The sequence below is a fragment of the Streptomyces sp. NPDC044704 genome (assembly GCF_056433525.1).
Genome location: NZ_JBWKGY010000016.1, coordinates 1 through 115,343, shown reverse-complemented (window position 1 = coordinate 115,343; position 115,343 = coordinate 1). Strand labels below are relative to the sequence as shown.

Below are 115,343 nucleotides of genomic sequence, written 5' to 3'. Positions count from 1 at the left end.
GACCGACAGTCGTGGCCTTGACCGAGCCGGCCGCAGCAGCGGCCCCCGTGCCGACCCAGGGAAGCAGGGGCCCCGTCGTCGCGGAAGGCATCCTCCGCAGACAAGCCCTCAGGGAATCCGCCGCCCGTACGTACGCGCGCTCCCTGCCCATCGTCCCGGTGCGCGCCCGCGGACTCACCATCGAGGGCGCCGACGGGCGGCGCTACCTCGACTGCCTCTCCGGCGCGGGCACCCTCGCCCTCGGGCACAACCACCCCGTGGTCCTCGAAGCCATCCGCGGCGTCCTCGACTCCGGGGCACCGCTGCACGTCCTCGACCTGGCGACCCCGGTCAAGGACGCCTTCACCACCGAGCTCTTCGCGAACCTGCCGGCCGGGCTGGCCGCCGACGCCCGCATCCAGTTCTGCGGCCCCGCCGGGACCGACGCCGTGGAAGCGGCGCTGAAACTCGTCCGCGCCGCCACCGGCCGCACCGGGCTGCTCGCCTTCACCGGGGCCTACCACGGCATGACCGCCGGATCCCTGGACGCCTCCGGGCACGCCACCGACGTACGGGTGACCCGGCTGCCGTTCCCGCAGGACCACCGCTGCCCCTTCGGCGTCGGCGGCCCCGAGGGCGAACGGATCGCCGCCCACTGGACCGAGTACCTCCTCGACGACCCCAAGGGCGGGGTTCCCGCCCCCGCCGGCATGATCGTCGAGCCCGTCCAGGGGGAGGGCGGGGTCCACCCGGCCCCGGACGCCTGGCTGCGCCGGATGCGGGAGATCACCGCGGCCCGGGGCATCCCGCTGATCGCCGACGAGGTCCAGACCGGGGTGGGCCGCACCGGCGCCTACTGGGGCGTCGACCACGCCGGAGTGGTCCCCGACGTGATGGTCCTGTCCAAGGCCATCGGCGGGAGCCTGCCGCTCGCCGTCATCGTCTACCGGGCCGAACTGGACGTCTGGGCGCCCGGCGCCCACGCCGGCACCTTCCGGGGCAACCAGCTGGCCATGGCCGCGGGCACCGCCACCCTGGCCCACGTCCGCCGCAACGGCCTCGCCGAACGCGCGGCCGTCCTGGGCGCACGGATGCTGACCGCGCTGCGCGGCCTCGCCGACGACCAGCCGTGCGTCGGGGACGTCCGGGGACGCGGGCTGATGATCGGCGTCGAACTCGTCGACCCCGAAACGGGAGCCGCCGCCCCCGACCTCGCCGCCGCCGTCCGCCAGGCGTGCCTGGACCGCGGCCTGATCGTCGAACTCGGCGGCCGCCACTCCAGCGTCGTCCGCCTGCTGCCCCCGCTGACCCTGACCGACGAACAGGCGACGGCCGTCCTGGACCGCCTGGCCGACGCCGTCCCCGCCGCGGCCCGCCGGCCCCACTGACCCGCACGCGAAGGACCCCGATGCCCGACCCGTCCCCCTCCCTCCCCACCCCCCACCCCCCTCACCCCGAATCCCCGCCCCAGCCGACAACCCCGCCCCCGACGAGGCCCCGGCTCCCCGCGGAGCCCCCGACCCCGGTGCGGACCCCGCTCCACTCGGAGCCCCTGGGCCCGACGTCGACCCGGCTCCATTCGGAGTCCCCGGCCCCGATGCGCACCCCGCTCCACTCGGAGGCCCTGGGCCCGACGTCGACCCCGCTCCGCGCCGAGGCCCCGACCCCGATGTCGACCCCGCTTTCCGCAGAGTCCCCGACCCCGGCGCGGACCCCGCTCCCTTCGGAGGCCCTGGGCCCGACGTCGACCCCGCTCCGCGCCGAGTCCCCGGCCCCGATGTCGACCCCGCTCTCCGCAGAGTCCCGGGTCCCGACGTCGACCCCGGCTCAGGCAGAGTCCCCGGCGCCTATGCGCGCCTCGTTGTACTCGGACGTCCGGGTCCCGGGGTCCGGGCCGCTCCACCCGGAGTCCCCGGGCTCGACGCGAATCCCGCTCCACCCAGAGGCCCCCGTCCCGGTGTCCACCCTGCTCCCCGCGGAGCCCCGGGTCCCGACGCGCACCCCGGCTCAGGCAGAGGACCCCGTGCCGACGCGCTCCCCGTCGTACTCGGACGTACCGGTCCGGGGGCCCGCGCCGCTGCACGCGGAGGCTTCGGTCCCGGTGTCCGGCCCGCTCCAGCCGGAGGACCTGGTCTGGGCGTCCGTCCCGCTGCACTTGGAGGTTCCGGACCCCGGGTCCGCCCCGCTGCGATCGGACGCTCCGGACCCGATGCCCGCCCCGCCCCACGAGGTGGTCCGGGCTTCGGAGCCGGCTCCGCTCCGTTCCAGGGAACCTGGTCCGTCGCATGCCCCGGCCACGGCACGAACCCACACGGAGGGAGCCGGACCGACGGACACCGCCCGGGCTTCGCGCGAGGAGGCTCTGCCAGGCCCTGGGGCCCCGCACGAGCGCCCCCCGCTCACCCCCGCGGCCGCCCCGTCCCTCAACGCCTGGCCCCAGCCGACCGCATCCACCCCACAGGCTGCCTCCCAGCGGCCCGAGCCCCCGATCGGGGGGACCCCACAGGTCGCGCCCCCCACGGCAGGGGCGCCATCGGCCGGGAGCCTGTCCGCCGAACCCCAGCAGGCCGGGATCCGGGCCGAATCATCGTCTGAGGGGGCCCCATTGGCAGGCCCCCAGCCGGTCGAGCCGCCCCTGGCGGGGACCCCACAGATCACAACCCCGGACGCAGGGACGCGGTCCGCCGGGGTCCTGTCCACCGGGTCCCCGCAGGCCGCATCCCATCCGGCCGGACCTCCTCGGGCTGAGTTCCCGACTGCCGGGGCCCCGTCGGCCGGACCTTCACATGCGGGGGCCTTGCCTACCGGGGCCTCATCCGCCGGGACCCAGGGAGCTGTTACCGCACCAGTCGGGGATCCGTCCGGACTGGAACCATCCGCAGGAACCTCGCAGGCCGGGGCGCCGTCGGCGGGAGCCCCGCAGGCCCGGAGCTCGTCGGCCGGGACTCCGGAGGCGGAGGTCTCGTCCGCCGGCACCCTATTGGCAGGCACCCCAGGTGACGGCATCCCGTCGACCGGGACTCCGTCGACCGGCACCCCGTCGGCCAGCCCCCCGTCGGTCGGGATTCCGGCGGCCGGGGTGACGGCAGCGGGGACTCTGCCGTCCGGGGGTACTCCGCAGGCGGAGAACCCCCAGGTGGAGAACCCACCGGCCGGGACCCCCACGGCGGGCGCCCCGTGGGCCGGGCCGCCCGGGCCGTCGCCCGTGGGGACCCCATGGGCGGGCGCGACGCCGCCGCTTCCGGCGCACCCCGCCGGGGACGCCTCGCCGGACGGGGACCCGTGGGCCCGCCCGACGTCGCCGCCGCCGTTGTCACCGTCCCCGGCGCCCGCACCCCCCGCAGGGAGCGGCCCGTCGGCAGGGGCCGGCCCCCGCTCGGCGGAGCCCACGGGTGCCGCCCCCCACACCGAACCCCGCGCAGCACGCGGCGAGGCGATCACCCCCGCCACGCCCACGCCCACCCCGGCCCCCACCCCCACTCCGGCCCCGGAACCGGCCCGCACGGTCGGCGTGCCGAGGCAGATGGACGGCGTCCTCCGGCACCGGGTCGGCCGGCACGGCCCGCTCGGGCCCGAACCGGCGGCGCTGCCCGACCTGTTGGACCACGCCGACCCCACCATCGCCGCCGAGGCCGCGACGGTGGAGAACCTCCTGCGGTGCTGGGTCCGCGAGAGCGGCATCGGCCGCCCCGACGGCCCAGCCGGCACCCTGCTCCGGATCCCCCTTCCCGCATCCGGCGCCACCCTGCTCGTCCCCGTCCGGTACTGGTCCCCGGCAGGCTGGCACCGCTTCGCCCCCGCCCGGATCGAGGGCGCTCCCGCGACCGCCCCCGCCCTGGACGCCGTCACCCTCGCCGCCCTGATCGCCCGGGAGGGCACCGGCCGCGCCGGCGTCGATCTGGTCGGCCGGGTCGCCGACTCGGTACGCCGCACCACCGAGTTCATCGCCGACCGGCGCCAACGCCCCACCGCCCCCACCCCCATCGGAGGAGACCGCTTCCTCACAGCCGAGCAGTCCCTCCTCCTCGGTCACCCCCTCCAGCCGGACCCGAAGAGCCGCGAAGGACTCTCAGAGGCCGACGTACGCCGCTACTCACCCGAACTCCACGGCTCCTTCCCCCTGCACTGGTTCGCCCTCGCACCCACCGTCCTCGCCACCGACTCCGCCTGGACCGAACGCGGCCGCCCGGTCTCCGCCGCCCGGCTCCTCGGCCGCCTCGCCCCCGACCTCCCGCTGCCCTCCGGAACCACCCCCCTGCCCCTGCACCCCTGGCAGGCCCACGACCTGCTCCAGCGCCCGACCGTCGCCGCCCTCCGCGACGCCGGACTCCTCACCGACCTCGGCCCGCACGGCGCACCCTGGTACCCCACCTCCTCCGTCCGGACCGTCCACCGCCCCGGCGCCCCCGCGATGCTCAAGCTCTCCCTGGGCCTGCGCATCACCAACTCCCGCCGCGAGAACCTCCGCAAGGAACTCCACCGCGGTGTCGAAGTCCACCGGCTGCTGCGCACCGGCCTCGCCGAGCACTGGCAAGCCGCCCACCCGCGCTTCGACATCGTCCGCGACCCGGCCTGGGTCGCCGTCGACGCCCCGGACGGCACCCCCGTCCCAGGACTCGACGTCCTCCTGCGACACAACCCCTTCCGTCCCGACGACGACGCCGTCTGCATCGCCGCGCTCACCGCTCCCCGCCCGTGGCCCGGCCGGACCACCATGCGTTCCCGGCTCTCCGAAATCGTCACCGGGCTCGCCGCCGCCACCGGACGCTCCACCTCCGCCGTATCCGCCGAGTGGTTCCTGCGCTACCTCGACCACGTCGTCCTGCCGGTCCTCACCTTCGACGCGCTCGCCGGCATCGCCCTCGAAGCGCATCAGCAGAACACCCTGGTGCTCCTCGACCCGGCCGGCTGGCCCGTGGGCGGCCGCTTCCGCGACAACCAGGGCTACTACTTCCGCGACTCCCGCCGCGCGGAGCTGGAACAACGGCTCCCCGGAATCGGCGGTACCAGCGACACCTTCGTGGCCGACGCCGTCACCGACGAACGCTTCGCCTACTACCTCGGCATCAACAACGTGCTCGGCCTCATCGGGGCCTTCGGAGCCCAGCGGCTCGCCGACGAACGCGTCCTCCTCGCCGCGTTCCGCCGCTTCCTCGGCAAGGCGGCGCACCTCGGCCCGCTCCCTTCCCAGCTGCTCGACTCACCCACCCTCCGCTGCAAGGCCAACCTGCTCACCCGCCTGGGCGGCCTCGACGAGCTCGTCGGCCCCGTGGACACCCAGTCCGTCTACGTCACCATCACCAACCCCCTCCACGACTGACGTGCTCCCCACCGACCCGGAGAAGAGCCCGATGCCCTCCACCGACACCCCCGCCGGTTCCCTCGTCGTACAGACCCCGCCCGCCGGCCGCCGGCTCGCCGTCGAACTGCTGCCCCTGCTCGCCGAGGCCGAACTCCTCGACTCCCCGGCCGGCTGGGGCGCCGTCGCCACCCGGGCCGGCACCTTCCGCCTCGAAACCGTGCGCCCGGGGCGGGACCTGGAACTCCTCACCGGCTGGATGAACGACCCCGAGGTGGCGGACTACTGGGAGCTCGCCGGACCCTCCACCGTGACCGCCGCGCACCTGCGGGCACAACTCGACGGCGACGGCCGCAGCACCCCCTGCATCGGCCTCCTCGACGGCACGCCGATGAGCTACTGGGAGATCTACCGGGCCGATCTCGACCCGGTGGCCCGCCACTACGCGGCGCGCCCCCACGACACGGGTATCCACCTGCTCATCGGAGACGGCGCGAACCGCGGCCGGGGTCTGGGCACCACCTTGCTGCGCACGGTTGCCGACCTCGTCCTCGACAACCGTCCCCGGTGCACACGCGTCATCGCCGAACCCGCCATCACCAACACCCCCTCGGTCTCGGCCTTCCTGACCGCCGGCTTCCGCTACGCCGCGGAAATCGACCTCCCCGACAAGCGCGCCGCCCTGATGATCCGGGACCGAGCGCTGCGCAATCTCCTCTGATAGCCGCCCCGCGGTCCCCGACCACTTCCGTCCAGCAACGCCTCTCCCTTCGAAAACTCTGCGCGACGCAGCAAAGTTCCCGATCATCGAGGAGTCCCGTGCCGATTTTTCCCGCCGCCCCCGACTCCGCGGAGCCCGCCCTGCCGCCCTCGCCCGAGCACCCCCGCACCCCACCCGAACTCAACCGTCCGACCTGGGACTTCGCGTCCAGGCGGCTGCTGGCGAAGATGCTCGGCGAGTTCGCGTACGAGGAGATCGTCAGCCCCCTCCCGGCCTCCGCGTCCGCCGGTGACGCCTGGTCGCTGACCCTCGACGACGGCAGCAGCCTCGGCTTCCGCGCCCGCCGCCGGGCCTACGGCAGCTGGCAGGTCAGCCCGGACACCATCACCCTCACCCCGCCGCCCCCCTCCCGGCAGCCGCCCGTCGCCTTCGGGGACCCGTACGCGTTCCTGGTCCGCGCCCGCACCCACCTGCGCCTCGACGGCTCCACCCTCGGGCACCTGATCCGCGAGCTCAGCGCCACCCTCGCCGCCGACGCCCGCCTCGACCACCACGCGCTCACCGCCGACGTCCTCGCCGACCTCGACTACGCCGCGCTCGAAGGCCACCAGACCGGCCACCCCTGGCTCGTCCTCAACAAGGGCCGTGTCGGATGGTCCGCGTCCGACGCCGCCGCCTGGGCCCCCGAGGCCCGCACCCCACAGCGCCTGCCGTGGCTCGCCGCCCGCACCTCCCTCGCCGAGTACCGCGGGACCGCCGGCCTCGAAGACCCCGCGCGCCTCTACTCGGCCGAACTCGACCCCGTCACCCGGGCCGCCTTCGACCAGGTCCTGCGCGACCGGGGACTCGACCCGCTCCACTACCTCTACCTTCCGGTCCACCCCTGGCAGTGGGACGAGGTCGTGCTCCCGCTCTTCGCCCCGGCCCTCGCCTCGGACCTCCTCGTCCCGCTGCCCGCGGACCCCGACGTACGGCTCCCGCAGCAGTCGATCCGCACCTTCCTCAACATCACCCACCCCGACCGCCACAGCGTGAAACTCCCGCTGTCCGTCTTCAACACCATGGTCTGGCGCGGCCTCCCCAACGACCTCACCCTCGCGGCCCCCGCCGTCACCGCCTGGATCCACTCGCTCCGCGACGCCGACCCCTTCCTCCGTGACGAATGCCGCGTGATCCTGCTCGGCGAGGTCGCCTCCGTCACCGTCCGCCACCCCGTCTACGACCAGCTCCCCGAGGTTCCCTACCAGTACAAGGAACTCCTCGGGGCGATCTGGCGCGAGCCCCTGACCGGCCGCCTCGCCCCCGGCGAGCGCGCCCGCACCCTGGCCTCGCTCCTCCACACCGACCCGCGCGGCCGCTCCTTCACCGCCGAGCTCGTCGCCCGCTCCGGCCTCACCCCCAAGGCCTGGCTGCAACGGCTCTTCGCCACCCTCCTGCCCCCGCTCCTCCACTTCCTGTACCGCTACGGAACCGTCTTCTCCCCGCACGGCGAGAACACGATCGTGATCTTCGACGAGCACGACGTGCCCGTCCGGCTCGCGGTCAAGGACTTCGTGGACGACATCAACATCAGCAGCGCACCCCTCCCCGAGCACGACTCCATGCCCGACGAGGTCCGCGGCGCCCTGCTCACCGAGCCGCCCGCCTTCCTCACCCAGTTCATCCACTCCGGACTGTTCATCGGCGTCTTCCGCTACCTGGCGGCGATCTGCGAGGACAGGCTCACCGTCCCCGAGGGTGACTTCTGGTCCCTCGTACGGGCGGAAATCCTCCGCCACCAGGCACGCTTCCCCGAGGACAAGGACCGCCACGAACAGTTCGACCTGCTCACCGAGCGGATCGACCGACTCTGCCTCAACCGGAACCGGCTGCACGAGGACGGCTACCGAGACCGCCCGGACCGGCCGCACGCGGTCAGCCACGGCACGGTGCCCAACCCCTTGTACCGCCCGTGATCCCCGATCGATGCGGCCGCTGTCGGTGGCGCCCCGTAGGGTTGGCAGTGCTATGACGAAGCCCTCCCTCCCCGACCTGCTGCACGCCGCCGTCACCGCCGTCGGCGGCACGGAGCGCCCCGGCCAGGTGGCCATGGCCGAAGCCGTCGCCGAAGCGATCGACGACAATTCCCACCGGCTGATCCAGGCCGGCACCGGCACCGGCAAGTCCCTCGGCTACCTGGTGCCGGCCCTCGCGCACGGCGAGCGCGTGGTCGTGGCGACGGCGACGCTGGCACTCCAGCGCCAGCTCGTCGAGCGTGACCTGCCGCGCACCGTGGAGGCGCTGCACCCGCAGCTGCGCCGCCGCCCGCAGTTCGCCATGCTCAAGGGCCGGTCCAACTACCTCTGTCTGCACCGCCTGCACGAAGGCGCCCCGCAGGACGAGGAAGAGGGCCTCTTCGACCAGTTCGAGGCGGCCGCCCCCACGAGCAAGCTCGGCAAGGACCTGATCCGCCTGCGCGACTGGGCGGACGAGACCGAGACCGGTGACCGCGACGACCTCACCCCGGGCGTCTCCGACAAGGCCTGGAGTCAGATCTCGGTCTCCTCCCGGGAGTGCCTGGGCGCGACCAAATGCGCCTACGGGGCCGAATGCTTCGCGGAGGCGGCCCGCGAGCGGGCCAAACTCGCCGACGTGGTCGTCACCAACCACGCGCTGCTCGCCATCGACGCCATCGAGGGCGCGCCGGTGCTCCCGCAGCACGAGGTGCTGATCGTCGACGAGGCCCACGAACTGGTCTCCCGCGTCACCGGCGTCGCCACCGGCGAGCTCACCCCCGGCCAGGTGAACCGGGCCGTGAAGCGCGCGGCCAAGCTGGTCGACGAGAAGAGCGCCGATTCGCTCCAGACCGCGTCCGAGTCCTTCGAGCGGGTCATGGAGCTGGCGCTCCCCGGCCGCCTGGAGGAGGTCCCCGAGGACCTCGGGTACGCGCTGATGGCCCTGCGGGACGCCGCGCGCAACGTGATCTCCGCGATCGGCGCCACCCGGGACAAGTCGGTCCACGACGAGGACGCCGTCCGCAAGCAGGCCCTGGCCGCCGTGGAGAGCGTGCACACGGTGGCGGAGCGGATCATGACCGGGTCCGAGTACGACGTCGTCTGGTACGAGCGCCACGACCGCTTCGGCGCCACCCTGCGCGTCGCCCCGCTGTCCGTGTCGGGGCTGCTGCGCGAGAAGCTCTTCGAGGACCGCTCGGTGGTCCTCACCTCGGCGACCCTCAAGCTGGGCGGCGACTTCAACGGCGTCGCGGCCTCACTCGGCCTCGCCGCGGAAGGAGTCGAAGGGGAGGGCGTACCGGTCTGGCAGGGCCTGGACGTCGGCTCCCCGTTCGACTACCCCAAGCAGGGCATCCTCTACGTCGCCAAGCACCTGGCCACGCCGGGCCGGGAAGGCACCCGCGGCGACATGATGGACGAGCTCGCCGAACTGATCGAGGCGGCCGGCGGCCGCACCCTCGGCCTCTTCTCCTCCATGCGGGGCGCGAAGGCGGCCGCCGAGGAACTGCGGGGCCGGCTCGACAACCCGATCCTGCTCCAGGGCGAGGAGACCCTCGGCGAGCTGATCAAGACCTTCGCGGCCGACCCGAAGACCTGCCTGTTCGGGACGCTGTCCCTCTGGCAGGGCGTGGACGTGCCCGGACCCAGCTGCCAGCTCGTGATCATGGACCGGATCCCCTTCCCGCGCCCCGACGACCCGCTGATGAGCGCGCGACAGAAGTCGGTCGAGGAGCACGGAGGCAACGGATTCATGGCCGTCGCCGCCACGCACGCGGCGCTGCTGATGGCCCAGGGCGCCGGCCGGCTCGTCCGCGCCTCAGGCGACCGGGGTGTCGTCGCCGTACTGGACCCCCGGCTGGCCACGGCCCGCTACGGGACCTTCCTGCGGGCCACGCTGCCCGACTTCTGGTACACCACGGACCGCAACCAGGTCCGCCGCTCCCTGGCGGCGATCGACGCCACGGCTCAGGCCAACGGCAAGTAGACCCGGGACACACAACAGCTCCGGGACCGGCGCAGTGGGTCCCGGAGCTGGCTGAGGGGCGGCGGGGTCAGACCCGGCGCAGGACGGCGACGACCTTGCCGAGGATGGTGGCCTCGTCACCGGGAATGGGCTGGTAGGCGGCGTTGTGGGGGAGCAGCCACACGTGGCCGTCCTCCCGCTTGAAGCGCTTGACGGTGGCTTCGCCGTCCAGCATCGCGGCGACGATGTCGCCGTTCTCCGCGACGGGCTGACGACGGACGGTGACCCAGTCGCCGTCGCAGATGGCCGCCTCGATCATGGAGTCGCCCACGACCTTGAGGACGAAGAGCTCGCCGTCTCCCACCAGCTGGCGGGGGAGCGGGAAGACGTCCTCGACCGACTCCTCGGCGAGGATCGGGCCGCCGGCCGCGATCCGGCCAACCAGGGGAACGTAGGACGCGGCGGGCTTGCCAGTGGTGTCGGTGGGCTGCGAGCTGGGCTGGTCCGAGCCCCGTACCTCGTAGGCCCGGGGCCGGTGCGGGTCGCGGCGCAGGAAGCCCTTGCGCTCCAGGGCCATCAGCTGGTGCGCCACCGACGAGGTGCTGGAGAGGCCGACCGCCTGGCCGATCTCGCGCATCGACGGCGGGTAACCGCGGCGCTGCACCGAGTCCCGGATGACCTCGATGACCCTCCGCTGCCGGTCCGTGAGCCCGGAGCTGTCGGCGCGGATGCCTGGAGGCCGCCCTGGCAGCGAGCGTGCGGGGCGCGCGGGCTCCGCCTCCGGGTTCAGGCTTGCGTCGTTCATGGCATGCACCGGCTCGAGTCGGCTCTGGGAGCGGTTCTGGGCAGTGATGGTGGCACTGTCTGCGGTGGTGGTCACGTCGGCCCCTCTCGAAATGTTCTCCCTAGCTGGACAACGGTAGTTGCTTTCGAAAGGTTGCGCCAAACACACGTTCGAGTGAAAAATCGAGGATCGTCCACCTGGGTTAGATCGACGGGTGTATAGCCGGACCGGAGCGGGGCCTCCTCGGCCGTGCGGACCGAACGCGGGTTCGGCTCCGCCTCCCCTCCTTACGGTACCGTTTCCGGTGCGGCCGCGGCCGGGTGGGTCGAGGCCCAGTGTGGCACCGGAAAGGCCTGTATCCGCCTGCCGGACACCGCGACACGCGGAGCGGTGTAAATCCATCACAACCCAAGATCTAGTGGTTGGATGAGCGCTGCCACCCAGAAGTTGTGGTCCCCGGGTCGGTCAGGGTCTCCGGCATCGCATATGCTTGTGGCTGCTTCACGAGCCCCCGGCAGAGACCCGTCCCTGTCGTTCAGGGGCTCCGTGGGGTGATTCAGTCGTGCCAGATGAAGGGTGAGGGAACCATGCACTGCCCCTTCTGCAGGCACCCCGACAGCCGGGTCGTGGACAGTCGCACCACGGACGACGGAACGTCGATCCGCAGGCGCCGTCAGTGCCCCGACTGCTCCCGTCGCTTCACGACGGTGGAGACGGCCTCGCTGATGGTGATCAAGCGCAGCGGGGTCACCGAACCCTTCAGCCGTACCAAGGTCATCTCTGGCGTCCGCAAGGCGTGCCAGGGGCGACCGGTCACCGAGGACGCCCTCGCCAAGCTCGGCCAGCGGGTCGAGGAGGCGGTGCGCGCCACCGGCAGCGCCGAGCTGACCACCCACGACGTGGGTCTGGCCATACTCGGCCCCTTGCAGGAGCTCGACCTCGTCGCGTACCTGCGGTTCGCATCCGTTTACCGAGCGTTCGACACCCTTGAAGACTTCGAGGCCGCCATCGCGGAACTCCGCGAGCCCCGGCCTCCCCACGAGTGCGAGCCCGGAGGGACCCCCCCGGTCGTCCCCGTGCCCGCCTCCGCCGCCGACTGACCGGACAGGCCGCACCTCGGCGCGGCCCGGCCGGCCGGCTGGGCGAGATTCGTAGATACAAGACACACAGCACCGTGCCCGCGGAATAACGCTGGCACTTTAGGGCGTTTTTGCCCGCATATGGGAGGAAGCGGCATGACTGAGACGGCGAGCGGCTCGGCGCGAGGTTCCCGCACCAAGGGGACCAAGGCTGCCAAGAGCGGCCTGCGTATCGAGCGCATCCACACCACCCCGGGCGTGCACCCGTACGACGAGGTGAGCTGGGAGCTCCGTGACGTCGTCATGACCAACTGGCGCGACGGCTCGGTGAACTTCGAGCAGCGTGGCGTCGAGTTCCCCGACTTCTGGTCGGTGAACGCGGTCAACATCGTCACCAGCAAGTACTTCCGCGGCGCGGTCGGCACCCCGCAGCGCGAGACCGGTCTGAAGCAGCTCATCGACCGGATCGTGAAGACCTACACGAAGGCCGGCGAGGACCACGACTACTTCGCCTCTCCCGCCGACGCGGAGATCTTCGAGCACGAGCTGACGTACGCGCTCCTGCACCAGATCTTCAGCTTCAACTCGCCGGTCTGGTTCAACGTCGGCACGCCCCAGCCGCAGCAGGTCTCCGCCTGCTTCATCCTCGCCGTCGACGACTCCATGGAGTCGATCCTCGACTGGTACAAGGAAGAGGGCATGATCTTCAAGGGCGGCTCCGGCGCCGGCCTGAACCTCTCCCGCATCCGCTCCTCCAAGGAGCTCCTCTCCTCCGGCGGCAACGCCTCAGGCCCCGTCTCCTTCATGCGCGGTGCCGACGCGTCCGCAGGAACGATCAAGTCGGGCGGCGCCACCCGCCGCGCGGCCAAGATGGTCGTCCTGGACGTGGACCACCCGGACGTCGAGGACTTCATCGCCACCAAGGTGAAGGAAGAGGAGAAGATCCGCGCCCTGCGCGACGCGGGCTTCGACATGGACCTGGGCGGCGACGACATCACGTCCGTCCAGTACCAGAACGCCAACAACTCCGTCCGCGTGAACGACGAGTTCATGACGGCCGTCGAGAACGGCACCGAGTTCGGCCTGCGCGCCCGCATGACCGGCGAGGTCATCGAGAAGGTCGACGCCAAGGCGCTCTTCCGCAAGCTCGCCGAGGCCGCGTGGGCCTGCGCCGACCCGGGCATCCAGTACGACGGTGTGATCAACAACTGGCACACCTGCCCCGAATCCGGCCGCATCACCGCGTCCAACCCGTGCAGCGAGTACATGCACCTGGACAACACGTCCTGCAACCTCGCCTCGCTGAACCTGATGAAGTTCCTGAACGACGACGGCAAGGGCAACCAGTCCTTCGACGCCGAGCGCTTCGCCAAGGTCGTCGAGCTCGTCATCACCGCGATGGACATCTCCATCTGCTTCGCGGACTTCCCGACGCAGAAGATCGGCGAGAACACCCGCGCCTTCCGCCAGCTCGGCATCGGCTACGCCAACCTCGGCGCCCTGCTGATGGCGACCGGCCACGCGTACGACTCGGACGGCGGCCGCACCCTCGCCGCCTCGATCACCTCGCTGATGACCGGTACCGCGTACAAGCGCTCCGCCGAGCTGGCCGCCATCGTCGGCCCGTACGACGGCTACGCCCGCAACGCCGACTCGCACAAGCGCGTCATGAAGCAGCACGCCGACGCCAACGCCGTCGCGCCCCGCACCGAGGACCTCGACAACGTCATCTGGGCCGCGGCGACCGAGGCCTGGCAGGACGTCCTGCGCCTCGGCGAGAAGAACGGCTTCCGCAACTCCCAGGCCTCCGTCCTCGCGCCGACCGGCACCATCGGTCTCGCGATGTCCTGCGACACCACCGGTGTCGAGCCGGACCTGGCCCTGGTCAAGTTCAAGAAGCTCGTCGGCGGCGGCTCGATGCAGATCGTCAACGGCACCGTCCCGCAGGCCCTGCGCCGCATGGGATACCAGGAAGAGCAGATCGAGGCGATCGTCTCCCACATCGCCGAGCACGGTGTGGTCGTCGACGCCCCGGGCCTGAAGCCCGAGCACTACTCGGTGTTCGACTGCGCCATGGGCGAGCGTTCCATCTCGGCGATGGGTCACGTGCGCATGATGGCCGCGATCCAGCCCTGGATCTCCGGCGCGATCTCGAAGACGGTCAACATGCCGGAGACGGCGACCGTCGAGGAGATCGAGGAGATCTACTTCGAGGCGTGGAAGCTGGGCGTCAAGGCGCTCGCGATCTACCGCGACAACTGCAAGGTCGGCCAGCCCCTCTCCGCGAAGAAGAAGGAAGAGGAGAAGGCCGAGGTCACCGAGAAGGCCGAGGAGACCATCCGCGCGGCGGTCGAGAAGGTCATCGAGTACCGCCCCGTCCGCAAGCGCCTGCCGAAGGGCCGCCCGGGCATCACCACCTCCTTCACCGTCGGTGGCGCCGAGGGCTACATGACGGCGAACTCCTACCCGGACGACGGTCTGGGCGAGGTCTTCCTGAAGATGTCCAAGCAGGGTTCCACCCTCGCGGGCATGATGGACGCCTTCTCCATCGCCGTCTCGGTGGGTCTGCAGTACGGCGTCCCGCTGGAGACGTACGTCGCGAAGTTCACGAACATGCGCTTCGAGCCGGCCGGCATGACGGACGACCCGGACGTGCGGATGGCGCAGTCGATCGTCGACTACATCTTCCGCCGCGTGGCGCTCGACTTCCTGCCGTTCGAGACCCGCTCCGCCCTCGGCATCCACTCCGCCGAGGAGCGTCAGCGCCACCTCGACACCGGCTCGTACGAGCCGCTCGACGACGAGCAGCTGGACACCGAGACGCTCGCCCAGTCGGCGCCGGTCGCGGCCGTTCCGGCAGCCCCGAAGCCGGTGGCGGTCGCCCCGGTCCCGGCTCCGAAGACGGCGCACAGCAACGCCGAACTGGTCGAGATGCAGCTCGGCGTCTCCGCCGACGCCCCGCTCTGCTTCTCCTGCGGTACGAAGATGCAGCGCGCCGGCTCCTGCTACATCTGCGAGGGCTGCGGCTCGACCAGCGGTTGCAGCTGACGTACGACGCCGGCCGGGGCACGCCCCGGCCGGCCCGCGAGGGCGGTGGAGCCGGTGACCCGGCTCCACCGCCCTCGGCGTTTTCCGGGCCGGACGGCCGGCTGACACCCTCCGGGCTCAGTGGGGGATGGGGCGGGAGGGGCGGGTGACCAGCTCCTCCCGGAATTCCGCGATCCGGGAGTGGACCTGCCGCAAGAGGTGGGTGTCCTCGATCCGGTCCAGGTAGAGGCAACGGGCCGCCAGCCCCGGCAGGTCGAAGGCGAAGCACAGGGACATCAGCGGGTTGACGAAGAGCTCGCTGCCCTGGGTGCGGCTGGTGAAACGGACGTCGCCGAAGGAACCGCGCACCGCTGCCGCGACCGAGCCGGCCACGATGCTCGGACGGTCCGGAGTGTGGTCCTGGGCGTGGGCCACCGCATCGAGGAACAGCGCGCCCTCGCGCGTGGCGCGGGGTATCGAGAACGCCCCGAGGTACGCCCCGTCCCGTTCCAGCGCCGCGATGTTCTCCAGTACGAGGGCGTGGCTCACCCCGTGGTACGCGTCCACCCCGAAGCCGACCGACACGACCAGCCGGTGCGGTACGTCGTCCAGCGCGGCCAGCGCGGCGACGCTGGTCAGGTCCTCCTCCGGGGTGCCCAGGCCGGCTTCGTCACCCCGCATCAGGATGTCCGTGCCCCCGTCCACCAGCACCACCGCGTCGATGTCGTGGCGGTCGATCAGCGCCCGGTAGGCGGCGCGCAGCGGCTGCACCCCGACCTGCGGGAAGGCGTGGACGGTGGAGGGGTAGCGGTGCAGGGCGAGCCACTGGGCCAGGGTGCGCTCCGGGAAGTAGGACTGGTGGGGTGCGGAGTCCGGGGTGACGACGGCGACGTCCGGAGCGAGCCAGTCCGTGGTGGGGAGGCCCGCCAGGGCGCTGAAGGAGAGGTTCGCCAGGTGGACCTCCTTGCCCTGGTGCAGGAGGGAGAGGGCGATCGGCAGACCCGAGTAGATGTCGAAGCCCCCGCCCGCCCCGGCGACGAGGATCCGCTCGGCCGTGGCGAGCCGGGCGAAGAGCGGGTTGGTGTGCAAGGCGGTCATGGCGATCATTGTGCGGGGCGCGCCCGACCGCGGGCCCGGGATTTTCACGACGGGGGAGTGAGGAACCATGTGGAACGGTGACGAGCTGGACCTGGACGCGTACCTGACGCGGATCGGGCTGCGGGCCGGGGGCCCGGAAGAAGACGGGACCGGTGACGGGGCAGGGGCCGGAAGCAGGACCGGAGTCCGGGAACTCCGGCCGGACCTGGAGACGTTGTACGCAGTGCACCGGGCCCACACCGCCTCCATCGTCTTCGAGAGCCTGGACGTCCTGCTCGGCCGCCCCGTCGCGCTGGACGTCAAAGCCCTGGAGGACAAGCTCGTGCACGACCGCCGCGGCGGTTACTGCTACGAGCAGAACTCGCTGCTGGCCGCTGCCCTGGAGCGGATCGGCTTCGAGGTCTCCGGGCGCGGAGCCCGCAACCGCACCCGGGGCGACAGCCTGCTCGCGGTCACCCACGCGGTCCTCGTCGTCACCGTCGACGGTGAACCGTGGCTCTGCGACGCGGGCTTCGGCTACCAGGGCCCGCGCGAGCCCGTCCCGCTCGCACGGCCCGGCCGCGAGATCCGCCAGGGGGCGTGGACGTTCCGCGTCCGCGAGGAGGAGGACGGCATCCTCGTCCTGAGCGCCCTGCGCGCAGGGGCCTGGAGGGACCTGTACGCCTTCTCCCCGCAGCGCTACCACCCCGTCGACTACGTGGTGCTGAACCACTACAGCTCCACTCACCCCCTCTCCTCGTTCGTCGGGCGGATCCTCGTCCAGCTCCCGGGCGACGCCGTGCGGCAGACCCTCGTGGGCAGCGAGCTCACCCGCCTGTACCCCGACGGTCGGACCGAGCGGGAGAACGTCGCGCCGGAGGAGCTGATCGACCTCCTCGACCGGGAGTTCGGGCTCCGGCTGTCCGATCGGGACGCGGCGGAACTGGTGCGGATCCACCGCTCCGGGGACTGACCCGGGCCCCGCCCGGCCCGTACGATGGCGCGGTGCTGGTCAAGTGGATTCGCTGCACGGTGACGGACCGACGCGGGTTCGAGCGCGGGCAGCGAAAATGGGCGGGGCTGCCCGGCGAACCCGGATTCCGGGGGCAGGGCGGCGGCTGGAGCCGGGGCCGGCAGGGGGTCGCGCACGTCTTCGCGTTCTGGGAGAGCCGTGCCTTCTACGACTCCTTCATGGCCCGTTCGCACGACCGGCTGGCAGCCTCCCAGAACGGCACCTTCACCGACGCGAGGGTCACGCTCTTCGACCACCGCTTCGACGTGAAGACCGGCTTCCAGCCCCGCTTCAGCGACGCCGACGTGGTCCGGGTCGCACACACCCGGGTCCGGGAGGGGCGCGAGGAGCACTTCACCCTCATGCAGGAGAAGGTGTGGAACCCGGCCATGGCCGGCTCGCCCGGAATGGTCCGGGGCCTGTTCGGCGAGGCCCCCGGCCGGGAGTTCCTGGTGCTGTCGATGTGGCGGGCGGCGGCCGAGCACGGCAAGTACCGGCAGGAGCGGGTGGAACGCCTCTCGCTGCGCGCCCAGACGGAGGCCGACGTCGAGGCGCTCACCGGCGACGTCGTGGACCTCGAACCCGCCTGGACGGTATGACCGTCCGACGATCACCGGCCCGGGGCGGGCGGGACGGCGCGCCCGGTCGGCGGGGCCGTCGGTGGCCGAATAAGGTCGTGGGATGGTACGACCACGGCGCATCGTCCTTGTCCGGCACGGGGAATCGGAGGGGAACGCCGATGACACGGTGTACGAGCGGGAACCCGACCACGCCCTGCGCCTGACCCGAAGGGGCCGCGAACAGGCCGCCGAGGCCGGCGCCGGACTGCGCGCGCTCTTCGGCGACGAACACATCAGCGCGTACGTCTCCCCCTACCGCCGGACCCTGCAGACCTTCCGGGAGCTGCGGCTGGACCCGACGCGGGTGCGGATGCGCGAGGAGCCGCGCCTGCGCGAACAGGACTGGGGCAACTGGCAGGACCGGGACGACGTACGCCTGCAGAAGGCCTACCGGGACGCCTACGGGCACTTCTTCTACCGGTTCGCCCAGGGGGAGTCCGGCGCGGACGTGTACGACCGCGTCGGGTCCTTCCTGGAGAGCCTCTACCGCAGCTTCGAGGCCCCGGACCACCCCGAGAACGTGCTCCTGGTGACGCACGGGCTGACGATGCGGCTGTTCTGCATGCGCTGGTTCCACTGGTCGGTATCCGAGTTCGAGGCCCTGTCCAACCCCGGCAACGGCGAATACCGGGTGCTGCTCCTCGGCCCGGACGGCCGGTACCGGATGGACCGCCCGTTTGAGCGGTGGACCACACCCGAGCCTTATGACCTGGACGGCTAGAGTGACGCGCGATGACCGCTGATTCCGCTCCCGAAACGCGCTACGCACGCGCCGTGTCCAGCCTCAGAGGGCTGGCCCTGGGGGACGCCCTGGGCTCCCAGTACTTCGTCCCCGTGAACTATCCGCTGCTCAAGCGGCGCGAGCTGCCGGCCGGCAGCGAGCCGTGGCAGTGGACCGACGACACCGAGATGGCCTGCTCGGTGGTGGCCGTGCTCGCCCGGCACGGCCGCATCGACCAGGACGCGCTGGCGAGTTCCTTCGCCGCCCACCACGATTTCGACCGCGGCTACGGCCCCGCCGTGAACCGCATGCTGAGGCTGGTCCGGGAAGGCGAGGACTGGCGCACGCTGGCCGCCGAGCTCTTCAACGGGCAGGGCTCGTGGGGCAACGGCGCGGCGATGCGGATCGCTCCGCTCGGCGCCTGGTACGCGGACGACCCCGAGCAGGCCACCCACCAGGCGGAGATCTCCGCCTACACCACCCACCAGCACCGCGAGGCGGTGTGCGGGGCGATGGCCGTCGCCGCCGCGGCCGCGCTGGCGGCCTCCCCGGCGGGCCGGCCGACGCCCGCCGAGCTGCTGGACGGGGTCATCGCGCTGGTCCCGCGCAGTGCGGTCGGCGCCGGGGTGCGCCGGGCACGGGACATGCTGGACTACGGCGACGCGACCACGGTCGCGGCGGTACTGGGCTGCGGGCGCCGCACGAGCGCCCACGACACGGTGCCGTTCGCCCTGTGGTCGGCCGCCCGGTCGCTGGACGACTACGAGAAGGCCTTCTGGACCACCGCGCAGGTCGGCGGGGACGTCGACACCACCTGCGCGATCGTCGGGGGCGTGCTCGGCGCGCGCGGCGGGGAAGTGCTGCCGCAGGCCTGGCTGGCACGCACCGAGGAACTCCCGGCCTGGCTTCCGCGGGAAGCCGCCTAGCAGCCCCGTCCGGCGGCCCGGGCCGGGTGGGCGGGTAGTACGAAGGCCCCGGGCGCGGGGTAGTTCCCGCGCCCGGGGCTTCGTACGGGCACCCTTGCCCGGGGCCGTACGACGTGCCCTGCTCAGGCCACCGGACCGGCCTTGGCGGCGGTCCCGCCGAGGGCCTCCAGGTCGCTCTTGCGGACCCGGATGACCAGCAGTGCGCTGGCCAGGGCCAGCCCCGCCATCGCGACGGCGGCGGTGAAGGCGATGGAGATCCCCTGGGTCAGGACGAGGTCGCCCCAGGGGTCGGCCAGCGCGCCGGTCTCGCGGAACGCGGCCAGCTGGGCGGGGTCGGCCCGGGCCAGGAAGTCGGGCACCTGCTGCTCCGCCTCGCCGCGGGCCGCCGTGCCGAAGACCGTGACCAGGATGGACAGCCCGAGCGAGCCGCCGACCTGCTGGCTGGCGTTGAGCAGTCCGGACGCCGCGCCCGCTTCGTGCGGGGCCACTCCCGAGACGGCGGTGAGGGTGAGGGTCACGAAGTTGAGGCCCATGCCGAAGCCGAACAGGAGCATCGGGCCGAGCACGCCGGAGAGGTAGGAGCTGTCGGTCCGGATGAGGGTCAGCCAGGCCAGGCCGGAGCCGGTGAGGGCGGATCCGACGACCATGAACGGCTTCGGTCCGAAGCGCGGCAGGAAGCGCTGCGAGAGTCCGGCGGCGGTGACGATGGCGACGGTCACGGGCAGGAAGCCGAGCCCGGCCTCGATCGGGGAGAAGCCCAGCACGTTCTGCACGAACTGGACGATGAAGAAGAACATCCCGAACATGGCGGCGGCCAGCCCCAGCATGATCAGGTAGGTGCCTGCGCGGTTGCGGTCGGCGAACATCCGCAGCGGGATGATCGGTTCCGCGGCCCGGGACTCGATCAGGACGAACAGGCCGAGCAGGACGACCGCGGCGGCGAACGACCCGATGGTGAGGGGGTCGCGCCAGCCGTCCTCGGAGGCGCGGATGAACCCGTAGACGAGCGCCGCCATGCCGCCGGTGGACGTGAGCGCCCCGGCGACGTCGAAACGGCCGGGATGACGTTCGGACTCGGTGATGTACAGCGGCGTGAGGACGGCGATCAGGACGCCGATCGGCACGTTGACGAACAGGACCCAGCGCCAGTCCAGCCATTCGGTGAGCATGCCGCCGGTCAGCAGGCCGATCGCGCCGCCGCCCGCCGAGACCGCGGCGAACACCCCGAAGGCGCGGTTGCGCTCGGGGCCCTCGGCGAAGGTCGTGGTGATGAGGGCGAGCGAGGTCGGCGAGGCGATCGCGCCGCCGACCCCCTGGAGCGCACGGGCGGCGAGCAACTGCCAGGGTTCCTGGGCGAATCCGCCGAGGAGCGAGGCCGCGGTGAACAGCAGGATCCCGGTCAGGAAGACACGGCGCCGGCCGAGGATGTCACCGGCCCGGCCGCCGAGCAGCAGCAGGCCACCGAAGGTGAGGGTGTAGGCGCTGAGCACCCACGACAGGTCGGTGGTGGAGAAGGAGAGGGCGGTCTGGATGTGGGGGAGGGCGATGTTCACGATCGTCGCGTCGAGGACGACCATGAGCTGGCAGGCGGCGATGACGGCGAGGGCGACACCCGGGCGCCCGGGCCGGCGGGCCGCTCCGGGTATTCGGGACGTGGCGAGTTGAGTGCTTGTCACTGTGGATCCCCCCATAGTGAAATAGTGAACGCATACGTTCACTGCGGGACCAAGGTAGGAGCCCGCTCGTAGGGAACGCAAGCGTTCCCTACGGCTGAAAATGTGTGCGTCTGACGCACGTGCGGGTCGGAGGTAGCGGGGTATGACGGGTTCGCGCTGGTCGGCGGGGGCGGCGCCGGGGCGCAGGCGCGGGCCGGAACTCGAACGGGCGATCCTGGACGCGGCCCTGGAGCAGCTGAGCACCGTCGGGTGGAACGCGCTCACGATGGAGGGCGTCGCGGCCGGCGCGCGCACCGGCAAGGCCGCGCTCTACCGGCGGTGGCCCTCCAAGGCGGATCTCGTGGCCGAGGTGCTGCGCGCCGGGCTGCCGCCGCTCGGGGAGGTCCCGGACCAGGGCGCGGTCCGCGACGACCTCTTCCGGCTGTGCGTACGGATGCGGGACGTCATGCATTCGCAGGCCGGGGAAGCGCTGCGTGCGGTGCTTCACGAATGCGACCATGCCCATGCGGACCGGTTCCGTGCGGTGATCTGGAACGGCGTCCACGAACCCGCCCACCACCTGATCCGAGCGCTTCTGCGCCGGGGGATCGAGCGCGGTGACGTCCGGCCGGACGCGGTGGACCCGCTGGTGGTCGACGTGATTCCGGCGATGCTGATGTACCGCAGCAAGGTGTGCGGAAGCGAATGGAAGGACCAGGAGATCGGGGACATGATCGACCGGGTGATGGTGCCGATGGTCCGGGCGGACGCCGCCTGAGGCCAGCATCGGCCCCGCCCGGGCGGCCCGGCGAAGGGCAGCGGACGGGGAGCGTCCGCAGGCTGCGGCCGCCGGCCCGCGGCGAGCCGGAGACGGCTTGCCGCAGGCCGGGGTGTGCAGGCGGCCCCGAGCGGCGTAACCTTGCTGGCGCCATGCCGTACGAAGCACCCACCCACACCGTCGAGCGCTCCCTCCGTGCAACCACCGGCGCCAAGATCATCGCCGGGGTCGACGAGGTCGGACGAGGGGCCTGGGCCGGTCCCGTCACCGTCTGCGCGGCGATCACCGGTCTGCGCCGGCCGCCCGCGGGGCTCACCGACTCCAAACTGCTCACCCCCAGACGACGCGACGCGCTGCTCGACGTCCTGGAGGACTGGGTCACCGCCCACGCCCTCGGGCACGCCTCCCCCGAGGAGATCGACGAGCTCGGGATGACCGCCGCGCTGCGGCTCGCGGCCGTGCGCGCCCTGGAGGCCCTCCCGGTGCGGCCCGACGCGGTCATCCTCGACGGCAAGCACGACTACCTCGGCGCACCCTGGCAGGTCCGTACGGTGATCAAGGGCGACCAGTCCTGCGTCGCCGTCGCCGCGGCCTCGGTGATCGCCAAGGTCCGGCGCGACCGGATGATGGCCGAACTCGGCGAACAGGGTGATGGAACAGCGGACTTCGCCTTCGCCGCCAACGCAGGCTATCCGTCGCCCATGCACCGGGCCGCGCTCGAGGAGCGGGGTCCCACCGCGTACCACCGGCTCTCGTGGTCGTACCTCGACGCGCTGCCCCGGTGGCGGCACCTCAAGAAGGTGCGCCGCAGCGAGGAGGCGGCGGCTTTGGAAGACGGAGGCCAACTCGGCTTCGATTTCTGATCGCACCCACGTGCCACCCACCGGTACGTTTCGTACCGGTGTTTGATAGATATCAACTCATGCCTCTCACCCCCGCCATCGAGGAGCCTCAGATTCACGAGAGTGCCCAGGGTCCCCGCGTCACGCCGGCCGCCGGCCGCACCGCGCAGACCCCCCGCCCCGTACCTGGTCCGCGTCCCGCCGCCGTACCCCGGCCCGGACGCCCCGGTCCCGTCCGGCCCGCCCCGCCCGCGCAGCGCGCGGCGCAGGCCGCCCCCGGACCCGCTTCCGCAGCCCCCGCCGCCCCGTCCGTCTCCGCGGCGGTGCCGCAGGTCCAGCTGATCCCGGCCTCCGCCGAGGGTGCGCTGGACGCGGCCGACGAGGCCGTGGACCTGCTGCTCGACACCGGGCGCGCGCCCGGCGACATCCTGGTCCTCACGACCGGCGACCCGCACCCGTGGGCCGCTCACGAGCTGTCCTTCGGCGAGGCCTCCTACTGGGCCCAGCACGAGGCCGGGGACGACGTCTTCTACGCGGACGCGGCGCAGGTGCAGCGTGCCGCGGGCCGTCCCGTCGTGGTCTTCGCGGCCAACGGCGGACCGGCCGGAACGGTCGCCACCGCACTGCCGGTCGCGCTCGCGCGTGCCGGTGCGCTGCTGATCGTGTGCGGCGACGTACAGCAGATCAACTCCGTGCTGGGTGCGGGCGTCTGACGCCCCGTATCCCGCACGGGCGAGGGGCGGGGCGGGCCGGGTGCCGGCCCCGCTGAAGCCCGGAGCCCGGACTGCTGTACACCCGTCCGCGGGAGTGCGGCCGTGAGGGCCGTTCCGTGATGCCGTGTAGCTCGTGTGACACGGCACCGTTGAGTGGCGCCGGGGTGGTGCCGTGCCCGTCCGCGCGAGCACGCGCACCCCACGGGGCCCGGTCGTACGGGGCTCCGCGCGCGGTGCGCGTCGTACGCGGTCGCGGGGCTCAGCGGGCTGCGGTGCGCCGCAGGGCCTCGGTCGCGCCGCCGCCCGTGCGGAGCGGCAGCGGCGTGAGCTCACCCATCGTGGAGCCGAGCCGCTCCGGCCGGGAGTCCGAGCTGGGCCGCCGCCCGCCGCGGCCCTCCCCGAGCACCTGCCAGCCGCCGTGCGTCAGCGTGATGTACGCCCCGCAGCGCAGCCCGTGCAGGGTGCAGGCGTCCCGCAGCCCCCACATCCAGGCCCCGTCCTCCTCGGTCCACCGCTCGTCGCCGTCCCGGCAGTACAACAGCACCGCCGTCCGTACCGGGGTCCGCCGCCGCAGGTCGTGCGGGAGGACCCGGCGCAGCCGCGACAACAGGGCGTTGCGGTACTCCCAGCCGTCGGCTGAGGCCGACCGCTGGACGAAGGAGGCGCTCGCGACGAGCCGGTCCTCGGGACCGAGGACGGCGATCACCGCGGTGTCGGGCACGGGGCTGTGCCGGGAGTGGAGCCCGTCGACCAGCTCGCGCGGATTGCGCAGCAGGGGGACCCCCGCCGCCGTCCACTCGGAGGGTTCGAGCAGTCTGCCGTGCCGGCTGGCGCCGCCGGTGGCCGTTGTCAGGGACGTGGTCGAGGGCGAGGCGAATCCGAAGGTCACGGTCCTCCCTTCGGGTACACGCCCGTGAACGGGCACGGCTGGGATGCGGGCGCGCCACAGCACGGCCCTGGAGAGTGCCGACGAGCCGAGCGGGAGCACTCCGATTCTCGCGTGGCCCGCGAGGGTGGGGCAATGAGCATTTGCGGCCGCCGACCGGAATTCGCCGGTATGCCGTTCATATCCTTGCCCCGTCGCGCCGTAGATGACGCATTCGGTGCGGCCGGAGCGCGAGCACCAGCGCGAACGCGTCCTCGGTACCCGTCCGCCGGAACGGCCGGGCTCTCGCGCGGTGGCGGGGTCATCCGGTCGCGCGGTCGTCGTGGAGGGTGCCACCCCCGAGGCCTCCGTCATGTTCGCTGCCTCCGCCGGGGGCGCGGCAGAGGCCCGCTGGAGGCCCCGGCGCAGGTCGGCCCGCCGGTGCGTGGGCGGTACGTGACGCTGGGTGAGTTGGCCCATTGTCCGTGCCATCGGGTTGCATGGGGGGATGGACAACCTGGAGCTCCGCACTGAAGCCGATGCCATCCTCGCTGAGCTCGTCGGTGCCCCGGGGGGTTCGGCGCGGCTTCGCGAGGACCAGTGGCAGGCGGTGTCCGCCCTGGTGGAGGAGCGCAGGCGGGCCCTGGTCGTACAGCGCACCGGCTGGGGCAAGTCGGCGGTGTACTTCGTCGCGACCGCTCTGCTGCGCCGCCGCGGCTCCGGCCCCACCGTGATCATCTCGCCGCTGCTGGCCCTCATGCGCAACCAGGTCGAGGCGGCCGCGCGGGCCGGCATCCAGGCGCGCACCATCAACTCCGCCAACCCGGAGGAGTGGGACACCATCTACGACGAGGTGGAGCGCGGCGAGACCGACGTCCTCCTCGTCAGTCCGGAACGCCTCAACTCCGTGGACTTCCGCGAGCAGGTGCTCCCCAAGCTCGCGGCCACGACCGGCCTCCTCGTCGTCGACGAGGCGCACTGCATCTCCGACTGGGGACACGACTTCCGCCCCGACTACCGGCGGCTGCGGGCGATGCTCGCCGAGCTCGCCCCCGGCGTACCGGTGCTGGCCACCACCGCGACCGCCAACGCGCGGGTCACCGCCGACGTCGCGGAGCAACTGGGCACCGGCGCGGGCGAGGCTCTGGTACTGCGCGGCCCGCTGGAGCGGGAGAGCCTGCGCCTGGGCGTGGTCCGGCTGCCGGACGCCGCGCACCGGCTGGGCTGGCTCGCCCAGCACCTCGAAGAACTGCAGGGATCCGGGATCATCTACACCCTCACCGTCGCCGCCGCCGAGGAGGCCACCGCCTTCCTGCGCCAGCGCGGCTTCAACGTGGCCTCCTACACGGGGCGCACGGAGAACGCCGACCGGCTCCAGGCCGAGATCGACCTCCAGGAGAACCGGGTCAAGGCGCTGGTCGCGACCTCGGCCCTGGGCATGGGCTTCGACAAGCCCGACCTGGGCTTCGTGATCCACCTCGGTTCGCCGTCCTCGCCGATCGCCTACTACCAGCAGGTGGGCCGCGCGGGCCGCGGGGTCGAGCACGCCGACGTGCTGCTGCTGCCGGGCAAGGAGGACGAGGCGATCTGGCGCTACTTCGCCGACACCGCCTTCCCGCCCGAGGCCCAGGTCCGCCAGACCCTGGCGGCCCTCGCCGACGCCGGACGGCCGGTGTCCGTGCCCGCCCTGGAGGCCGCGGTCGACCTGCGCCGCACCCGGCTGGAAACCATGCTCAAGGTCCTCGACGTGGACGGGGCGGTCAAGCGGGTGAAGGGCGGCTGGTCCTCCACCGGCGAGCCGTGGGCCTACGACTCCGAGCGGTACGCCTGGGTCGCCCGCCAGCGGGCCGCCGAGCAGCAGGCCATGCGCGACTACGTGACGACGACCGGGTGCCGGATGGAGTTCCTGCGCCGGCAGCTCGACGACGAGGGCGCCGCCCCGTGCGGCCGCTGCGACAACTGCGCGGGCACCTGGGCCGATTCCACCGTTTCGGCCGAGATCCTGACGGGCGCGGCGAAGGAACTGGACCGCCCCGGGGTGGAGGTCGAGCCGCGCCGGATGTGGCCGACGGGGATGCCCGCACTGGGCATCAACCTCAAGGGCCGCATCCCGGTCAAGGAGCAGTGCTCCGCCGGGCGCGCCCTGGGGCGGCTCTCCGACATCGGCTGGGGCAACCGGCTGCGCCCGCTCCTCGCCGACAACGCACCCGACGGACCCGTCCCCGACGACGTCCTGCAGGCCGCGGTCGCCGTCCTCGCCGACTGGGCGCGTTCCCCGGGCGGCTGGGCGCCGAACGTGTCCGATGCCACCGCCCGGCCGGTGGGAGTCGTCGCCGTACCCTCCCTGACCCGTCCTCAGCTGGTGGGCTCCCTCGCCCAGGGCATCGCGGCCATCGGCCGGCTCCCCTTCCTGGGCAGCCTGACGTACACCGGACCGGACGGCGCGCACGCGGCGCGCCGCAGCAACTCCGCCCAGCGCCTCAGGGCGCTCTCCGGCGCCTTTGCCGTCCCCGAGGACCTGGCGGCCGCCCTGGCGGCCGCTCCCGGCCCCGTCCTGCTAGTGGACGACTCCACCGAATCCGGGTGGACCCTCGCGGTCGCCGCCCGGCTGCTCCGGCAGGCGGGCGCCGAACAGGTCCTTCCGCTGGTCCTGGCCTCGGCCGCCTGATCCCTGCGCGGCTTCCTTGCGGGCTGCGGGCTGCGGGCTGCGGGCGGGGTGAGGGGCGGGGCTGCGCGGCCGGGGCCGCCGGGGCATGGTGCCGGGCGTGTGGCCGGGCCGGGTCGTGGTGCCGGGTGCGGTGCGGGCTCAGGCCGCCGGTCCGGCCGTCTCGGCGACCGCCAGGGCGAAGGCCTGCGCCTGCGCGGAAGGCCTCAGGCGGGGGCGGACGAGGCCCAGCTCGGAGTCGGGCAGGCCCCGTACCGGGACGAAGGCCAGGGAGTCGCGGCTCGCGTGGTAGCCGGCCGTGGACCGGCACAGCAGCATCGCGCCCCGGTCTCCGGCGGCCAGGCTCAGTCCTTCCTGGAGCGTGTTGACGCCGGGCCCGGCCGGCACGGGGAGGCCGCCCGGGGTCCTGCGGGGGGCCTGGGCGTGCCGCCAGTAGTCGGGGGCGTCGCCGTCGATCCGGATGAGACGGCAGTCGGCGAGCTCCTCGGCGGACAGCGACTCCCGGGCGGCGAACGGATGCCGGACGGACACCGCGAGGGTCTGCGGATGCCGGGAGAAGACCGGCCCGAGGGCGAGGTCGTCCTCGGCGACCGGCAGCAGCACCGCCGCGCAGTCCACCTCCTGGCGGCGCAGCGGACCGAACGGGTCGGAGAGCGGGATCTCGACGATGCCGATCGCGCAGTCGGGATACCGGTCCCCGAACCGGGCGATCGCCCGGCTCAGGTGGTCGTCGACGGCGCCCTGGAATCCGATGCGCAGCACCCCGCCCGTTCCCCGCGCGGCGGCGCGGGCGTCTTCCACGGTGGCGCGCAGGGCGTCGTACGCGGGGCGCAGACCCGCGAGGAAGCTCTCCCCCAGCGGGGTCAGGCCCACCCGGCGGCTGGTGCGTTCGAGGAGGGGAGCGCCGATGCGGGTCTCCAACGACCGCAGGAGCTGACTGACCCGGCTCTGGGAGACGTACAGCCGCTCGCCCGCCCTGCCGAAGTGCAACTCCTCGGAGAGGACGAGGAACGCCTCCAGCTCGCGTATCTCCACACCGCTCATGCCGGTCCCTTCATGGCGTTCTCTTGCGCACCGCCGCCGACAGCGCACCAGTGCGGCGGATCGAGTAGTCCCGCTCATCGAAGGATGAGAGATCCGCCGTTGTTCCCCCGGAGCGGGGCGGGTTGGCTGGCCGCATGGCACAGACAGAGGAAACCGCTGACATCGGCGGGATGCGCGAGCGACCGGCGGCCCGCGGCTGGCCGGGCGTCGTGGCGGTCGCGGGTGCGACCTTCACGGTGGTGACGTCTGAGATGCTGCCCGTGGGGCTGCTGACTCCCATCGGGGACGCGCTGGAGGTGACCGACGGCGCCGCCGGACTGACCCTGACCGTCACCGGCCTGGTGGGCGCGGTGTCGGCGCCGATCCTGACACCGCTGTTGGGGCGGTTCGATCGGCGAACGGTGCTGTGTGCGCTCATGGGCCTCCTGACGGCCGGCAACCTGCTCGCCGCGTGGACGCCGGACTTCGCGGTGATGGTGGCGGCCCGGGTGCTGGTCGGTATCGGTATGGGCGGTGTCTGGGCGATCGCGGCGGGGCTGGCGGTGCGGCTGGCCCCGTCGAGGTCGGTCGGCTCCGCGACCTCCCTGATCTTCAGCGGGATCGCGGTGGCGTCGGTGCTCGGGGTCCCGGCCGGTGCGTACGTAGGTGAACTGGTTGGCTGGCGGGCCGCGTTCGCGGCGGCGGGCGTGCTGGGGCTGGTGGTGCTGGTCGGCCTGGCGGTCCTGCTGCCGCGACTGCCCGCCGAGGAAGAGGTACGGCTCGGTGGTGTGGTGAGGCTGTGCGGCGACGCGCGGGTGCGGACGGGGCTGGCCGTGGTGGCCCTGCTGGTCACCGGTCACTTCGCCGCCTACACGTACGTGCGCCCCGTGCTGGAGGAGGTCTCCGGGGTGCGCGCCGGCACGATCGGGACACTGCTGCTGGTGTACGGAGTCGCTGGCGTGGCGGGCAACTTCGCGGCCGGTGCGGGCGCCGCCCGCTCCCCGCGTTCCACCTTGCTGGTGATCAGTGCGGTGCTGGCGTCCACGATCGCGTTGGTACCGGTGCTCGGCGGCTCCGTCCTGACCGCTGGTGTGCTCCTCGCGGTGTGGGGGCTGTCCTACGGAGGGGTGTCCGTCAGCACCCAGGCATGGCTGCTGGCTTCGGCGCCCGGGGCGCGCGAGGCCGCGTCCTCCTTGTTCGTCGGCGTCTTCAACGGGGCGATCGCCCTGGGTGCGTTGGCCGGCGCGCTGGCGGCGGACGGCGCCGGGGTCATGGCGGTGATGTGGTGGGGCGGCGGGCTCGCGGCGGCCGCCCTCGCGGTGACCGTGCTGGGCAAGTCCCCTTCGTCCGGGCGCCCCTGAGGTAGGGTCCGGCACGGAGTCCGTCGTTCGTCTTCCGGTGGTCATGGGGTGGGCAGGCTTCGAGTGCGTGGCGGGCCGGGGGCCTGGGATCTGTGTTCATGGCTCCATGGAACCCGATCCCCCTGACATCGCGCCATCACCGCACCCGACCTGTGGATATTGAAAGCTGGACGAGTTATCCACAGGGGTTTCCGGATCGGACCAGGCACGGGACCGTCGACGCATGACGACGAACCACGAATCAACCAGCCCGGCCGGCCGGCCCTCCCTCAGCCCGTCCGGGTCCCCGACCGAACCCCAGATCACCCTGCGCAGCCCGGCCGAACTGGCCGACGCGCTGCCCTACATGCTCGGCTTCCACCCGACCGACTCCCTCGTCATGGTCGCCGTACACGGCGAGGGAGGACGCTTCGGCGGCCGGCTCCGCGTCGGGATCCCGGCGGCGCCCGGCGAATGGGAGGAAACCGCCCGGCAGGTCGCCGAATGCCTGGTCCGCGGCAGCGAACGGCGCGGTGCCAAGCCCGACGGCATCGTGGTCTTCCTCTGCCGGGACCCGCAGGGCGGGGAGAGCGGCCAGCGGGTGATGACCAGGCTCCGGCCCCTCGCTCAGCGGCTGCGGACCGCCTGCGGGGAACTCGACGTCCCCGTACTGGAGGCCCTGTGCCTCTCCGGCGGCCGCTACTGGTCCTACACCTGTCACGACGCCGACTGCTGCCCGGCCGAAGGCAATCCGCTGGCCCCGCCCGGCACTTCCGTGATGGCAGCGGCCGCGACCTTCGCCGGGCTCCAGGTGCGGGGCTCCCTGCGGGAGATCGAGAACCGGCTCGCCCCCCTGCGCGGGCCGCTGGCCGCCGACCAGGAGGACGCCCTGGAGCGGGCGGCCATCGCCCTGGTGCCGAAGATCCTCGACGGCGCCACTCGTGAGGAGGTCGGTGCCGAGACCATCAGTCTGGCAAGGACCCTGCTGCGGCGCCTGGCCCTCGCCCCGCCCGCCGAAGGGGGAGCCGGGGCCGACGGCCGCGACGACGCCCTGCTCGGCCACGACGAGGCCGCCGCCGTGATCATCGGCCTCCAGGACCGCGAGATCCGCGACATCGCCGCCGAGTGGATGGAGGACGACGAGGCCGCTCCGGCCCTGCGGCTGTGGCGGGCTCTGGCACGGCGTTGCGTCGGGGCCTACGGAGAGCACGCGGCGGCCCCGCTCACCCTCGCGGGCTGGGTTTCCTGGTCCAGCGGGGACGAGCCGACGGCTCGGATCGCCCTCGGGATGGCGCTGCGGGCAGACTCCGAGTACCGCTTCGCCCAGCTGCTCCACCACGCCTGCAACGAGGGCATCGACCCGGAAGGGCTGCGGGAGTGCCTGAGGGAGGAACGCAGGCGCCGCGAACCCCGCCGGAAGCGGGCCGCCGCCACCACACGCCCGCCAGGGCGTCGGAGCGGCCGACGGCGCCCGGAATCCCGCGGCCCGGGGTCCGGCGGACCAGACGCTCGCCAGCCTGGGTCCGCTGGTCCTGCATCTCAGGGAACCGCTGGTCCCGCGTTCTCGCCCGACGACGCCCACGACGGCCACAGCATCGAATCCCGCACCTCCGAAGCCCGTCGCACCGAAGCCCACGGCACCGAGTCCTACCGCCCCGAGTCCCGCCGCCCCGAGGGGAGCGGGCAGTGAGCGCCCGCCGGGACCCGTGCCGAGGCAGCACCGTCCAGCGGCTCCGGGACGTGGTGGGTGCGGCGTTCCGCCCATGCCGTCCCGCCCTGCGGGGGCAGTCACCACCGGGGCCCGTGACCCGGGCGGGGGCCAGGGCGTTCCCCTGGAGGGCGGTGGGGGCCCGGCCGAGCTGCCGCCCAGCCGAACCGGCCGGAGCGCAGACAAGGCGGCACATGGCTCCCCCCGTACCCGAAACCGATCCCTCCGGACCCCCGCCCGCACCACCGGCCCACCCCCCGGGAACCCCCGCGGGCCGGCCCGGCGGCCGACTCCCCGACCCCGCCCCGGGCCGCGCCGGGAGCCCGCCCGCCGGCCCAGCCCCGGTGCCGGGTCCTGCGGAACGTGGGACGGTCGCGGCAGGGCCCTCCGTTCCGTGGCCCGTCGGGGACACAGCGGTCTCCGCCCCGGGCCGCGCCGGGGACCCGCCCGCCGGTGCCGCCTCGCCGTCCGGCCCTGCGGAACGTCAGGCAGGAGCCGCCGCCGGGGGAGGAGGCGAAGTCCCGGGCACCGCCGGGACCCGGGGTACAGCGGGGAGTAGCGGCGGGCACTCCGGCACCGTGGAGGCGCCGGGAGCCGGTCCGGCGCGGCCCGGCACGGCGGGACCCGGGGTGCCGCCCGCGCGCAGGGCCGACCTGCCACCCGTGCACGGAGCCGTCATCTGCGTCTCCGCACCCTGCCTGGCCATTTCCCCCGAGCACGGCCAGCTCACCGGGCGGGGGATCGACGGGATCTACCGAGCCGGGCGCCGCCTGCTGTCCCGGTGCGTGCTCCGCGTCGCGGGCCGGGACCCGGTCGCCGTCCAGGGGCGCAGCCTCGGCGCCGACCGGGCTGCCTTCACCGCCACCGTCCGCACCGGCGTCGAGCCGGGCCCCGATCCCGACGTCGGCGTCGAACGCGTCCGGCACGCCGACGGGACCGAGCGGATCACCCTGCGCAGCTTCGCCGCCCGCCCGATGCGCCTCGCCGTCGAGGTCTCCCTCGGCACCGACCTGGCAGAACTGGCCGCGGTAGCCGCGGGCAGACCGGGGCCCGAACTGCCCGCCGCCGTCCACGCCGCCGGGCTCCGCTGGAGCAGCGGCGAGGCCCGGGCCGTCACCACCGCCGACCCGGCTCCCGACGACGCCCTCGCCTCGGCCGGACTGCTGCGCTGGCAACTCGAACTGGCGCCCGGCGAGTCCCGCGCCATCGAACTGCGGACCACGCGCGACCGCACCGGCCGGGCCCCCGCCGGACAGGTCGCGAACCCCCTCTCCGCAGCCCGCGCCGAGGGCGACGACCCGAGGGCCGACATCTGGTTCCGGACCAGCCTCGACGACCTGGGCGCACTGCTCCTGCGGGACCCCGCGACACCCTGCGACGCCTTCGCCGCGGCAGGAGTGCCGTGGCGGCTCGGACTGGCCCCGGCGGAGTCGCTGTGGGCCGCGCGGATGGCGCTGCCGCTCGGCACCGGGCTGGCCGCCGCCACCCTGCGCACGCTGGCCCGGAGCCAGACCGCCGGGCGCGGCCCCGATGCGGGGAAGATCCCCGGTCCGCTGCGCGCGGCCGGACCGCAGCTGCCGCCGGGATGCACCGGCACGGAAGCCACCCTCGGCTTCCCGGTCCTGCTCGCCGAGGCACGGCGGTGGGGGCTCCCAGAGGAGGAGGCGGCCCGGCTGCTCCCGCATGCGGAACGATGCCTGGACTGGCTGCGCGGGGCCCTCGGTGAGAACGGCTTCCTGGCCGATCCCGACCCGGGGCCACGGCGCCTCGAAACCCAGGCCCACGCCCACCGGGCCGCGCTGCTCGGCGCCGACCTGCTGGACGGGTGCGGGCGGCCCGGAGCGGGGGAGTGGCGGGAATGGGCGGCCGAGCTGAGGAAGAGGTTCCGGGCCGGCTTCTGGATCGACGGACCGGACGGGGGCCGCCCCGCCGCGGCCCTGCACCCCGACGGGCGGCCACTGCCCCGGCTGACGGGGGCCGCCGCGCACCTGCTGGACACCGGGTTGCTGGGCGGCGGCCGGCTCGCGCCCGGCCTGCTGGACCCGGTCCGTACCGAACAGCTGGCCCGGCTCCTCGGTGCCCCCGCGATGGACTCCGGGTGGGGGCTGCGGAGCATGGCCGCCCGCGAGCCGGGCCACAACCCGTTCGGCCACCGGTCGGGTGCCGTCAGGGCTCACGAGAGCGCGGTCGCGGTCGCCGGCCTCGTCCACGCGGGCTTCGAGAAGGAGGCCGCCGGTCTGCTCCGCGGCCTGCTGGACGCGGCGGAGACGTTCGGGTACCGGCTGCCGGAGATGTACGCCGCCGAGCAGCGCACCGCCGGCAGCGCCCCGCTCCCGCATCCGGCCGCCTGCCGGCCCGCGGCCGTGGCGGCGGCCGCCGGGATCCACGCGCTGACGGCTCTGGCCGGGATCCGGCCGGACGCCCCGGAGGCGACGGTCGCGGTGGCACCCTCGGCCGGCGCCCCGCTCGGCGCCCTGCGCCTCTCGGGCCTGCGCGTGGCCGGGGAGCCGTTCACCGTCCGGATCAGCCGGCTCGGCGTCGGCATGGTGGAGGAGGCCGCCGATGCGCTCCAACTCGGAGGCTGAGCCGTTCCGCCGAAGTCCTGCCCGGTCAGCGGGTTCCGGTGCTCCTGCGGCGAAGTTCCGGACGTCGCCTCGTCAGACCCCTTCACCGCGTCGACCCAGCGGGTTGGATCGGGACCGGCGGGGGTGGGGCGCCGACCGGGAAGTCCGGGTGGCGGGCGCCGTGGCGAGGCCGGTCCCGAGCGCCGGCCGGCGCCGTGTGATCGGGAAGATCCGCGCTGGGTTCCAGATCACGGTCTCCGGGATCACCAAAGCTCTGTTTATCGTCAGGCAGACGACTATGATCGCGGCATGTCGCCCTACGACCCGTCGGCCTTTCCGCCCTTCGCCGTCACCGTCGACCTGGTCGTGCTCACCGTACGGCGCCACGCGCTCTGCGCGCTCGTGGTGCGACGGGGTGAGCAGCCGTTCCAGGGGCGCTGGGCCCTGCCCGGCGGCTTCGTCCGCGAGGACGAGGACCTGGCGGGCGCCGCGGCCCGCGAGCTCTCCGAGGAGACGGGCCTGTGTGCCCACGACCCGGCGGCCCCGGAGGTGGGCAACGGGGCGCACCTCGAACAGCTCGCCACCTACGGAGACCCCCAGCGCGACCCGCGCATGCGGGTGGTCAGCGTGGCGCACCTGGTGCTGGCCCCCGACCTGCCCGCCCCGCGTGCGGGCGGTGATGCCAACAGCGCCCGCTGGGCACCGGTCGGGGAACTCCTCGAGGCGCCCGACCAGGCTTCCGCCGGACTCGCCTTCGACCACGCGACGATCCTCGCCGACGGGGTGGAACGGGCCCGGTCGAAGATCGAATACTCCTCCCTGGCGACGGCCTTCTGCCCGCCCGAGTTCACCGTCGGCGAGCTGCGCCGGGTGTACGAGGCGGTGTGGGGCGTGGCTCTCGACCCGCGGAACTTCCACCGCAAGGTCACCGGGACCCCCGGGTTCCTGGTGCCCGCCGGGGGAACCACGACCCGTCAGGGCGGCAGGCCCGCCCAGCTGTTCCGGGCCGGCGGAGCGACCCTGCTCAACCCGCCCATGCTGCGTCCCGAAGTCTGAGCAACCGGCTGCGACATCGGCGCCGCGACGGACCGGTTGCGTAGAAAATCGGACATATCGCGTTATCTTGCTTGCGGTACTCACACTGCCGCAGAGCGGTCTCACACCCCGCGAGAGAAGCGATGCTCCAGGCCATCGGACTCACCAGCACACCCCGTCGACAACTCCCGCCCATCGTGGACGGCCTCACCTTCGAGGCCCGCCCGGGGTGCGTGACCGCGCTCCTCGGCGATCCGGGCTCGGGCAAGACCACCGCGCTGCGGCTCATGCTCGAACTCGAACCGGGTCGCGGAGTCACGTACTTCCGGGGCCGCCCGCTCCACCGGATCCCGCATCCCGGCCGTGAGGTCGGCGTGCTCCTCGGCGACGTCCCCGGCCACCCCGCGCGGACCGTCCGCAACCAGCTGCGCATGCTGTGCGCCGCCGCCGGTGTGGCGGCCTCCCGGGCCGACACGATGATGGAGGTCGTCGGCATCGCCGGCTTGCGCGACGAGCGGCTCGGCTCGCTCTCCCTCGGCATGGAACGCCGGGTGGGGCTGGCCGCCGCCCTGCTCGCCGACCCCTGCACCCTCCTCCTCGACGAGCCCGGCAACGGACTCTCCGCGAAGGAACGCGGCTGGCTGCACGGGATGCTGCGCGGCCACGCCTCCCTCGGCGGCGCGGTGCTGTTCACCACCGACGACGCCAAGGAAGCCGCCGTCAACGCCGACCGGGTCGTCTCGATCGCGTCGGGCCGGCTCGTCGCCGACCAGGACGCCACCGACTTCGCCCGCACCCGCCTGCGGCCGCGCGTCGCCGTGCGCACCCCGCACGCGGCAAGACTGGCCGACGTGCTGACCCGCGAAGCCAGAGCTGCCCAGCGTGCGGTGGAGATCGTCGCGGAGAGCGGCAGCCGCCTCTCGGTGTACGGCAGCAACTGCGCGGAGATCGGCGAGGCCGCCTTCCGTCACGGCGTACTGGTCCACCAGCTCGCCGACGAGACCGGGCAGACCGGCGACGCCCGCGACGGCGGAGACCACGGTGATGCCGGAACGCCGGTTCCGCCCGTCCCGCAGGCCCGCACCCGGCCCGCCATCCAGGCCCGCTCCGAACTCCACTCCGAACTACGCTCCGAGGCCCGCTCCGAGGTCCGGCTCGAAGTCGGCGTCCAGGCCGCCCGCACCGGCACCGGCTTCCAGAGCGCCGCCGGCGTCCGCCCCGACACCGCCCCTGATGTCGGCACCGGCCCCCACCCCCACCCCGGCCCGCGCTCCGAGGCCCGTACGGAGGGGACGGGCGACACCCCGTCCGACCCCGGCGCGGTACCCGAGGCGTGGGGGGCGCCGGCTCCGGGCCCGCAGGACCGGGACTCGGAAGCCGTGAACCCCGAGTGCTGGGGCCTGGAAGGCCGGAGCCGGGAGGCCGGGGACGCAGGAAGCGCGGCACCGCGTCGCCAGGCGAGTGCGGGGCGGCCCGTCTCCACGGTGCGCCGCGTCGGCGGACCGCTGCGGCCGCTGCGCTACGAGCTGCGCCGGGTCTTCGGCACCGCGACCCCCGTCCTGACGGCCGCCGCCGTCCTCGCCGCCTCCGTACTCATCTCCCTCGTACTGGCGCGGGCGGGCCACACCCCGCAGGGCCGACTGCTCGCGGCCTGGCCCGAGCTGCTCCCGCTGCCCCCCGCCGCGGTCGGCGCGGGACTGCTCGGCGCCCTGGCGTTCGGCGAGGAGTACCGCTTCCCGGCACTCGCCGCGGACCGCGGCACCGTGCCGCGCCGGATGGGCCTGCTCACCGCCAAACTCGGGGTGTGCGGCGCCCTCGCGCTGCTGTTCGGAGCCCTCGCCGTCGCCGCCGACGCGGCGGCCCTGCGCCTCGTCTTCGGGGCCGCCCCCCTGCACTCACCCGCGGAATGGGTCGCCCCGGCCGCGAGTTGGGCGGGCCTGCTCGTCGGCTGCGCCTGGGCCGGGGTGCTCGCCTCCGGAGTGTTCCGGTCCGCCACGGCGGGCCTCGCCGCCGTGTTCGCCGTACCCGTGATGGTCGTACCGCTCCTGCGCAAGGCCCTGGACGGGCCGTCCGCGTACCCGATGAACGGAATCGGCTCGCGGCTGCGGAGCCTGTCCTGGGCGCAGTGGCCCCCGGAGACCGACCGGCTCGTGCTGGGAGCCCTTCGGGTGATGGCCCAACCCGTCGGCACCGCGCTGCTGTTGTCACTGATGGTCCTGTTGTGCGCCTATGGGTTCACAGGACTGCGCTCCCGCGTCCGTTGGTGATCGTTCCGGTGCGGGAGAAGACTCCCGGGGGACCGCGGGAGACCGGATCACGCGAAATCACGTGAAGCGGACCGCAACTCCCCGCAAAAAGCCCGGTTCTTTCCGATAAGTCGTCAATTGCGTAGGTGGCACCGATCACCCTTTCGTGTGCTTTTCACCAAAGACCTCAAGGGTGATGGAGGCACGGCCGACAAAGGATTCGTGAGTACCCTTGCGCACACCATGATGACCGCCGCCCGCCATGCCGACACCGGCCTCGCCGGCCCGGGCGAACTCGACCGCTACCCCTACCCGGAGGCCTCCGGGTCAGACCGGGTCGGACCTCCCCACTGGGACGGCGCCGACGTCGAGTTGAGCCGTGTCGGCCGCCGGGCCGCGGGCAGCCGCGGCCGCGGACTGCACGGCCAACTCGTCCAGCAGCTCGGCCAGATGATCGTTTCCGGTGATCTCGGCGCGGACCGCCCGCTGGTACCCGAGGAGATCGGCCAGCGTTTCGAGGTCTCCCGCACCGTCGTCCGCGAATCCCTGCGGGTCCTGGAGGCCAAGGGCCTCGTCAGCGCCCGTCCGAACGTGGGCACCCGGGTCCGTCCCGTCGCCGACTGGAACCTGCTCGACCCGGACATCATCGAATGGCGCGCCTTCGGCCCCCAGCGCGACGACCAGCGCCGCGAGCTCGGCGAGCTCCGCCTGACCATCGAACCGCTCGCCGCCCGCCTCGCCGCGGGTCACGGGCGTCCCGACGTCCAGCAGCGCCTCGCCGACATGGTCGAGATCATGGGCCACGCCCTCGGGCAGGGGGACGTGATCACCTTCGGGCGCGCCGACAACGAGTTCCACGCCCTGCTGATCCAGGTCGCCGGCAACCGCATGCTGGAACACCTCTCCGGCATCGTCTCCGCCGCCCTCCAGGTCTCCGGCAGCCCCGTCACCGCCTGCGACCGTCCGAGCGAGACCTGCGTGGCGCACCACGCACGGATGGTCGAGGCCCTCGCGGCCGGTGACGCCATGGGAGCGGAGAACTCCATGCGTCAGCTCCTGACGGTGCATCCGGAGGTCGAGCGCGTGGTCCCCGCCCCGCGCGAGCACTGACGCGCCGACGCGCGGGGGCGCGGGGGTGCAGCACCTGTCGCCGGGCCCGGTTCGGGTCCGGCGACACCGGCGTCCGGGGTCGTTCGAAGCCCCCGGACGGGCCTGTGTGACCGTACGAACGGCGCCGGCGGGAACCCGGTGTGACCCTGGCCACGAAGATTGGGCGTAACGCTCCGCGACGTCACGCGATGACGTAAGAGGTGATGGCCGACGGAGGGAAGACAGCAGCCCTTGGGGTGCTGTGCAGCTCCCGGCCCCTGCCCGCGCCCCCGGCCCATCCCCAGTCGGTGGTCGTCGGCTCCGGTCCAGCACCAGACCGGGGTCGGAAGCCGTTCCCATCGTTCCGAGAGGTTGTTCGTGTCGGCCAGCACATCCCGTACGCTCCCGCCGGAGATCGCCGATTCCGAGTCTGTGATGGCGCTCATCGAGCGGGGCAAGGCCGAGGGGCAGATCGCCGGCGATGACGTGCGTCGGGCCTTCGAGGCTGACCAGATTCCCGCGACCCAGTGGAAGAATGTTCTGCGCAGCCTCAACCAGATCCTCGAGGAAGAGGGTGTGACGCTGATGGTCAGTGCCGCGGAGTCGCCCAAGCGCACCACCCGCAAGAGCGTGCCGGCGAAGAGCCCCGCGAAGCGGACGGCGACCAAGACCGTCGCGGCGAAGACGACGGCCGCCGCCGGGACCGCGGCCGACGACGCCGCTCCGGCCGGGGCCGGGGCGACGGACAACGCCGCCGACGCCCTCGCGGCGGAGCCCGGAACCGAGCCCGCCGTGAAGAAGGCGGCGGCGAAGAAGACGGCGGCCAAGAAGGCCGCACCCGCGAAGAAGACCGCCGCCAAGAAGACGGCGGCGAAGAAGACCGCGGCCAAGAAGGACTCCGACGAGGGCGAAGGGGACACCTCGGAGGAGGGGCCCGACGCCGTGAAGGCCGAGGCCGACGAAGAGGAGGAGGGCGGCGAGAACAAGGGCTTCGTCATCTCCGACGACGAGGACGACGCCCCCGCCCAGCAGGTCGTCGTCGCCGGCGCCACCGCCGACCCCGTCAAGGACTACCTCAAGCAGATCGGCAAGGTCCCCCTCCTCAACGCCGAGCAGGAGGTCGAGCTCGCCAAGCGCATCGAGGCGGGCCTGTTCGCCGAGGACAAGCTCGCGAACTCCGACAAGCTGGCGCCCAAGCTCAAGCGCGAGCTGGAGATCATCGCCGAGGACGGCCGCCGCGCCAAGAACCACCTGCTGGAGGCCAACCTCCGCCTCGTGGTCTCCCTCGCCAAGCGCTACACCGGCCGCGGCATGCTCTTCCTGGACCTGATCCAGGAGGGCAACCTGGGTCTGATCCGCGCGGTCGAGAAGTTCGACTACACCAAGGGCTACAAGTTCTCCACCTACGCCACGTGGTGGATCCGCCAGGCGATCACCCGCGCCATGGCCGACCAGGCCCGCACCATCCGCATCCCGGTGCACATGGTCGAAGTGATCAACAAGCTCGCCCGCGTGCAGCGCCAGATGCTCCAGGACCTGGGCCGCGAGCCCACCCCGGAGGAGCTGGCCAAGGAACTCGACATGACCCCGGAGAAGGTCATCGAGGTCCAGAAGTACGGCCGCGAGCCGATCTCCCTGCACACGCCGCTCGGCGAGGACGGCGACAGCGAGTTCGGTGACCTCATCGAGGACTCCGAGGCGGTCGTACCGGCCGACGCCGTGAGCTTCACGCTCCTGCAGGAGCAGCTCCACTCGGTCCTGGACACGCTCAGCGAGCGCGAGGCCGGCGTGGTCTCGATGCGCTTCGGCCTCACCGACGGCCAGCCGAAGACCCTCGACGAGATCGGCAAGGTCTACGGGGTGACCCGCGAGCGCATCCGGCAGATCGAGTCCAAGACCATGTCGAAGCTGCGCCACCCCTCCCGCTCCCAGGTGCTGCGCGACTACCTGGACTGACCGGACCGGACCGCAGGGGCGTACGCCGGTGGCCGCGCGGGTGCGCACGGCCACCGGGCAACCCACTCTGGGTGGAGTCATACACACTCAGAGTCAGGAGGCCTCATGCGTCGTCCCTTTGCCCGCGCCCTGGCGGGCGCGCTGACGCTGGTGGCGGGAGCGGCCGCCGCACCGCTCACCCAGGCGCCCCGGGCGGTCGCGGACAGCGTGGTCATAGGTGGGAAGCCCGTGACCTCGGGCGACAACCCCTGGGTGGTGGCCCTCGCCAGCCGTGACCGGTTCGGGGGTACCCGCGACGGACAGTTCTGCGGGGGCGTCGTCGTCGCACCGACCACGGTGGTGACGGCTGCCCACTGCCTCGGGAGCCAGGTGCTGGGCGGTCCCGTCGAATCGGTCGCCGACTTCCGTGTCATCACGGGGCGTACGGAGCTGCGCACCGCCGACGGCCGGGAGGTCGCGGTGAGCGCGGCCCGGGTGAACCCGGACTACGACGCGGCGAGCAACGCCGGGGACCTCGCCGTACTGGAGCTGGCCGAGGCCCTTCCCGCCGATCACGTGCTCCCCATGGCCGGGGCGGGTGACCCCGCCTACGCCGCCGGTACCGAGGCGACCGTGTACGGCTGGGGGGACACGAGCGGCTTCGGTGACTACGCGTACGGGCTCCGGGCGGCCACGGTCACGGTGCTGGACGACGAGACCTGCCGGCGGGCGTACCCCGGGGACCGGGACGGACAGTACCGGGCCGACTCCATGGTGTGCGCGGGCGCTTCCGGCGGGGGCAAGGACGCCTGTCAGGGAGACAGCGGCGGGCCGCTGGTGGCCCAGGGGCGGCTCATCGGGCTGGTGTCCTGGGGGCGCGGCTGCGGTCGCGCGGACAGCCCGGGCGTCTACACCCGGATCGCCCCTCTGGCCGCGTTCGTGAGCGGCCCCGAGAGCGGCGCGCGGCGGCGCGGGGTGTAAGGACACCCCGGGAGGGGCGGGAGGGCCCTCAGGCACCCCTCACGGCCTTACGCGGGGTGACGTGGGCCGAGCGGCGCGCCCGGAGGGCGGGAGGAAGTGTCCGGGCATGAGGAAGTGTCCGGGCATGAGGACGGGCGGCATCTCTGGGTCTCAGAGATGCCGCCCGTCGACCGGCCTGGCCGGTCCTTGCTCGTCGGATGCGAGGTGCAGGCCTGTGTCAGCGGTCCTCGGTATCGGCGGCAGCGGCCGCCGGAGCGGACGTGAGCCGCTCGGTCTCATCCTGTATTTCCGCGGCGATCTTCTTGAGTTCCGGCTCGAACTTACGCCCGTGGTGGGCGCAGAAGAGCAGTTCACCACCGCTCAGGAGGACGACGCGCAGATATGCCTGGGCGCCGCAGCGGTCGCATCGGTCAGCGGCCGTCAGCGGGGTCGCGGGTGTCAGAACAGTAGTCACGTCGCCTCTTCTCTAGCTCGACGAGCTGTCGTACCAGGGTCAACATCCAACCAGGCCGAAAACGTTCCCGCTCGCGGCTTTTCCTCGAAACTTCCTTCCGAAGCTGGCCGGCTGTTGCCGGTTGGCGGCGAAGGAGCCGTATTGCGTTGCTTTACGGTTTCGCGTTGTCAGTCGTTCGCTTGTAGCAGTTCCGTCCTCGCCGGCGTGAGTGCCGGTTGTGCATGAGGACGTGCCCGAACCCTAAATGGTTCATGCGCGGAAGGGAACGTGATGTTTGCTTCACCCTCCCGGGGGATCGAACAGCAGTGCGGATCTGGACTAGGCTGAGGAACCCACGAGGGTGGCGTTGCATCGGCTCTACCAGGCCTCGGTACCCTCTGACCGGCACCCGAGCCACCCCTGCGCCCGACCGGGCCAGAAAAGAAATTCAGCGAGGAGCGAACTGCGTGACCGCCGACACGTCCGTGCCTTCCAGCGCGCTGCTGTCCGGAGCAGACCGGGACGGTTCCAACTACACCGCGCGGCACCTGCTCGTCCTCGAAGGCCTCGAGGCCGTTCGCAAGCGCCCCGGCATGTATATCGGCTCCACCGACAGTCGAGGCCTGATGCACTGCCTCTGGGAGATCATCGACAATTCCGTCGATGAGGCCCTGGGCGGGTACTGCGACCACATCGAGGTGATCCTCCACGAGGACGGCTCGGTCGAGGTCCGGGACAACGGCCGCGGCATCCCCGTCGACGTGGAGCCCAAGACCGGCCTCTCCGGGGTCGAGGTCGTCATGACCAAGCTGCACGCCGGCGGCAAGTTCGGCGGGGGCTCGTACGCGGCCTCCGGCGGCCTGCACGGCGTCGGCGCCTCCGTCGTCAACGCCCTGTCGGCCCGCCTCGACGTCGAGGTCGACCGGGGCAGCTCGACGCACGCGATCAGCTTCCGCCGCGGCGTCCCGGGCATGTTCACCGAGCAGGGCCCCGACAGCCCCTTCGACCCCGCCAACGGCCTGCGCAAGGCCAAGCGGATCGCCAAGGGCAAGACCGGGACCCGGGTCCGCTACTGGGCCGACCGCCAGATCTTCCTCAAGGACGCCCGGCTCAACCTGGAGACGCTCTACCAGCGCGCCCGCCAGACCGCCTTCCTCGTGCCCGGCCTGACCCTCGTCGTCCGCGACGAGCGCGCCATCGACGGCGCCGGCAAGACCGAGGAGACCTTCCGCTTCGACGGGGGGATCAGCGAGTTCTGCGAGTACCTGTCCCAGGACAAGGGCGTGTGCGACGTCCTGCGCCTGACCGGCACGGGCACCTTCAAGGAAACCGTCCCGGTCCTGGACGACCGCGGCCACATGACCCCCACCGAGGTCACCCGTGAGCTGGGCGTGGACATCGCGCTGCGCTGGGGCACGGGGTACGAGACCAACGTCAAGTCCTTCGTCAACATCATCGCCACCCCCAAGGGCGGCACCCACGTGTCCGGCTTCGAGCGCTCGGTCGCCAAGACCGTGAACGAGGTCCTGCGCTCGGCGAAGCTGCTGCGCGTAGCCGAGGACGACGTGGTCAAGGACGACGCGATGGAGGGCATGACGGCCGTCGTCACCGTCCGCCTCGCCGAGCCGCAGTTCGAGGGCCAGACCAAGGAGGTGCTCGGCACCTCGGCGGCCACCCGGATCGTCGCCGCCGTCGTCGCCAAGGAGCTCAAGGCCTTCCTGACCTCGACCAAGCGCGACGACAAGCAGCAGGCCCGCGCCGTGATGGAGAAGATCGTCGCGGCCGCCCGGACCCGGATCGCGGCCCGCCAGCACAAGGAGGCGCAGCGCCGCAAGACCGCGCTGGAGTCCTCCTCGCTGCCGGCCAAGCTGGCCGACTGCCGCAGCGACGACGTGGACCGCAGCGAGCTCTTCATCGTCGAGGGGGACTCGGCCCTCGGCACGGCCAAGCTCGCCCGGAACTCCGAGTTCCAGGCGCTGCTGCCGATCCGCGGCAAGATCCTCAACGTCCAGAAGTCGTCGGTCTCGGACATGCTCAAGAACACCGAGTGCGGCGCGATCATCCAGGTCATAGGAGCCGGGTCGGGCCGCACCTTCGACCTGGACGCGGCCCGCTACGGCAAGATCGTCCTGCTCGTCGACGCCGATGTGGACGGCGCGCACATCCGCTGCCTGCTGCTCACGCTCTTCCAGCGGTACATGCGGCCGATGGTCGAGGCGGGCCGGGTCTTCGCCGCCGTGCCGCCCCTGCACCGGATCGAGCTCGTCCAGCCGAAGAAGGGCCAGGACAAGTACGTCTACACGTATTCGGACAACGAGCTGCGCCAGACCCTCCTGGAGTACCAGCGCAAGAACATCCGGTACAAGGACGCCATCCAGCGCTACAAGGGCCTCGGCGAGATGGACGCCGACCAGCTCGCGGAGACCACCATGGATCCCCGGTTCCGCACGCTGCGCCGGATCAACATCGGCGACCTCGACTCGGCCGAGCAGGTCTTCGACCTGCTCATGGGCAACGAGGTCGCCCCGCGCAAGGAGTTCATCACCAGCTCGGCGGCGACCCTGGACCGCTCGCGCATCGACGCCTGACACGCGGACACCCTCCGGCTCCACGGCACACCGGTGCTCTTCACTCCATCACCTGAAGGAGTGAAGAGCACCGGGACACCAGTCCGGAAACCGTTCATTCCGCACATCCTTGTGGGCACGCGGCCAATGCGGCAGCGGACAAGGAGAGTTCGGTGGACAAGCACGATGGTCGCGATGCCGGAACGATCCGGCTGGACGACCCCTGGTACGACGCGCTGGCCGTGGGCTGGGGCGAGGTTGAGGAAACGGTCCCGCCGCGCCAGGCCCCGACGGGCGGTCCCGCGCCCGGTGCATCCGACATCTACCTGGAAGTGCAGCGCAGCGCCGCCTTCCAGGAGGTCCGCAGCCGCTACCGAAGGTTCGTCGTCCCCGCGACCGCCGCCTTCTTCCTCTGGTACGTCGCCTACGTGATCGCGGCCACGGCGGCGCCCGGGCTGATGGCCCGGCCCGTGGCGGGCGCCGTCAACGTGGCCCTGCTGGCGGGCCTCGGCCAGTTCCTCAGCACCTTCCTGCTGACCTGGGCCTACGCCCGGCACGCGCGGCTGCGGCGGGACCGGGCCGCGCTCGACCTGCGCTGGACGGTGTTCGAGCAGGAGCGCGACCAGGAGCGGATCCGGGCCCGGGGGGAGGGCCGGTGACCACCGAACACCAGACGCTGGCGCTGATCCTGTTCAGCGCGTTCATCGCCGTCACCCTCGGCATCACCACCTGGGTCAGCCGCAACCGGCACGGCTCGGCCGAGGAGTTCTACGCCGGAGGGCGGCTGTTCTCCCCACTGGAGAACGGTTTCGCCATCGCCGGCGACTACATGTCCGCCGCGTCCTTCCTGGGGATCTCCGGGCTGATCGCCCTCTTCGGCTACGACGGCCTGCTGTACTCGGTCGGCTTCCTCGTCGCCTGGCTGGTGGTCCTCTTCCTGGTCGCCGAACTGGTCCGCAACTGCGGGCGCTTCACGCTCGCCGACGTGGTCGCGGCCAGGATGGCCGAGCGGCCCGTGCGGATCGCCGCCGGGACCTCCTCGGTCGTGGTCTCGGTGCTCTACCTGGTCGCCCAGATGGTCGGCGCGGGCAGCCTCGTGGGCCTGCTGCTCGCGGACTCCGGCCCCGGGGCCAGGACCCTGACCGTGGTCGGGGTCGGCGCGCTGATGGTGGTCTACGTGACCTTCGGCGGCATGAGGGCCACCACCTGGATCCAGATCGTGAAGGCCGTGCTGCTGATGGGCGGGGCGGTGACCCTGACCGTCCTCGTGCTGCTGCGCTTCCACGGGAACTTCGACCAGCTGCTCACGACCGCCGCCGACCGCAGCGGGCACGGCAGCCGCTTCCTGGCCCCCGGGCTCAAGTACGGGGGCGACTGGACCTCCCGCTTCGACTTCATGAGCCTGGGCCTCGCCCTGGTCCTCGGGACGGCGGGGCTGCCGCACATCCTGTCGCGCTTCTACACCGTCCCCACCGCGCGGGCGGCCCGCCGGTCGGTGGTGTGGGCGATCGGCCTGATCGGCGGCTTCTACCTGATGACCATCGTGCTCGGCTTCGGTGCGGCCGCGCTGGTGGGGCCGGACGAGGTGCGGGCCTCGAACGCCTCGGGGAACACGGCCGTCCCGCTGCTGGCCGCCTTCCTCGGCGGGGGCGCCGGGTCCACCGGGGGCGCGGTGCTGTTCGCCTTCGTGGCGGCCATCGCCTTCGCCACCATCCTCGCCGTGGTCGCCGGGATCACCCTGGCCTCGTCGGCTTCCGTCGCGCACGACCTCTACGCCTCCCTCAAGCGCCGGCACGCCCGGCAGCGCAGCGAGGTGACGGTGGCGCGGCTGGCGGCCGTGGGGATCGGTGCGGTGGCGATCGGCCTCGGGCTGCTCGCCCAGGACCTGAACGTGGCGTTCCTGGTGGGGCTGGCCTTCGCGGTGGCCGCCTCGGCGAACCTGCCGGTGCTGCTGTACTCGCTCTTCTGGCGCGGGTTCACCACGCGGGGGGCCGTCTGGTCGGTGTACGGGGGGCTGGTCCCGGCGGTCCTGCTGGTGGCGCTGTCGCCGGTGGTCTCCGGGAGTCCCGAATCCCTCTTCCCCGGCGTCGACTTCCAGTACTTCCCGCTGCAGAATCCGGGGCTCGTCTCGATTCCGCTGGGCTTCCTGGCGGGCTGGCTGGGCACGGTCACCTCCGGTGAGGAGCCGGACGAGCGCAAGCACGCCCAGACCGAGGTCCGCTCGCTGACGGGTGCCGGGGCGGTATGAGCCCGCTCAGGCCCCGCCGGGCGGCAGCCAGGCGTAGCGGTGCTCCGGGCGGCCGGTCTCGCCGTAGCGCAGGGCGAGGGTGACGCGGCCGGCGCGGTCCAGCAGCTTCAGGTAGCGCTGGGCGGTCTGCCGGCTGATGCCCGCGCGGTCGGCGACCTGCTGCGTCGAGAGGGGGCCCTCGGCGGCGCGCAGGACCTGGCGGACCAGTTCCGCGGTGGTGGGGGAGTGGCCCTTGGGCAGTTCGTTCGGGGTGCCGGCCGCGGCGAGCGCGCCGAAGATCCGGTCGACCTCGGCCTGTTCGGCCTCGCCGCCGGCGGCGAGGGAGCGGTGGAGGGTGGCGTAGGCCTCGAGCTTGCCGCGCAGGCCGGCGAAGGTGAAGGGCTTGACCAGGTACTGGAGGGCGCCGAGGCGCATGGCCGCCTGCACGGTGGCCAGGTCGCGGGCGGCCGTGACCATGATCACGTCGGTGTGGTGGCCGAGCTGGCGCAGACGGCGGACCAGGTCGAGGCCGTTCCCGTCGGGGAGGTAGTGGTCGAGGAGGACCAGGTCCACCCGGTGGGCGGCGAGGAACTCCAGTGCCTCGGACGCCGAATGGACCTGGCCGGCGACCCGGAACCCGGGAACCTTCGCCACGTACGCCGCGTTGATCAGGGCAACACGCACGTCGTCGTCGACGACCAATACGTGCATCGGGGTCTCGTTCACCGCAGGGCCTCCGGGAGTACGACGGAGAACTCCGCCCCTCCGTCCGCTGCTTCACCGGCCCGGGCGCTGCCGCCCTGCCGTTCCGCGAGGCGGCGTACGAGGGCGAGGCCCAGACCGCGCTCGCGGTGGGCCCTGGGCTGCTTGGTCGACCAGCCCTCCGTGAAGATCTCCTCGCGGCGTCCGGCGGGGATGCCAGGGCCGCTGTCGCGCACCCGCAGGACGGCGGTGCGGCCTTCCGCGCGGATGTCGACCTCGATCAGGGGCGCGGGCGAGCCCGCCGCCGCGTCCAGGGCGTTGTCGACCAGGTTGCCGAGGATGGTCACGAGGCCGCCCGGGTCCACCAGCCGGTCGGGGAGCAGGGCCGTCGGGGCGAGCCGGAGAGGGACGCCGCGCTCGGCCGCCACGGTGGCCTTGCCCACCAGCAGGGCCGCCAGCAGGGGGTCGTGGACCCGTTCGGTGACCTGCTCGGCCGTGGTGCGGTGCACCCCCACGACCTCGGTGACGAACTCGACGGCTTCCTCGTACAGGCCCAGTTCGAGCAGGCCGAGGAGGGTGTGCAGGCGGTTGGCGTGCTCGTGGTCCTGCGCGCGCAGGGCGTCGATCAGTCCCTTGGTGGAGTCCAGCTCGCGGCCGAGGTGCTCCAGTTCGGTGCGGTCGCGCAGGGTGGCGACGGCGCCGCCGTCCGCGGTGGGCATCCGGTTGGCCACCAGGACCCGGGGACCCTGGACGGCGAGGAGGTCGCGCCCGGTGACGCGGCCGGAGAGGACGTCGGTGGTGCGGCCGGAGCCGAGGACCTCGTCCAGGGGGAGGCCGGCGAGGGTGTGCGCGGTGTCCGGGGTGAGTCCGAGCAGCCGGGCGGCCTCGTCGTTGACCAGCCGGATCCGGCCGTTCCCGTCGAGGGCGATGACGCCTTCCCGGATGGAGTGCAGCATCGCCTCGCGTTCCGCGAGGAGCCCGGCGATGTCGGAGAAAGCCAGGTCCCGGGTCTGCCGCTGGATCCTGCGGGACAGCAGGTAGGCGGCGAGCGCCCCGGCGGCCAGGGCGCCGCCGGCGTAGGCGAGCAGGCCGGGGATGGCTCCGAGCAGCCGGTCCCGGACGTTGTCGTAGGCGATGCCCACCGACACGGCTCCGACGATCTCCCCGTCGGCGGCGACGAGCGGGACCTTGCCCCGGGCGGAGCGCCCCAGAGTGCCCTCGTCGATCTCCATGACCTCGCGGCCGGCCAGGGCGTCGCTGGGGTCGGTGGAGACGGGAAGCCCGATCAGGTCGGTGCTCGGATGGGAGCGCCGGATGCCGTCCAGGTCGAGGACGACCACGTACTCGGCTCCGGTCGCCCGTCGGATCCGCTCGGCCGCGGACTGCACGGCGGAGTCCGCCGTGGGGCCGGACCTCAGGAGGTCGGCGGCCAGGGACGGGTCGGCCGCCGCGCTCTGGGCGATGGCCAGGGCGCGGCGCATCGCCTGGTCGTCCAGCTGGGCGCTGAGCGGTGCCAGGAACAGCCCGGTGGCCAGCGCCAGGACCCCGGCGGCGATGGCCAGCTGGGTCAGCAGGATCTGGGAGACGGCCCGTCTGGGCAGCCCGAGGCGCCGAGCGCTGGTGGGGAGGAACCGCATGACTAGCACCGTAGGTCGGCTTCGGCCTGAGCGGAATTCCCTCGTCTACGCACATCGCTCGCGTCCGACCTGGCGCTGGGCACCCGCCGGGCCCGCGCCGCCGCCCTGCGGCTGCGCCGGGACGTGTCCGGCTTCGGCGGCGCCGGGCTCCGGTGCTGCCCGTACCGGCGCAGGACACGGCGGTCTGGCTGCGGATCTGACGCCGCCGCCGGACCGCCCCCGGCCGGAGGGCTCGCCCGTCACGGCACCGGCTGTGGTGGGCGGGGGCCCTGGTACTGCCCGCTCGGCCGCATCCGCAGCGGCCGCTCCTGGTACTCCTCCAGGGCGTGCGCGATCCAGCCCGCCGTCCGGGCCACCGCGAACACCGTCTCCCCGGCCTCCGCCCGCATCCCGCAGGACACGGTGAACACCGCCAGCGCGAGGTCCACGTTGGGGTGCAGCCCGTGCCGGGCCATCACCGCCGCCACGTCCCGCGCCGCGTCCAGCGCCGGACCCGCCTGGGCCAGGCCGTCCAGCCGCCCGAACAGCGCCCTTGCCCGCGGGTCCTCGCCCGGGTACAGCCGGTGGCCGAGCCCGGGCACCCGCCGCCCCGCGCGCAGGTACTCCGCCACCACCGGCGCCGCCCCGCCCCGCTCCAGCACCTCCACCAGCATCCGGTGGGCGAGCCGCCCGGCGGCGCCGTGCAGCGGCCCCTCCAGCGCGCCGAGCCCCGCCGAGACCGCCGCGTAGGGATGGGCCCGCGCCGACGCCGCCACCCGTACGGCCAGGGTGGAGGCCGCCAGGTCGTGGTCGGCCAGCAGGGCCAGGGCCAGGTCCAGCACCTCCAGGGCCCGCGGCTCCGGATCCGCCTCGGTCAGCCGGGACCACAGTTCCCGGGCGACCGTGGCGCCGTCCCCGGGGGCCGGGCCCAGCGCGGGCAGGGCGCCGGCCAGCGTCGGGACCAGGCAGCGCGCGGAGCCCAGTACGGCCTCCTCCGACAGGTCGAAGCGCAGCGGGTCCGTCACCGCGGCGGCCGCCACGGCCACCCGCAGCCGGTCTACTGGCCCGCTGTGCTCGGGGAGCGCGGCCACCGACCGGCGGGCCGCCGCGAGCGCCTCGGGGGGAGCGGTGAAGCGGGCCCCGCGCGGCAGGCCGCCGGTCCAGAGCCACTCGGCGACCTCCTCGTACGGGTGCCGGGACGCCAGCTCGACGGCGTCCACGCCCCGGAAGTAGTACCGGTCGGCCTCGATGAGCGTGAGCGAGGTGCGTACGGAGAGTTCCCCGGCGGGAGCCGCCGCCTCGCGCCGGCTGCGCCGGGCCAGCGCGTCCACCTCGCCCGCGTCGAAGGTGCTGCCGCGGCCGACGGGGTCGCGGCGGCTGCTGAGCTGGCCCCGGCTGACGTACGCGTACACGGTCGCCGGTTTCACCCCGAGGGCGAGCGCGGCCTCCTGGGTGGTGAGCCGGCGCGTGCCGTCGGCGGCTGGCTGTTCGGTCATGACGCACAGCCTACATATGTTGATTCAATCAATATTGACAAGGATTGATTCAAGCATGGATGGTCGATCCATGAACACCACCGTCGCAGTACCCCGTGGCCTCGCCGGAGTCGTGGTCACCGAAACCCGGCTCGGTGACGTCCGCGGCCTGGAGGGCTTCTACCACTACCGCCAGTACTCGGCCGTCGAGCTCGCCGCGAGCCGCACCTTCGAGGACGTGTGGCACCTGATGTTCCACGGCGCACTGCCCGCGGACGCCGCCGAACGGGCCGCCTTCACCGCACGGATCGCCCCGCTGCGGCACCTGCCCGCCGAGGTCCGCGAGGCCCTCCCCGCGCTCGCCCGCGCCACCGCCGCCTCCGGACCGCTCGCCGGACTGCGCACCGCGCTCTCGCTCCTCGGAGCCTCCGCCGGTTTCCGTCCCGTCTTCGACCTCGACGGGGAACGCCGCACCACCGACGCCCTCGCCGCCTGCGCCGCGGTGCCCACCCTGCTCACCGCGCTCCACCGGCTCGGCCAGGGCCTGCAACCCGTGGACCCGCGCGACGACCTCCCCTACGCCGCCAACTACCTCTGGATGCTGACCGGGCGTGAACCCGACCCCGTGCGGACCCGCGCTGTCGAGCGGTACCTGATCTCCACCGTCGACCACGGCTTCAACGCCTCCACCTTCACCGCCCGCGTGATCGCCTCCACCGGAGCCGACGTCGCCGCCTGCCTCACCGGCGCGATCGGAGCCCTTTCCGGCCCGCTGCACGGCGGCGCCCCCAGCCGGGCCCTGGACACCCTCGACGCCATCGGCACCGTCGACCGCATCGGGCCGTGGATCCGCGAACGGGTCCTCGCCGGGGACCGCATCATGGGCTTCGGACACCCCGTCTACCGCACCGAAGACCCGCGCTCACGGATGCTCCGCGAGATCGCCGGGCAGTTCGGCGGACCGCTCGTGGAGTTCGCCGTCGAGGTCGAACGGCAGGTGGAGGAGATCCTCGCCGAGCTCAAGCCGGGCCGCGAGCTGCACACCAACGTGGAGTTCTACGCGGGAGTGGTCATGGAGCTGTGCGGGCTGCCGCGCGAGATGTTCACCCCGACCTTCTGCGCCGCGCGCGTGGTCGGCTGGAGCGCGAACGTCCTCGAACAGGCCGCCGACTCGAAGATCATCCGCCCGGCCGCCCGCTACACCGGCCCGACCCCTCCGCAGCCCGTGCCGCTCCTGGACTGACGCGGCCTCGTTACCATCGGCCGGGTGAACAGCAGGCAGCCCGAGCGGAGCGTCCCCGTCGTCGTCCTCGCCGGATTCCTCGGATCCGGCAAGACCACCGTGCTCAACCACCTCCTCGGCAACCGGGGAGGAACCCGGATCGGGGTCGTCGTCAACGACTTCGGGTCGATCGAGATCGACGCGATGTCGGTGGCCGGCCAGGTCGGCGACTCGATGGTCTCCCTCGGCGGCGGCTGCCTGTGCTGCGCCGTCGACGGCAGCGAACTGGACGCGTACCTGGAGAAGCTCACCGCCCCCGCCCACCGGATCGACGTGATCGTCATCGAGGCCAGCGGACTCGCCGAGCCGCAGGAGATGATCCGGATGCTGATGGCCAACGAGAACCCGGCCGTCCGCTACGGCGGGATGGTGCACGTCGTGGACGCGGCGGAGTTCGACGCGACCCGCGCCCGGCACCCCGAGACGGACCGCCACCTCGCCGTCGCCGACCTGGTCGTCCTCAACAAGACCGACCGGGTCGACGCCGCCGAACGGGCCCGGATCGAGACGGCGCTCGGCGCGCTCTGCGCGCCGGGTACCCCCGTCATCGGCGCCGACCACGGACGCATCGACCCGGAACTCCTCTTCGACCGCCGCCCCTGGACCGAGACCCGCGGCCAGCTCTCCTTCGAGGACCTGCTGGCCGAGGCCGACGACGGCGGTCACGACCACCGCGCGCACGCGCACGCGGCCTACGAGAGCGTCGAGTTCACCTCCGACCAGGGCCTCTCCCCGCGCCGCCTCATCGACTTCCTCGACCGCCGCCCGGCCGGCCTCTACCGGATCAAGGGCTTCGTCCGGTTCGGCGTCCCCGGCCACGAGGAGCGCTACGAGGTCCACGCGGTCGGCCGCTTCCTGAGGTTCGTCCCCGGCCCCTGGGCGCGGGGCGAACCGCGCCGGACCCGGCTCGTCCTGATCGGCTCCGGCATCGACGGACCGGGCCTGCTGCGCGAGCTGGAGGCGTGCCGCGAGGAAGCCCCGCAGGACGCCCGCCCGGAGAGCATGTGGGGGGTGCTGCGGTACGTACCGCGCGGCGGACCGGAGGAGCCGGAGGGCGGGCCCGGGGAGCCGGAGGGCGGGCCGGCGGACGGCTGAGCGGCGCCGGCCGTGAGGTCCGACCGGAGCTCGCGGCCGGGGGTTGCTCAGGCCACCTCGACCCCGTATTCGCGCAGCAGGTCCTCCAGGCCGCCCCGGTAGCCCTTGCCGCCGATGACGAACTTCCAGTCGCCGTTCGGGCGGCGCCGGAAGGAACCCAGGACCAGGGCGGTTTCGCCCGCCCGGCCGTCGGAGACCTCCAGCCGGTCGATCTCCTCGCCGGCCGCGCCGAGCAGCCGGATCCGCGCGTCGGTGAACCCCGCCAGATCGGCGTCCGGATTGACCTCCGGATCGATCGCGGCGACCAGCACCAGCCGGTCGGCCCGCTGGGGGAGGTCGTCGAAGCCGACCTCGACGGCGGCCTTGTCGGGGGCGAAGTGCGGGCGGGAGCGGACCGAACCGTCCGGGGTCCGCGGGTTGTTGAAGAACACGAAGTGGTCCTCGCTGAGCACCCGGCCGCCTTCGCAGACCAGCGCGCACACGTCCAGCGCGACGGAGCCCGACCAGGACATGCCCAGTACGTTGCGGTCCGGCGCGACCGCCTCGGGCTCGGGAGCGCGCGGGGCCGGAACGCCCGGGGAGGCCACGGCTACGGACGGGGAGGAGCCGTCGCCCAGCCGTCCCCGCAGCCCGTACCGGTGCAGGAGGCCGACCAGCTCCACCCCGGGAACCAACTCCAGCGGCTTGCCGTTGGCAAAGGTGTACGAACCCGGCCCGAAGGACGAGGTGGTGACCAGCACCCCCTTGTTCGCCCCCGCGTCCTGCACCGTGCCGTACAGGTCCCGCACCGCCGTCGGCGGGACCGTGTTGCGGTACCGCTTGACCTGGACGACGATCCGCCCGCCCCGGATCGGCGCCGGGTCCAGCGCCTCGACGTCCACGCCGCCGTCTCCCGACCGCTGCGTGGTCACCGCCTCCATGCCCATGGCCCGGAACAGTTCCGCGACCAGGTTCTCGAAGGCGATCGGGTCCATCGCGAAGAGGTCGGGCTCCCCTTCGCCCCCCTCCCCGTGCCCGCCGTGCCGGACCACGCCCCCGCCGACCTCGCCCGGCCCGCGGCCCGCCCGTACGGCCGTCAGCTGGTCGGGCCGCGCCGACAACTGCCCGCGCAGACCGTCGACCAGGCAGTCCACCGCGCTCACCTGCTCCAGGCGCAGCCCGGAGAAGGCCGTACGCGGGGCCATCACCGTGGCCAGTACGATCTGTGCCTCCCGGCCCGTCACCGGATCGTGGTCGTCCACGAACCCGTTCACCACCACCGAGTCCAGCGCGCCGAACTCGTCCGCCGCGTACAGCTCGCGGAGCACCAGCAGGACGCACTGCGCCAGCAGGTCCCGGTAGATCGCCCGGCGCTGCGTGGCCGGCCGGGCCGTCTCCTTGTCCTGGTCGGTACTCGGCACGTACCGGACGGACTTCGCCTCCGGCACCACCTCGAAGCGCGGCAGTTCCCAGTCCAGCACCAGCTGCCGCGCCGCGGGATCGTAGGCCGCCGATACCTGGCGGGGCAGGTCCTCGGGCCAGGCGGTGGAGGCGTAGAGGGCCGCGGAGAAGTACTCGACGGCGGCCTCGGCGTCGCCCGCGCGCAGCGCCCCGGCCAGTTCGGTGAGCCCGCTGTTGTGGCGGCGCACCTCGGCGAGCTGCCCGGCCGCCCACCGGTCGTACTGCTCCCGGTACGCCGCCAGCTGCCGCAGGCGCTGCTGGTCCGCGGCGTGCGCGGCCTGCCAGGCCTGCGTGTACCGGTCGTGCGCCTCGCGCTCGGCCTGCGCGCGGCGGCCCGGGCCGAGGTTCCAGCCGCCGCTCTGCTGCTGGAACTGCTGGAGGTGCGGCATGGGCACGGGCTGGGCCAGCGTGCCGGGGTTGAACGGCTCCAGCCTCTCGGAGCGGACCAGGGCGGACATCCTGAAGGCCGGCGCCCGGCAGCCCGCCGCGAGCATGCCCTGCAGGGCCGCGACCTCGGCGTCGATCCGCTCGGTGCGGCGCCGGGCCTCGGCCTCGCGGTGCTGTTTGTAGGCGGCCTGCTGCTCCCGCTGGCCCCGGGCCACGTCCCGTTCGTAGGCCCGCTGACGGCGTTCCGCCTCGCGCTGCTGGATCAGCTGCGTCCGTTGCTGCTGCCGCTGGGCCTCGGCCCAGACCCCGATCAACCCGCTGGACCGACGACTCATCAGCTGTGTTCTCCCCCCACCCGCGTGTACGGGGAAAACACTAGTCGGGGCGCGGGGTGCGGGGTGCGCCAACCGCATCGCCCGCGAACCCCGCGCCCCTCGCGTGCTACAACACGCCCCCCGCCAGGGCCTCGACGACGGCGGGCAGCGCCGCCCCCGAGCCGTCGCGGCGCGGGTCCACGGGCGGCAGCGCGGCCGGAGTGCCGTTGGCCGCGGCGGCCCGGACCGGGACGCCGCCCGCCCAGGCCAGTACGAGGACGTCCTCGCCCTTCAGGAACCGCTGGCAGCGCACGCCGCCGGTGGCCCGGCCCTTGCGCGGGTACTGGTCGAAGGGGGTGAGCTTGCCGGAGCGCACCGAGTCGTCCAGCGTGCCGTGCGATCCGGCCACGGTGAAGACCATGGCGTCCCGGCCCGGGTCCACCGCCGAGAAGTGGATCACCTTGGCGTTCTCGGAGAGCTTGATGCCCGCCATGCCGCCCGCGGGCCGGCCCTGGGGGCGCACCTGGCCCGCCGGGTAGCGCAGCAGCTGGGCGTCGTCGGTGATGAAGACGAGGTCCTCCTCGCCGGTGCGCAGCTCGACCGCCCCGACGATCCGGTCGCCCTCCTTGAGGGTGATGACCTCCAGCTCGTCCTTGTTCGCCGGGTAGTCCGGCACCACCCGCTTGACCACGCCCTGTTCGGTGCCCAGGGCCAGGCCCTGGGAGGACTCGTCGAGCGTGAGCAGGCAGATCACGCTCTCGTCGGCCTCCAGCCCGGAGAGGAACTCCGCGACGGGGGCGCCGCCGGCCAGGTTCGGCGCGGCGTGGGTGTCCGGCAGCTGCGGCAGGTCGATCACCGAGAGGCGCAGCAGCCGTCCGTACGAGGTCACCACGCCCACGTCGGCCCGCGCGGTCGCCGCGACCTGGGAGACGATCAGGTCGTGCTTCGCGCGGGAGCCGCCCTCCTCCTCGGGGAGCGGGTCGCCGTTCGCCGTACGGGCCAGCAGGCCGGTGGAGGACAGCAGCACCCGGCACGGGTCGTCCGCGACCTCCAGCGGGACCGCCGCGACGGCCGCGGCCCCCGACTCCAGCAGCACCGTCCGGCGCTCGGTGCCGAACTTCTTCGCCACCGCGGCCAGTTCGGAGGAGACGAGCTTGCGCAGCTCGCCGTCGGAGTCCAGGATGCCGGTCAGTTCGTCGATCTCGCCGGTCAGCCGGTCGCGCTCGGACTCCAGCTCGATCCGGTCGAAGCGGGTCAGCCGGCGCAGCGGGGTGTCGAGGATGTACTGCGTCTGGATCTCGCTGAGCGAGAAGTGCTCGATCAGCCGCTCCTTGGCCTGCGCGGAGTTGTCGCTCTCGCGGATCAGCCGGATGACCTCGTCGATGTCGATCAGGGCCACCAGCAGGCCCTCGACCAGGTGGAGCCGGTCGCGCCGCTTGCCGCGGCGGAACTCGCTGCGCCTGCGGACGACCTCGAAGCGGTGGTCGAGGTAGACCTCCAGCAGTTCCTTGAGGCCCAGCGTCAGCGGCTGTCCGTCGACCAGGGCGACGTTGTTGATGCCGAAGGACTCCTCCATCGGCGTCAGCTTGTAGAGCTGCTCCAGCACGGCCTCCGGGTGGAAGCCGTTCTTGATCTCGATGACCAGGCGCAGGCCGTGCGAGCGGTCGGTGAGGTCCTTGACGTCGGCGATGCCCTGGAGCTTCTTCGAACCGACGAGGTCCTTGATCTTCGCGATGACCTTCTCGGGGCCCACCGTGAAGGGCAGTTCGGTGACGACCAGGCCCTTGCGGCGCGGAGTGACGTCCTCCACGGCCACCGTCGCGCGGATCTTGAAGGTGCCCCGACCGTTCTCGTAGGCGTCCTTGATGCCGGAGAGCCCGACGATCCGGCCGCCCGTGGGCAGGTCGGGACCCGGCACGAAGCGCATCAGCGCTTCCAGGTCCGCCTCCGGGTAGCGGATCAGGTGGCGGGCGGCCGCGATGACCTCGCCCAGGTTGTGCGGGGCCATGTTGGTGGCCATGCCGACGGCGATTCCCGAGGCGCCGTTGACCAGCAGGTTCGGGTAGGCCGCGGGCAGCGCGACCGGTTCGCGTTCCTGGCCGTCGTAGTTGGCGGTGAAGTCGACGGTGTCCTCGTCGATCGACTCCGTCATCAGCGACGTGGCGTCGGCCATGCGGCACTCGGTGTAACGCATGGCGGCCGGCGGGTCGTCGTTGCCCAGGGAACCGAAGTTGCCGTGGCCGTCGACCAGCGGCAGCCGCATCGAGAAGGGCTGGGCCATGCGCACGAGCGCGTCGTAGATCGACGCGTCGCCGTGCGGGTGGAGCTTGCCCATGACCTCGCCCACGACGCGGGCGCACTTCACGTAGCCGCGGTCGGGGCGCAGGCCCATCTCGTTCATCTGGTAGACGATGCGCCGGTGCACCGGCTTCATGCCGTCCCGGGCGTCCGGCAGGGCACGGGAGTAGATCACCGAGTACGCGTACTCGAGGAAGGAGCCCTGCATTTCGTCGACGACGTCGATGTCGAGGATCTTCTCCTCGAAATCCTCCGGCGGCGGGGTCTTCGTGCTGCGGCGGGCCATCGCTGCGCGGCTCCTTAACCAAGAATCGGGTGTACGGGATGTACAGGACGTACGGGTACCGGCCGGGCGGTCCGGCAGGGGCGACGCGGACCATTGTGGCCCGAGGCGCCGACAATGCCGACTCCGACCCCGGGGGTCCCCCGGACGGAGTCCGCAGGCGGCAACCGGGAACTTCTCCGGTGGCCGACGCGCTTGCATACAGTGGCAGGTCTGACAGAAATCTCTGCATCGCGATCGAAGGGACCACATGCCCATGGGTCACACGGCCACAGCTCAGGCCGGCTCCGGCGGCCTGACAGCGACCGAGCACCGGCTGGCCAACGGCCTGCGCGTGGTGCTGTCCGAGGACCACCTCACCCCGGTCGCCGCCGTCTGCCTCTGGTACGACGTCGGCTCGCGCCACGAAGTCAAGGGGCGGACCGGCCTGGCTCACCTTTTCGAGCACCTGATGTTCCAGGGTTCGGCGAGCGTACCGGGCAACGGGCACTTCGAGCTCGTCCAGGGCGCCGGCGGCTCCCTCAACGGGACCACCAGCTTCGAGCGCACCAATTACTTCGAGACCATGCCGGCCCACCAGCTGGAACTCGCCCTGTGGCTGGAGGCGGACCGGATGGGATCGCTGCTGGCCGCCCTGGACGACGAGTCCATGGAGAACCAGCGCGACGTCGTCAAGAACGAGCGCCGCCAGCGCTACGACAACGTCCCCTACGGGACCGCGTTCGAGAAGCTGACCGCCCTCGCGTACCCCGAGGGCCACCCGTACCACCACACCCCGATCGGCTCGATGGCCGACCTGGACGCCGCGTCCCTGGAGGACGCGCGCAACTTCTTCCGTACCTATTACGCACCGAACAACGCCGTCCTGTCGGTCGTCGGCGACATCGACCCCGAGCGGACGCTCGCCTGGGTCGAGAAGTACTTCGGCAGCATCCCCTCGCACGACGGCAAGCAGCCGCCGCGCGACGGCTCCCTGCCCGAGGTGATGGGCGGCCAGCTCCGCGAGGAGATCGTCGAGGAGGTCCCGGCGCGCGCGCTGATGGCCGCCTACCGCCTTCCGCACGACGGCAGCCGCGAGTGCGACGCCGCCGACGTGGCGCTGACCATCCTGGGCGGCGGCGAGTCCTCCCGCCTCCACAACCGCCTGGTACGCCGCGACCAGAGCGCCGTGGCGGCCGGATTCGGCATGCTGCGCCTCGCCGGCGCGCCCTCGCTGGGCTGGCTGGACGTGAAGACCTCCAGCGGCGTCGAGGTGCCCGCCATCGAGGCGGCCGTGGACGAGGAGCTCGCGCGGTTCGCCGCCGAGGGCCCCACCGCCGAGGAGATGGAGCGCGCCCAGGCGCAGCTGGAGCGCGAGTGGCTGGACCGGCTGAGCACGGTGGCCGGCCGCGCCGACGAACTGTGCCGCTTCGCGGTGCTGTTCGGCGACCCGCAGCTGGCGCTGACCGCCGTCCAGCGCGTCCTCGACGTCACCGCCGAGGAGGTGCAGGCCGTGGCCGCGGCCAGACTGCGCCCCGACAACCGGGCGGTCCTGGTCTACGAGCCGCTGGCCGGGTCCGACGCCGACGAGAGCAACGAGAGCAACGAGAACGAAGGGGCGGAGCAGTGAGCGACACCGCAGCCGTCACGATGACCTTCCACCCGCAGCCGCAGCCCGGCGAGGCCAAGCCGTGGGCCTTCCCGGCCCCCGAGCGCGGCGCGCTGCCCAACGGCCTGACCGTGCTGCGCTGCCACCGTCCGGGCCAGCAGGTGGTGGCGGTCGAGGTCAACCTCGTGGCCCCGCTGGACGCCGAGCCCGAGGGCCTCGACGGGGTGGCCACCATCATGGCCCGCGCCCTGTCGGAGGGCACCGACAAGCACTCCGCCGAGGAGTTCGCCGCCGAGCTGGAGCGCTGCGGCGCCACGCTCGACGCGCACGCCGACCACCCCGGTCTGCGGGTCTCCCTGGAGGTCCCGGCCTCCCGCCTGCACAAGGCGCTGGGCCTGCTCGCCGAGGCGCTGCGCGCTCCCGCCTTCGCCGACAGCGAGGTGGACCGCCTGGTGCGCAATCGGCTCGACGAGATCCCGCACGAGCTGGCCAACCCGCAGCGCCGCGCGGCCAAGGAACTCTCCAAGGAGCTCTTCCCGGCCACCCTGCGCATGTCCCGGCCGCGCCAGGGCACCGAGGAGACGGTGGCCCGCATCGACTCCGGGGCCGTACGCGCCTTCTACGAGGCCCACGTGCGCCCGGCCACCGCCACCGCGGTGGTCGTCGGCGACCTGACCGGCATCGACCTGGACGCCGTCCTCGCCGACACCCTGGGCGGCTGGACCGGCGACACCGCCGAGCCCCGCCCGGTGCCGGCGGTGACCGCCGACGACACCGGCCGCGTGGTCATCGTCGACCGGCCCGGCGCGGTCCAGACGCAGCTGCTCATCGGCCGGATCGGCCCGGACCGCCACGACATCGTCTGGGCCCCGCAGGTGCTCGGCACGTACTGCCTCGGCGGCACCCTCACCTCCCGCCTGGACAAGGTGCTGCGCGAGGAGAAGGGCTACACCTACGGCGTCCGCGCCTTCGGGCAGGTGCTGCGCTCCACCGCCGACGGCAAGGGCGCCTCGATGCTCGCCATCAGCGGCTCGGTGGACACCCCGAACACCGGCCCGGCGCTGGAGGACCTCTGGAAGGTGCTGCGCACCCTCGCGGAGGGCGGCCTGACCGACGCCGAGCGGGACGTGGCGGTGCAGAACCTGGTGGGCGTGGCCCCGCTGAAGTTCGAGACGGCGTCCTCCGTGGCGGGCACGCTGGCCGACCAGGTCGAGCAGGAACTGCCGGACGACTACCAGGCCCGGCTGTACGCGCGGCTGGCCGAAACCGGTACGGCGGAGGCGACTTCGGCCGTCGTGCGCGCCTTCCCGGTGGACCGTCTCGTCACGATCCTGGTGGGCGACGCGGCGCAGATCGCGGAGCCCGTGCGGGCGCTGGGGATCGGCGCAGTGAGCGTCGTCACCAACTGACCAGTGCGTGACCGGGGATCGAGCGGCGGGCGACCGCCGCTCCACCGGTAACTGACCGATTCTCAAGGGGCTCTGATGGAATATCCATCGGAGCCCCTTTTGTCCGTTTAGTGGTGTGGTTGCTCGTATGCGGTGTGGCGTACGCAACAATTGGGCTCGTCTGTTTGGCGATCCACTGATGATCCGCCTAGCGTCGGCCCTGCTGTTCGTCAGTTGTGCCCGCCGCATCCGCGGCACCGGACAGTGATCGCCGAGTCCCCGTCAGGCGCGAGCCTGGGGAGCCGGGGACCCACAGTCCCTGGGGTGAATCGGACCGCCTCGCAAGAGGAGGCCCGTAGGAGACCTTCCTGCTCCGAACCCGTCAGCTAACCCGGTAGGCGAGAGGGAAGGAAAGGATCACCCCCTTCATGGCGTTTGGCAGTCGTCCCACCGGCTCCGGCAAGCACCGCGGCTCCAGCCGTCTGAGCCGCAAGACCGCCGGCTACGCCGGCATAGCCGCCCTCGCCACCACGGGCGTGGTCGGCACCCTGGCGGCCCCCGCCTTCGCCGCTGACAACTCGGGCCCCTCCATGGAGGACACCGGCCAGAACCCGGTCGTCGTCGCGGACGACCTCCAGGGCGACATCGAGGCCCAGGCCGCGTCCCAGATGCGTGACGCCGAGGCCGTCGCCGCCCAGGCGCAGGCCGCCGCCGACGCCAAGCAGCGCGCCGCAGAGGCCAAGCGCACCGCCGAGGCCGCGGAGGCCAAGGCGAAGTCCGAGCGTGAGGCCGCCGAGCGCGCCGCCCGCGAGGAGGCCCGCAAGCGCCTCAACACCTACGTCGCGCCCGTCGACGGCTCCTACGTCAGCACCTCGTACGGTGCGGGCGGCGCCATGTGGTCCTCCGGCAGCCACACGGGCATCGACTTCCACGCCTCCCTCGGCACCACGATCCGCGCGGTCGGCGCCGGCACGGTCGTCGAGGCCGGCAACGGCGGCGCGTACGGCAACAACGTCGTCATCCGCCACAACGACGGCACCTACACCCAGTACGGGCACATGTCCGCGCTGAGCGTCTCCGCCGGCCAGCAGGTGACCGCGGGCCAGCAGATCGGCCTCGCCGGCTCCACCGGCAACTCCAGCGGCGTGCACCTGCACTTCGAGGCCCGCACCGGCGCCCAGTACGGCTCGGACATCGACCCGGTCGCGTACCTGCGCAGCCACGGCGTGCGCCTCTGATCCACGCGGATCCGCGCGGCCCCGCACTCGCTCCACGAAGAAGACCCCGGCTCACCGAGCCGGGGTCTTCTTCGCGTTCCGCGGCGTGTCCCGCGTGGCGTGAATTGTTTCGGATTTCCGGCCGTCCTCGGAAATTATCGTGTGTTGCAATAGAGTCGCAGCACGGTCACGATTCCGGCGACGGCGCCGGCAGCCGAAATCACGCGGAGGTCCGGTCTTGCGTATTCCTGCGCACGCGGTATGCACAGCGATCCGCGACGATATCGTCTCCGGGTTCTTCGGGCCGGGCGGCCGGCTCACCGAGGAGGTGCTCGCCCGCCGCTACGGGGTCTCGCGCGTCCCGGTCCGCGAGGCGCTGCGCACCCTGGAGTCCGAGGGGTTCGTCACCACGCGCCGCCATGCGGGCGCCTGCGTCGCGGAGCCGACCGAACAGGAGGCCGCCGACCTCCTGGAGCTGCGGATGCTGCTGGAGCCCCTGGCGGCCTCCAGGGCCGCCCGCCGGCGTACGGAGGCCCACCTGAAGGTGCTGCGCGGACTGGTCCGGCTGGGCCAGGAGCGGGCCCGCAGGGGCCAGGGGGAGGATCTGCGGGACCTGGGGGCCTGGTTCCACGAGACGCTCGCCCAGGCCTCCGGCAGCCCGGGGCTGGTCTCGCTGCTGACCCAGACCCGGCGCAAGATCGCCTGGATGTACGCGGTGGAGGCCCCCGTGCGCCCCGTGGAGTCCTGGGCGGAGCACGGCGGGATCGTGGACGCCGTCGCGCGCGGGGACGCCGAGCGGGCCAGGGCCCTGACGGCGCAGCACGCGGCGCGCGCGGCCGAGGCCCATCGGCCGCGGGTGAGGACTCTGCAACCTGCCGTAAACATGTCGAGCGGCCGGCATTAACAAGAGCCGTATACAAAGGTGGCCGGATATTCGCGCGGCGCCGGACGGTTCACGGGTGCCGTGTATTCCGGCCTGTGCGGGCGAATGGAATTACGCAATTGAGGCGGACCGGTGCGGCCGTGCTTTTCCATGCGGCCGCTTTTCGGTATTCGCCCGGCCGGTCGAGCAAGTGCCGGCCGTACGAAGTGCCGGCCGTACGAAAACGAAGGAGCCGCAGTCCCCGGGATCACCGGGGGCTGCGGCTCCGCCGTTCGTACGGCTTGTCACCGGACCCGAAGGGTCAGACGGTCTCCGGGAGCTCCTCGAGGCCCTCGGCGACCAGCTTCGCGAGGCGGTCGAGCGCGGCGTCCGCGCCCTCGGCGTCGGAAGCGAGCACGATCTCCTCGCCGCCCTGGGCGCCCAGGCCCAGGACCGCCAGCATGGAAGCGGCGTTGACGGGGTCGCCGCCCGCCTTCGCGATGGTCACCGGGACGCCGGAAGCGGTCGTCGCACGGACGAAGATCGAGGCGGGACGAGCGTGCAGGCCCTCGGCCCAGCCGACGTTGACGCGGCGCTCTGCCATGGTGATGCCCTTCAGGTTCTTACGGTTGTCTAGACCAGTCTCTCACGGCACCCGGAATGCTCGGACCGACCTTCGGCCCCGATGCGCCGCCGTTCGACCCTCCCCAGCTTGCACTGGTTCGCCCCGGTGTGCCGCGTTCGCCGCGCACGTTCGTCCCACCCCCTCCGCAGGGCCCGTCCGCCCCTTAGGGTGACCCCATGACCACCGCGTCGGACCCCTCGTACCCGGCCCACTGGGAAGCGGACGTCGTGCTGCGCGACGGCGGCACTGCCCGCATCCGCCCCATCACCACCGAGGACGCCGGACGGCTCACCAGCTTCTACGAACAGGTCTCCGACGAGTCGAAGTACTACCGCTTCTTCGCGCCGTACCCGCGCCTGTCCGACCGCGACGTGCACCGCTTCACGCACCACGACTACGTGGACCGCGTCGGCCTCGCCGCGACCATCGGCGGGGAGTTCATCGGCACCGTCCGCTTCGACCGGATCGGCCCCGACGGCCGGCCCGCCTCCGCCCCCGCCGACGAGGCCGAGGTCGCCTTCCTCGTCCAGGACGCCCACCAGGGCCGCGGCGTGGCCTCCGCGCTCCTGGAACACATCGGCGCGGTGGCCCGGGAGCGCGGCATCCGGCGCTTCGCCGCCGAGGTGCTCCCCGCCAACACCAAGATGATCAAGGTGTTCACGGACGTCGGCTACCAGCAGAAGCGCAGCTTCGAGGACGGCTCCGTCCACCTCACCCTCGACCTCGAACCCACCGCCGAATCCCTCGCCGTCCAGCGCGCCCGCGAACAGCGCGCCGAGGCCCGCTCCGTCCAGCGGCTGCTCGCCCCCGGCTCCGTCGCGGTGATCGGCGTCAGCCGCAGCAGCGCCGGCGTGGGCGCCGCGGTCCTGCGCAACCTGCGCGACGGCGGCTTCCACGGGCACCTCTACGCCGTCAACGAGGCCCGCGCCCCCGGCATCGAAGGGGACCTCCTGGACGGCGTACGGGCCTACCGGACGGTCGCCGACATCGGCGCCCCCGTCGACCTCGCGGTGATCGCCGTCCCCGCCGGCCGGGTCCCGGACGCCGTCGCCGCCTGCGGGGAGCACGGAGTGCAGGGGCTGGTCGTGCTCTCGGCCGGATACGGGGAGAGCGGCCCCGCCGGACTGGCCCGCCAGCGCGAACTGGTGCGCCAGGTGCGGTCGTACGGGATGCGGCTGATCGGCCCCAACGCCTTCGGAGTGATCAACACCGCCCCCGAGGTGGAGCTGAACGCCTCCCTGGCCCCCGGACCCGCCGCCGCCCGCGGCCGGATCGGCCTGTTCACCCAGTCCGGAGCCATCGGCATCGCCCTGCTCTCCGGCCTGCTCCGGCGCGGCGAGGGGCTGTCGTCCTTCGTGTCGGCCGGCAACCGGGCCGACGTCTCCGGCAACGACATCCTCCAGTACTGGTACGAGGACGAGGCCACCGACGTGGCCCTCATGTACCTGGAAACCCTCGGCAACCCGCGCAAGTTCACCCGCCTCGCGCGCCGCACCTCCGCCGTCAAACCGGTGGTCGTCGCCCGCGGCGGCCGCCACACCCCCGCCGGACACGTCGTCCCCGGCACCCGGCTCACCGACGCCACCGTCTCCGAGCTGCTGCGGCAGGCCGGCGTCATCCGGGTCGACACCGTCACGGAACTGGTCGACGTCGGCCTGCTCCTCGCCGGCCAGCCGCTCCCGGCCGGCCCGCGCGTGGCCATCCTCGGGAACTCCGAGTCCCTCGGCGTCCTCACCTACGACGCCTGCCTGACGGAGGGGCTGCGCCCGCTGCCCCCGCTCGACCTGACCACGGCCGCCTCCCCGGCCGACTTCCGTGCCGCCCTGTCCGCCGCGCTGGCCTCGCCCGACCACGACGCCGTCATCGTCACCGCCATCCCCTGGGTGAGCGAGCAGGCCCTGGCCGACGACCTCGCCGACGCCCTGCGCGCGGCCGCGGCCGAGACGCCGGGCAAGCCGGTCGCGGTCGTCCACGTGGAACTCGGCGCCCTGGTCGAGGCGCTCTCCGCCGCCCGCGCCACCACCCCGGCCGCCGCCGCCCCGCCCGGCCCCGCCTGGGCGGCCTCGGCCGTCGCGGGCCCGGACGCGGGCGCCGCTTCCGGCCCGGACCCCGCCGGGCCGCCCGCCCTCAGGGGCCCGATCCCCGCCTACCCGGCTGCCGAACGGGCCGTGAAGGCCCTCGCCGAAGCCGTCCGCTACGGCCAGTGGCGCCGGGCCAACGCCGACGCCGGGCAGGTCCCCGAGTACGAGGACATCGACGAGGCCGGCGCCGCCGCCCAGCTCGCCGCGCTCCTCGCGGACGTGGCCCCGGAGTCCGTCGCCACCCTGGACGAGGCCGACGGGCGCGAGCTCCTCGCGCGCTACGGCATCCGCGTCCTGCCCGTCCTGCCCGCCCCGACCCCGGACGCCGCGGCCCGCGCGGCCCGGATCCTCGGCTACCCCGTCGCCCTCAAGACCACCGCCCCGCACCTGCGCCACCGGGCCGACCTGGGCGGCGTACGCCTCGACCTCACGACCGAGGCCGAGCTGCGGCGCTCGTACGAGGAGCTGACCGACGCCCTCGGCAAGCCCGCCGAGCTCCTCCCCGTGGTCCAGGCCATGGTCCCGCGCGGGGTGGACACCGTCGTCCGCTCCGTCATCGACCCCGCCGGGGGAGCCGTCCTCTCCTTCGGGCTCGCCGGGGTCGCCTCCGAGCTGCTCGGCGACACCGCCCACCGCCTCGTCCCCGCCACCGACCGCGACGCGGCCGCGCTGATCCGCTCCATCCGCACGGCGCCCCTCCTCTTCGGCTGGCGCGGCAGCGACCCCGTCGACACCCGGGCCCTCGAAGAACTCCTGCTCCGGCTGTCCCGGCTCGTCGACGACCACCCCGAGGTCGTCGGGGTCTCCCTGGAGCCGGTGGTCGTCGCCACCGAGGGCCTCTCCGCACTCAGCGCCACCGTCCGCGTCGCCCACCCGCCCGCCCGCACCGACCTCGGCCCGCGAACCCTGCCCAGCTACTGAGCGCCGGGCAGGTAGGGGGACCCCGGAGGGGCCTTAGGATGGACCTCATGGCGAAATCCGGTACGACGACCCAGGGGCTGCGCGCGGCGATCGAGCGCAGCGGCTACTACCCGGCCCTCGTGGCCGAGGCGGTGGAGGCCGCGGTGGGCGGCGAGCCGATCTCGTCGTACCTGGTCCACCAGGAGACCACCTTCGACTCCAACGAGGTCCGCCGGCACGTGACCGTGCTGGTCCTCACCGGCAACCGCTTCATCGTCAGCCACACCGACGAGCAGGCCGCCGACGCCGGGTCCCCCTCCCCGTACGCGACCACCTCCACCGAGTCGGTCAAGCTCAGCAGCATCTCCTCCGTGGTCCTCAGCCGCGTCGTCGCCAACCCGGAGTCGTACACCCCCGGCACCCTGCCGCGCGAGGTCGTGCTGACCATCGGCTGGGGCGCCGTCTCGCGCATCGACCTGGAGCCCGCCGCCTGCGGCGACGCGAACTGCGACGCCGACCACGGCTACACCGGCAACTCCACCGCGGACGACCTCAGCCTGCGGGTCAGCGAGGCCGGCGACGGCCCGGAGACCGTGCGCCAGACCCTGGTGTTCGCACAGGCCCTCTCCGAAGCGACCGCCGCGACCTCCGGCCCCGCCCGCTGATGCCGTACTCCGCGCCGCCGAACTGGCAGGACGAACCGGAACTGCTCGACCTCGCCGGCGCCCCGGTCCCGCAGTACGGCACCGGCTCCCTCGCCGACCTGCTGCCGACCCTCGCCGCCGGCCAGGGCGTGCCCGGCCTCGCCGCCGGGATCGCCGAGCTGGCCCCGGCCGACCGGAACTGCGTGTTCCTCGTCGACGGCATGGGCTGGGAGCAGATCAAGGCCCACCCGGACGAGGCCCCGTACCTCACCTCCCTCCTCGCGAGCTCGCGCGGCGGCACCGGCCGCCCGATCACCGCGGGCTTCCCCGCGACCACCGCCACCTCGCTGGCCTCCGTCGGCACCGGCCTGCCGCCCTCCCGGCACGGCCTGCCGGGCTACGCCGTGCGCAACCCGGCCTCCGGCGAGCTGATGAACCAGCTCCGCTGGCAGCCGTGGACCCCGCCGAAGGCCTGGCAGCCGTACCCGACCGTCTTCCAGCTCGCGGACGCGGCGGGGGTGCACACCGCCCAGGTGTCCTCGCCCGCCTTCAAGACCACCCCGCTCACCAAGGTCGCGCTCAGCGGCGGCACCTTCCACGGACGGATGACCGGCGAGGAACGCATGGACCTCGCGGCGATCCAGCTCGCGGCCGGTGAGCGCTCGCTCGTGTACACGTACTACAGCGAGCTCGACGGGGCCGGTCACCGGCACGGTGTGGACTCCGACGCCTGGCGCGGCCAGCTCATGTACGTCGACCGGCTCGTCCAGCGCCTCGCCGAGCAGCTGCCGCCGCGTACCGCGCTGTACGTGACCGCCGACCACGGCATGGTCGACGTCCCCTTCGACGAGGACTCCCGGATCGACTTCGACGACGACTGGGAGCTGGGGGCCGGCGTGGCCCTCCTCGGCGGCGAGGGCCGGGCCCGGCACGTGTACGCCGTACCCGGCGCCGAGGCCGACGTCCTCACCGTGTGGCGCGAGGTCCTCGGCGACCGCTTCTGGGTCGCCGGCCGCGAAGAGGCCCTGGAACTGGGCTGGTTCGGGGCGCCGGGGGAGTGCGACGAGCGCGTGCTCGGCCGGATCGGCGACGTGATCGCCGCCGCCCAGGCGGACGTCGCGATCACCGCGTCCCGCAACGAGCCCAACGAGTCGGCGCTCGCCGGCATGCACGGCTCCATGACCGCCGCCGAGCAGCTGGTCCCCCTGCTCGAAGTCCGCACCTGACCGGCCCACCTCCACCCTGCCCCTCCACGACCTGAAAGGTCCCGTACTTCCCATGCCCGAGCTGGTGTTCTTCTCCGGAACGATGGACTGCGGAAAGAGCACTCTGGCTCTCCAGATCGCCCACAACCGCGACGCGCGGGGCCTCCAGGGCGTGATCTTCACGCGGGACGACCGGGCGGGCGAGGGCAAGCTGTCCTCGCGGCTGGGCCTGGTGACGGAGGCGGTCGAGGCGCCGGAGGACATGGACCTGTACGCCTACGTGGTGGCCCAGCTCTCGAAGGGCGGCAAGGCGGACTACGTGATCGTGGACGAGGCGCAGTTCCTGACGCCGGACCAGATCGACCAGCTGGCCCGGATCGTGGACGACCTGGACATGGACGTCTTCGCCTTCGGCATCACCACGGACTTCCGCACCAAGCTCTTCCCGGGCTCGCAGCGGCTGATCGAGCTGGCGGACCGCCTGGAGCAGCTCCAGGTGGAGGCCCTGTGCTGGTGCGGGGCCCGCGCCACCCACAACGCCCGTACGGTGGGCGGCGAGATGGTCGTCGAGGGCGCCCAGGTGGTGGTCGGCGACGTCAACCGCCCGGCGGAGGAGATCGGCTACGAGGTCCTGTGCCGCCGCCACCACCGCCGCCGCATGACCTCCGCCACGGCCCGCGCCGGCGCCCTCTCCCCGGACGTCCTCCCGGTCAACCCGGCCTGACGGGCATGTTCGGGGGACCCGCTTCCATGGCCGCCTCCGTAGGGCGAACCACTCCGTTCCAGGGGAGCGCCACTAACAGCCCTCCGGCTGTCAAGATCGCATCCTTGGAGTAGCTGCTCAGGAGAGGCAGGGTTTCGACCGGTCGGCGAGCGGCTGGTCCTCAGAGACTGGCATCCCACGACCAGTGGCTTCCAAACCTTCAGCGACGGTCTTCCTTCGGTTTCGGCTCCTTCGGGAGGAACGCGTCCGGATTGACGTAGCGCACACGCCGTAGCCAGAGCGCGCCGCCTCCGACGCTTGCTCCGATGAAGCCGACGATGGTCAGAAGGAGGAGGAGCCCGCGCAGGAAGCCGATGTCGATCCTGTGGTACCCCGCCCAGCTCGCAGTGGAGAGCGCGGCCCCGCCGAGGAAGAGGGCGAGAGCGCGCCATGACATCCAGGTCTTCAGTGCCTCGACCGGATCGCCGTCGACCCACAGAATTTGGGAACGGGCTTTCTGTGCAGCCGACTTCACGTTCGCGGCTGCGCCTTCCGGCTCGCCGTCGGCGTTGAGCCCGAGGTAGTCCCAGAGGTCGGCCAGGGCCTCGTACGCTTGCTGGTCGTCGTACTCCAGCGGAACGTCCTGCTCGCCCTCTGCGGCTTCTTCCTTCGCCCGGCGCCGGAACTCGCGGTTGATGACTTCCGTCGGTACGGGAGCCTCGTTTCTCAGGATCTGCCGGAGATCGTTGCAGAATGCGCTGATCACGGGCTTGCGCCGGTGTGCGTTCACCGCTGCCCTGAGGTCTTCCATGCCGCTTTCCCCGTACGTGAGGTAGTCGCGCATGACGACGGAGAGGGCGTGAGCCGAAGGTTTCTGGGGACCCAGCGGGACGGAAGTCGGCGGTTCGGACAAGGTGTTGGCCCCTTCCCAATCATGACCCAAGGCGATTGGAAGTATAGACACTTACTCGTAAGGTATAGACACGAGTGTCCTCGGAGGGCGCTGTGATCGGGGGCGGGGCGACCAGTGGACAAGAAGATGGTCATCGCCATCGTGCTCGCCGGTGCCTTCCTGTTCAGCGGTGGTGGGCTGCTCCTTGCCAGCACCGGCGCCATCGTCGCGGTAGCAGCGGGCATCAACGGCGGCATAGGCGGGTCCGGGGGCGGTGGCGGAGACAACGGAGGCGTCCCGCCCGGAACAGTGTGCGACCCCGGAGGCGCGACCTTGAAGGAACAGGTCCCCGGTTATGGATGGCACACAGTGAACGAGCAGCAGATGGCGAATGCCGCAGTCATCGTGCGCGTCGGGGAGCAGACGAAGGTATCCGACGACGGCCTCATCATCGCCATCATGACGGCCCTCCAGGAGAGCAAGCTGGAGAACCTCAGGGGCGGAGACCGTGACAGCGTCGGACTCTTCCAGCAGCGCCCCTCGGCCGGATGGGGCAGCATCGACGAGATCATGGATCCGAACTATTCGGCCAAGGCCTTCTTCGGGGGACCGAACCACCCGTCCCCTCCCAACCCCCCGGGCCTCCTGCACTACAAGTGGGAGACGATGGGCAAGGGGCGTGCGGCGCAGGAAGTCCAGAGGTCGGCTTTCCCCGAGGCGTACGACAAGTGGGAGAGCCTGGCAGGAAAGATCGTCGGCCGCGCCAAGGACATCAAGTGCGAGAACGTCGGCCTGGAGGGGGACGTGGGCAAGGTCATCGCTGCGACCACACGATGGATCGGAACGCCCTACTGCTGGGCAGGTGGTGACGAGAAGGGCCCCACCCATGAGGAGCGGTGCCCGCCCCCGATGCCTCCGGGCTTCGACTGCTCGGGGCTGATGCACCACGCTTACGCGCAGGTGGGCATCAGCTTGTACCCCTACACGGGAAACCAGTGGGAAGCCGGTACCCGGGTGAGTGACTATGCCGATCTCAAACCCGGAGACCTGATGTTCTGGTCTGACGACGGGACGGTGGGCGGCATCCACCACGTGGGCATGTACTTGGGCAACGACCAGATGATCCACGCGCCCCGGACGGGCAAGAATGTGGAGATCGTGACCTCGGTCAGCAAGAACAGCTACTGGATGAACCAGTGGATCGGCGGGTCCCGCATCCTCAAGGAAGGCGCCGGGACCAACAAGGATTCCGGTGACACCAAGGCGGCTGGCATGCCCCTGATCGCCCCTCGGAGGGAAATATGAACAGGCCCCGAGCAGGGACCAGGACCGGACGGGCGGTGGCGCAGCGACTGTCGAGGGCGTGCCTGGTGGCGGCGGTTTCCGCGGCGCTCCTGAGTGGCTGCGCCCAGCATCCGAAGAAGCCATCGGATGGTCGGGTCTCCTCGGGCGCCCCGGCGACTGCCGCGCCCGGCACTGGGGCTGCTGGAGCGCCTGCGGTCGATGCGCCAGGAACCCTGGAGCCCAGTAACGGCGCAAGCATCGACTTCAAGGACCCTGAGGCTGTGGCAAAGGCGTACGCGTACGCCTATATCAAGCGGAACTGGAAGGAAGATCCGGGCCCGCGGGCGTACCTGGAGCAGGTCAAGCCGTATACGGACCCTGCCTACCTGAAGTCCCTTCGGGACGCGGGCGCGGACCGGTGTGACCGGGAATGCGAGCAGGCGAAGGAGAGTAACGTCCGCGTCACCGCCGAAGGGCTGGCCGCAGTGACTCCGCCCGAGGCGCCGGCAGGCGACTCCGAGCGCTGGGTTCAGGTCTCCTACACGGTAAGGACCGTCTGGGACGGGGGCGGTGACGCCAACCGTAACGGCATGGTCCTCCAATTGCGCCTGCGTGAAGGGAAATGGCTGGTCACAAGCCGGGTGCGAGGCTGAGGGCGGATCCCCGCCGGGGCGGCCGTCAGCGCATGTGGGATGCGCTGGTGAAGCCGTCCGCCAGGAACGAGGCCAGGTCCATGTACGCACCGCAGGTGTCGGGGGACACCCGGTCGTAGTCGATGGTCCCCCCGGCGTAGAGCAGCCGGTCGTATGGGATCTGCACCACAGTGGTGCTCAACTGCTGGAAGTACTCCACGAGAGTCTCGAAGTTGATGCCGACGGCCTTCGGCGTATCCATCGTGATCACCACGACGGCGTTCTTCACCAACTCCGGATATCCCTGTGCGTACACCTCGTCCAGTGTCTTGACGGCACGGCGTGCGGCATCGAAGCGGGGGGCGGCCACGACGATGAGCCGGTCCGTTACCGCCAGTGTGCCGCGCATGCCTGAGTGCTTCATCCCCGTGCCGCTGTCGGTGATGATGATGTCGAAGGCCCGGGCCAGGATGTCCTGGGTCCTGCGGTAGTCGTTTTCATCAAACGACTCGCTGATGTCCGGGTTCTGTTCGCTGGCCGCCACCATGAGCCGGTCTGTGCGGCCGAGGTATTGATGGATCTGGGCAGGCTCTGTCAAGCCCCTGCCGTTCACTGCGCGCATCCGCTGCTCCGCACTCACCAGGTCGCGCACCGTCGGCATGACGCGCTCGCCCAGCAACCGGTCGGCGAGGGTGCCGGCATGAGGGTTGGCGTCCATCACGATCGTCCGGTCCTCGCGGTATCGGGCGAACGTCAGGCCGAGCATGGCCGACGTGGTCGTCTTGCCTACGCCGCCCTTGATGCTCGTGACGCTGATCCGGTACGGGTGGGGTACGGGCGCCTGCAGCCGGGCCAGACGCTGCTGCTCGAGCTCGGACGCCTTGCCCCGGCCGACCAGCCGGAGCAGCCCCGGCCGCCGTCCGGGCTCCGCGGCTCCGCGGCTGGTCGCGGCGGTGGGCTGCTGATAGTGCCCCGCGTACGGGTTGACGGGCGGGAGGCTCACGCCCTGAGGCAGCGGCGCGGGGGCGGGAGCGGGTCCGCTGTGAGATGTGTCGGCCCCCGGCGCGGGAGCGGGCAAGGGCGCGGCTTCAGGTGCTGGCGCCGGAGTCGGCGCCAGCACGGGCGCCGGTTCCGGGGTGTACGCCTGCACGGGAGCGGGTGCAGGCGCGTTCTGCGGTGAGGGTGTCCGGCCCGGCTCGTTGACCTCGGCCGAAGGTACGGACTCGGCCGCCGACGGGCGGGTTCCCGTCGAAGGCAACTGCCGGGCGAAGTCCGGTGGCAACTCATCGTCATCGGTTTCGGCACTCGGCACAACGCCGAAGACGCCATTCCTGGACACGCGTACTCTCCCCCAACGTTCATCACCCAGCCGCGGCCCGGGCCGTCGGGCTAGTCCTCGCGAGTGTACAAGGACAGCAACCGCCGACTCACTGTCTGCGGTCGGGTGGGCTTTCCTGTGGCGTACTTGACCAGCATCTCTTCGAGGATGGCGGTCAGGTTGGTGCCCTCCACCTCGGCGCGCGCATGGGCGATCGCCAGGTAGCGGGCGGGAAAGCGGTTGACGACCGGAACCTTCCGGGCGCCAACCGCCGGCAGCTCCGCCGGCACCTCAGGGCGTTTGGCGCCCTCCCGCTTCGGTGCCTGACTCAGCTCGTTCCGCCGCCTACGGCGTAGGACCCCCAGGGCCTCTTCCTCCGTAATGGGTCCGCGGCTCGGGGTCCACTCAAGAGGTTGCAGCTCGCCCGGTAGCGCCTCTGCCTCATCCACTCCGTCGGGCCGCCGTGACATCGAGGTCTTCGAGGTCACCATGCGGCGCCGCTGCGGGCGAGTGCGCTGAGGAATGTCCGAGGTGCTCATAGGCAGCTTCTCCAGCTCTCACTCGGCGCCCCGGACTTGGATCTCCGAGAGGGCGCACGATACTTGTGTACAGACGTTACCTCATGGGTTTCCGCACCGAGTCGGTATCAATCCTGTTCCCGCGCCCACGGCCCTCACCTGTCCCAGAACTGCATCCCCATGTGCGACCTCCTGGAGAAACCACTCGTCGGCGTCTGCCGCGTCCAGATCGAGTCCGAAGCAGATTCCCAGAAGGCACGATTCCTCTCCGTCGGCGCCGCCCAGCCATTCCTCAGGCATGTCCAGCGGACCCCGGTGAGCCAGCCACGGGCATCCCGCCAGGTAGACCGACAAGCCGCGCTCGACCACACGTATGTCGATCAGCGGCACGTCGTGCACTTCTGTCAGATTCCCTTCCTGTCCGAGCCGGGTGAAGCCCCAGACGGCGGTCAGGTATTCCGCGTCAGTCTCGACCGTCGGGCCAGAATGGGCGCCCATCCGGTACATCGCCCGGTCGTGACCGACGAAGAGGCCTCGAGGAAGGGACAGCAGCAGAGAAGGTGTAGAGGGGTCCAGTTCTGATGATATCCGTGCAGACCATTCGCTTTCCTTTACGGCCAGAGTGAGCGCCTCACCACTTGTTCTGGACGTGTCAAATTGGCTCTCCATGCACTCTCCCCCGTGAGATACGCAAGGAACGACCTCGGTCGCTCCTGCACTCATGTGTAACTGAGGCTCCATCATGGCAGCGTGTTCGAAGGGCCATTGCCACAAGCTTGATACGGAGTGGTCGCAGTTGGGAACGGAAACGTTACGAACTGAAAGCTGGTTGTCGACTGCCCTCGCCCTTCCGGGCGCAAGCCGCTTGCAGCTGCCGATCGGCGCCGGGCACCTTCTGCCACAGGCGGATGACCGCTTCCCCGATCCGTTCGCCCTCGGCGGAGTCGGAGACACGCAGCCAGCAGGCGTGTGCGTTGGAGGCGCTCAGCATGACCTGGGAGCCGGCGGCCCCATCGGCGTTCAGCCATGCCTGGGCGATCCCGAGGTATGAGTCGGCGGCTCGTACCCAGTCGTGCGCCAGGGCGCTGATGTGAGCCCTCACTGCGCGTGCCTGCAGTACGTAGGGGTGCGCCTTCCCGAACTCTGACCCGACGTCGCGTTCCAGGTCAGCGGCCATGACGACGGCCGCTTCGAAGTTTCCCGAGCCGGCGGCTTCTCCGATCCGCTCCAGCCGACTCCGCAGCCGCTCGGGCGGTGGAGGGAGCTCGACGGGGGGCGAGCCGACCCTTCCCAGGATGAGCGTGCTGCCCAGAGGTGCAGCCGCCGTTCGATGTGTTGCCGAACCAGGGTCCGCGTGGCCTGCGTTGCTCGGCGCTGCCGATTCGTCGCCGATGCCGGACCGGGACCCGTCCTCAACGAGCCCGTTCGGATGGATGACCAACGGCCAGGAACAGCCGTCAGGGTCATGGGCGATGGCCCGGATCGACCGCCCCATCCGGGCGACGAGGGAAATGGCGGCCGTCATGGCGGCGGCGCGGACGGCCGTGATGTCTGTGGTGCCGTCCAACTTTACTGGGACACCGCCCACGTTGGCCGTGCCGTCGGCATGCACGACGATGGTCAGCGCGGTCGGGTGCGAGGCGAGTCCGGCTCCCGTACCACTACCGGGATCAGCAGCCATATGACTCCTTGGGACTCGATGTCCAACGCCTCTGCGGAGATGTTCACGCAGGGTCAGGAACTGTGATTAGCCGCAATGATAAGCGGATTGGCGCGAAGTACACTGTGTATTGACACAGGAATGGGGGGCCGATGAGCGGCGACAGCAACGCGGGCATGGTGGCGTGGGTGGATCTCGCGGTGCGGGCGGTGGGGCCGGTGGGGGAGCGGCAATACGAGGCATGGTTGGCCGAGGTCGACAGGGTGGCCGTGGACCTGTGGCTGATGTCCGCTCCCGGCGGGACGATGGGCCGGAGGGCGGCCGAACTGTCCACGTGTACCCCCGTCGCCGGGGTGCTGGCATCCGCGGCCATCAGCGGGGGTGAGGCGCACGCCCGCCTGGTGGTGCGCGTACCTGAAGCGACGTCCGGCGCCTCCGCCGAGCGGACCTACACGACCGAGGAACTCACTGGGCGGTGGGGCCGGGACATCTTCGAGCGAGCACGGTCGTTGGTCGGCCAGGGGGTACAACTCCTCGTGTCGCACGGTTCCGAACAGCCGCGGGTGCTGCACATCGGCGGTACGGGGCTGCGGGAGGCCGGCACGACGGCGGGCGAGGCGGCTCCTGAAGCCGGGCAGCCGGTGCGGACCTTCACCGAGTCCCGTGCCGTCACTGTTCAGCCGATGCCTGCGACACCCGCTGAGTCGGCACCCGCGCCGCCCACGGTCGGGGGCGTTACCTGGGAGGAGGGCTCCGTGCGGGTGTGGCGCAGCATCGACCGCTCTTGGGATGCGACTTACCGGACCTCGTGCCTGCTGGCATTGCGGGACCGGGTGGTGCTCGACAGCGCCGGCTTCGTCAGCAACCTCGATGAACTGGTCAGCCTGGCGCAGGAGTCACCCGACCCGGACACGCCCCGGGGCAAGGACATCATGGCCCGATACCCCGCGTGAACGGGGTCCGCCGAGGCTCCCTTCAGGACGCCCGCCGCCGCATGCGCACTCTGCGGTAGGCGCGGCGCCCTCGCTCCTCACCACGGGCCCAGAGAACGAAAGCCCCGCAGAGCAGAGTGCCCAGCAGGCCGGCACGCCCACCGAAGGCGGCGTACGCGAGCGCACCACCGGCCGAAGAGGCCAGAAACGCCCAGAAGACGGTGCGCCAGCGTGCCGTCCTGGGCGGGTGCAGATACACCACCAGTACGCTCGTGACGGCCACCGCGCAGGTAGCCACCAGAGCCTGTGAATAGTAGAGCCGCCAGTCCACGATCAACGACGCCTGCTCGCGAACCAGGCTGATCCAGATCAGGAACGCGAACGCGACCTTGAGGTGCGAAAGCACCTGCCCGGACAGGCCCCCCGCACTCGGCCGGACTGAAGATCCTGCGATACTGCCGAGCCGCGCGGCCGCTCCTGCGGGCGAGGACGGTTCGGCGCCCCGTGGCCCGGGCGCGGGCCCGAGGCGCGGCCGCGCTTTCGAGCCCGTAGTAGCGGTGGCGGTGTCATGCCGTCCCTTGCCGCCTCCCGCTTTGCTCTTGTTCACCATGCAGACATCATCCCCATGCCAGGTTCACCGACGTGACGGTCCACCCCGTCTTGTCCATCTTCTCCAGGCCGATGTCCATGCGCAGCGGTCCATCCGCAGGCTTCGGCCCCTGCACCGGGTTGTCGACGAGCGATACAGCGACGGTCGTGCGCTCCAGTCCCGCTTGTACCTGCTCGGCGTCGCGGGCGGTCGTCTGGACCGTTCCGGTGCGGGGGGCCTTCGTCAGGAACCCCTCCCAGTGCTTGGGCAGTTGTTCCGGGAGTCGCTTCCGGGCCGTCTCGCCCAACCGCGGCAGGGCGTCCGCGAAGGTTTCCGGGGTGCTCCTCGAGGGGTCGTACTGGTAGTAGGCGAGCGCGAACGCCCTTGCGACGTCCTGCGGCGATGCGTCAGCGCTGAGTGCCCCGCCGTACTGCGCGATGATCAGGTCCGCCGAGCGGGGCACGTAGAGCGGGGCGACGGGGCGCGGTGCCGGGGCGTCGGGCTCACCATTGGCGGTCTTGGCGGTCGTCGTACTGGTCTTCCCGGCGACGATGTTGAGCACGAAACCGAGCAGCACCAGCGCTACGGCCAGGGCCGCCACCTTTCTCCCTCGATATCCCATTCCGGATCACCCCCTCAGTCTCGGCCGGCCGCACGCTGCACGGCTTGCAGCGCTTGCGTGATCTGCTCCTCGGGGGCCTTCATGTTGGCCAGCACACCCCGGAGGTCGTTGAGAGCCGTGGACATCGCCGTGGCGACCGGTATCTGCTGTGCCAGCGACTCGACCCGGTTCAGGACTTCGATGCGTCCCTGCGGCTGCATCCCAGCGGGTGAGAGCTGGACCGGTATCTCGTTGGCCACCCGCACGATGACCTCGTTGCTCACCCGGCTGCCGGAGGGCAAGCCGACGGCATCGATGCGATCCGGGACGCCGTGCTGTGCGACCGCCTGGCTGGCGACAAACCTTGCCACGTCGGTGTGCTCGCCGCCGGAGTCGACCTGGACCGCGAGGCTCCGCAGTGCGAGGCCTGCCGCGTGATTCTGGTCGATGTTGGCGGGGTTCTGGTACATCGAGAGCACCCGGTCCAGGTTGCCCGCAGCCTGCTCCTTCGACATCCCGTTGGTGGAGAGGAGTTCATCGCCCCGCTCGGTCGGACGCACGTTGCGCACCGGGTCGACCCCTCCGGTCGCATTGCGCCGCAGATTGCTGGCGTGCAGTGGGTCGTCGGGGTGTCGCCCACCTGTACGCGGATCCCGCAGCGCGTCGAAATGCTCGCGCTCCATGGCAGCCGCTCCGGCTTCGTCCCCCTCGGCGCGACGATGCTTGATCGCCGCCAGGGCTGCCGTGTGCGGGACGTCCTGTGCACGCTGCTTGCGCTGCATGACCAGCCCCTCGCGGGCAGCCGTGCTCTTGCCGATGGTCTCGGAGGTCAGCGCCTGGTCCTCGCGCTCCCGGGCCTTGTCGACCGTCTCCTTGCCGGCTTCCCTGGCATCGCCGAACTTGCCCAGCACGGAACGCGTCCGCTTCCCGAGGTTGGGCGCGTTCTTGAGCACACCCATTCCCGCAGCCTGGAACTTCTCGGACGTGGACAAGGTCTGTCCGGAGGCGGAGGCTGCCGCCGACGCCCCCTTGACCGCTGCGCCCGCGGACATCGCTGCGGTCGCACCGCCGGTCGCCACCGCGGCGCCCACCTGAAGCGTGGTCTGCGCCGTCTTCTTGGCCAGGTCCGCCCCGACACCCACGATCGCGTCGCCGGCGTCCTTGTTCCCCATGGCCATGCCGGACAGGGCGCGCATCGCCGGCCTGGCGTAGACGCCCAGCAGGGCTGTCATCAGGGCGCAGGTGAGGATCTTCAGTACCCAGTTCTGCTCACCGCCCGGGGCGAGGATCAGGGTGTCCATGTAGGTGACGATCACCAGACCGAGACCCCAGCCGACCTGCCTGAAGAGATTGGTCAGGAACAGCTCGCCCAGTTTGATCGCGGCTACACGGGAGGGGCCGGGGAATATCCCGAGGAGGAGGTAGAAGGGGGCGAAGATCATCAACACGAAGACGCCGAGCTTGGCCGCCAGCAGCATTGCGCAGATGAAGTAGATGGACGCATTGATGATCATGCCACCCATCACGCTCATGGCGGCTGCGGAGAGGCGCGACATGAAGTCGTTGCCGCCCGCGATGGCGATGACCGACTCGTCCTCGGGCAGGACCCTGCGTTTGTCGTTCGAGAACCACCCGGTGTCCTTGCCGCCGAAACACAGGCGGAAGTTCTTGTCCCCGCCCTCCCGGCAGAGCCCGTTGCCCCACAGCTTGAGGTAGGGCACTGACTGGACGAAATTGCCCGACCATGCGAGGCTCCCGGATTTCGAGTTGCCGCCGACCTCGTCGTCCGTGCCGTTCCATTTGATGACACCGCTGATGACCTTGATGCCGTCTTCGTCGATCTTGCCTTCGGCGTCGACCCCGACGAACTGTGCGTTCAGCATCTCGGCGCCCCACCGGTCGGCCGCATTCCCGCTGTTGCCGACTTGGCCGTACAACCATGGCTGGTATACGAGAGGCACCCATACGGCGTCCTGCACGCAACCGGCGGCATCCGTCCCCAGCTTGCCGTTGCACAATGCGGTGCTCTCGGACCCACCGGTCGTGGGCAGCTTGGCCAGAGATTCGAAACCGGTGGCCGTGACGTCGCCCACGATCGTGTTTATCTTGCTGCCGGCCGCCGTCGGGTTGGCCGCGAACCAGAAGAACAGCCCCGCGATCAATGTCATCCAGCCGAAGCCCTTGAGTACGGCGGTAATGCGCCCGTGGGGTCCCCAGTTCTTGACGCCCAGATAGATTCCGCCCAGGGCGCCGACCAGCCCCAGGAAGGGTGCCGCGATGTTCGACATCGCGCCGGCCACGGAACCGATGGGTCCTTCCAGGAACTTGAAGGGGTCCGTCCCGAAGGACCAGCCGAGCAGTGCCATCGTGAAGGTAGCGAAGAGCTTCGACACGTTGAAGATCATGTCGGGCAGGAAGTTGATGTGGCGGTTGATCGAGAAGCAGCCGGGTTCCCAGCCGAACACGTGCCAGCTGACGCCTGACATCCCGTACCGGTGGTACGAGGCCTTTGGCCCCTGGAACTTGGCCTCATCGGGTGCGGGGATGTAAGTCGCCAGTTCTGACTGCGGAACCGCCGGATTCGGTTTGCTGAGGCCGAAGAATGCCTCGAGTCCCTTGGCCCGGTTCTCCGGCATGGGCACGTCGAGCGGGCCGCACATGGAGATGATGTCGTCTCCGAGGGCTTGCGACGGCGTGGCCATCGTGAACCACAGCGTGAACGTGGTCAGCATCAACAGCACCAGCGTGCCGATCCGGCGCAGGAGTCGGTGCAGGCGTCCCGCCGGTCGGCCTGGCCGCGGCCGTTTGGAGGCCGGAACGTCACGGAAGGACGTCAGCCTGGTTCGGGCCCCCGGCGTCGAGGCGAGTGCCATGCGGATCCCCCGGTTCTACGACTTCAACTGCTGTGTATATACGCTGTGCACGTTAGCATGTGCCCCCGGCTGCGAACTGGGCACATTCCGGGGCTGGATGAGGCGGAGGTCGCAGACAGAGGATGGACCGCGATCGAGTGGGGCGGCTCCGGGAGGCGTCCCTGCATGGAGCCGCACTGAGGGAGCTGAGGCGTGGGGGAAAGGCCGTGGCGATCCTCTTCGGCTGCGTCTTCGGCATCTTCGGGCTGTTCGTTGCCGGAGGACTGGTCTTCGCCCAGCAGCAGATGCCCGTGCCTCCCGTGAGTCACTCAACTTCGAGCGGGGGACCGGTGGCAGGCGGTACGGGTGAACCCTCGCCTGAACTGGCCGCCGCATGGCGTGAGCAGATCGTTTCCTTCCTGGCGATGGCCGGGGACCCGAATCACACGGGGGCGGAGAGCTGGTTCCCGGGTGCTGCCTCGGAGACGGACGGGTTCACCTACACCCCCCTCTCTGCCACGGACCCCGGAGCCGGTCGGCCGGACGGCACCGCCCGGGTGCGTCACAGAGTCCTCCCCGCCGCCGATGCCGCAGCGGTGTTCCGTGCCGTCTCGCGTGACGGCCTCGCCATTCCGACGACGGTAGAACTCTCCTCGGGGTCGGGCGCCGGCAAGGAACCGACGCTCGGATTCACGCTCAGGTTGAAGGGCGGTGCGTTGGTTGCCGGGGAGGCCCGGTTCTCCACGCGGGAGTCGGGGAAGCCGGTAATACTCCGTCTGGTATACGCCAGTTGATGCGCCGCATTGGACTGCAGAACTCGTGTGCGTAGGATCACACTGTATAGACACGATCTTGATCGGTGAGGACGGAGACAGGGTGCGGATGACTACGCGATCACAGGCTGCGGCGATCGTCCTCGCGGCGGCCGCGTTGTTGCTCACCGGCTGCACGAAGGACAGTGTCCGCGCTGAACCGGGCTCTCAGGGAACGGCCCCGGCCTCCGCTCCGCCCTCCCCGTCGGCGGTCCCGTACGAGAACGCTCCTTGGCGCCTTCACGTCGTACGTCTCCTGGAGGCCCTGCGCACCCCGCAGGACGGCACCTACCGGACCTGGATGTCGGACGACGCGACTTACTGGAACCGCGCTTTCAGCTACACACCCCGTACCACCGGCGATCCGGGCTGGGACAGGCGCGACTACGAGGGCATGACCGAAATCTACCCGGGCAAGCTCACTGCGGTTGAGAAGGACGCCCTCTTCAAGTCCCTCACCCGGGACAACATGACCATCGCCTCCACCCTCATGGTGGTCCGGGCAGAGCGGCAACCGGACGGGGAGCGTCAGGACTATAGGTTCACCTTCAAGGTGCAGACCAGCAGTGGTGAGTGGCTCACGGGCACGGCCGCGGGCAGCCAGGGCGACGAGCCGGGCAGCGGCAAGGTTGCCCGGCTCACCTACGACGTCAAGCCGTCGTAGCCGAACAGTGCAGCCATCGGAACGGGATCGTCCTCCCCGCCGTCGTTGGCACCGGGCCCGTCTGCGCCGGAGTCGTGGCCCTTCGCCTCGATCGCGCGTCGTGCCCCCGCCGCCTCTTCGCCGAAGATCTCGGCGATGATGCGGGTCATCTTTCCCGGGTCCTTCTCGGGGTTGGTGTCGAAGATCTCCAGAACGTGGTCATGGATGAACTCGACCCTGACGCGGGCCAGCTTTCCTGTGCGGTCCTTGAACACGCAGACACCCTTCTGGCCGGCGCCCAACGACATGATGGTGCCGATGTTCTGCTGGTTCGGTTCGACCCCGAGGAACTCGCAGGTCTTCGCCGCCTCGTCCTTCGACGTCGTGCCGAAGGCCCAGACGCCGGTGACGAAGCTGGAGTCGAAATCACCTGCCGATTGCGAGATCAGCCGCAGGAAAGTGTTTCGGGACCGGCCAAGGCGCTTGATCCGGTCGACCAGCGTGCGGGCCCGCGGGTTGTCCTTGCTGGTGTGCCATTCGTCCCAGGTGATCGCCTTGGGGATCGCCGGGTCGAGCGTGGCCATGATGTTCCAGGTGTTGTCGGCCATCAAGCCGGCGATCACGTCTGAGAGGAGCTCGCGCTCGGACATCATCTCGGGCGACTTGCCCGGATCGGGCATCTGCAGGCCGAGAGTGCAGAAAATGACCGTGTAGCCGACGGGAATCTTGAAGGGGCGAGGTGCCCGGCCGAAGACCAGCTGGCCCAGCTTCGTTCGGGACACCTCGCGGAACCGTCGCCCTGGCGGTCCGGAGAACTGTCGGCAGCGTTCCTGGTTGATGTTGTGAGGTGCCGGCGGGAGCTTCTCCCAGGCTTCGAGGATCTCCACGACACGCATGAGGTAGGTGGACCCGCGGCCCTCGGTGACGGCCGCGCCCACCGCCTGCCGGATCACGTCGCCGAAGTCGCTGCCGTTCTGGCCCGCCAGCAGGTCGGGCACCATGCGCAGGAGAGTCTCGCGCATCAGCTGGGCGGCATCCTGGGGCGTCTCAGCCTGCGCGGCGGGGTCGAGCATGCCCGGCTCGGCGTCGTAGACATTGACACAGATGATTTTGTCGGGGTTGAGGCCCAGCTCTTCCGCGTACTTCTTCAGGACGAGGTAATCGCCCTTCGGGTCCCACACGACCTGGGTGATGCCACGTAGGGCGTCTTCCCATACCGGCTTGAGACCGCGGCTGACGGTCTTGCCGCCACCCGGGTCGCCCGGCACGCCCTCTGTGGGGGCCAGCTGCGACTGGGTCGCGTACAGCATGTGGTCGACGAAGACAGGCTCGGCCGGCAGCCCGCCCGCCCCGATTGTGTAGCCCTGGTAGAGCCCCTGGCCGTCTCCGATGGAGGGGGAGATGTGTGGCATGCCCGCAGCCAGGTAGTCCAGGGGGACGCGCCGGATGTAGTCGGTGTCCATCGGCCGGCCGCCGGGCAGCGATTCGTAGAAGAAGAACTTCTGATGGGTCGGCGGACCGTCGACGGTGTAGCCCGCTTCGCGCATGGACCGGACGAAATCGCGCGCGTTCTCACGCAGTTCGTCGCGGTCCGTGGCGGAGATCCCGAACAAGGCGCGCATGCGGATGAAGGGTGTGCGGTGGTGGTCGACGAGGTACTTCATCTGGGTCACCAGTTCGCGCTTCTGGTGATACGTCAGGTCGGTGGAGACACCAGCCTCTTGGTCGTTGAAGAACTGCTCCTCGACATTACGCAGGGCCTTGTCTGCGTCCTTGCGGGTGTCGGCCAGTTCCTGGATCTCGAATCCTATGGACTGGACTACCGGGAACGGCAGGGCGTCGGTGCTGTGCAGCCACAGAGTGTTCGGGAAGGTCACCTCCTCGGGCCCGAGGGACAGCGCGAACCATAGCTGGTACGAGGTGCCGGTGACGGTCTCGTGACGCAGGACCTTGTACTGGTACTTACCGATGCGTCCGAGCGGCTCCCTGGTCATCTCGCCGCCGCAGAGGGCCTGAAGTTCCCCCGGCCCGTAGCGTTTGGGCGGGGTGGCCGAGGGGTCTGGTGCCGGCAGCCCGGGGTGTGTGAGGTGCAACAGGAGCATTTCCGCCTCCTGGCGCCCCACGGCCTGGCAGCGCAGTGGCGACCCTGCCAGGGTGTTACGGACATCGCGGGCGGCGTCGTGCCACACCGAGATCTCCTCGAGGGGCGGCATCTCGTCGTCGAGGTCGAGTGGCTTCTTGACCTGGTCCCACATGCGCTGGATGCGACCCCACGTGCCGTTGTACGAGGCACGGTCCCCGAGGCGCACCACGAGGTACACGCGCTTGATCGGCCACGAGGCATCATTGATCCGCACCCGGGTGTCCTCGAGGACGGAAGCCCAGCCCGCGGACGGAATGCCCTGGCTCTGTGTCCGCTCGTCCAGCCGCTTGGCCCAGAGGTCGGCGTTGAACGGGAAGTCCGTGGTGATGAGCCGGGTCTGGTGAGCACTGCCGCGGGGCAAGCCGGACAGCGCGGCGTATACCTGCGCCAGGCCTGCCCTTTTGTCGAGCGGGCTCGTCAGCTCCCAGCTGCGGGTCGGTACGCTGACCATGGTGTAGGCACCTTCGGCGTCCAACAGGATGTCGTCGTCGAGGTAGCGGTAGCCAATACGGGACGGTGCCTGGTAGCCGTCCGGCACCAGGCGGGAGACCACGTTGTTCACCCTGACACGCCTTCCATGATGGGCTGATCGTCCGGTCCTGCCGTGCCCTCGCTCGTCCCGCGCTCCCTCGCCGGCCCGAAGCCGCTCCAGGGCGGCACGGGCACCGCCCCGTAGCCGTTCGGTAGTGGCGTTTTCGGAGCCAGCCCGGGCAGTGTCTCGGGGCGGGCTCGCCACAGGACGATGCGGTATGCCGAGACATCCCTCGTTTTCCGAACGGGTACGCCCTTGCGGTGGATCGGGTCGTCCATCAGGTCTCGTATCGCCGCCCGGATGAGACCGAAGATCCCCAGGTTGTGGCGCACCGGCCGACGGGAGAGAGCCACCGCAAAGACCGGGGGCACGAGCAGGATGAAGAGATAGGGGAGGCCGACTGGTGCCTGTTTCCCGAAGGCGTGCGTTATCACCTTGATCGGTGGGGCGAGGACCATGTTGTAGGTCATCACCCATACCACCAGGGAGGCGGCGAAGACTTTGATGTCATCGACGAAGAGCCCCTCCTTCATGGGGATGGTCGCCTTGCCGACCTTCCGGAGTGCCTTCTTGACCTTGAACGCCTCGGTGTAGTCGCGCAAGATGACGGCTTCGTCGCTCATCGCCCCTCCTCCCTTGTGGTGGTTCCCGCCGCGAGCCGTGGAAGCGGATCAGGAACTGAGCAGCGGATCCCAGAGGTTCGTCTTTATGAAGTTGCCGCCCTCCTTGAGCAAGGCCTGCGGGCTGTCGACGATCATGAAGGTGAAGCTGCCGATCAGCAGGATGGTGATGACCACCATCCACTTGCGCTGGGCCTGGGTGAAGAAGGCCGCCACAACCGCGAAGACGACGGTCGCGGCCAGGACCGCCCTGCCGATGCTGCTGGTCTTCGTCGTGATGCTGCCTACGTCCGCGAGGATCATGTGTGTGCCGGGCGGAAGGGCCTGGAGGGTCTGAGTCACCATGGTTGCTGTGTCCTCTTCTGGCTGGCGCGACGGAGTGGCCGAGCGCGCAAGGTCATCGTATATACACAAGGGGGGCGGTCGGCCTCGGTTTACTGCGGGGGCGGCCGTCTTGCGTCATGTATAGACGCTCTTACGGCTTGGCGGATCCGCTGGCCTGCGGCTGTTGCACACCTGTGCCGCTGCCGGAGGGCGCAGGAGACGTAGTTGCGCCGCCTGCGGTCGATCCGGGCGATGGTGTCGGGCCCTGCGAGAACAGGCCTCCGGATCCCTTCGTCGGCTGCACGTTGGGCAGTTGGTCACCGCCGACGGATCCGCCGCTCAGCACGGGAGTGGGGTCGGAGGCGAAGTACCACTGACCGTTGCTATGAGCGATGGCGACCTGATAGGTCGACGTCTGCTCCGCCTTGGTGTCCGCGGAGCTCTTCAGTGTCACGGAGAAGGTCAAGGTGCGCCTGTTGGCATCCTGCCCGTTGGCGGCAGCAGGGACGTACACTTCGCCGATCACCGGGCGGCCGCCCCCGCCGCTTCCCGTGAACGCGCCGCCGAGACCGAACGACGTCACCCCGGGGAGCAGGTACCGAGCCAGATTGGCGTTGTCGCTCTGGATCCAGGCAGCCATGAACGGTGGCAACAGGTCCGATTTGAAGGTCTGGGCGAGCGCGGCGTCGTTCGACGTCGCCGTCACGTCTTTCGCGGGCGTGGTCAGTCCGGAGCACGGCACGTACACGGGCGCCGCGGTGAGGCCGAAGGCCGAGGAGCCGTTGCGCTGCACGGCGAACAGCGGCACGGCGAGGCAGCGCCAGGAACCGTCCTGCACCTGCACGGTCGCCCGCACAACAGCCCTGTCGGCTTCCGTGACCTGGACGTCGGTGCTCATCACCATGTCGACGACCACCTGCTTCCCCTGGCCGTTCCAGCCCAGCCGGTCGTCGAGGCCGTTGATCGCGTACGGCTTCAGAGCCGTCGAGCGTGCATCAGCCTGTGCAGGGTCGTAGCTCGCGAATGCCTTCACCAGAGGAGCTGCCCACATCAATGCCGCACCCCTGGGGAAATCCCCCTTGTCCGAGGAGGCCTGCTGGTCCGCCAGGGCTTGAACCTCGGCTTTGGATGCCTTGCCACCCATCTTGGTGAAGAGGAACAACAGGAGCAGGACGCCCGTGACGCCGAGTATTCGGCGCACCAGGATTCCGCGCCGGGGTCCAGCCCACATCTGAGCCGTGGACAGCTGCCCGCGGTCAACTCCGCTGCTGGGCTTGGCCTTGGCGAAGGGGTTGTGGAACCAGCTGTTGCCCTTCGGCGCTGCCGACCGGCGCTCCCTCTTGCCGTCCCTGCGGTCCGTCTCCGCAGGGGCCGGCTCCGGCAACTGGGCGCTGGGCGGGCGCCGCGCCTGCGTCTGCCGTTCGGCGGAGCCCTCCTCCGTCGGCGCATCGCGGGGCGGCGAATTCGTGGCAGCGATCCATGGGCCGGGCGGCGCGGGGCGGACCGGACGCTTCTTGGCGAACGGATTGCGGAACCACCCGCCACCACTGGTCCCCTCCTGCTGGATGAGCATGTCTTCGGTCAGTGCCGGTACCGGCTCCCGGCCGTCATGAGGCGGCGTAGTCACGGCTCCCCTTCCCCTGCTGTCAGCCCCCGTTGAGGCGGCGTGACAGCTCCCCGATCACTGTCTAGACACAAGCACTATAGTCACAGGAGCGGTATCGAACGGCAGTACCCGCCGCCGGGTCGAGCTCGAGCTCGACCCCGCATAGCCGACCAGGTGCAGGGAGGTGTGAGGTGACTGCGTCCCGGCGGTCGACATGGAGCCCACCGCCTCACTCTGATGCACGATCGGCTGTCGTAAATCCCTTGCGGAGCCCAGGGAAGAGAACCAACTGGCCCTGCCTCAATCGAATCGGCGAGGCTCAAGGCGCGTCTCACTTCCCCCGATCGCGGCAGGCGGGTCATCGTCAGGCTTCACCGAACATGCCGGATCCGCCACGCAGAGTTCGATCTTGACGACACTGCGGCGGACATGTCAGCCTGGTCGAGCGGGATTTGACGATCACTCAATAGACGGTAAGGTTCCGCACTCGACAGGCTAGGGAATGTGTACTCACGGGGACGGGGGTTGACGAGAGTGCAGGACGATCGCGTCAGCGAAGACGGGAAGACGTATCAAGTCGTCGTGAACCATGAAGGTCAGTACTCCCTCTGGTTCACGGGCCGATCCATTCCGAACGGGTGGCGTGCAGCAGGCTTTTCCGGCCTGAAGAGCGACTGTCTGGGTCATATCGACGAGGTGTGGACCGATATGCGCCCGCTCAGCCTGCGCGGGCAAACGGATCCGGTGGACGCCGGCTGATTCGATCGGCGCCGGTACGCGAGATCTTGCGGATCGCATTTCCTGGCGCGAAGCCGGGCAATGGAGACGAAGGTCAACGGTTTGACGTTTCAGGTGCATGGCGCCCGTGTCCTGGATTCCGGACGGGCCGGTACTTTGGTGCATGTCTGATGCGCCGGGTAGTAACCATCATCATATCGGCGGCCTCCCTGAACTCACTGCTCGCGAGCCGATATGCCGCTTTCGAATGCGGCGACACATTTCCGCTTTTCATCGAGAAGGGCCGTCCAGACTACCGTGATAGCGGAAAGCGATCTTAATTCACTGCTGCAGCGGCGCTCGGAAGAAGAGCCCGCGGGCGTCACATACGCATACCTTGACCGGTTCTCGGGCGGAGGTGCGCCTCACGAGCGGCCGCTGACGAATGAGGAGCTCTTCCGGCGTGCCCGGGCTCTTGCTGCTCGCATTCAAGGAATTGCCCAGCCCGGTGACCGTGTTCTCGTGCTCAACCAGCCGGGCATCGATTACATCGTCGGTGTATACGCGAGCATGCTCGCCGGCATGGTGGCCGTTCCTGCGTATCCACCGGAGAACACCCGTCTGAACCGCGGCTGGCAACGCATACGCGCCATTGCGGAAGATGCCCGGCCGAGTTGTGTGCTGGTCGACCCCGAGACGTTGGCGGCCACGGGAGGAGCTCCGTGGGGCGGGCAATCCGGGATCGAGTGGATCGTGACCTCCACGGTGGACGCAGACCTCGCGAATTCCTGGGTCCCGCCGCGCACGTCGCCTGACGACCTCGCCGTGTTGCAGTACACGTCCGGCTCGACGGGCCGCCCGAAGGGGGTCATGCTCTCGCACCGGAACCTCTTGCGGAATCTGCAGGCCGGACGTGACGTATACGGCATTGAGGGCAGAATGAACGGGGTGTTCTGGCTGCCGCCGTATCACGACATGGGGCTCATCGGCGGAATCCTCATGGCACTGTTCTGCGGGGGTCGCTCCCAACTCTTCACGCCGCTCGCTTTTCTGCGCGACCCCTTGCGCTGGGTGCGGGCCATGTCTCACTACGGTGCGTACGTGAGTGCCGCGCCCGACTTCGCCTATGAGATGTGTGCACGGGCGGCGATGTCGGCGCCGGAGGAAGTCGCGGGGCTCGACCTTTCGAACTGGCGTGTCGCCATCTCAGGGGCAGAGCCGGTGCGCGCGGATACGCTCGACAGGTTCGCCCGGGCATTCGCGCCCGCCGGATTCCGGCGGGACGCCTTCTATCCTTCGTTCGGCCTCGCCGAGAACACGCTCGTGGTCACTGCGAATTCCGGTGGATCCTCAGTGGTGTCACTGGATGCGGCGGAGCTTGAAAAGAATCGAGCGGTCGACGCGGTTTCGGGAGGGAAGCTGCGCACCGTCGTGGGCTGCGGATCCAGTGCCGACCCTGAACAGCGTGTAGACATCGTCGACCCGGAGACGTGCATACCTTGCCCGGACGGCGTGGTGGGCGAGATATGGGTCAGCGGAGGAAGCGCCGCGCGGGGATACTGGAATCGCGGTGAGGAGAGCGAGTCGACGTTCCGGGCCACCATCGCGCCTACCGGCGAAGGGCCCTATCTACGCACCGGCGACTTCGGCTTCATACGGGCTGGGGAACTGTTCGTGACCGGCCGTCTGAAGGACCTCATCATTCTCCGCGGGCGCAACCACTACCCGCATGACCTGGAGATGACGGCCGAGGAGGCGTACCCGGCCTCCGGGCGGAGCGGCCGGTGTGTTGCCTTCTCCGTCGACGAAGGTGGCGAGGAGCAGCTCGTACTGGCAGTGGAGGCAGCCCCGAGGATGTCGGATGGGGACCGCCATGAGACCGCCGGGACGATCCGCGATCGTATCGGCGAACAGCATGAGGTGGCCGTATACGAAATCGTCTTCGTGCCGCGTGGAGGAATCCGCCGCACGTCGAGCGGAAAGCTCCAGCGATCTGCCGTGAGGACTGCCTATCTCGCGGGCGAGTACACGCGCGAAACGCGTTCCCGCAGGCCGTACTCCGCACCACGCGATGCGGAGGAGCGAGCCGTCGCTGATTCCTGGGGGCGAGCCCTCGGTGTGGAGAAGGTGGGGATCCACGACCGGTTCTTCGAGCTCGGGGGAGATTCCCTCAGGGCGGTCCGCGTCCTCGCCGACCTGAGGGACAGCTGCGGGTATGAGCTGACTTTGTCCGACGTCGCTCATCTGCACACGGTCGAGGAATGCGCGGAGCTCATCCGCAGCCGCTCCGCGAGGCAAGACGCGGACGACGAAATTCAGGTTGATCTCGGGTGATGGTCGGGAGGGGGAAGGACATGAAGGAGCCTGGCAACACCTCCGAGCTGCTCGGTTCGCTTGCCGCGCGGGGTGTGCGGGTGTTCCTGGAGAACGGGAGGCTGCAATGCCGGGGCTCACGCGACGCACTGACGCCCGAGGTCCTTGACCTGGTGCGGGGCTGTAGGGACGAGCTGCATGCCCACCTGGAGCGTGGGAGCGACCCGTCCGCCTCGAACCCGCTCACCGCCGGCCAGCAGAGCCTTCTTCTCCACCAGCGCGTGACGCCGGACAGCGCGGCCTACAACCTGGCCTTCGCGGCGGGTGCCGTGAGCGCCATGGACGCGGGGGAACTGGACGCCGCCCTGCGCGAGGTGGTGGGGCGGCACGCGATCCTGCGCACGACGTACGCGTGGGGGGAGGGTGGCCCGACCCAGTCGGCGCGTGAGGTTCCGCCCCGGATCCTGACCGAAGAGACCGCGACGGAAGACATGGTCGGGAGCGTCGTGGAGACCTTCATGGACTCCCCTTTCGACCTCGAACACGATCTGCCGGTCCGGGCGATGCTGGTGCGCACCGGTCCGGACGACGAGCAGCCCGTGCTGGTGCTCGTCGTTCATCACATCGCTGCGGATCTCTGGTCGATCGACTTGATCGTCGACGAGTGGCTGACCGCCTATCAAGTCCGGACAGCGGGGAGCGAGGCTCGAACGCGGTCCGCCGCGACGCAGTTCGTGGAGCACGTGCGGAGCGAGGGCGCCTGGCTCGCCGGGCCCGAAGCGGAACGCAATCTCGCGTACTGGCGGGAGCAACTCGGCGGCAGCCTGCCGGTGATGAACCTGCCGTTCGACCGTCCGCGGCCGCCTTCCCAGACCATGCGTGGCGCCCGTCTCTCCGTCGAGGTGGACCCCGCGCTGTCGCAAAGGCTCACCCGGATCGTAAGCGAGTGCGACGCGACGCCGAACATGCTCTTCCTGTCGGCATTCCAGGTGCTGCTGCAGAAGTACAGTGCCTCGGACGACGTGGTGGTGGGTACACCCGCCGCGGGGCGGCGCGCACCCCAGACGCAGGACACCGTGGGATTCTTCGCCGATCCCGTCGTCGTACGCGGTGATCTGCGGGGTGACCCGACATTCACCGAGATCCTCGGCAGGACGCGCTCGACACTCCTGCAGGCCCTCGACCACCCCTATCCCTTCCCGCTTCTCGTCGAGCGGCTCAGCCCTCTGCGCGACCCGAGCCGCTCGCCGTTCTTCCAGGTGATGTACGTCTGGCAGCAGACGCGTCCCACCGGGCAGGCGGTGCCGCTAGAGGTGCTGTCCTCCTCGGGCCAGCGCGGTGCGCCGTTCGACATCGTGCTGTCGGTACACCAGACAGGTGGGCGGTTCGTCTGTTCATGGACGTACAACGTCGACCTGTTCGGGGCATCGACGGTAGAACGCCTCGCGCACGGGTACCTCGCACTTCTCGGCGAGATCGCGGCGCGTCCGAACGCGCGCGTTTCGTCGCTGCCTTCCATGTCCCCGGCCGATCAGAGCGCCCTGCTCCACGAGGCGAGCGGCCCCCAGATCGACATTGGCCGGCGCACATGGCTCGAACAGTTCGACGCGCAGGTGCTGCGGACTCCACGGGCAACGGCGCTGGTCTGTGACGACGAGGCGCTGACGTACGAAGAACTCGCCGCGAGGGTTGGCCGGTTCGCCGCAGCACTCCGCGCGCGTGGTGTACGGGACGAAGTTCGCGTCGGTCTGTGCATCGAACGGTCGGCTGCCCTCGTGGTGGCCTTGCTCGCGGTCGCGCGGGCCGGCGGTGCCCACGTTCCGCTGGATCCCGCGTACCCGCAGGACCGGATCGCCTACATGGCTCAGGATGCTGCCGTGGCGCTGTGCGTGGCGGACGAGCCGGGGCGCCGCGCCCTGGGCTCCTACGCCGGCGACGTCCTGTCCCTGCACGCTCTTGAGAGCGAGGCTGAGCGTCTCGAACCCGACCTCTTGCACGGGAACACGGCCGAGGCACTCGCCTACGTCATCTACACCTCGGGTTCCACCGGGCGTCCCAAGGGCGTGATGGTAACCCGCCGGAACGTCGTCAACCTGTTCGCCGGTCTCGACCGGGCGCTGGGGGACGAAGCCCGGTCCGGGGACGAGCAACCCGTGTGGCTCGCAGTGACGAGCGTCTGCTTCGACATATCCGTGCTTGAACTCCTCTGGACACTCTGCCGGGGATACAAGGTCATCCTGGAGCCCGGGCTGTGGACCTCCCAGGGAGAGGCGTCTGCTCCGCAGGCCGTGGAGGCACAGCAGCGCCCCGTGGACTTCAGCCTGTTCTACTTCGCCGCCGACTCCGGCGAACACAAGGGGAAGGACCTGTACCGGCTGCTTCTCGACGGAGCCCGCTTCGCGGATGCCCATGATTTCCGCGCCGTATGGGTTCCCGAACGGCACTTCCACACCTTCGGCGGCGCATACCCGAACCCCGCAGTCCTCGCGGGCGCCGTAGCCGCCGTGACCGAGAAGGTCGGGATACGTGCTGGAAGCGTCGTTCTCCCCCTGCAGGACCCGCTACGCGTGGCGGAGGAATGGGCAGCGGTCGACAACCTGTCCGACGGGCGTGTCGGCTTGTCGTTCGCCTCGGGCTGGCAGCCCAACGACTTCGTTCTCGCGCCTGAACGGTTCGCCTCGCGCAAGGAGGCGATGTGGGACGACATCGACGTGGTCCGCAGACTCTGGCGGGGGGAAGGCGTCCCCCGCCGGAACGGTGTCGGTGCGGACATCGAGGTGCGTACGCTCCCTCGGCCTGTGCAACCCGAACTCCCGGTGTGGGCTACGGCGGCCGGCAGCGACGAGACCTTCCGTAGGGCTGGTGAGACCGGTGCGAACCTCCTGACGCATCTGCTGGGGCAGAACGTGCAGGAGCTCGCACGCAAGATCGGTGTCTACCGTGCGGCGCGAGCCGCAGCCGGGCATGACGAGGGTGTTGTGACGCTGATGCTGCACACCTTCATTCACCCTGACATGGAAGTGGTCCGCGAGGCGGTCAGCGAGCCCTTCAAGAACTACCTCCGCAGTTCGATCGATCTGATGCAGGGGATCGCGAAGGGGCTCGGCCTCGATCCCGTGCGGCATCGCGAAGTGATCGTCGAGCACGCTTTCGAGCGCTATTTCACCAGCAGCGCGCTGTTCGGGACGCCCGAGTCCTGCGCCGGTTTCGTCCGGGACCTGGCCGCGACCGGGGTGGACGAGATTGCCTGCCTCATCGACTTCGGTGTCCCCGACCATGTGGCGCTCGAGGCACTCGGCCACATCGCAACGGTCAAGCGCGCACTGGCGGAGCCGGCAGCCAGGCCGTCCCGTACCCCCTCTGAAGCCGTCGCGCGGCACGGCGTCACGCACATGCAGTGCACACCCGCGTTCGCGCGCCTTCTGCTCCTCGATCAAGGAAACGATTCTTCGGCCGGAAGCACGCTGAGCACCCTCCTCGTCGGAGGGGACGCGTCACCGCCGGATCTCGTCGTGCAACTGCGAGACGCCGGATTGGCCGGTGTGTTCAACATGTACGGCCCGACGGAGACCTGCGTCTGGTCGGCGGTGCAACGGCTCGAGGCGGACAGTGACGGCCGCGTAACGGTCGGCGGTCCCCTCGTGAACACCTCGCTCTACGTTCTCGACGCGCAGCTCAGGCCTGTGCCGATCGGCGTGCAGGGAGAGCTGTTCATCGGGGGGGCCGGAGTGGGCCGAGGATATTGGAACAAACCCGCCCTGACCGCCGAGAAATTCCTTCCGGACCCGTTCAGCAAGCTGCCGGGTGCCAGGATGTACGGGACGGGGGACATCGTCCGGCCCCTGGGCGGTGGCCGCTTCGAGTTCCTGGGCCGTGCCGATCACCAGGTGAAGGTACGCGGGTTCCGCATCGAGTTCGGCGAGATCGAAGCCGTGCTCGGTTCGCACCCCGCCGTCGCGAGCTGCACCGTGGTGGCCCGACCGGACCGCGATGGAGACATGAGCCTCGTCGCGTTCGTCGTAGCGCGTGGTACGGCGGCCTTCGACGAGTCGGGTGTGCGCGCTCATGCCCGGAACAAGCTGCCCGAGTACATGGTGCCGTCGCGGATCGTTGTGAAGGACCGGCTGCCGCTGACGCTGAACGGCAAGGTCGATCGCGGTGCGCTCGTCAGGCTGGCGCAGGAGGCCAAGAGCGGCGGAACGGCCACGTACCTGGCGCCACGGAATCAGGTCGAGCAGTTCCTCCAGGAGATTTGGCAGGAACTGCTCGAACGCGAGGGCGTTGGCATCCACGAGAACTTCTTCGAAGTCGGTGGCCATTCACTGCTTGCCGCGAAGGTGCACGCGCGTATCACCGCTGCGGCACTCGGCCGGGTCGAACTGGTCGACCTCTTCACCTTCCCGACGATCGCCGGGCTCGCGGCACACATCAGCGCCGGTGGAGAGACCGGTGTCCCGACACTGGCCGCAGGTGCCGAGAGGCGGGCAAGCAAGCAGAAGGCTGCCGTTCGTCAACGGCAGCGCAGGAGGCAGGGTTCGTGAGCGAGCAACACTTGGGCGACGAGAGTCAACACGTCGCGATCATCGGGATGGCCGGCCGCTTCCCCGGAGCGGGCGATACGGAGGAGTTCTGGCGCAACATCGCCGAAGGGGTCGAATCGATCTCCAGGCTGTCGCCGGACGACCTCCGGGCGGCAGGCGTCGGGTCGGAGCAGCTCCTCGATCCCCACTATGTGCCGGCGGCCAGCATCCTTGAGGAGATGGACCGTTTCGACGCAGAGTTCTTCGGTCTCACACCGATGGAAGCGTCGATCCTCGACCCCCAGCACAGGCTGCTGCTGGAGTGCACACAGGCGTTGTTCGACAACGCGGGCTACGACCCGGACACCCTGAAACAGCTCACCGGTGTATACGTCGGCGTTGGTTTCCCTTCGTACCTCGTCAACAATGTCCTCACCCGGCCTGAGATCGTCCAACAGGTCGGCATGCAGAGGATCTTCTTCGCCACCGACAAGGGTTTCGCCCCGACGCGGATCTCGCACAAGTTCAATCTGACGGGCCCCAGCATCGGTGTAGACACCGCATGTTCGACCTCTCTCGTAGCCGTCCACCAGGCGTGCAGGGCCCTGCTGGCCTATGACTGCGATCTCACGATCGCCGGTGGTGCCAGTGCGGTCCTGCCCGACGGTGTCGGCTACACCTACCACGAGGGCGGGATCGCCTCGCCCGACGGCCACTGCCGTGCGTTCGACGCGCGTGCCGGGGGGACGGTCTTCGGCAGCGGGGTGGGCCTCGTCCTGCTCAAGCGTCTCGAGGACGCGCGCGCCGACGGTGACCACATATGGGCCGTCATCCGGGGCTCGTCCGTGAACAACGACGGAGCTTCCAAGGCGGGATTCACCGCCCCGAGTGCCACCGGTCAGGCTGCCGTCATCGCCGACGCACTCGCCTTCGCCGAGGTCCCCGCCGAGACAGTCGGGTACGTAGAGGCTCACGGGACGGGTACGGTCATCGGCGATCCCATCGAGATCGCCGGCCTGACCAGGGCGTACCGCGAGAAGACCGATCAGCAGCAGTACTGTGCGATCGGCTCGGTCAAGACCAACGTCGGTCACCTCGACGTGGCCGCGGGTGTGAGCGGTCTGATCAAGGCCGTCCAGACGCTGCGCCACGCGGAACTTCCGCCCACGCTGCATTTCGAGCGCCCGAATCCCGCGATCGACTTCGACGGCAGTCCCTTCTACGTGAACACACGGCGCCGCCCCTGGCCGGCTTCCGGCACCCCCCGCCGCGCCGGCGTGAGTTCGTTTGGGATCGGCGGAACCAATGCTCACGTGGTGCTGGAGGAGGCACCCGTACGGGATGCATCGGGGGAGTCGCGCAGTGAGCAGCTGATCGTTTTCTCCGCCCGCTCTCCCGAAGCGCTGGAACGTGCTGCCCACGATCTCGTGAAGGTGTTCCAGGAGGCCGGCGAGGCGGCACTGCCGGACCTCGCGTACACCCTGAGCAGTGGACGCCGCGCCTATGGGCATCGCCGGGCGTTCGTCTGCGGCAACCCGGCACAGGCGATCGCCGCGCTCGAAGGGGCCCGGCCCGACGCCCTGCTCTCCGGGGAGCTGAAGACGGACCGGCCGCGGGTCGCATTCGTCTTCCCGGGGCAGGGCGCGCAGCAGCTGCGCATGCTCGCGGGCCTGTACGAGGGTGAGGACGCCTTCCGCCATGAGGTCGACCGCTGCGCCGAGCACGTCGCGGGGCGGCTCGGCGTCGACCTGCGCGACGTGATCCATCCGTCCCTCGCGACTGAGGAACGCGAGCGTGCGCGGCTCGACGAGACCTGGCTCACCCAGCCGGCGCTCTTCACCGTCTCCCTCGCCATGGCCCGGGTGTGGCAGGCATGGGGCGTGGAACCGTCCGTCATGCTCGGGCACAGCCTCGGTGAGTACGTCGCCGCGACGCTGGCCGGGGTGTTCCGGGTGGAGGACGCGCTGGACCTGGTCGTCGACCGGGCCCGGGCGATGAACGATCTGCCGCCCGGAGCGATGCTCGCCGTCTCCCTCGACGAGCATTCGCTCGCCCCCCTGCTGGGTGACTGCTCGCTCGCGGCGGTCAACGACCCGCAGCAGTGTGTGGCCTCCGGCCCTCACCAGGCGATCGAGGCACTGGAACACCGGTTGTCGGCGCAGGGCGTGGAATTCCGGCGTCTGCGCACCTCGCACGCGTTCCACTCGTCGATGCTCGACGACCTGGCCCAGGCCTTCGAGGCCCGTGTCGCGAAGATCGAACGCCGCCGGCCGAGCATTCCCGTCGTGTCGTGTCTGACAGGTCGTGTCCTCGATCCGGAGGAGATCTGCGATCCCGCCTACTGGGCGCGTCAGATGCGTGGCACCGTGCGGTTCGCCGATGCCGTGCGTACCATCGCCGAGGACCCCCAGCACGTGTTCCTGGAGGTGGGTCCGGGGCGGACACTGGCTCCGATGGTGCGCCGTACGGGGGTCGACCCGCTGCGGATCGTGACCTCCGGGCGCGGTGGAAGCGACGCGAGGACCGACGGAGAGGTTCTGCTCTCGGCCCTTGGCTCCCTGTACTGCGCAGGTGTCCCCGTCGAGTGGGACGCGTTCTGGGAGGGTCAGCGGCGCCACCGCCTTCCGCTGCCCGGCTATCCGTTCGAGCGACAGCGCCACTGGATCGATGCGGATCCGAGCAGGTCCCTGCTCGTCGCGCACACCGGTGACGTTCCGCCCGTCACGGGTCGGGGCCCGGAGGCGCCGGTCCACTTCGCACCCGGGTGGCGAGCGGCAGCGCTGGACGGCGCCGTCGCGGACGCCGCACTCCGGGAGCGGGGCACGTGGCTGCTGGCGGTGGACGAGCACGATTTCGGGCGTGCCCTGACACGGCGGCTCGTCGAAGCGAACCAATCCGTGGTTCCGGTCCGTAGTGGTGCTGCCTTCTCCGCATCCGAAGAGGGCTATGTGATCGATCCCTCGCGCCCCGAGGACATCGACCGTCTGCTCGACGCACTGGAGGAGCAGGACCGGCTGCCCGGTTCCGTGGTGCTCACCTGCGCGACTGGGGAGGCCGAGGACTTCGACGCGGTTCAGCGGGACGGTCTGGGCAGGGCGGCGGCATGGGTCCACGCCCTTGCCGGGCGCATGACCGACGCCCCCGTACGGCTCGCTGTGGTGTCGGATCGCTTGCACGCGGTGGTGCCTGGCGACGTTCCTTCGGTCGCCAAGAGCACGCTGAGCGGCTTCTGCCGGGCCGCTGCGGACGACCACCCGGAACTCGCCGTCGCCTGCCTGGACATCGGGGCGAACTTGCCGGCGGCCGCCGCGGGCGTCGTCATGGAGGTCGCGGCAGGGCTGGGCGATGCGGTGGTCGCCCATCGCGAGGGCGCGCGCTTCACGGAGACGTACGGCCCTCTGCCCGAGGCGTCGCTTGGCCCCGTCCGGGAGGCGGCGAGCCTCATCGTGACCGACGGCTTTTCCGGTGCGTCGGCGCGGCTGGCCCGTCACTTCGCGCAAACGCACCGGTCGCGGCTTACCCTCGTAGGCCGACGGCCAGTACCCGACCGTGACGAGTGGCCATACTGGCTCGACGGTTCCACCGGACCGGGGCGTGCCCTGGCCGAGGCCACTGCCGGACTGGGCGGCGCCGTCGATGGCCCCGTACGTGACGAGGCCGCGTGGCTCGGCCGGATCGAGCAGGAGTTGACGGACGCGGCGGACTCGGGACCGGACCGGGGCCTCGTCGAGCGGACGTTGAACCGGCTCTGCGGCGGGTACGTGTACGACGCGCTGGTCGCTGCAGGTGTCGACCTGACTCCGGGAGTCGTCCAGCGGCGTGCGGAGATCGCCGACCGGATGCGGATCCTGCCCAAGTTCGACAAGTTCCTCGACTTCTTCCTGGAGGTCCTCCGCGAGGACGGGATCATCCGCAGTGACGGGGAACACGTAGAGGTCCTCCGCGGCCGCGGCGCCGCGGACTTCTTGGACACGCGTTCCGCTCTGGAGCAACTGCCCGGCTTCGAGGACACCATCACGTTCCTCGAACACTGCGTGCGCCACTACCCGGCGGCTCTGAGCGGGGACATAGACGCCGTCGGTGTGCTCTTCCCCGACGGCGACCCGAAGAGGCTGGAGACCGCCTTCCGCGGGTTGCTGGACGGGAGCAACTACGGTGTCTACGCGTCCCTCCTGGGCCGGCTGTTGGCCCGACTGGCCGACGGCACGGGGGGCCGTCCGCTCCGGATCCTGGAAGTCGGCGGCGGCAACGGCCAGTTGACCCGCCTCGTCGCCCCACTGCTGCGGGGCCGGGACGTGCGGTACACGTTCACCGATCTCGGCAGCTCCTTCGTCCGGCGGGCCCGGCAGACGGCCGCCGACTACGGGTTCGCCGAGATGCACTGCCAGGTCTTCGACATCTCCAAGGACCCCGAGGCCCAAGGCCTCGACCCGTACTCCTTCGACGTCATCATCGGATTCGACGTGGTCCACGCGACACCGCGGATCGACGCGACGACGCGGAACCTGCGCAGGCTGCTCGCCCCGAGCGGCGTGCTGTGCCTCGTCGAGGCCGTCGTGTCGCTGCGTTGGGTCGAGATGATGTGGGGCCTCGCCGAAGGATGGTGGTTCTTCGAGGACGAGGAGGTCAGGACGCGTTCACCGCTGATCTCGCTCGACACCTGGGACCGGGTTCTGGGTCAGCAGCCGTTCGTGGACGTCGTGTCGTTCCCCCTGAAGGCAGCCGCACGAGCCTCGACGGACTACGGTCTCGTGCTCGCGCAGCAGCCGGAGGTCATCACGACTCCGGAGTTCACCGCGTATCAGGCGCGCAGGTCCGAGGAGATCCTCGACGCCCGCCGGACGTTGATCGGCAGGGTCCGTGAGCTCGAAGGGCATGGGGCAGAGGTTCTCGTGACCTCCGCGGACCTGACTTCCCCCGAGCAGTTCGCCGAGGTCATCGCCCTCGCCAGGGCACGATTCGGCAGTGTGGACGGCATCGTCCACACTGTGGAGCCGACGGCCGGGGGCGCCCCGTCCGAGTGGACACCGGCAGGGCTGAAGGCCGAAGTGTCCGCCCAGGCTCAGGCTGCACTCGCCATCGACGGCGCCGCTGCCTACGCCGGGGTGGGACACGTCGCGTTCATCTCCCCGGAGGCGTCGGACGACGGAGGGAAGGGCGCGCCGGCATCCGCAGCCGTCGGCGGCTTCCTCGACGCTCTCGCCGGCCCGCAGGCCGAGCGGACCGGGAATGCCTCGATCCACTGGACGGGCAACGGTGACGTGTCCTCGGTCGAACGCGCCCTCGGCCGGACCGGAGTCGTCGTGGTGGCCCATGAGCACCCCGCTGCAACGTCGGCCGCCCGCGCAGAACAGCGCCGAGCGCTGCGCCGTTCCCACCGGGCGGGGGGAGCACCGGCTGGTGAGGACGTCGAGGCCGAGCTCCTCGCCGTCTTCAGGCAGCTTTTCGGAACGGAAGCCGTCGGTCCACACGACGACTTCCACCGCCTCGGGGGTGACTCGCTCCTCGCCTCACAGGTGATCGCTCGTGTCCGCCGCAGGTTCTCCGTGGATCTCGCGGTCAAGGCCTTGTTCGACGCGCCGACGGCCGCCGGGCTCGCGGAGAAGGTGCGCGAGGCGAAGCGGGGAGGCCCGCACGCAGACGTCCCGCTGCTGCGCGTGTCGCGGGATGACGTGCTGCCGCTCTCCTTCGGCCAGCAGTCGCTCTGGCTCGCCGAGCAGTTCAACGGGCCCAGCGCGACGTACAACATTCCAGGCGCGGTGCGACTGGTCGGTGCGTTGGAGATCGACTGCCTGCGGCGGAGCCTCCACGAGGTGATCAGCCGGCACGAGGTGCTGCGCACCACCGTCCACTCGGTGGACGGCACTCCCGTGCAGCGGGTCCACGAGGACTTCACCGTGGAGCTGCCGGTCCGCAAGGTGCGCGAAGACGAGATTCACGACCTGGCCCAGGAGCATGCGCGCAGTGTGTTCGACCTGGAGACCGGTCCGCTCATCAGGGTGGCGCTGCTGCGGATCGAAGACGAGGACCACGTGCTCCTCGTCAACATTCACCACATCGTGTCCGACGGGTGGTCGCTCGGCGTACTGGTCCATGAGCTGGTCACGCTGTATTCGTCGTTCGCGCGGGGCGAGGGGTCCCCGCTGCCGCCGCTGGACCACCAGTACGCGGACTTCGCACAGTGGCAGCGGCGCTGGCTCGACGGCGAGGTCTTCGACGAGCAGCTCCAGTACTGGAGGCGCAAGCTCGCGGGGCTGCCTCCGCTGCTCGAACTGCCGACGGACCGGCCGCGGCCCGATCGGCAGAACATCCGTAATGCCGTACACCGCTTTGTCGTCCCCCCGGAGCTGTCGGCGCGGCTCGATGCACTCGGCCGGAACGAGGGTGCGACGTTGTTCATGGTGTTGCTCGCCTCGTTCAACGTGCTCCTTTCACGTCATGCCGGCACGACCGACATCGCCGTGGGAACGACGAACGCGAACCGCACACGCGCCGTCTTCGAACAGATGATCGGCATGTTCGTGAACAACCTTGTGTTGCGTACGGACCTGGCGGGGAATCCGACCTTCACGGAGCTTCTGGAACGGGTGCGGGCCACGTCCGTCGATGCCTACGCGCATCAGGACCTGCCGTTTTTGACGCTCGTCGACGAAATGCGACAGGGGCGGAATCCGGGCCACACGCCGCTGTTCCAGGTCCTCTTCCTGCTCCAGAAACTGAACGTCACGTTGGAGCTGCCCGGAATTGCGGCGCACACGATCGAAGTTGACGCGTTGCACACGAAATTCGACCTGACGCTGTTCATGGAGGAACAGGAACAGGGAATCGTAGGAACGTTCATCTACAACGCGGAACTGTTCGACGCCTCCACCGTCGAGCGTATGTCGGCGCATCTCGTCCAGCTTCTGGCGAGTGCGGCGGAAACGCCGGAGGAGCGCATCGGATCGCTGCGAATGGAGACGGACGACGAGGTGAGGTTGAGGAACATGACCGTGGAGAATTCCAAGACTACGAGGCTCCAGTCGCTGCGCACCGCGAAGCGGCGATCGGTGGAGATCACGGAGATCAATCCGGTGAAGACGGGCTTCCTGCCCGGCCTGCCGGAGACGCCGCTCGTCCTGGAGCCGACGGGCGAAGGCGTTGACCTGCCCGGCTGGCTCAGGGCGAACCGGGACCTCGTGGAGTCGCATCTCCACCGTCACGGGGCGCTGCTGCTGCGGGGCTTCCACTCCAGCTCGGTGGCCAAGTTCGAGGAGGCCGCGGGCGCGATCTGCCCGACACTCTTCCGAGAGTACGGAGACTTGCCCCGCGAGGGGGAGTCCGACCAGATCTACAAGTCGACACCGTATCCGGAGGACCAGTCGATCCTCTTCCACAACGAGAGCTCGCACCTGCACACCTGGCCCATGCGGCAGTTCTTCTCGTGCATCGTGGCACCGCAGGAGGGAGGCGAGACGCCGATTGTCGACTGCCGCAAGGTGTACGCCAACCTTCGCCCGGAGCTGGTCGAGCAGTTTGAGAAGAGGAAGCTGCGCTACGTCCGGAACTTCATTGAATCGGTTGACGTGAGCTGGTCCCGTTTCTACGGCACAGACGACCCGGCCGAGGTGGAACGCAAGTGTGCCGAGGCCGGAATGGGATTCGAGTGGAGCCCCGACGGCACCCTGAAGACCTGGCGGGTGGCCGACGGGGTTCTGCCGCACCCGAGGACCGGGGAGATGGTCTTCTTCAATCAGCTGGCACTGCACCATGTCTCCTGCCTCGACTCCGATACCCGCCAGTCACTGGTCGAGCTCTACGGCGAAGCGGGTATGCCGCGCAACGTCTACTGGGGTGACGGATCGGTGATAGAGGACGCAGTGGTCGATGAAATCCGGGCACTGATGGACCGGGAATCGCTCGCATTCCCGTGGCAGGAGGGTGATGTGCTGGTCATCGATAACATGCTCGTCGCCCACGCTCGTCGTCCGTTCGTCGGTCCGCGCAAGATCGTGGTGGCGCTCGGAGACATGAGCTCTCCGCAATCGATCGCAGAAAACAGCTGATAAAGCCCGTCTTTTCAGCTGACATCAATGGAGAGTCGCAAAACGATGAACGACGCCGATCTTGAACGTACGCCGACGGCCGGCTTCCGGCTGTCGCCCCAGCAGGCCTATGCGTGGTCGCATGCTGCCGGGCGACGCGCACAGTGCCGTATCGCTCTGGAAGGGCCGACGCAGCGGTCCGAGGTCGTGCGCGCGGTGCAGGCCGTGATGGAACGGCATGAGTCGTTGCGGGCCAGGCTGGTGCCGGTGTCCGGCCTGGCAGCGCCCCTCCAGACGGTGGACGGCGCCGCTGAGCCGGACTGGATCGACGATGTCCTTCCGGACGGGGCGGACGCCGCGGCCGAGGCGGTCCGGCGGGCGGCCGACGAGGACGCACATCGTCCGTCCGAGACCATGGGGTACGCCGACCCGCTCCGGGCACGTCTCATGGTGGGCTCGGGCCGGTCCGTCCTTGTTCTGACGGCCTCCGGGATGTTCGTCGACCGCCGGTCGTTCGCGGTGGTCTTCGAAGACTTCACCGCCGCACTAGGCGGACAGGCGCAGGACGAGGTGTCACTGCAGTACCTGGACGCGGCGGAGTGGCTGCACGAACAGGTCGCCGACAACGAGGCCCGGGCCCAGATGGACACCTGGCTTGAGCGCGAGCTGCCCGCTGCCCGCGAGATGCGCATGCTCTTCGAGAGCGGCACGGACGCCGACTGCGGTGTGGTGCGGGTTCCGCTTGACGGGACACAGGCCGCAGCAGTGGGGCAGGTGGCCTCGCAGCTGCGCCGGTCGGTGCCCTCGCTGCTGCTTGGTGCCTGGCAGGTGCTGCTGTGGCGGCTCACCGGTGACGACCGGATCGTGACCGCGGTCCTCCCGACGTCCCGTGGTCTGGACGAACTGGAACACGTGGTCGGGACCTTCGAGAGCCCTGTTCCGACCCTCACCGTGATGGACCCGGCTCTGCCCTTCGAGGCCCTCGTCAAGGACCTCGGCAGGACGCAGTCCGAGGCGCCTGCGGACCAGTTCTCCTTCGACGGGACCAAGGCCACCGAGCCGGTCCCCTTCTCGTTCGCCTGCACCGAGATGCCGGGAGACGTACGCCTCGGTGACCTGCGTGTGGCCATGGTGGGGCTCCACGTCCCGCCGGGGGGCTCGTCCCTCCACCTCGAAGTGGCGCACGGCGCACAGGGCGAGTTGGCCCTGAGCATCGTCCACCGCACCGGGCAGGTGTCGGTACGGCAGGCGACGCGGATCGCCGACCAGCTGGCTTCCGTGGTCCGCGCGATTGTGGCCGATCCGGGGGCGTCGGTCGGCGGCCTCGGGCTCGCCGACGGGGAGGAGACCGCGCGAGTTCTGGCGCACGGCACCGGTGAGAGCCGGCCCCCCGCTGAGGACCGGCTCGTGCACGCTCGCTTCGAGCGGTGGGCCGCCGCCCGGCCCGACGCCCTCGCCGTCGTGTGCGGGGGTGAGCGGCTGACGTACGCCGAGGTCGAGCGGACCTCGAACCGTTTGGCGCACGCCCTGCGCGCGCGGGGAGCAGGCCCCGACGTGCCCGTCGGGTTGGTGGTCGAGCGTTCCGTCGAGTATGTGACAGCCCTGCTCGCCGTGCTCAAGGCGGGGAGCGCCTTCGTTCCCCTCGACCCGTCCGTGCCGGCCGCCCGCCTCGCGCAGATGATCGAGGACGCCCGCCCGGCGGTGATCGTCACGCACCGCGGGCTCACCTCTCTCGAAGGGGCGGACGGCATACCGCTGCTCGACCTGGACGACACCCCGGAGCTCGGCTCACTGCCGGACACACCGCCCGTCGTCGCCGTACAGCCGGAGCACCTTGCCTACCTCATCTTCACCTCCGGGTCGACCGGGCGCCCCAAGGCGGTCGGCGTACCGCACCGCGCGATCCGCACCTACGTCGAAGGCGTCCTGCCCCTGCTCGACCTGCCAGACGACGCCGTTCTGGGCACACTGGCGACCACGGCTGCCGACCTTGGACACACCGCGGTGTTCGGTGCCCTGTCCACCGGCCGGTCGCTCTTCCTTGCCGCGCCAGACGAAGTCCTGTCGACCGAGGCCCTCGTCCGCCGGTTCCGCGAACAGCCCGTCGACATGTTGAAGATCGTTCCCTCGCATCTCGCAGCGCTGCTTGACTCCGAAGACGGCACCGAGCTGCTGCCCACCACCTGCCTGGTGCTCGGTGGTGAAGAGCTGCCCGCGTCCCTGGCCCAGGAGGTGCGGAGGCGGCGCCCCGGCCTCCGGATCGTCAACCATTACGGGCCGACCGAGACGGCCGTCGGCGCCCTGGCCCTCGCCACTCCCGACGAGGTGAACGGCCCCGTCCCCATCGGCCGTCCCCTGCCGAACTACCGCACCTACATCCTGGACGCGGAGCTGCGCCCGGTACTGGAAGGAGCCCCCGGCGAGCTGTACATCGGTGGCTGGGGCGTCGCACGTGGCTATTGGGGGCGGCCGGGCGCGACGGCCGAGCGTTTCCTACCCGATCCCTTCTCGGACGAGCAGGGCGCGGTCATGTACCGCACGGGAGATGTGGTCCGGCAGCGGCCGGACGGCGCCACCGTGTTCCTGGGACGTGCCGACCAGCAGGTGAAGATCCGTGGGCACCGGGTGGAGCTCCGCGAGATCGAGACGGTGCTCCTGCGCAGTGAGCGGGTCAGCGATGCCGTGGCCGTCGTACGTTCCGAGGGCGCCGACCCCTACCTCGCGGCGTACGTCGTCGCACGCCGTGGTGCCCACCTGCAGACCGCCGAACTTGGCGAGCAGCTGCGTGCGCACCTGCCCGACTACATGATCCCCGCTGCCATCGTCACCCTGCCGGCACTGCCCTTGACCCCCAACGGGAAGGTGGATCGGCGGGCGCTGCCGGTGCCGGAGCCCGACGCGGCCAGGGCGGAGAGCTATGTCGCACCGCGCACGGAGACGGAGACCCTGCTCGCGGGGCTCTGGGAGGACATCCTCGGCTGCGAGAAGGTCGGCGTGGACGACGACTTCTTCCAGACGCTCGGCGGCAACTCGCTGGGCGCCACCCGTGTCGTTGCCAGGGTACGGGCGGCGACCGGAGTGGGGCTTCAGGTCAGCAGTCTGTTCGACGCCCCCACCGTGGCGGAGCTGGCCGGACTGATCGACCAGGAACGTACGGTCGGGAAGGCCGGGGGCGACGACTCGATCACGCCGATCGAGCGCACCGGACCGTTGCCCCTGTCGTACGCGCAGCGCCGTCTTTGGGTGCTCTCACAGGTCGACGGCGCCAATGCCTCCTACAACATCCCCGCGGCCATCAGCATCAGTGGCGCCCTGGAGATCGATCCTCTCGTTCGGGCGCTGAGCGAGGTCGTCCGCCGCCACGAGGCGCTCCGCACCAACTTCATCCCGGTAAATGGCGTTCCCCGGCAGGTCGTGCGTGAGGCCTCTCCCACCGACGTCCCGGTGGTGGACGTTTGCGCCCCGGACGTGCTGTCCAGGGCGCAGGGCTTCGCCGCGCGCACCTTCGACCTCGAACGCGATGAGCTGTTCCGGGCCGAGATCCTGCGTGTCACGCCCGAAGAGCACGTCCTGCTCCTGTGCCTGCACCATATCGTCTCGGACGGCTGGTCGACTGCCGTTCTGTGGAAGGAGGTTGTGACGCTGTACGCCGTGTTCCGCGCGGGTCATGCCTCCCCCTTGGAACCTCTGGCGATCCAATACGCCGACTTCGCCTCCTGGCAGAACCACCGGCTCGAAGCCGAGGAGATCCAGCCGCAGCTTGACTACTGGACGGAGCAGCTGCGCGGACTGCCCGCGCTTTTGCAACTTCCGACGGACCGTCCTCGGCCCGCCGTTCAGGGAACTGCGGGAGCGACCGTCCCGCTCGCCATCGACCCCACCACCGCGGCCGCGCTGCGCGCCCTCTCCGGCGAACGGCAGTCGACGATGTTCATGGCCTTGCTCGCCGCGTTCAACGTCTTGCTGTCGCGTTACACGGGCCAGGAGGACATCGTCGTCGGCACGCCCGTCGCGAACCGGACGCGGGCCGAGGCCGAGGACCTCATCGGCTGCTTCTTCAACACGCTGGTGATCCGGACCGATCTGTCCGGCGCCCCGTCGTTCTCCGAGCTGCTCGGCCGGGTGCGCGAGGTGACGCTCGCCGCGCAGACACATCAGGACCTGCCCTTCGAACGCCTCGTCGAGGCACTGAACCCGCCACGTGACCCCGGGCACACCCCGCTCTTCCAGGCGCTCTTCGTGTACCAGACCGCGCCCGGCGACGGCCTCGACATGGACGGTCTCGCCATCGCGCCGCTGCCCCTGCCAGGTGCCTTCGCGAAGTACGACCTCACCGTCGACCTGGTCGAGAACGACGAGGGAGTGGCGGGGCGCATCGAGTACCGCACCGACCTTTTCGACCCGGCGACGATGGAGCGGCTGGCCGGCCACTTCACGGAGTTGGTCCGCGCGATCGTCCGCGAGCCGGACACCAGCATCGGCGAGTTCGGCCTCCTGACCGATCCGGAACGGGAACTCGTCCTTTCGGAGTGGAACCAGGACTACGCGGCTCCCGGCGACGGGCCGTTCGTGGCCGACGCCTTCGAGGCACGTGCGCAGTCCGACCCGCACGCCACGGCGCTGGTGTTCGGGAACCGTTCCCTCACCTACGGCGAACTCGACCGGGAGGCAGACCGGCTGGCGCGGGTCCTGCGGGCCCGGGGCGTTGCCGAGGACGGTCTCGTCGGCATCTGGCTGGAACGCTCGGTCGAGATGGTCGTGGCCATGCTCGCCGTGCTCAAGGCGGGCGGCGCGTACGTCCCGCTGGACCCTCAGGCTCCCGGGGCCCGGATCGCATACATGATCGAGGACGCGCGGCTGGGGTTGGTGGTCGCACCGGGCATCCGTGCGGCGGAGCTCCCGGAGGGCGTCGAGCTCGTCGACCCGAGGACGCCCGCGCCTGCCGACGTGCCCCCGCCCGTCCGCACGGTTCGCCCCGAGCACCGCGCGTACGTGATCTACACGTCGGGGTCCACCGGCCGGCCGAAGGGGGTCATGGTCGCGCAGCGGAACCTGGCCGGTTTCTTCTCCGCCATGGACCACCGCTTCGGCGGTTCCACACCCGGCACCTGGCTCGCGCTGACGCACTACACCTTCGACATCTCGGTTCTCGAACTGCTGTGGTCGCTCACGCGTGGCTTCAAGGTCGTCCTGGCCGGTGAGGAGCTGGTGCTGAGCGAGGCCCGAACAGCCGGCCCCGACCGGTCCGTCGACCTCAGCCTGTTCTATTTCGCGAGCGACGCCGGTGAGCGCGGGACCGACAAGTACCGGCTGCTCCTCGACGGCGCACGCTGGGCCGACGAGCACGGCTTCGCCGCTGTGTGGACTCCGGAACGCCACTTCGGCACATTCGGCGGGCTCTACCCGAACCCCGGCATCACCGCAGCCGCCCTCGCCGCCTGCACCAGTCGGATCGGAATCCGTACCGGAAGCCTGGTGCTCCCGCTGCACCATCCCATCCGGGTGGCCGAAGACTGGGCGGTGATCGACAACCTGTCCAACGGGCGGGTGGGGCTTTCGATCGCCTCCGGCTGGCAGCCGCACGACTTCGCCCTCGCTCCCGAGAACTTCGCCGACCGCAAGGAGATCATGTTCCGCGATCTCGAGACGGTTCGCAGGCTGTGGCGCGGTGAGGCGGTGCGCACGACCTCCGGCACCGGCGAGGAGATCGAGGTGCGCACGTTGCCGCGCCCGGTACAGCCGGACCTTCCGGTCTGGATCACGGCAGCGGGCAATCCGGAGACGTGCCGTCGTGCCGGTGCCATCGGCGCCAACCTGCTGACGCACCTCCTCGGACAGTCGGCCGAGGACCTGGCGCGGGCGATCGAGGTCTACCGTGCGGCCTGGACCGAGGCCGGACACGCCGGTGAAGGTCATGTCACTCTGATGCTGCACACGTTCGTATCGGACGACGAGGACTTCGTCCGGCGGACGGTGCGTGAGCCGTTCAAGAACTACCTCCGCGAGTCCGTCGATCTCGTCCGTCCCATCGCGCGCTCGCGCGGGCTCGAACTCGATGACTTCGACGAGGGCGACCTCGACGCACTCCTCGATCACGCCTTCGACCGCTACTACGACAGCAGCGGGCTCTTCGGTACACCGGAGCAGTGCGCGTCCTTCGTGGACCGGCTCCGTGAGAGCGGAGTGGACGAAATAGCCTGCCTCATCGACTTCGGGGTCAGCACGGACGAGGTGTTGGCGAGCTTCGAGCACCTCGATGCCCTGCGCCGGCTTGTGTCACCCATCCCCGAGGAAAAGCCGCGCCAGGACATAGCCGGGCTCATCGAGCAGCACGGCGTGACGCATCTCCAGTGCACGCCGTCGCTTGCCGCGCTGATGGTGTCCGACGACGAGGCACGACGGTCCCTGAACGGGCTCGACTGGATGCTCGTCGGCGGAGAGGCCTTGCCGCCCGCGCTGGCCGCCACGCTCTCAGTAAGCGTTCGCGGCCGCGTGCTCAACATGTACGGTCCGACCGAGACGACGATCTGGTCCACCAGCCACGTGGTGACCGGCGCCGGCAACTCGATCGGCCGTCCGCTCTCCAACACGCGCGCCCATGTCCTGGACGGGCGGCTGAACCCGGTTCCGGTCGGCGTACCCGGCGAGCTGTGTATCGCGGGTCACGGTGTCGCCCTCGGCTACCTGCACCGGCCGGAGCTCACGACCGAACGGTTCGTCACCGACCCCTTCGCGGCGGAACCCGCGGCGCGCATGTACCGCACCGGCGACATCGTGCGGTACCGGCACGACGGACAACTGGAGTTCATCGGCCGGCGCGACCACCAGGTCAAGGTGCACGGCTTCCGGGTGGAACTCGGCGAGGTGGAATCCGTGCTCGCGGATGCGCCCGGCGTGACGACCTCCGCGGTCGTGGCCGACGACGACGGACGCGGCGGCAAGCGGCTCCTCGCGTACGTGGTCACGGCGGACGGCTTCGACCCGGCCCGCGTACGCGTCTACCTGGAGGAGCGGCTGCCGCGCTACATGATCCCCACCCTGATCGTCGAGCTGGCCGTGATGCCGCTGCTGCCCAGCGGAAAGGTGGACCGCAAGGCGCTGCCCGAACCCCATACCGAGCAGCAGCCGACGACCGCCTTCATTGCGCCCCGAACACCCATCGAGGCACGGCTCGCACAGATCTGGAGCGAGCTGCTGCGGCTGCGGAGGGTCGGAGCGGACGACAACTTCTTCGCCCTCGGCGGCGATTCGATCATCGCCATTCAGATGGTCTCGCGTGCAAAGAACGCCGGGATCGTCCTCTCCGCCCGTGACCTCTTCCAGCACCAGACGCTTGCCGAGCTGGCTCTGGTCGTCAAGGAGGGCACCGGGTCGAGGGCAGATCAGAGCTTGGTCGAGGGCGAGACCGGGCTGGCCCCCATCCAACGCTGGTTCTTCGAGCAGGAACTTGCCGACGCCCACCACTACAACCAGGCGATACTGGTCGACGTCATCGCAGGAAGCCTCGACCTTGACCTGCTCGCACAAGCACGTGATGCCGTCGTGCGCCACCACGACGCCCTCCGCAACCGCTTTGTCCGTGAGGGAGCCGGCGTACGTCAATGGACGAGTGCACCGGAGGAGGGAGTCGTACCGGTCGGCCGTCTCGACCTGACGAGCGAGCCGCCGTCGTCCTGGGCCGCAGCAATCGCCGCCATGCAGGCACGCACGCAGCGCGGTCTGGATCTGGAACACGGGCCGCTGATCCGTATGGTCTACATCGACTACGGCGGTCGGCGCCAGGACCAGGTCTACAGCGTCGTCCACCACACTGTCGTCGACGGCATCTCGTGGCGCATCCTCATGGAGGACCTCCAGGCGTCCTACGAGGCGCTGCGTGAAGGGCGCTCCGTTCTGCTTCCCCTGAAGACGACCTCGTACCAGGAATGGGTTGCGAGGCTCCAAGCACACGCTGCCGACGGCGAGACGCTGGGTGAACTCGATTTCTGGGCCCGCCAGGTCGAGTGGGCGACAGTGCCGCTGCCGCGCGAGCACGACGGGGAGAACACCGAGGCGACCGTGCGGACAGTCACCGCGATGCTCTCCGTGGACGACACGACGACGCTGATGCGCGACGTGCCCGCCGTACACAGGACCGATGTGCACGAGGTGCTGCTGTACGCACTGGCCGAGGCGTGCGCACCATGGACCGGCTCCAGCGCGCTGCTCGTCGATGTGGAGGGCCACGGCCGCGAGGAACTCTTCGATGACGTGGACACCTCGCGGACCGTCGGCTGGTTCACGGCGATGTATCCGCTGCGCCTCGACTTGGCAGGGGACAACGGCCTGCGGGCCGTGAAGGAACAGGTGAGGAGCATTCCGCGCCGCGGGGTCGGGTTCGGTCTGCTGCGCCATCTGGCGGATGAGCCAACCCGCACACGCCTCAGCCGTGGGAGCGAGGCGGAGATCGTGTTCAACTACCTGGGGCAAGCCGACGCCTCACGACGCTCGGACTCACTCTTCGCGCTGTCCACCGACTCTGTCGGCGCGTCGCACGGCGGGGCGCAACGCCGCAAGCACCTGCTGAACATCAACGGGATCGTGGCGGACGGCCTGCTCCGCATCGACTTCACCTTCAGCGAGTCGGTGCACGACACGGGAACGATCGAGGCACTCGCCCACCGGTTCACCGCCTCGGTGCGACGGGTTCTCGACGACTGCCGAGCGGGCCGCCTGCGGCTCGATCCGACCGCATTCCCGGACATCGACCTGACCCAGGATGAGCTCGATGACCTTCTTGAGGACCTCGAGAGCTAGGACTGACTGACGCAATGAACAAGACGAACGACATCGAGGCGATCTATCCGCTGTCGCCGCTCCAGCACGCCATGCTGCTCAAGTCGCAGCTCGCCCCCCATAGTGGTGTCTACGTCGTGCAGCTGGCGTTCGATGTCTGCGGGCCCCTCGACGTGCACGCGTTCCGAGCCGCCTGGAACGAGGTGACGGCCCGTCACGCAGCCCATCGCACTCTGTTCATGCGTCTCGACCAGAGCCAACCAGTGCAGGTAGTACGCCGACGGGTGAGCCTTCCTTGGCGAGAGGAGGACTGGACCGGCTTGCCTGCTGATGAGCAGGAGACACGGTTCGACGCCTTGATGGCGGAGGACCGCGGGCAGGACTTCGAGCTGTCCCGCGCCCCTTTGATGCGCTGCCTTCTGGTGCGCCTTTCGGAGGATCGGCACCGCTTCCTATGGACGCGCCATCACGCGATCTCCGACGGCTGGTCGATGCCGGTTGTGATGGGCGAGATCATGCGTGGTTACCAGGCCCTGGTGGAAGGCGGATCGGCGGCACTCGGTCCGGTCACGGAGTTCCGCGAGTACATAGCGTGGCTGCGCGCGCAGGATGCCGCCAAGGCGGAGGACTACTGGCGCAGGTCGCTCGCCGGAGTGCACGGCCCGACTTCGTTGGGAGTCGACCGGCCGACGGCCGGCCACCGGGAGCCCGGCCGAGTCGAAAGGCGGCGTGTGCTGCTCTCGCGCGAGACCACGGCGGCCCTTCAGGGCGCCGCGCGGCGTGAGCGGATAACGCTCAGCACTCTGGTGCAGGGAGCATGGGCGGTCCTCCTCCGCCGCTACGGCGGTGAACGCGACGTCGTACTCGGGATGGTGACGTCGGGACGCCCACCGTCGATTGACGGCGTGGAGTCGATGGTCGGGTGCGTTCTCAACACGCTTCCGGTGCGCGTCCATGTCGACGACGAGGCGCGTGCCGCCGACTGGCTCCGCAAGCTCCAGATGGATCAGGTCGAGCGCGAGGAGTATGGGTACTCGCCTCTCACGGAGATCCGGCGCTGGGCGGACGTGCAGGGCGATGTGCCGCTGTTCGAGTCACTCGTGGTGTTCGAGAACTTCCCCTTGGGGGCGGCACTCGACACCCCCGGAGCAGGGATACACGTCGAATCGGTCCGCATGTCGGAGCAGACGAGCTTCCCCCTCACGCTGGTGGTCGCTCCCGGCGAACAGATCTCCCTCCAGCTGGCGTTCGACGAGGAGCGGTTCGACTCCACTGCCGTCGAACGGATGCTGGAGCACTACCAGGTCCTGCTCACCGGACTGGCCGACGCGCAGGGCACGATTGGCACCCTGCCGATCGTGGGCGTGGGGGAGCGGCAGCGTTTGCTGGCCGACTGGAACGGACCGACGACCAAGGAGCGCGTACAGCTCGCCGTGCACCAACTGTTCGAGGCGCAGGTGGTGGCAACACCGGATGCGACGGCCCTCATCGCTGGGGACGTGCAGCTCAGTTACGCAGCGCTCGACGCAGTCGCCAACGGCTTCGCGCGGCGGCTCCGTGCGGCGGGGGTGACCCCCGGAGCGTTCGTGGGGGTATGCCTCGAACGTGACGCCGATCTCCCGGCGGCGCTGCTGGCGATCTGGAAGGTGGGGGCGGCATACGTCCCGCTTGATCCTGCGTACCCGTCGGCACGCATCGACCAGATCCTGGCCGACGCGGCGCCCACTGTGGTGCTGGCCCACGCCTCTACGCGTCAGGCCCTCTCGCGCTCGTCGGCCCGGCTGCTGATGGTCGACGAGAAGAACGACCCGGAAGTCGCTGCCGAGGCGGCCGGAGCCCCGGCAGCTCGCACGGCCCTGCACGAGCAGTCCGTAGCCCTCGTGATCTACACGTCGGGTTCGACCGGTGTGCCGAAGGGCGTGAAGGTCACGCATCGCAATGTCGGGGAATTCCTCGCCTGGGCGCAGGGCGTGTTCTCGCCGGCCGAGCTCGAGGGGACGCTGGCTTCGACATCGATCTGCTTCGACCTCTCCGTATTCGAGCTCTTCCTCCCGCTTACGACCGGGGCCACCGTCATACTCGCGGGGAACGCGCTCCTGCTGCCGTCCCTGCCCGCCCGCGACAGCGTGACGCTGGTGAACACCGTCCCCTCTGCGATGGACGCCCTTCTGCGCCTGGGTGAGCTGCCGGCCCGCCTGCGCGTGGTCAACCTCGGAGGTGAGCCGGTGTCCCGCGATCTCGTCGACCGGCTCTACGCGCGTGACGGTGTACGCAAGGTTCACAACCTGTACGGGCCCTCCGAGGACACCGTGTACTCGACGTTCGCCCTCGTCCCAGAGGACGGCACGAAGCCCCTCATCGGGCGCCCCATCGCGAACACCCAGGCCTACGTGCTCGACTGCTCGATGATCCCCGTCCCGACGGGTGTCGCGGGAGAGCTCTACCTCGGGGGTGAAGGTGTTGCGCAGGGCTACCACCGCCGGCCGTCGTTGACGGCCGAGCGGTTCGTTCCGGATCCGTTCGGCAAACGCCCCGGAGCTCGCCTTTTCCGTACGGGGGACCTGGCTCGTTGGCTCCCTCACGGCGAACTCGAATACTTGGGCCGGAACGACCGCCAGGTGAAACTGCGCGGCTTCCGCATCGAGCTGGGAGAGATCGATGCGGCACTCAGGAAGCTCAATGGTGTCCGTGACGCGGTGACCGTCATGCGCGAAGACCGGATGGGCACAAAGCGCCTCGTGGCGTACGTCGTCGCAGAAGCGGGCCATGCTTTCGACCGGGCAGAGGCAGTGGCAGCGGTGCGGGCGACGCTCCCCGAGTACATGGTTCCAGCCGGGTTCGTCGAGCTGCCCGCCATTCCTTTGACGCCTAACGGAAAGGTCGACTGGGCTGCGCTCCCTTCTCCCGAACCGGCGCAGGCGCAGCGCGCCTACAGGGCTCCTTCGGCCGAGGCCGAGAAGGCGATCGCCGCGATCTGGGAGGCAGTCCTCGGGGTCTCCCGCCCGGGAGCCGACGACGGGTTCTTCGACCTCGGAGGCGATTCGATCCTCCTGGCCCGAGTCTTCGGCCAGTTGAAGGCCGCCTATCCGAACCGGGTCACCATGACCGATCTGTATAGATATCCGACGATCGCCTCTCTGGCCCGGCACATATCCGGGACCGAGGACAAGCCGACTTTCGCCGGTGTCCAGAGTCGACTCGAAAGGCGCCGCGCGGCAATGGGCGCAGCACGGACTGGAGACAAGCAGTGACCGACGATCGAAGCATTGCCGTTGTAGGGATCGGACTGCGTGCCCCCGGAGCGGCCAACGTCGAGGAGTTCTGGCAGAACCTCGTCCGGGGGAGGGAGTCGATCGTTCGCCTGAGCGACGACGACGTCATCGCCGCACATGGTGACCCCGCGATCCTGGCGGATCCGGCGCTCGTGAACTCGGGTGGAATCCTCGAACGGATCGAGGAGTTCGACGCTGCGTACTTCGGCTACACGCCACGCGAGGCGGAGATCATGGATCCGCAGCAGCGGTTCCTCCTCGAAGTGGCCGTCGAGGCCCTCGAGGATGCAGGCTGCGACCCGGCGGAGGTCGAGGACACGATCGGCGTGTTCCTGGGTATCGGGCGCAGCGGATACTTCCTCCACCACCTGCTGCCACGCACCGATCTGATGACTTCGTTCGCGCGCCAGATCTCGCTGTTCAACGACAAGGACTTTGCCGCCACTCAGATCTCCCACCGCCTGGACCTGACCGGACCCAGCATGACGATCGGCACTGCATGCTCGACGTCGCTCGTCTCGGTTCATCAGGCATGCAAGAGTCTCTTCGAGTTCGAATGTGACGTGGCACTCGCGGGTGGGGCGACGATCAACGTCCTTCAGCGCGGCGGCTACCAGTATCAGGAAGGGAGCATCTTCTCCCCCGACGGCCATTGCCGAGCGTTCGACGCGGAAGCGCGCGGTACCGTCGGCGGCAGTGGCGTCGGACTCGTGGTGCTGAAGCGGCTGTCTGATGCGGTGCGTGACGGGGACACGATCCGTGCGGTGATCCGTGGTTCCGCGGTCAACAATGACGGTGCGGACAAGGTCGGTTTCACCGCGCCCAGTGTGGCGGGGCAGGCGAGCGTCATATACGAGGCGCAGCAGGTGGCGGGGGTCACCGCCGAGTCGATCGGCTACGTCGAGGCACACGGGACAGGGACACCGCTCGGTGATCCCATCGAGATCGCCGCACTGAGCCAGGCGTTCGGTGCGTCGACGTCGAAGCGTGGCTTCTGTGCGCTCGGTTCGGTGAAGACGAACGTGGGTCATCTCGATACCGCGGCGGGTGTCGCGGGGTTCATCAAGGCAGTTCTGTGTGTGGAGCGGGGGCTGATTCCGCCGAGTCTGCATTACCGGAAGCCCAATCCGGAGATCGATTTCGAGTCGAGCCCGTTCTATGTGAATGCCGAGTTGCGTGACTGGTCGGGCCCGTCACCACGGCGGGCCGGGGTGAGTTCCTTCGGCATGGGCGGCACCAACGCGCATGTGATCGTTGAGCAGCCCCCCGTGGTGGAAGTTCCCGGCCGGGAGGATTCCGGCACCGAACCCGCGTGGGAGGTGCTCGTCACCTCGGGTAAGACGGCGGCTTCGCTGTCCGGCCAGCGGGCACGCCTGACAGAGCACCTGGCGGGACGTAGCACGTATCCCCTACGGGACGTGGCGTACAGCCTGCAGACGGGGCGTAGGCAGCACGAGTTCCGTGCCGCGGTGGTGGCCCGTAGCGGTGACGAGGCGGCGCGGGCGTTGGCGGAGGGATCCGGTCTGGTGACCGGACAGGGCCGCTCCGATGCGAGTGTGTCCTTCCTCTTCGCCGGTCAGGGCTCGCAGTTCGTGGGCATGGGCCGTGAACTGTTCGAGCAGCGGGGCGTGTTCCGTGAGGTCTTCCAGCAGTGCGCGCGTGTGGTGCAGGAGGAACTGGGTGAGGACCTGGAGGTGTTGCTCTTTGGTGAGCCGTCGCTGGAGGCTGGTCGGCGACTGAGTGAGACCCGTGTGCAGCAGCCGGCGTTGTTCGCGGTGCAGTACGCGATGG

The 115,343-nt window shown here is 70.7% G+C and carries 72 protein-coding genes and 1 riboswitch; of the genes, 48 read left to right on the top strand and 24 right to left on the bottom strand.

The features are described 5' to 3' along the window. The first annotated feature begins 11 nt into the window (after nucleotides 1-11). From AC07B0_RS30595 to AC07B0_RS30575, 5 genes are all read left to right on the top strand, one after another. Nucleotides 12-1,367, top strand: coding sequence for a diaminobutyrate--2-oxoglutarate transaminase family protein (locus tag AC07B0_RS30595; RefSeq protein WP_478899383.1), 1,356 nt, complete (start codon nucleotides 12-14; stop codon nucleotides 1,365-1,367). 2,135 nt (nucleotides 1,368-3,502) lie between these two features. Continuing rightward, the gene (locus AC07B0_RS30590; RefSeq protein WP_478899382.1) at nucleotides 3,503-5,299 is read left to right on the top strand and encodes an IucA/IucC family protein; all 1,797 of its coding nucleotides are present in this window, start codon (nucleotides 3,503-3,505) and stop codon (nucleotides 5,297-5,299) included. A 31-nt stretch (nucleotides 5,300-5,330) separates the two neighbouring features. Beyond that, nucleotides 5,331-5,999 (top strand): GNAT family N-acetyltransferase, encoded by a 669-nt coding sequence (locus AC07B0_RS30585; protein WP_478899380.1) that lies wholly within the window; start codon nucleotides 5,331-5,333, stop codon nucleotides 5,997-5,999. Between the two features lie 98 nt (nucleotides 6,000-6,097). Beyond that, a complete protein-coding gene (locus AC07B0_RS30580) occupies nucleotides 6,098-7,954 on the top strand; it encodes an IucA/IucC family protein (protein ID WP_478899379.1) in 1,857 nt (618 codons plus the stop codon). 52 nt (nucleotides 7,955-8,006) lie between these two features. Then, the gene (locus AC07B0_RS30575) at nucleotides 8,007-9,977 is read left to right on the top strand and encodes an ATP-dependent DNA helicase (RefSeq protein ID WP_478899377.1); all 1,971 of its coding nucleotides are present in this window, start codon (nucleotides 8,007-8,009) and stop codon (nucleotides 9,975-9,977) included. A gap of 67 nt (nucleotides 9,978-10,044) precedes the next feature. Here AC07B0_RS30575 and lexA read toward each other — a convergent pair whose 3' ends face one another. Beyond that, a complete protein-coding gene (gene lexA, locus AC07B0_RS30570) occupies nucleotides 10,045-10,836 on the bottom strand; it encodes a transcriptional repressor LexA (RefSeq protein ID WP_356874260.1) in 792 nt (263 codons plus the stop codon). A gap of 491 nt (nucleotides 10,837-11,327) precedes the next feature. Between lexA and nrdR the strand changes: the two genes are divergently transcribed. Together nrdR and AC07B0_RS30560 are read left to right on the top strand one after the other, a co-directional pair. Then, on the top strand, nucleotides 11,328-11,840 hold the full coding sequence (gene nrdR / locus AC07B0_RS30565) for a transcriptional regulator NrdR (protein ID WP_356874404.1): 513 nt from the start codon (nucleotides 11,328-11,330) through the stop codon (nucleotides 11,838-11,840). Between the two features lie 135 nt (nucleotides 11,841-11,975). Beyond that, nucleotides 11,976-14,867 carry a vitamin B12-dependent ribonucleotide reductase gene (locus tag AC07B0_RS30560; protein ID WP_356874262.1) on the top strand — a complete coding sequence of 964 codons (2,892 nt, stop codon included), beginning with the start codon at nucleotides 11,976-11,978 and terminating at the stop codon, nucleotides 14,865-14,867. Nucleotides 14,868-14,984: 117 nt separating this feature from the next. Here the strand turns inward: AC07B0_RS30560 and AC07B0_RS30555 are convergent, their stop codons facing one another. Next, on the bottom strand, nucleotides 14,985-15,944 hold the full coding sequence (locus AC07B0_RS30555) for a DUF1152 domain-containing protein (RefSeq protein ID WP_356874264.1): 960 nt from the start codon (nucleotides 15,942-15,944) through the stop codon (nucleotides 14,985-14,987). Nucleotides 15,945-16,011: 67 nt separating this feature from the next. Here AC07B0_RS30555 and AC07B0_RS30550 point away from each other — a divergent pair, with 67 nt between their 5' ends. The 4 genes from AC07B0_RS30550 to AC07B0_RS30535 all read left to right on the top strand — a co-directional run bounded on the left by AC07B0_RS30550 (nucleotide 16,012) and on the right by AC07B0_RS30535 (nucleotide 19,202). After that, nucleotides 16,012-16,896 (top strand): arylamine N-acetyltransferase family protein, encoded by an 885-nt coding sequence (locus tag AC07B0_RS30550; RefSeq protein WP_478899375.1) that lies wholly within the window; start codon nucleotides 16,012-16,014, stop codon nucleotides 16,894-16,896. A gap of 32 nt (nucleotides 16,897-16,928) precedes the next feature. Then, nucleotides 16,929-17,534 carry a YdbC family protein gene (locus tag AC07B0_RS30545; protein ID WP_356874267.1) on the top strand — a complete coding sequence of 202 codons (606 nt, stop codon included), beginning with the start codon at nucleotides 16,929-16,931 and terminating at the stop codon, nucleotides 17,532-17,534. Nucleotides 17,535-17,616: 82 nt separating this feature from the next. Beyond that, nucleotides 17,617-18,276 carry a histidine phosphatase family protein gene (locus AC07B0_RS30540; protein ID WP_356874269.1) on the top strand — a complete coding sequence of 220 codons (660 nt, stop codon included), beginning with the start codon at nucleotides 17,617-17,619 and terminating at the stop codon, nucleotides 18,274-18,276. 11 nt (nucleotides 18,277-18,287) lie between these two features. Further along, nucleotides 18,288-19,202 (top strand): ADP-ribosylglycohydrolase family protein, encoded by a 915-nt coding sequence (locus tag AC07B0_RS30535; RefSeq protein WP_478899373.1) that lies wholly within the window; start codon nucleotides 18,288-18,290, stop codon nucleotides 19,200-19,202. 122 nt (nucleotides 19,203-19,324) lie between these two features. On the opposite strand, the gene AC07B0_RS30530 is transcribed toward AC07B0_RS30535, so the two are convergent. Next, nucleotides 19,325-20,893 (bottom strand): MFS transporter, encoded by a 1,569-nt coding sequence (locus AC07B0_RS30530; protein WP_478899369.1) that lies wholly within the window; start codon nucleotides 20,891-20,893, stop codon nucleotides 19,325-19,327. Nucleotides 20,894-21,020: 127 nt separating this feature from the next. Here AC07B0_RS30530 and AC07B0_RS30525 point away from each other — a divergent pair, with 127 nt between their 5' ends. From AC07B0_RS30525 to AC07B0_RS30515, 3 genes are all read left to right on the top strand, one after another. Beyond that, complete coding sequence (locus tag AC07B0_RS30525) at nucleotides 21,021-21,635, top strand: TetR/AcrR family transcriptional regulator (RefSeq protein ID WP_356874275.1); 615 nt, start codon at nucleotides 21,021-21,023, stop codon at nucleotides 21,633-21,635. Nucleotides 21,636-21,787: 152 nt separating this feature from the next. Beyond that, nucleotides 21,788-22,498, top strand: coding sequence for a ribonuclease HII (locus AC07B0_RS30520; RefSeq protein WP_478899367.1), 711 nt, complete (start codon nucleotides 21,788-21,790; stop codon nucleotides 22,496-22,498). Between the two features lie 59 nt (nucleotides 22,499-22,557). Beyond that, nucleotides 22,558-23,190 carry a hypothetical protein gene (locus AC07B0_RS30515; RefSeq protein WP_478899365.1) on the top strand — a complete coding sequence of 211 codons (633 nt, stop codon included), beginning with the start codon at nucleotides 22,558-22,560 and terminating at the stop codon, nucleotides 23,188-23,190. A gap of 259 nt (nucleotides 23,191-23,449) precedes the next feature. Here the strand turns inward: AC07B0_RS30515 and AC07B0_RS30510 are convergent, their stop codons facing one another. Further along, nucleotides 23,450-24,079 carry a hypothetical protein gene (locus AC07B0_RS30510; RefSeq protein ID WP_356874281.1) on the bottom strand — a complete coding sequence of 210 codons (630 nt, stop codon included), beginning with the start codon at nucleotides 24,077-24,079 and terminating at the stop codon, nucleotides 23,450-23,452. Nucleotides 24,080-24,563: 484 nt separating this feature from the next. Here AC07B0_RS30510 and AC07B0_RS30505 point away from each other — a divergent pair, with 484 nt between their 5' ends. Then, nucleotides 24,564-26,723 (top strand): RecQ family ATP-dependent DNA helicase, encoded by a 2,160-nt coding sequence (locus AC07B0_RS30505; RefSeq protein WP_478899364.1) that lies wholly within the window; start codon nucleotides 24,564-24,566, stop codon nucleotides 26,721-26,723. Nucleotides 26,724-26,861: 138 nt separating this feature from the next. Here the strand turns inward: AC07B0_RS30505 and AC07B0_RS30500 are convergent, their stop codons facing one another. After that, nucleotides 26,862-27,764 carry a LysR family transcriptional regulator gene (locus AC07B0_RS30500; protein WP_478899363.1) on the bottom strand — a complete coding sequence of 301 codons (903 nt, stop codon included), beginning with the start codon at nucleotides 27,762-27,764 and terminating at the stop codon, nucleotides 26,862-26,864. 134 nt (nucleotides 27,765-27,898) lie between these two features. On the opposite strand from AC07B0_RS30500, the gene AC07B0_RS30495 reads away from it, so the two are divergent. The 8 genes from AC07B0_RS30495 to AC07B0_RS30460 all read left to right on the top strand — a co-directional run bounded on the left by AC07B0_RS30495 (nucleotide 27,899) and on the right by AC07B0_RS30460 (nucleotide 40,641). Continuing rightward, on the top strand, nucleotides 27,899-29,104 hold the full coding sequence (locus AC07B0_RS30495) for an MFS transporter (RefSeq protein WP_478899362.1): 1,206 nt from the start codon (nucleotides 27,899-27,901) through the stop codon (nucleotides 29,102-29,104). A 223-nt stretch (nucleotides 29,105-29,327) separates the two neighbouring features. Next, on the top strand, nucleotides 29,328-30,773 hold the full coding sequence (locus AC07B0_RS30490; RefSeq protein WP_478899360.1) for a DUF4192 domain-containing protein: 1,446 nt from the start codon (nucleotides 29,328-29,330) through the stop codon (nucleotides 30,771-30,773). Nucleotides 30,774-31,444: 671 nt separating this feature from the next. After that, nucleotides 31,445-33,376 carry a glycogen debranching N-terminal domain-containing protein gene (locus AC07B0_RS30485; protein ID WP_478899399.1) on the top strand — a complete coding sequence of 644 codons (1,932 nt, stop codon included), beginning with the start codon at nucleotides 31,445-31,447 and terminating at the stop codon, nucleotides 33,374-33,376. Between the two features lie 288 nt (nucleotides 33,377-33,664). After that, nucleotides 33,665-34,411 (top strand): NUDIX hydrolase, encoded by a 747-nt coding sequence (locus tag AC07B0_RS30480; protein ID WP_356874291.1) that lies wholly within the window; start codon nucleotides 33,665-33,667, stop codon nucleotides 34,409-34,411. Nucleotides 34,412-34,533: 122 nt separating this feature from the next. After that, a complete protein-coding gene (locus tag AC07B0_RS30475) occupies nucleotides 34,534-36,657 on the top strand; it encodes an ATP-binding cassette domain-containing protein (protein ID WP_478899359.1) in 2,124 nt (707 codons plus the stop codon). A 147-nt stretch (nucleotides 36,658-36,804) separates the two neighbouring features. Next, complete coding sequence (locus AC07B0_RS30470) at nucleotides 36,805-37,746, top strand: FadR/GntR family transcriptional regulator (protein WP_356874295.1); 942 nt, start codon at nucleotides 36,805-36,807, stop codon at nucleotides 37,744-37,746. A 357-nt stretch (nucleotides 37,747-38,103) separates the two neighbouring features. Next, nucleotides 38,104-39,681 (top strand): RNA polymerase sigma factor, encoded by a 1,578-nt coding sequence (locus AC07B0_RS30465; protein WP_356874297.1) that lies wholly within the window; start codon nucleotides 38,104-38,106, stop codon nucleotides 39,679-39,681. A gap of 105 nt (nucleotides 39,682-39,786) precedes the next feature. Beyond that, the gene (locus AC07B0_RS30460) at nucleotides 39,787-40,641 is read left to right on the top strand and encodes a S1 family peptidase (protein WP_356874299.1); all 855 of its coding nucleotides are present in this window, start codon (nucleotides 39,787-39,789) and stop codon (nucleotides 40,639-40,641) included. Between the two features lie 217 nt (nucleotides 40,642-40,858). On the opposite strand, the gene AC07B0_RS30455 is transcribed toward AC07B0_RS30460, so the two are convergent. Then, complete coding sequence (locus tag AC07B0_RS30455) at nucleotides 40,859-41,095, bottom strand: DUF7455 domain-containing protein (RefSeq protein WP_266573543.1); 237 nt, start codon at nucleotides 41,093-41,095, stop codon at nucleotides 40,859-40,861. Nucleotides 41,096-41,541: 446 nt separating this feature from the next. On the opposite strand from AC07B0_RS30455, the gene AC07B0_RS30450 reads away from it, so the two are divergent. From AC07B0_RS30450 to AC07B0_RS30440, 3 genes are all read left to right on the top strand, one after another. Further along, nucleotides 41,542-43,662 (top strand): DNA gyrase/topoisomerase IV subunit B, encoded by a 2,121-nt coding sequence (locus tag AC07B0_RS30450; RefSeq protein WP_356874302.1) that lies wholly within the window; start codon nucleotides 41,542-41,544, stop codon nucleotides 43,660-43,662. Between the two features lie 152 nt (nucleotides 43,663-43,814). Continuing rightward, on the top strand, nucleotides 43,815-44,300 hold the full coding sequence (locus tag AC07B0_RS30445) for a DUF485 domain-containing protein (RefSeq protein WP_356874304.1): 486 nt from the start codon (nucleotides 43,815-43,817) through the stop codon (nucleotides 44,298-44,300). Further along, nucleotides 44,297-45,889 (top strand): solute symporter family protein, encoded by a 1,593-nt coding sequence (locus AC07B0_RS30440; RefSeq protein ID WP_356874306.1) that lies wholly within the window; start codon nucleotides 44,297-44,299, stop codon nucleotides 45,887-45,889. The genes AC07B0_RS30445 and AC07B0_RS30440 overlap by 4 nt, the downstream gene beginning before the upstream one ends. Nucleotides 45,890-45,895: 6 nt before the next feature. Here AC07B0_RS30440 and AC07B0_RS30435 read toward each other — a convergent pair whose 3' ends face one another. The 3 genes from AC07B0_RS30435 to AC07B0_RS30425 form a co-directional block, all read right to left on the bottom strand. Then, entirely contained in the window at nucleotides 45,896-46,579 is a 684-nt protein-coding gene (locus AC07B0_RS30435; protein ID WP_356874408.1) for a response regulator, read from the bottom strand. A gap of 11 nt (nucleotides 46,580-46,590) precedes the next feature. Beyond that, a complete protein-coding gene (locus AC07B0_RS30430) occupies nucleotides 46,591-48,207 on the bottom strand; it encodes a sensor histidine kinase (RefSeq protein ID WP_478899357.1) in 1,617 nt (538 codons plus the stop codon). Nucleotides 48,208-48,446: 239 nt separating this feature from the next. After that, entirely contained in the window at nucleotides 48,447-49,682 is a 1,236-nt protein-coding gene (locus AC07B0_RS30425) for a citrate synthase (RefSeq protein WP_478899355.1), read from the bottom strand. A 70-nt stretch (nucleotides 49,683-49,752) separates the two neighbouring features. Between AC07B0_RS30425 and AC07B0_RS30420 the strand changes: the two genes are divergently transcribed. Then, the gene (locus AC07B0_RS30420; protein ID WP_467296758.1) at nucleotides 49,753-50,904 is read left to right on the top strand and encodes a citrate synthase; all 1,152 of its coding nucleotides are present in this window, start codon (nucleotides 49,753-49,755) and stop codon (nucleotides 50,902-50,904) included. 24 nt (nucleotides 50,905-50,928) lie between these two features. After that, nucleotides 50,929-52,038: a CobW family GTP-binding protein gene (locus tag AC07B0_RS30415; RefSeq protein ID WP_469380965.1), complete on the top strand. Its 1,110-nt coding sequence runs from the start codon at nucleotides 50,929-50,931 to the stop codon at nucleotides 52,036-52,038. A gap of 47 nt (nucleotides 52,039-52,085) precedes the next feature. Here AC07B0_RS30415 and AC07B0_RS30410 read toward each other — a convergent pair whose 3' ends face one another. Both AC07B0_RS30410 and AC07B0_RS30405 read right to left on the bottom strand, forming a co-directional pair. After that, nucleotides 52,086-54,200, bottom strand: a complete 2,115-nt coding sequence (locus AC07B0_RS30410; RefSeq protein ID WP_478899354.1) for a restriction endonuclease — start codon at nucleotides 54,198-54,200, stop codon at nucleotides 52,086-52,088. Nucleotides 54,201-54,306: 106 nt separating this feature from the next. Next, complete coding sequence (locus AC07B0_RS30405; RefSeq protein ID WP_356874319.1) at nucleotides 54,307-56,763, bottom strand: DNA gyrase/topoisomerase IV subunit A; 2,457 nt, start codon at nucleotides 56,761-56,763, stop codon at nucleotides 54,307-54,309. Between the two features lie 253 nt (nucleotides 56,764-57,016). On the opposite strand from AC07B0_RS30405, the gene AC07B0_RS30400 reads away from it, so the two are divergent. From AC07B0_RS30400 to AC07B0_RS30385, 4 genes are all read left to right on the top strand, one after another. Then, nucleotides 57,017-58,369, top strand: coding sequence for a M16 family metallopeptidase (locus AC07B0_RS30400; protein ID WP_478899352.1), 1,353 nt, complete (start codon nucleotides 57,017-57,019; stop codon nucleotides 58,367-58,369). 20 nt (nucleotides 58,370-58,389) lie between these two features. Further along, a complete protein-coding gene (locus AC07B0_RS30395; RefSeq protein ID WP_478899397.1) occupies nucleotides 58,390-59,757 on the top strand; it encodes a M16 family metallopeptidase in 1,368 nt (455 codons plus the stop codon). Between the two features lie 238 nt (nucleotides 59,758-59,995). Beyond that, a riboswitch (cyclic di-AMP (ydaO/yuaA leader) is annotated at nucleotides 59,996-60,152 on the top strand. 12 nt (nucleotides 60,153-60,164) lie between these two features. Further along, a complete protein-coding gene (locus AC07B0_RS30390) occupies nucleotides 60,165-60,974 on the top strand; it encodes a M23 family metallopeptidase (RefSeq protein ID WP_467296767.1) in 810 nt (269 codons plus the stop codon). A 217-nt stretch (nucleotides 60,975-61,191) separates the two neighbouring features. After that, nucleotides 61,192-61,857 carry a GntR family transcriptional regulator gene (locus AC07B0_RS30385; protein WP_356874326.1) on the top strand — a complete coding sequence of 222 codons (666 nt, stop codon included), beginning with the start codon at nucleotides 61,192-61,194 and terminating at the stop codon, nucleotides 61,855-61,857. 280 nt (nucleotides 61,858-62,137) lie between these two features. Here the strand turns inward: AC07B0_RS30385 and AC07B0_RS30380 are convergent, their stop codons facing one another. Beyond that, nucleotides 62,138-62,419 carry an HPr family phosphocarrier protein gene (locus AC07B0_RS30380; protein ID WP_007267025.1) on the bottom strand — a complete coding sequence of 94 codons (282 nt, stop codon included), beginning with the start codon at nucleotides 62,417-62,419 and terminating at the stop codon, nucleotides 62,138-62,140. Nucleotides 62,420-62,616: 197 nt separating this feature from the next. On the opposite strand from AC07B0_RS30380, the gene AC07B0_RS30375 reads away from it, so the two are divergent. Genes AC07B0_RS30375 through AC07B0_RS30360 form a run of 4 tightly spaced genes read left to right on the top strand, consistent with a single transcriptional unit; the run spans nucleotide 62,617 to nucleotide 67,994 of the window. Beyond that, nucleotides 62,617-65,442 (top strand): bifunctional acetate--CoA ligase family protein/GNAT family N-acetyltransferase, encoded by a 2,826-nt coding sequence (locus AC07B0_RS30375; protein WP_356874329.1) that lies wholly within the window; start codon nucleotides 62,617-62,619, stop codon nucleotides 65,440-65,442. 47 nt (nucleotides 65,443-65,489) lie between these two features. Then, entirely contained in the window at nucleotides 65,490-66,086 is a 597-nt protein-coding gene (locus AC07B0_RS30370; protein WP_281209526.1) for a DUF5998 family protein, read from the top strand. After that, nucleotides 66,086-67,291, top strand: a complete 1,206-nt coding sequence (locus AC07B0_RS30365; RefSeq protein WP_469380954.1) for an alkaline phosphatase family protein — start codon at nucleotides 66,086-66,088, stop codon at nucleotides 67,289-67,291. The genes AC07B0_RS30370 and AC07B0_RS30365 overlap by 1 nt, the downstream gene beginning before the upstream one ends. A 52-nt stretch (nucleotides 67,292-67,343) precedes the next feature. Beyond that, nucleotides 67,344-67,994: a thymidine kinase gene (locus tag AC07B0_RS30360; protein ID WP_356874334.1), complete on the top strand. Its 651-nt coding sequence runs from the start codon at nucleotides 67,344-67,346 to the stop codon at nucleotides 67,992-67,994. 199 nt (nucleotides 67,995-68,193) lie between these two features. Here AC07B0_RS30360 and AC07B0_RS30355 read toward each other — a convergent pair whose 3' ends face one another. After that, nucleotides 68,194-68,817 carry a hypothetical protein gene (locus AC07B0_RS30355; protein WP_478899349.1) on the bottom strand — a complete coding sequence of 208 codons (624 nt, stop codon included), beginning with the start codon at nucleotides 68,815-68,817 and terminating at the stop codon, nucleotides 68,194-68,196. 183 nt (nucleotides 68,818-69,000) lie between these two features. On the opposite strand from AC07B0_RS30355, the gene AC07B0_RS30350 reads away from it, so the two are divergent. Together AC07B0_RS30350 and AC07B0_RS30345 are read left to right on the top strand one after the other, a co-directional pair. Next, nucleotides 69,001-70,170: a C40 family peptidase gene (locus AC07B0_RS30350; protein ID WP_469380949.1), complete on the top strand. Its 1,170-nt coding sequence runs from the start codon at nucleotides 69,001-69,003 to the stop codon at nucleotides 70,168-70,170. Between the two features lie 35 nt (nucleotides 70,171-70,205). After that, entirely contained in the window at nucleotides 70,206-70,802 is a 597-nt protein-coding gene (locus tag AC07B0_RS30345; RefSeq protein ID WP_469380947.1) for a hypothetical protein, read from the top strand. Nucleotides 70,803-70,827: 25 nt separating this feature from the next. On the opposite strand, the gene AC07B0_RS30340 is transcribed toward AC07B0_RS30345, so the two are convergent. The 4 genes from AC07B0_RS30340 to AC07B0_RS30325 all read right to left on the bottom strand — a co-directional run bounded on the left by AC07B0_RS30340 (nucleotide 70,828) and on the right by AC07B0_RS30325 (nucleotide 74,298). Then, on the bottom strand, nucleotides 70,828-71,784 hold the full coding sequence (locus AC07B0_RS30340; RefSeq protein WP_469380945.1) for a MinD/ParA family ATP-binding protein: 957 nt from the start codon (nucleotides 71,782-71,784) through the stop codon (nucleotides 70,828-70,830). 386 nt (nucleotides 71,785-72,170) lie between these two features. After that, the gene (locus tag AC07B0_RS30335) at nucleotides 72,171-72,638 is read right to left on the bottom strand and encodes a hypothetical protein (protein ID WP_469380943.1); all 468 of its coding nucleotides are present in this window, start codon (nucleotides 72,636-72,638) and stop codon (nucleotides 72,171-72,173) included. An 81-nt stretch (nucleotides 72,639-72,719) separates the two neighbouring features. Beyond that, nucleotides 72,720-73,286, bottom strand: coding sequence for a hypothetical protein (locus AC07B0_RS30330; protein ID WP_469380941.1), 567 nt, complete (start codon nucleotides 73,284-73,286; stop codon nucleotides 72,720-72,722). A 142-nt stretch (nucleotides 73,287-73,428) separates the two neighbouring features. Further along, nucleotides 73,429-74,298: a hypothetical protein gene (locus tag AC07B0_RS30325; protein ID WP_478899346.1), complete on the bottom strand. Its 870-nt coding sequence runs from the start codon at nucleotides 74,296-74,298 to the stop codon at nucleotides 73,429-73,431. A gap of 131 nt (nucleotides 74,299-74,429) precedes the next feature. Between AC07B0_RS30325 and AC07B0_RS30320 the strand changes: the two genes are divergently transcribed. Beyond that, nucleotides 74,430-75,230 carry a hypothetical protein gene (locus AC07B0_RS30320; RefSeq protein WP_469380937.1) on the top strand — a complete coding sequence of 267 codons (801 nt, stop codon included), beginning with the start codon at nucleotides 74,430-74,432 and terminating at the stop codon, nucleotides 75,228-75,230. Between the two features lie 22 nt (nucleotides 75,231-75,252). Here the strand turns inward: AC07B0_RS30320 and AC07B0_RS30315 are convergent, their stop codons facing one another. Genes AC07B0_RS30315 through AC07B0_RS30305 form a run of 3 tightly spaced genes read right to left on the bottom strand, consistent with a single transcriptional unit; the run spans nucleotide 75,253 to nucleotide 79,131 of the window. Next, a complete protein-coding gene (locus tag AC07B0_RS30315; RefSeq protein WP_478899345.1) occupies nucleotides 75,253-75,819 on the bottom strand; it encodes a hypothetical protein in 567 nt (188 codons plus the stop codon). A 7-nt stretch (nucleotides 75,820-75,826) separates the two neighbouring features. Then, on the bottom strand, nucleotides 75,827-76,399 hold the full coding sequence (locus AC07B0_RS30310) for a hypothetical protein (protein WP_478899343.1): 573 nt from the start codon (nucleotides 76,397-76,399) through the stop codon (nucleotides 75,827-75,829). A 35-nt stretch (nucleotides 76,400-76,434) separates the two neighbouring features. Then, entirely contained in the window at nucleotides 76,435-79,131 is a 2,697-nt protein-coding gene (locus AC07B0_RS30305; RefSeq protein WP_469380931.1) for a hypothetical protein, read from the bottom strand. A gap of 347 nt (nucleotides 79,132-79,478) precedes the next feature. On the opposite strand from AC07B0_RS30305, the gene AC07B0_RS30300 reads away from it, so the two are divergent. Beyond that, entirely contained in the window at nucleotides 79,479-80,045 is a 567-nt protein-coding gene (locus AC07B0_RS30300) for a hypothetical protein (RefSeq protein WP_469380930.1), read from the top strand. Between the two features lie 88 nt (nucleotides 80,046-80,133). Continuing rightward, complete coding sequence (locus tag AC07B0_RS30295; RefSeq protein ID WP_469380928.1) at nucleotides 80,134-80,727, top strand: hypothetical protein; 594 nt, start codon at nucleotides 80,134-80,136, stop codon at nucleotides 80,725-80,727. Here the strand turns inward: AC07B0_RS30295 and AC07B0_RS30290 are convergent. The 4 genes from AC07B0_RS30290 to AC07B0_RS30275 all read right to left on the bottom strand — a co-directional run bounded on the left by AC07B0_RS30290 (nucleotide 80,706) and on the right by AC07B0_RS30275 (nucleotide 85,952). Further along, nucleotides 80,706-83,411, bottom strand: a complete 2,706-nt coding sequence (locus tag AC07B0_RS30290; protein WP_469380926.1) for an ATP-binding protein — start codon at nucleotides 83,409-83,411, stop codon at nucleotides 80,706-80,708. The two genes, AC07B0_RS30295 and AC07B0_RS30290, sit on opposite strands and share 22 nt — an antisense overlap. Continuing rightward, on the bottom strand, nucleotides 83,408-84,004 hold the full coding sequence (locus AC07B0_RS30285) for a hypothetical protein (protein WP_469380924.1): 597 nt from the start codon (nucleotides 84,002-84,004) through the stop codon (nucleotides 83,408-83,410). The genes AC07B0_RS30290 and AC07B0_RS30285 overlap by 4 nt, the downstream gene beginning before the upstream one ends. A gap of 48 nt (nucleotides 84,005-84,052) precedes the next feature. Further along, nucleotides 84,053-84,346 (bottom strand): TcpD family membrane protein, encoded by a 294-nt coding sequence (locus tag AC07B0_RS30280; RefSeq protein ID WP_469380922.1) that lies wholly within the window; start codon nucleotides 84,344-84,346, stop codon nucleotides 84,053-84,055. Nucleotides 84,347-84,476: 130 nt separating this feature from the next. Then, nucleotides 84,477-85,952, bottom strand: a complete 1,476-nt coding sequence (locus tag AC07B0_RS30275; protein WP_478899339.1) for a conjugal transfer protein — start codon at nucleotides 85,950-85,952, stop codon at nucleotides 84,477-84,479. A 513-nt stretch (nucleotides 85,953-86,465) separates the two neighbouring features. On the opposite strand from AC07B0_RS30275, the gene AC07B0_RS30270 reads away from it, so the two are divergent. The 7 genes from AC07B0_RS30270 to AC07B0_RS30240 all read left to right on the top strand — a co-directional run. After that, entirely contained in the window at nucleotides 86,466-86,690 is a 225-nt protein-coding gene (locus AC07B0_RS30270) for an MbtH family protein (RefSeq protein ID WP_469380918.1), read from the top strand. Between the two features lie 276 nt (nucleotides 86,691-86,966). After that, nucleotides 86,967-88,982, top strand: a complete 2,016-nt coding sequence (locus AC07B0_RS30265) for an AMP-binding protein (RefSeq protein ID WP_469380916.1) — start codon at nucleotides 86,967-86,969, stop codon at nucleotides 88,980-88,982. Between the two features lie 20 nt (nucleotides 88,983-89,002). After that, nucleotides 89,003-93,502, top strand: a complete 4,500-nt coding sequence (locus tag AC07B0_RS30260) for a MupA/Atu3671 family FMN-dependent luciferase-like monooxygenase (RefSeq protein ID WP_478899337.1) — start codon at nucleotides 89,003-89,005, stop codon at nucleotides 93,500-93,502. Further along, nucleotides 93,499-101,526 (top strand): condensation domain-containing protein, encoded by an 8,028-nt coding sequence (locus AC07B0_RS30255; RefSeq protein ID WP_478899336.1) that lies wholly within the window; start codon nucleotides 93,499-93,501, stop codon nucleotides 101,524-101,526. The genes AC07B0_RS30260 and AC07B0_RS30255 overlap by 4 nt, the downstream gene beginning before the upstream one ends. 27 nt (nucleotides 101,527-101,553) lie before the next feature. Then, nucleotides 101,554-110,301 carry an amino acid adenylation domain-containing protein gene (locus AC07B0_RS30250; RefSeq protein WP_478899335.1) on the top strand — a complete coding sequence of 2,916 codons (8,748 nt, stop codon included), beginning with the start codon at nucleotides 101,554-101,556 and terminating at the stop codon, nucleotides 110,299-110,301. Nucleotides 110,302-110,315: 14 nt separating this feature from the next. Next, nucleotides 110,316-113,531, top strand: coding sequence for an amino acid adenylation domain-containing protein (locus AC07B0_RS30245; protein WP_478899333.1), 3,216 nt, complete (start codon nucleotides 110,316-110,318; stop codon nucleotides 113,529-113,531). Next, the coding region (locus AC07B0_RS30240; RefSeq protein ID WP_478899331.1) for a type I polyketide synthase at nucleotides 113,528-115,343 on the top strand (1,816 nt) is incomplete at its 3' end. The genes AC07B0_RS30245 and AC07B0_RS30240, both read left to right, overlap by 4 nt.

What these genes read in the sequence shown, in the direction of transcription:
- AC07B0_RS30320 (WP_469380937.1), top strand. Translation starts at nt 74,430, where the DNA reads ATGAGCGGCGACAGCAACGCGGGCATGGTGGCGTGGGTGGATCTCGCG.
- AC07B0_RS30515 (WP_478899365.1), top strand. Translation starts at nt 22,558, where the DNA reads ATGCCTCTCACCCCCGCCATCGAGGAGCCTCAGATTCACGAGAGTGCC.
- AC07B0_RS30475 (WP_478899359.1), top strand. Translation starts at nt 34,534, where the DNA reads ATGCTCCAGGCCATCGGACTCACCAGCACACCCCGTCGACAACTCCCG.
- AC07B0_RS30480 (WP_356874291.1), top strand. Translation starts at nt 33,665, where the DNA reads ATGTCGCCCTACGACCCGTCGGCCTTTCCGCCCTTCGCCGTCACCGTC.
- AC07B0_RS30380 (WP_007267025.1), bottom strand. Translation starts at nt 62,419, where the DNA reads ATGGCAGAGCGCCGCGTCAACGTCGGCTGGGCCGAGGGCCTGCACGCT.
- AC07B0_RS30365 (WP_469380954.1), top strand. Translation starts at nt 66,086, where the DNA reads ATGCCGTACTCCGCGCCGCCGAACTGGCAGGACGAACCGGAACTGCTC.
- AC07B0_RS30355 (WP_478899349.1), bottom strand. Translation starts at nt 68,817, where the DNA reads ATGCGCGACTACCTCACGTACGGGGAAAGCGGCATGGAAGACCTCAGG.
- AC07B0_RS30430 (WP_478899357.1), bottom strand. Translation starts at nt 48,207, where the DNA reads ATGCGGTTCCTCCCCACCAGCGCTCGGCGCCTCGGGCTGCCCAGACGG.
- AC07B0_RS30525 (WP_356874275.1), top strand. Translation starts at nt 21,021, where the DNA reads ATGACGGGTTCGCGCTGGTCGGCGGGGGCGGCGCCGGGGCGCAGGCGC.
- AC07B0_RS30390 (WP_467296767.1), top strand. Translation starts at nt 60,165, where the DNA reads ATGGCGTTTGGCAGTCGTCCCACCGGCTCCGGCAAGCACCGCGGCTCC.
- AC07B0_RS30420 (WP_467296758.1), top strand. Translation starts at nt 49,753, where the DNA reads ATGAACACCACCGTCGCAGTACCCCGTGGCCTCGCCGGAGTCGTGGTC.
- AC07B0_RS30330 (WP_469380941.1), bottom strand. Translation starts at nt 73,286, where the DNA reads ATGGAGAGCCAATTTGACACGTCCAGAACAAGTGGTGAGGCGCTCACT.
- AC07B0_RS30500 (WP_478899363.1), bottom strand. Translation starts at nt 27,764, where the DNA reads ATGAGCGGTGTGGAGATACGCGAGCTGGAGGCGTTCCTCGTCCTCTCC.
- AC07B0_RS30560 (WP_356874262.1), top strand. Translation starts at nt 11,976, where the DNA reads ATGACTGAGACGGCGAGCGGCTCGGCGCGAGGTTCCCGCACCAAGGGG.
- AC07B0_RS30315 (WP_478899345.1), bottom strand. Translation starts at nt 75,819, where the DNA reads ATGGTGAACAAGAGCAAAGCGGGAGGCGGCAAGGGACGGCATGACACC.
- AC07B0_RS30585 (WP_478899380.1), top strand. Translation starts at nt 5,331, where the DNA reads ATGCCCTCCACCGACACCCCCGCCGGTTCCCTCGTCGTACAGACCCCG.
- AC07B0_RS30400 (WP_478899352.1), top strand. Translation starts at nt 57,017, where the DNA reads ATGGGTCACACGGCCACAGCTCAGGCCGGCTCCGGCGGCCTGACAGCG.
- AC07B0_RS30305 (WP_469380931.1), bottom strand. Translation starts at nt 79,131, where the DNA reads ATGCTGACCACGTTCACGCTGTGGTTCACGATGGCCACGCCGTCGCAA.
- AC07B0_RS30490 (WP_478899360.1), top strand. Translation starts at nt 29,328, where the DNA reads ATGACGACGAACCACGAATCAACCAGCCCGGCCGGCCGGCCCTCCCTC.
- AC07B0_RS30505 (WP_478899364.1), top strand. Translation starts at nt 24,564, where the DNA reads ATGGACAACCTGGAGCTCCGCACTGAAGCCGATGCCATCCTCGCTGAG.
- AC07B0_RS30535 (WP_478899373.1), top strand. Translation starts at nt 18,288, where the DNA reads ATGACCGCTGATTCCGCTCCCGAAACGCGCTACGCACGCGCCGTGTCC.
- AC07B0_RS30550 (WP_478899375.1), top strand. Translation starts at nt 16,012, where the DNA reads ATGTGGAACGGTGACGAGCTGGACCTGGACGCGTACCTGACGCGGATC.
- AC07B0_RS30590 (WP_478899382.1), top strand. Translation starts at nt 3,503, where the DNA reads ATGGACGGCGTCCTCCGGCACCGGGTCGGCCGGCACGGCCCGCTCGGG.
- AC07B0_RS30540 (WP_356874269.1), top strand. Translation starts at nt 17,617, where the DNA reads ATGGTACGACCACGGCGCATCGTCCTTGTCCGGCACGGGGAATCGGAG.
- AC07B0_RS30375 (WP_356874329.1), top strand. Translation starts at nt 62,617, where the DNA reads ATGACCACCGCGTCGGACCCCTCGTACCCGGCCCACTGGGAAGCGGAC.
- AC07B0_RS30325 (WP_478899346.1), bottom strand. Translation starts at nt 74,298, where the DNA reads ATGGCTGCTGATCCCGGTAGTGGTACGGGAGCCGGACTCGCCTCGCAC.
- AC07B0_RS30335 (WP_469380943.1), bottom strand. Translation starts at nt 72,638, where the DNA reads ATGAGCACCTCGGACATTCCTCAGCGCACTCGCCCGCAGCGGCGCCGC.
- AC07B0_RS30435 (WP_356874408.1), bottom strand. Translation starts at nt 46,579, where the DNA reads ATGCACGTATTGGTCGTCGACGACGACGTGCGTGTTGCCCTGATCAAC.
- AC07B0_RS30460 (WP_356874299.1), top strand. Translation starts at nt 39,787, where the DNA reads ATGCGTCGTCCCTTTGCCCGCGCCCTGGCGGGCGCGCTGACGCTGGTG.
- AC07B0_RS30295 (WP_469380928.1), top strand. Translation starts at nt 80,134, where the DNA reads ATGACTACGCGATCACAGGCTGCGGCGATCGTCCTCGCGGCGGCCGCG.
- AC07B0_RS30370 (WP_281209526.1), top strand. Translation starts at nt 65,490, where the DNA reads ATGGCGAAATCCGGTACGACGACCCAGGGGCTGCGCGCGGCGATCGAG.
- AC07B0_RS30555 (WP_356874264.1), bottom strand. Translation starts at nt 15,944, where the DNA reads ATGACCGCCTTGCACACCAACCCGCTCTTCGCCCGGCTCGCCACGGCC.
- AC07B0_RS30260 (WP_478899337.1), top strand. Translation starts at nt 89,003, where the DNA reads ATGAAGGAGCCTGGCAACACCTCCGAGCTGCTCGGTTCGCTTGCCGCG.
- AC07B0_RS30285 (WP_469380924.1), bottom strand. Translation starts at nt 84,004, where the DNA reads ATGAGCGACGAAGCCGTCATCTTGCGCGACTACACCGAGGCGTTCAAG.
- AC07B0_RS30520 (WP_478899367.1), top strand. Translation starts at nt 21,788, where the DNA reads ATGCCGTACGAAGCACCCACCCACACCGTCGAGCGCTCCCTCCGTGCA.
- AC07B0_RS30425 (WP_478899355.1), bottom strand. Translation starts at nt 49,682, where the DNA reads ATGACCGAACAGCCAGCCGCCGACGGCACGCGCCGGCTCACCACCCAG.
- AC07B0_RS30245 (WP_478899333.1), top strand. Translation starts at nt 110,316, where the DNA reads ATGAACAAGACGAACGACATCGAGGCGATCTATCCGCTGTCGCCGCTC.
- AC07B0_RS30410 (WP_478899354.1), bottom strand. Translation starts at nt 54,200, where the DNA reads ATGAGTCGTCGGTCCAGCGGGTTGATCGGGGTCTGGGCCGAGGCCCAG.
- nrdR (WP_356874404.1), top strand. Translation starts at nt 11,328, where the DNA reads ATGCACTGCCCCTTCTGCAGGCACCCCGACAGCCGGGTCGTGGACAGT.
- AC07B0_RS30395 (WP_478899397.1), top strand. Translation starts at nt 58,390, where the DNA reads ATGACCTTCCACCCGCAGCCGCAGCCCGGCGAGGCCAAGCCGTGGGCC.
- AC07B0_RS30250 (WP_478899335.1), top strand. Translation starts at nt 101,554, where the DNA reads ATGGAGAGTCGCAAAACGATGAACGACGCCGATCTTGAACGTACGCCG.
- AC07B0_RS30530 (WP_478899369.1), bottom strand. Translation starts at nt 20,893, where the DNA reads ATGGGGGGATCCACAGTGACAAGCACTCAACTCGCCACGTCCCGAATA.
- AC07B0_RS30280 (WP_469380922.1), bottom strand. Translation starts at nt 84,346, where the DNA reads ATGGTGACTCAGACCCTCCAGGCCCTTCCGCCCGGCACACACATGATC.
- AC07B0_RS30360 (WP_356874334.1), top strand. Translation starts at nt 67,344, where the DNA reads ATGCCCGAGCTGGTGTTCTTCTCCGGAACGATGGACTGCGGAAAGAGC.
- AC07B0_RS30405 (WP_356874319.1), bottom strand. Translation starts at nt 56,763, where the DNA reads ATGGCCCGCCGCAGCACGAAGACCCCGCCGCCGGAGGATTTCGAGGAG.
- AC07B0_RS30575 (WP_478899377.1), top strand. Translation starts at nt 8,007, where the DNA reads ATGACGAAGCCCTCCCTCCCCGACCTGCTGCACGCCGCCGTCACCGCC.
- AC07B0_RS30495 (WP_478899362.1), top strand. Translation starts at nt 27,899, where the DNA reads ATGGCACAGACAGAGGAAACCGCTGACATCGGCGGGATGCGCGAGCGA.